This window comes from Nocardia transvalensis (assembly GCF_015477765.1).
GTDB classification, from domain to species: domain Bacteria; phylum Actinomycetota; class Actinomycetes; order Mycobacteriales; family Mycobacteriaceae; genus Nocardia; species Nocardia transvalensis_A.
This window is the reverse complement of the sequence record NZ_JADLQQ010000001.1, coordinates 749,236-864,578: the sequence shown is the minus strand read 5'-3', so window position 1 is coordinate 864,578 and position 115,343 is coordinate 749,236. Positions and strand designations below refer to the sequence as shown.

The 115,343-nt window shown below is 67.7% G+C and carries 97 protein-coding genes and 1 pseudogene (2 of these 98 only partly in view); 75 read left to right on the top strand and 23 right to left on the bottom strand.

All coding sequences use genetic code 11. The features are described from left to right. From IU452_RS03805 to IU452_RS03785, 4 genes are all read left to right on the top strand, one after another. On the top strand, positions 1 to 711 hold the final stretch of the coding sequence (locus IU452_RS03805; protein WP_416382267.1) for an amino acid adenylation domain-containing protein. 11,574 nt of this gene lie to the left of the window's left edge; only the last 711 of its 12,285 coding nucleotides appear in the window; the start codon falls outside the window, past its left edge; it ends in the stop codon at positions 709 to 711. Between the two features lie 186 nt (positions 712 to 897). Next, positions 898 to 18,453 carry an amino acid adenylation domain-containing protein gene (locus tag IU452_RS03800; RefSeq protein WP_416382266.1) on the top strand — a complete coding sequence of 5,852 codons (17,556 nt, stop codon included), beginning with the start codon at positions 898 to 900 and terminating at the stop codon, positions 18,451 to 18,453. A gap of 116 nt (positions 18,454 to 18,569) precedes the next feature. Beyond that, on the top strand, positions 18,570 to 19,598 hold the full coding sequence (locus tag IU452_RS03790; protein WP_195107414.1) for an alpha/beta hydrolase: 1,029 nt from the start codon (positions 18,570 to 18,572) through the stop codon (positions 19,596 to 19,598). 244 nt (positions 19,599 to 19,842) lie between these two features. After that, entirely contained in the window at positions 19,843 to 21,093 is a 1,251-nt protein-coding gene (locus IU452_RS03785; RefSeq protein ID WP_195107413.1) for an Nramp family divalent metal transporter, read from the top strand. A gap of 95 nt (positions 21,094 to 21,188) precedes the next feature. Here the strand turns inward: IU452_RS03785 and IU452_RS03780 are convergent, their stop codons facing one another. Further along, the gene (locus tag IU452_RS03780) at positions 21,189 to 22,055 is read right to left on the bottom strand and encodes a polysaccharide deacetylase family protein (RefSeq protein WP_195107412.1); all 867 of its coding nucleotides are present in this window, start codon (positions 22,053 to 22,055) and stop codon (positions 21,189 to 21,191) included. 39 nt (positions 22,056 to 22,094) lie between these two features. Beyond that, positions 22,095 to 23,693 carry an aldehyde dehydrogenase family protein gene (locus IU452_RS03775; RefSeq protein ID WP_195107411.1) on the bottom strand — a complete coding sequence of 533 codons (1,599 nt, stop codon included), beginning with the start codon at positions 23,691 to 23,693 and terminating at the stop codon, positions 22,095 to 22,097. Positions 23,694 to 24,176: 483 nt separating this feature from the next. Between IU452_RS03775 and IU452_RS03770 the strand changes: the two genes are divergently transcribed. The 3 genes from IU452_RS03770 to IU452_RS03760 are packed head-to-tail and all read left to right on the top strand — an operon-like array spanning position 24,177 to position 26,856. Beyond that, entirely contained in the window at positions 24,177 to 25,187 is a 1,011-nt protein-coding gene (locus tag IU452_RS03770; protein ID WP_195107515.1) for an ATP-binding cassette domain-containing protein, read from the top strand. Positions 25,188 to 25,228: 41 nt separating this feature from the next. Continuing rightward, positions 25,229 to 25,996, top strand: a complete 768-nt coding sequence (locus tag IU452_RS03765; RefSeq protein WP_195107514.1) for an ABC transporter permease — start codon at positions 25,229 to 25,231, stop codon at positions 25,994 to 25,996. Beyond that, positions 25,993 to 26,856 carry an ABC transporter permease gene (locus IU452_RS03760; protein WP_195107410.1) on the top strand — a complete coding sequence of 288 codons (864 nt, stop codon included), beginning with the start codon at positions 25,993 to 25,995 and terminating at the stop codon, positions 26,854 to 26,856. Before IU452_RS03765 ends, IU452_RS03760 begins: the two co-directional genes overlap by 4 nt. Positions 26,857 to 26,864: 8 nt before the next feature. On the opposite strand, the gene IU452_RS03755 is transcribed toward IU452_RS03760, so the two are convergent. Next, positions 26,865 to 28,091, bottom strand: coding sequence for a TetR/AcrR family transcriptional regulator (locus IU452_RS03755; protein ID WP_195107409.1), 1,227 nt, complete (start codon positions 28,089 to 28,091; stop codon positions 26,865 to 26,867). Between the two features lie 132 nt (positions 28,092 to 28,223). Between IU452_RS03755 and IU452_RS03750 the strand changes: the two genes are divergently transcribed. From IU452_RS03750 to IU452_RS03740, 3 genes are all read left to right on the top strand, one after another. After that, positions 28,224 to 29,024, top strand: a complete 801-nt coding sequence (locus IU452_RS03750) for an enoyl-CoA hydratase-related protein (RefSeq protein WP_195107408.1) — start codon at positions 28,224 to 28,226, stop codon at positions 29,022 to 29,024. A 63-nt stretch (positions 29,025 to 29,087) separates the two neighbouring features. After that, positions 29,088 to 29,846 carry an SDR family oxidoreductase gene (locus IU452_RS03745; RefSeq protein WP_195107407.1) on the top strand — a complete coding sequence of 253 codons (759 nt, stop codon included), beginning with the start codon at positions 29,088 to 29,090 and terminating at the stop codon, positions 29,844 to 29,846. 73 nt (positions 29,847 to 29,919) lie between these two features. Next, entirely contained in the window at positions 29,920 to 30,948 is a 1,029-nt protein-coding gene (locus IU452_RS03740; protein ID WP_195107406.1) for an SDR family oxidoreductase, read from the top strand. Here IU452_RS03740 and IU452_RS03735 read toward each other — a convergent pair. Then, on the bottom strand, positions 30,895 to 32,115 hold the full coding sequence (locus IU452_RS03735) for a lycopene cyclase family protein (protein WP_195107405.1): 1,221 nt from the start codon (positions 32,113 to 32,115) through the stop codon (positions 30,895 to 30,897). The genes IU452_RS03740 and IU452_RS03735 overlap by 54 nt on opposite strands. 327 nt (positions 32,116 to 32,442) lie before the next feature. Between IU452_RS03735 and IU452_RS03730 the strand changes: the two genes are divergently transcribed. Next, positions 32,443 to 33,474 (top strand): alpha/beta hydrolase, encoded by a 1,032-nt coding sequence (locus IU452_RS03730; RefSeq protein WP_195107404.1) that lies wholly within the window; start codon positions 32,443 to 32,445, stop codon positions 33,472 to 33,474. Beyond that, a complete protein-coding gene (locus IU452_RS03725; protein WP_195107403.1) occupies positions 33,471 to 34,394 on the top strand; it encodes an esterase/lipase family protein in 924 nt (307 codons plus the stop codon). The genes IU452_RS03730 and IU452_RS03725 overlap by 4 nt, the downstream gene beginning before the upstream one ends. A gap of 9 nt (positions 34,395 to 34,403) precedes the next feature. On the opposite strand, the gene IU452_RS03720 is transcribed toward IU452_RS03725, so the two are convergent. Next, positions 34,404 to 34,880: a hotdog fold domain-containing protein gene (locus IU452_RS03720; RefSeq protein WP_195107402.1), complete on the bottom strand. Its 477-nt coding sequence runs from the start codon at positions 34,878 to 34,880 to the stop codon at positions 34,404 to 34,406. Between the two features lie 156 nt (positions 34,881 to 35,036). Between IU452_RS03720 and IU452_RS03715 the strand changes: the two genes are divergently transcribed. The 15 genes from IU452_RS03715 (at position 35,037) to rpsQ (ending at position 44,464) form a co-directional block, all read left to right on the top strand. Then, positions 35,037 to 36,602, top strand: coding sequence for a hypothetical protein (locus tag IU452_RS03715; protein WP_324192420.1), 1,566 nt, complete (start codon positions 35,037 to 35,039; stop codon positions 36,600 to 36,602). Then, positions 36,599 to 37,048 (top strand): FixH family protein, encoded by a 450-nt coding sequence (locus IU452_RS03710; protein ID WP_195107401.1) that lies wholly within the window; start codon positions 36,599 to 36,601, stop codon positions 37,046 to 37,048. The genes IU452_RS03715 and IU452_RS03710 overlap by 4 nt, the downstream gene beginning before the upstream one ends. Positions 37,049 to 37,082: 34 nt before the next feature. Next, complete coding sequence (locus tag IU452_RS03705; RefSeq protein ID WP_195107400.1) at positions 37,083 to 38,240, top strand: hypothetical protein; 1,158 nt, start codon at positions 37,083 to 37,085, stop codon at positions 38,238 to 38,240. Next, on the top strand, positions 38,240 to 38,779 hold the full coding sequence (locus IU452_RS03700; protein ID WP_195107513.1) for a hypothetical protein: 540 nt from the start codon (positions 38,240 to 38,242) through the stop codon (positions 38,777 to 38,779). Before IU452_RS03705 ends, IU452_RS03700 begins: the two co-directional genes overlap by 1 nt. A 417-nt stretch (positions 38,780 to 39,196) precedes the next feature. Further along, positions 39,197 to 39,502 (top strand): 30S ribosomal protein S10, encoded by a 306-nt coding sequence (rpsJ, locus tag IU452_RS03695; protein WP_003938093.1) that lies wholly within the window; start codon positions 39,197 to 39,199, stop codon positions 39,500 to 39,502. Positions 39,503 to 39,516: 14 nt separating this feature from the next. Then, entirely contained in the window at positions 39,517 to 40,182 is a 666-nt protein-coding gene (rplC, locus tag IU452_RS03690) for a 50S ribosomal protein L3 (protein WP_195107399.1), read from the top strand. Further along, positions 40,179 to 40,850, top strand: coding sequence for a 50S ribosomal protein L4 (rplD, locus tag IU452_RS03685; RefSeq protein ID WP_195107398.1), 672 nt, complete (start codon positions 40,179 to 40,181; stop codon positions 40,848 to 40,850). Before rplC ends, rplD begins: the two co-directional genes overlap by 4 nt. Next, the gene (gene rplW, locus IU452_RS03680; protein ID WP_195107397.1) at positions 40,847 to 41,152 is read left to right on the top strand and encodes a 50S ribosomal protein L23; all 306 of its coding nucleotides are present in this window, start codon (positions 40,847 to 40,849) and stop codon (positions 41,150 to 41,152) included. Before rplD ends, rplW begins: the two co-directional genes overlap by 4 nt. A 33-nt stretch (positions 41,153 to 41,185) precedes the next feature. Next, a complete protein-coding gene (gene rplB / locus IU452_RS03675; protein WP_195107396.1) occupies positions 41,186 to 42,016 on the top strand; it encodes a 50S ribosomal protein L2 in 831 nt (276 codons plus the stop codon). A 15-nt stretch (positions 42,017 to 42,031) separates the two neighbouring features. After that, complete coding sequence (gene rpsS / locus IU452_RS03670) at positions 42,032 to 42,313, top strand: 30S ribosomal protein S19 (protein WP_024800475.1); 282 nt, start codon at positions 42,032 to 42,034, stop codon at positions 42,311 to 42,313. Then, positions 42,310 to 42,711: a 50S ribosomal protein L22 gene (rplV, locus tag IU452_RS03665; RefSeq protein WP_195107395.1), complete on the top strand. Its 402-nt coding sequence runs from the start codon at positions 42,310 to 42,312 to the stop codon at positions 42,709 to 42,711. Before rpsS ends, rplV begins: the two co-directional genes overlap by 4 nt. Then, complete coding sequence (gene rpsC / locus IU452_RS03660; protein WP_195107394.1) at positions 42,712 to 43,512, top strand: 30S ribosomal protein S3; 801 nt, start codon at positions 42,712 to 42,714, stop codon at positions 43,510 to 43,512. It abuts the gene before it with no gap. 3 nt (positions 43,513 to 43,515) lie between these two features. Next, positions 43,516 to 43,932, top strand: coding sequence for a 50S ribosomal protein L16 (gene rplP, locus IU452_RS03655; RefSeq protein ID WP_195107393.1), 417 nt, complete (start codon positions 43,516 to 43,518; stop codon positions 43,930 to 43,932). Then, positions 43,932 to 44,171, top strand: a complete 240-nt coding sequence (gene rpmC, locus IU452_RS03650) for a 50S ribosomal protein L29 (RefSeq protein ID WP_062507077.1) — start codon at positions 43,932 to 43,934, stop codon at positions 44,169 to 44,171. The genes rplP and rpmC overlap by 1 nt, the downstream gene beginning before the upstream one ends. Further along, positions 44,168 to 44,464: a 30S ribosomal protein S17 gene (rpsQ, locus tag IU452_RS03645; protein ID WP_195107392.1), complete on the top strand. Its 297-nt coding sequence runs from the start codon at positions 44,168 to 44,170 to the stop codon at positions 44,462 to 44,464. The genes rpmC and rpsQ overlap by 4 nt, the downstream gene beginning before the upstream one ends. A gap of 76 nt (positions 44,465 to 44,540) precedes the next feature. Here the strand turns inward: rpsQ and IU452_RS03640 are convergent, their stop codons facing one another. Next, on the bottom strand, positions 44,541 to 45,002 hold the full coding sequence (locus tag IU452_RS03640; RefSeq protein ID WP_195107391.1) for a hypothetical protein: 462 nt from the start codon (positions 45,000 to 45,002) through the stop codon (positions 44,541 to 44,543). A 130-nt stretch (positions 45,003 to 45,132) separates the two neighbouring features. Between IU452_RS03640 and IU452_RS39405 the strand changes: the two genes are divergently transcribed. The 3 genes from IU452_RS39405 to IU452_RS03630 are packed head-to-tail and all read left to right on the top strand — an operon-like array spanning position 45,133 to position 46,557. Next, positions 45,133 to 45,396, top strand: coding sequence for a helix-turn-helix domain-containing protein (locus IU452_RS39405; protein ID WP_416382265.1), 264 nt, complete (start codon positions 45,133 to 45,135; stop codon positions 45,394 to 45,396). Continuing rightward, positions 45,354 to 46,088 carry a hypothetical protein gene (locus IU452_RS03635; RefSeq protein ID WP_228816305.1) on the top strand — a complete coding sequence of 245 codons (735 nt, stop codon included), beginning with the start codon at positions 45,354 to 45,356 and terminating at the stop codon, positions 46,086 to 46,088. Before IU452_RS39405 ends, IU452_RS03635 begins: the two co-directional genes overlap by 43 nt. A 4-nt stretch (positions 46,089 to 46,092) precedes the next feature. Further along, entirely contained in the window at positions 46,093 to 46,557 is a 465-nt protein-coding gene (locus IU452_RS03630) for an NUDIX domain-containing protein (protein ID WP_195107390.1), read from the top strand. 76 nt (positions 46,558 to 46,633) lie between these two features. On the opposite strand, the gene IU452_RS03625 is transcribed toward IU452_RS03630, so the two are convergent. Further along, positions 46,634 to 47,065, bottom strand: a complete 432-nt coding sequence (locus tag IU452_RS03625) for a pyridoxamine 5'-phosphate oxidase family protein (protein ID WP_195107389.1) — start codon at positions 47,063 to 47,065, stop codon at positions 46,634 to 46,636. Between the two features lie 228 nt (positions 47,066 to 47,293). On the opposite strand from IU452_RS03625, the gene IU452_RS03620 reads away from it, so the two are divergent. Both IU452_RS03620 and IU452_RS03615 read left to right on the top strand, forming a co-directional pair. Then, a complete protein-coding gene (locus tag IU452_RS03620) occupies positions 47,294 to 47,437 on the top strand; it encodes a hypothetical protein (protein WP_195107388.1) in 144 nt (47 codons plus the stop codon). A 193-nt stretch (positions 47,438 to 47,630) separates the two neighbouring features. Then, the gene (locus tag IU452_RS03615; protein WP_324192418.1) at positions 47,631 to 48,209 is read left to right on the top strand and encodes a hypothetical protein; all 579 of its coding nucleotides are present in this window, start codon (positions 47,631 to 47,633) and stop codon (positions 48,207 to 48,209) included. Between the two features lie 130 nt (positions 48,210 to 48,339). On the opposite strand, the gene IU452_RS03610 is transcribed toward IU452_RS03615, so the two are convergent. Beyond that, positions 48,340 to 48,843: a metallophosphoesterase family protein gene (locus IU452_RS03610; protein WP_195107387.1), complete on the bottom strand. Its 504-nt coding sequence runs from the start codon at positions 48,841 to 48,843 to the stop codon at positions 48,340 to 48,342. 183 nt (positions 48,844 to 49,026) lie between these two features. Between IU452_RS03610 and IU452_RS03605 the strand changes: the two genes are divergently transcribed. The 3 genes from IU452_RS03605 (at position 49,027) to IU452_RS03595 (ending at position 52,506) form a co-directional block, all read left to right on the top strand. Next, positions 49,027 to 50,052: an SDR family oxidoreductase gene (locus IU452_RS03605; protein ID WP_195107386.1), complete on the top strand. Its 1,026-nt coding sequence runs from the start codon at positions 49,027 to 49,029 to the stop codon at positions 50,050 to 50,052. Between the two features lie 67 nt (positions 50,053 to 50,119). Next, positions 50,120 to 51,307 (top strand): MFS transporter, encoded by a 1,188-nt coding sequence (locus tag IU452_RS03600; RefSeq protein WP_195107385.1) that lies wholly within the window; start codon positions 50,120 to 50,122, stop codon positions 51,305 to 51,307. A gap of 233 nt (positions 51,308 to 51,540) precedes the next feature. After that, positions 51,541 to 52,506, top strand: coding sequence for a DUF6585 family protein (locus IU452_RS03595; RefSeq protein ID WP_195107384.1), 966 nt, complete (start codon positions 51,541 to 51,543; stop codon positions 52,504 to 52,506). A gap of 5 nt (positions 52,507 to 52,511) precedes the next feature. On the opposite strand, the gene IU452_RS03590 is transcribed toward IU452_RS03595, so the two are convergent. The 5 genes from IU452_RS03590 to IU452_RS03570 all read right to left on the bottom strand — a co-directional run bounded on the left by IU452_RS03590 (position 52,512) and on the right by IU452_RS03570 (position 56,764). Further along, complete coding sequence (locus tag IU452_RS03590; RefSeq protein WP_195107383.1) at positions 52,512 to 53,123, bottom strand: maleylpyruvate isomerase N-terminal domain-containing protein; 612 nt, start codon at positions 53,121 to 53,123, stop codon at positions 52,512 to 52,514. A gap of 99 nt (positions 53,124 to 53,222) precedes the next feature. Further along, complete coding sequence (locus tag IU452_RS03585) at positions 53,223 to 53,483, bottom strand: hypothetical protein (protein WP_228816303.1); 261 nt, start codon at positions 53,481 to 53,483, stop codon at positions 53,223 to 53,225. Further along, a complete protein-coding gene (locus IU452_RS03580; RefSeq protein ID WP_195107382.1) occupies positions 53,484 to 53,813 on the bottom strand; it encodes a DUF6247 family protein in 330 nt (109 codons plus the stop codon). It abuts the gene before it with no gap. A gap of 52 nt (positions 53,814 to 53,865) precedes the next feature. Next, on the bottom strand, positions 53,866 to 55,794 hold the full coding sequence (locus IU452_RS03575; protein WP_195107381.1) for a hypothetical protein: 1,929 nt from the start codon (positions 55,792 to 55,794) through the stop codon (positions 53,866 to 53,868). A 211-nt stretch (positions 55,795 to 56,005) separates the two neighbouring features. After that, complete coding sequence (locus IU452_RS03570) at positions 56,006 to 56,764, bottom strand: CPBP family intramembrane glutamic endopeptidase (RefSeq protein WP_195107380.1); 759 nt, start codon at positions 56,762 to 56,764, stop codon at positions 56,006 to 56,008. A gap of 236 nt (positions 56,765 to 57,000) precedes the next feature. Between IU452_RS03570 and IU452_RS03565 the strand changes: the two genes are divergently transcribed. Together IU452_RS03565 and IU452_RS03560 are read left to right on the top strand one after the other, a co-directional pair. Then, positions 57,001 to 57,447 (top strand): EXLDI protein, encoded by a 447-nt coding sequence (locus IU452_RS03565; RefSeq protein ID WP_195107379.1) that lies wholly within the window; start codon positions 57,001 to 57,003, stop codon positions 57,445 to 57,447. A gap of 26 nt (positions 57,448 to 57,473) precedes the next feature. Then, positions 57,474 to 59,609 (top strand): MMPL family transporter, encoded by a 2,136-nt coding sequence (locus IU452_RS03560; protein WP_195107378.1) that lies wholly within the window; start codon positions 57,474 to 57,476, stop codon positions 59,607 to 59,609. 41 nt (positions 59,610 to 59,650) lie between these two features. Here the strand turns inward: IU452_RS03560 and IU452_RS03555 are convergent, their stop codons facing one another. The 3 genes from IU452_RS03555 to IU452_RS03545 all read right to left on the bottom strand — a co-directional run bounded on the left by IU452_RS03555 (position 59,651) and on the right by IU452_RS03545 (position 61,720). Beyond that, positions 59,651 to 60,586: an RluA family pseudouridine synthase gene (locus IU452_RS03555; protein WP_195107377.1), complete on the bottom strand. Its 936-nt coding sequence runs from the start codon at positions 60,584 to 60,586 to the stop codon at positions 59,651 to 59,653. 45 nt (positions 60,587 to 60,631) lie between these two features. Next, positions 60,632 to 61,087, bottom strand: coding sequence for a TIGR03667 family PPOX class F420-dependent oxidoreductase (locus IU452_RS03550; protein WP_195107376.1), 456 nt, complete (start codon positions 61,085 to 61,087; stop codon positions 60,632 to 60,634). Positions 61,088 to 61,249: 162 nt separating this feature from the next. Then, positions 61,250 to 61,720 (bottom strand): hypothetical protein, encoded by a 471-nt coding sequence (locus IU452_RS03545; RefSeq protein WP_195107375.1) that lies wholly within the window; start codon positions 61,718 to 61,720, stop codon positions 61,250 to 61,252. Between the two features lie 135 nt (positions 61,721 to 61,855). Here IU452_RS03545 and IU452_RS03540 point away from each other — a divergent pair, with 135 nt between their 5' ends. The 10 genes from IU452_RS03540 to IU452_RS03495 are packed head-to-tail and all read left to right on the top strand — an operon-like array spanning position 61,856 to position 82,525. Continuing rightward, complete coding sequence (locus tag IU452_RS03540) at positions 61,856 to 63,259, top strand: SidA/IucD/PvdA family monooxygenase (protein ID WP_195107374.1); 1,404 nt, start codon at positions 61,856 to 61,858, stop codon at positions 63,257 to 63,259. 31 nt (positions 63,260 to 63,290) lie between these two features. Then, positions 63,291 to 64,232: a methionyl-tRNA formyltransferase gene (locus IU452_RS03535; protein WP_195107373.1), complete on the top strand. Its 942-nt coding sequence runs from the start codon at positions 63,291 to 63,293 to the stop codon at positions 64,230 to 64,232. Between the two features lie 30 nt (positions 64,233 to 64,262). Next, on the top strand, positions 64,263 to 65,018 hold the full coding sequence (locus IU452_RS03530; protein WP_195107372.1) for a thioesterase II family protein: 756 nt from the start codon (positions 64,263 to 64,265) through the stop codon (positions 65,016 to 65,018). After that, a complete protein-coding gene (locus tag IU452_RS03525; protein WP_195107371.1) occupies positions 65,015 to 66,337 on the top strand; it encodes a polyketide synthase in 1,323 nt (440 codons plus the stop codon). The genes IU452_RS03530 and IU452_RS03525 overlap by 4 nt, the downstream gene beginning before the upstream one ends. Further along, a complete protein-coding gene (gene nbtC, locus IU452_RS03520) occupies positions 66,330 to 69,452 on the top strand; it encodes a nocobactin polyketide synthase NbtC (RefSeq protein ID WP_195107370.1) in 3,123 nt (1,040 codons plus the stop codon). The genes IU452_RS03525 and nbtC overlap by 8 nt, the downstream gene beginning before the upstream one ends. 31 nt (positions 69,453 to 69,483) lie before the next feature. Beyond that, on the top strand, positions 69,484 to 75,411 hold the full coding sequence (locus IU452_RS03515; protein WP_228816301.1) for a non-ribosomal peptide synthetase: 5,928 nt from the start codon (positions 69,484 to 69,486) through the stop codon (positions 75,409 to 75,411). After that, on the top strand, positions 75,408 to 79,976 hold the full coding sequence (locus IU452_RS03510; protein WP_195107368.1) for a non-ribosomal peptide synthetase: 4,569 nt from the start codon (positions 75,408 to 75,410) through the stop codon (positions 79,974 to 79,976). Before IU452_RS03515 ends, IU452_RS03510 begins: the two co-directional genes overlap by 4 nt. A 19-nt stretch (positions 79,977 to 79,995) precedes the next feature. Beyond that, complete coding sequence (locus IU452_RS03505; protein WP_416382276.1) at positions 79,996 to 80,982, top strand: ATP-binding cassette domain-containing protein; 987 nt, start codon at positions 79,996 to 79,998, stop codon at positions 80,980 to 80,982. Then, positions 80,979 to 81,764: an ABC transporter permease gene (locus IU452_RS03500; RefSeq protein WP_195107366.1), complete on the top strand. Its 786-nt coding sequence runs from the start codon at positions 80,979 to 80,981 to the stop codon at positions 81,762 to 81,764. Before IU452_RS03505 ends, IU452_RS03500 begins: the two co-directional genes overlap by 4 nt. After that, a complete protein-coding gene (locus tag IU452_RS03495; RefSeq protein WP_195107365.1) occupies positions 81,761 to 82,525 on the top strand; it encodes an ABC transporter permease in 765 nt (254 codons plus the stop codon). The genes IU452_RS03500 and IU452_RS03495 overlap by 4 nt, the downstream gene beginning before the upstream one ends. A gap of 155 nt (positions 82,526 to 82,680) precedes the next feature. On the opposite strand, the gene IU452_RS03490 is transcribed toward IU452_RS03495, so the two are convergent. Next, positions 82,681 to 83,664 carry an ABC transporter substrate-binding protein gene (locus IU452_RS03490; protein ID WP_195107364.1) on the bottom strand — a complete coding sequence of 328 codons (984 nt, stop codon included), beginning with the start codon at positions 83,662 to 83,664 and terminating at the stop codon, positions 82,681 to 82,683. Positions 83,665 to 83,927: 263 nt separating this feature from the next. Here IU452_RS03490 and IU452_RS03485 point away from each other — a divergent pair, with 263 nt between their 5' ends. From IU452_RS03485 to IU452_RS03475, 3 genes are all read left to right on the top strand, one after another. After that, entirely contained in the window at positions 83,928 to 85,157 is a 1,230-nt protein-coding gene (locus IU452_RS03485; protein WP_195107510.1) for a glycosyltransferase family 4 protein, read from the top strand. After that, on the top strand, positions 85,154 to 87,277 hold the full coding sequence (locus IU452_RS03480; protein ID WP_195107363.1) for a glycogen debranching N-terminal domain-containing protein: 2,124 nt from the start codon (positions 85,154 to 85,156) through the stop codon (positions 87,275 to 87,277). Before IU452_RS03485 ends, IU452_RS03480 begins: the two co-directional genes overlap by 4 nt. Before the next feature lie 261 nt (positions 87,278 to 87,538). Further along, positions 87,539 to 89,074, top strand: coding sequence for an AMP-binding protein (locus tag IU452_RS03475; protein ID WP_195107362.1), 1,536 nt, complete (start codon positions 87,539 to 87,541; stop codon positions 89,072 to 89,074). 58 nt (positions 89,075 to 89,132) lie between these two features. Here the strand turns inward: IU452_RS03475 and IU452_RS03470 are convergent, their stop codons facing one another. Continuing rightward, positions 89,133 to 91,166, bottom strand: coding sequence for a M13 family metallopeptidase (locus IU452_RS03470; RefSeq protein WP_324192415.1), 2,034 nt, complete (start codon positions 91,164 to 91,166; stop codon positions 89,133 to 89,135). Between the two features lie 343 nt (positions 91,167 to 91,509). On the opposite strand from IU452_RS03470, the gene rplN reads away from it, so the two are divergent. The 7 genes and pseudogenes from rplN to IU452_RS03440 all read left to right on the top strand — a co-directional run bounded on the left by rplN (position 91,510) and on the right by IU452_RS03440 (position 94,340). Next, complete coding sequence (rplN, locus tag IU452_RS03465) at positions 91,510 to 91,878, top strand: 50S ribosomal protein L14 (RefSeq protein WP_030513395.1); 369 nt, start codon at positions 91,510 to 91,512, stop codon at positions 91,876 to 91,878. Position 91,879: 1 nt separating this feature from the next. After that, positions 91,880 to 92,194, top strand: a complete 315-nt coding sequence (gene rplX / locus IU452_RS03460) for a 50S ribosomal protein L24 (protein ID WP_195107361.1) — start codon at positions 91,880 to 91,882, stop codon at positions 92,192 to 92,194. Next, positions 92,194 to 92,757, top strand: coding sequence for a 50S ribosomal protein L5 (rplE, locus tag IU452_RS03455; RefSeq protein WP_195107360.1), 564 nt, complete (start codon positions 92,194 to 92,196; stop codon positions 92,755 to 92,757). The genes rplX and rplE overlap by 1 nt, the downstream gene beginning before the upstream one ends. A 2-nt stretch (positions 92,758 to 92,759) precedes the next feature. Further along, positions 92,760 to 92,945 (top strand): type Z 30S ribosomal protein S14, encoded by a 186-nt coding sequence (locus IU452_RS03450; RefSeq protein ID WP_195107359.1) that lies wholly within the window; start codon positions 92,760 to 92,762, stop codon positions 92,943 to 92,945. Positions 92,946 to 93,043: 98 nt separating this feature from the next. Further along, positions 93,044 to 93,289: pseudogene (locus IU452_RS39400) on the top strand (hypothetical protein); the annotation flags it as partial. Positions 93,290 to 93,447: 158 nt separating this feature from the next. Then, positions 93,448 to 93,723: a WXG100 family type VII secretion target gene (locus tag IU452_RS03445; protein WP_324192414.1), complete on the top strand. Its 276-nt coding sequence runs from the start codon at positions 93,448 to 93,450 to the stop codon at positions 93,721 to 93,723. Next, the gene (locus IU452_RS03440; RefSeq protein WP_195107357.1) at positions 93,720 to 94,340 is read left to right on the top strand and encodes a hypothetical protein; all 621 of its coding nucleotides are present in this window, start codon (positions 93,720 to 93,722) and stop codon (positions 94,338 to 94,340) included. The genes IU452_RS03445 and IU452_RS03440 overlap by 4 nt, the downstream gene beginning before the upstream one ends. Positions 94,341 to 94,474: 134 nt before the next feature. Here IU452_RS03440 and IU452_RS03435 read toward each other — a convergent pair whose 3' ends face one another. Beyond that, the gene (locus IU452_RS03435; RefSeq protein ID WP_195107356.1) at positions 94,475 to 94,975 is read right to left on the bottom strand and encodes a hypothetical protein; all 501 of its coding nucleotides are present in this window, start codon (positions 94,973 to 94,975) and stop codon (positions 94,475 to 94,477) included. Positions 94,976 to 95,507: 532 nt separating this feature from the next. Then, positions 95,508 to 96,314 (bottom strand): helix-turn-helix domain-containing protein, encoded by an 807-nt coding sequence (locus IU452_RS03430; RefSeq protein ID WP_195107355.1) that lies wholly within the window; start codon positions 96,312 to 96,314, stop codon positions 95,508 to 95,510. A 100-nt stretch (positions 96,315 to 96,414) separates the two neighbouring features. Here IU452_RS03430 and IU452_RS03425 point away from each other — a divergent pair, with 100 nt between their 5' ends. From IU452_RS03425 to IU452_RS03405, 5 genes are all read left to right on the top strand, one after another. After that, positions 96,415 to 97,650, top strand: a complete 1,236-nt coding sequence (locus IU452_RS03425; protein WP_195107354.1) for a cytochrome P450 family protein — start codon at positions 96,415 to 96,417, stop codon at positions 97,648 to 97,650. Between the two features lie 111 nt (positions 97,651 to 97,761). Then, a complete protein-coding gene (locus IU452_RS03420) occupies positions 97,762 to 98,094 on the top strand; it encodes a WXG100 family type VII secretion target (RefSeq protein WP_195107353.1) in 333 nt (110 codons plus the stop codon). Then, positions 98,094 to 98,399 (top strand): WXG100 family type VII secretion target, encoded by a 306-nt coding sequence (locus IU452_RS03415; RefSeq protein ID WP_195107352.1) that lies wholly within the window; start codon positions 98,094 to 98,096, stop codon positions 98,397 to 98,399. The genes IU452_RS03420 and IU452_RS03415 overlap by 1 nt, the downstream gene beginning before the upstream one ends. Continuing rightward, positions 98,396 to 99,769 carry a hypothetical protein gene (locus IU452_RS03410; RefSeq protein ID WP_195107351.1) on the top strand — a complete coding sequence of 458 codons (1,374 nt, stop codon included), beginning with the start codon at positions 98,396 to 98,398 and terminating at the stop codon, positions 99,767 to 99,769. The genes IU452_RS03415 and IU452_RS03410 overlap by 4 nt, the downstream gene beginning before the upstream one ends. A gap of 35 nt (positions 99,770 to 99,804) precedes the next feature. After that, positions 99,805 to 100,074, top strand: a complete 270-nt coding sequence (locus IU452_RS03405; protein WP_195107350.1) for a hypothetical protein — start codon at positions 99,805 to 99,807, stop codon at positions 100,072 to 100,074. Between the two features lie 29 nt (positions 100,075 to 100,103). On the opposite strand, the gene IU452_RS03400 is transcribed toward IU452_RS03405, so the two are convergent. Further along, the gene (locus IU452_RS03400) at positions 100,104 to 100,835 is read right to left on the bottom strand and encodes an NAD(P)-dependent oxidoreductase (RefSeq protein WP_195107349.1); all 732 of its coding nucleotides are present in this window, start codon (positions 100,833 to 100,835) and stop codon (positions 100,104 to 100,106) included. Positions 100,836 to 100,937: 102 nt separating this feature from the next. On the opposite strand from IU452_RS03400, the gene IU452_RS03395 reads away from it, so the two are divergent. From IU452_RS03395 to IU452_RS03335, 13 genes are all read left to right on the top strand, one after another. Further along, positions 100,938 to 101,603 (top strand): TetR/AcrR family transcriptional regulator C-terminal domain-containing protein, encoded by a 666-nt coding sequence (locus IU452_RS03395; RefSeq protein WP_195107348.1) that lies wholly within the window; start codon positions 100,938 to 100,940, stop codon positions 101,601 to 101,603. 232 nt (positions 101,604 to 101,835) lie between these two features. Next, on the top strand, positions 101,836 to 102,234 hold the full coding sequence (gene rpsH / locus IU452_RS03390; RefSeq protein ID WP_019931153.1) for a 30S ribosomal protein S8: 399 nt from the start codon (positions 101,836 to 101,838) through the stop codon (positions 102,232 to 102,234). Positions 102,235 to 102,249: 15 nt separating this feature from the next. Further along, positions 102,250 to 102,789, top strand: coding sequence for a 50S ribosomal protein L6 (gene rplF / locus IU452_RS03385; protein ID WP_195107347.1), 540 nt, complete (start codon positions 102,250 to 102,252; stop codon positions 102,787 to 102,789). Between the two features lie 3 nt (positions 102,790 to 102,792). Next, entirely contained in the window at positions 102,793 to 103,200 is a 408-nt protein-coding gene (gene rplR, locus IU452_RS03380) for a 50S ribosomal protein L18 (protein ID WP_195107346.1), read from the top strand. Positions 103,201 to 103,237: 37 nt separating this feature from the next. Then, entirely contained in the window at positions 103,238 to 103,870 is a 633-nt protein-coding gene (rpsE, locus tag IU452_RS03375; RefSeq protein ID WP_228816299.1) for a 30S ribosomal protein S5, read from the top strand. Position 103,871: 1 nt separating this feature from the next. Continuing rightward, positions 103,872 to 104,057: a 50S ribosomal protein L30 gene (gene rpmD / locus IU452_RS37890; RefSeq protein WP_228816297.1), complete on the top strand. Its 186-nt coding sequence runs from the start codon at positions 103,872 to 103,874 to the stop codon at positions 104,055 to 104,057. Continuing rightward, positions 104,054 to 104,497 (top strand): 50S ribosomal protein L15, encoded by a 444-nt coding sequence (gene rplO, locus IU452_RS03365; protein WP_195107344.1) that lies wholly within the window; start codon positions 104,054 to 104,056, stop codon positions 104,495 to 104,497. The genes rpmD and rplO overlap by 4 nt, the downstream gene beginning before the upstream one ends. Before the next feature lie 118 nt (positions 104,498 to 104,615). Continuing rightward, a complete protein-coding gene (gene secY, locus IU452_RS03360) occupies positions 104,616 to 105,935 on the top strand; it encodes a preprotein translocase subunit SecY (protein ID WP_195107343.1) in 1,320 nt (439 codons plus the stop codon). After that, on the top strand, positions 105,932 to 106,477 hold the full coding sequence (locus tag IU452_RS03355; protein ID WP_195107342.1) for an adenylate kinase: 546 nt from the start codon (positions 105,932 to 105,934) through the stop codon (positions 106,475 to 106,477). Before secY ends, IU452_RS03355 begins: the two co-directional genes overlap by 4 nt. Before the next feature lie 5 nt (positions 106,478 to 106,482). Continuing rightward, on the top strand, positions 106,483 to 107,283 hold the full coding sequence (gene map, locus IU452_RS03350; RefSeq protein ID WP_195107341.1) for a type I methionyl aminopeptidase: 801 nt from the start codon (positions 106,483 to 106,485) through the stop codon (positions 107,281 to 107,283). Positions 107,284 to 107,686: 403 nt separating this feature from the next. Beyond that, on the top strand, positions 107,687 to 108,490 hold the full coding sequence (locus tag IU452_RS03345) for a DUF6585 family protein (protein WP_195107340.1): 804 nt from the start codon (positions 107,687 to 107,689) through the stop codon (positions 108,488 to 108,490). 187 nt (positions 108,491 to 108,677) lie between these two features. Further along, positions 108,678 to 109,001: a WXG100 family type VII secretion target gene (locus IU452_RS03340; RefSeq protein ID WP_195107339.1), complete on the top strand. Its 324-nt coding sequence runs from the start codon at positions 108,678 to 108,680 to the stop codon at positions 108,999 to 109,001. Positions 109,002 to 112,172: 3,171 nt separating this feature from the next. Further along, positions 112,173 to 112,568 carry a YbaB/EbfC family DNA-binding protein gene (locus tag IU452_RS03335; RefSeq protein ID WP_195107338.1) on the top strand — a complete coding sequence of 132 codons (396 nt, stop codon included), beginning with the start codon at positions 112,173 to 112,175 and terminating at the stop codon, positions 112,566 to 112,568. 6 nt (positions 112,569 to 112,574) lie between these two features. Here IU452_RS03335 and IU452_RS03330 read toward each other — a convergent pair whose 3' ends face one another. After that, positions 112,575 to 114,863: a serine/threonine-protein kinase gene (locus IU452_RS03330; protein ID WP_195107337.1), complete on the bottom strand. Its 2,289-nt coding sequence runs from the start codon at positions 114,861 to 114,863 to the stop codon at positions 112,575 to 112,577. 108 nt (positions 114,864 to 114,971) lie between these two features. After that, positions 114,972 to 115,343: the 3' end of an amino acid permease gene (locus IU452_RS03325; protein WP_195107336.1), read on the bottom strand. 1,176 nt of this gene lie beyond the right edge of the window; only the last 372 of its 1,548 coding nucleotides appear in the window; its start codon lies off the right edge, out of view; its stop codon occupies positions 114,972 to 114,974.

Sequence of the window (115,343 nt, the reverse complement as noted above, 5' to 3'; positions counted from 1 at the left end):
CTGGCCTGGGCCTATTCGGGTCTGGCGCCGTATCTGCCGCAGCGCCCGGTGTGGGGATTGCAGTCCCCGGCGCTGAGCGAGGATTATGTGCCGGAGTCGGTGCGGGACATGGCCCTGCGCTACATCACCGAGATTCGGTCGGTGCAGCCACACGGGCCGTACCGGGTGGTGGGCTGGTCGCTGGGCGGGGTCCTGGCCCACGCGATTGCCACCGAGTTGCAGGCCGCGGGCGAACAGGTGGCGCTGCTGGCCATCCTGGACGGCTATCCGGATCTGGACGTCGCCGATTTCCACACCACCCTGCGCGACGCCCTCGCCGAACTCGGTATCTCCGCCGATGCCCTGCCGGACGGCGATCCGCACGAACTGAGCGATACCGCGCTGGCCGCGCTGCATGCGACCTTCCCCGCCGACATGATCACGCTGACCCTCGAGCAGGTGCGGCGGATCTATCGCGGCGCGGTTCGCTCGGCCGAACTGCTCGCCGACCACCGGCCCGCTGTGTTCCACGGCACGATCGAGTTCTTCCGTGCCGCCTGTGACACCGGCAACGCCGCCCGCAACCTCACCGCCTCCGACTGGGCACCGTATGTGGACGGCACCATCGTCGACCATCCGGTGCCGACCACACACGATCAACTGTTGAGCCCCACGGCTCTCGAGGAGATCGGCCCTGCGCTGCGCCGACTGCTGGGCGACGCCCAGGACTGACCGATTTCGGTGAGAGATCCGCACCCACGGTGTGACGGGTCGGCTTCCGTACCGGACAATGGTCTCGTTCCGGAGCGGCAGGCCCTCCGCACCGGAATGTTCGCACGGCCGTAACACGCTAGGCAGCCGTGCTCGATTGACCTAGGGTGGCGCTGCTACAGCGCGGGAAATGCGACAACAGGCAGGGTGAGGACACGTGGTGCGGGTGGTCGGGCGGTACGCGACTCCGGAAGTGAAGACGGTATGACCCGCCCGGCACGAGTACGACCGACCCGTACCCGCCGACCGCGCGTCACGACTCTGCCGCAGCTCATGGCCACCGCGGTGGAGGCCGATCCGAGCGGTATCGCCGTCGTCTTCGCCGACGCCACGGCCACGCTGGCCGAGCTGACCTATGCCGAATTGGATGAACGATCAACCCGGCTGGCGCGGTTGCTGATCGATCGCGGAATCGGTCCGGAGGACCTCGTCGCCATCGGTATCCCCAGGTCACTGGATTCGGTGGTCGCGGTGTGGGCGGTCGCGAAGACCGGTGCGGGATTCGTGCCCGTGGATCCGAACTACCCCGCCGAGCGGGTCGCGCACATGGTGGCCGATGCCCGCGCGGTGGTGGGCCTGACGGTGGCCGAGGTGCGCGCCGACCTGCCCGACGAGGTCGAGTGGCTGCCCCTCGACACCGCCGAATTCACCCGCAGGCTGGAGGAATTCCCGGCCGATCCGGTCACCTACGCGGATCGGTTGCGGCCGTTGCGTGCCGAGCATCCGGCGTATGTCATCTACACCTCGGGGTCGACCGGTAAGCCCAAGGGCGTCGTGGTCACGCAGGCCGGGTTGTCGAGCTTCTGCGATGAGCAGCGGGAGCGGTATCGGGTCGACGGTCAGTCGCGGACTTTGCATTTCGCGTCGCCGTCGTTCGACGCGTCGGTGCTGGAGTTGTTGTTGGCGATCGGCGGGGCGGCGACCATGGTGGTGGCCGCGCCGACAGTGTTCGGCGGCGACGAGTTGGCGGCTCTGCTGGCCCGCGAAGGTGTCACCCACGCGTTCATCACTCCTGCCGCCTTGGCGTCGGTGGATCCGACCGGCCTGGACGAGCTGCGTGTGGTGGTGGCCGGTGGTGAAGCCTGCCCGCCGGAGTTGGTGCGCCGCTGGGTGATTCCGGTCGCGACGGGTACCCGTGAGTTCTACAACGGTTACGGTCCGACCGAGACCACGATCATGACCAATATCAGCGCGCCGCTGGTGCCGGGGCAACCGGTCACCATCGGCCCGCCGATCCGCGCCATCACCGAATACGTCCTCGACGAGCGGCTCGCCCCGGTGCCCACCGGGGCCGTCGGTGAGCTGTACATCAGCGGCGCACAGGTGGCGCGGGGCTACCACGCGCGGCCATCGCTGACCGCGTCCCGTTTCGTCGCCAACCCCTTCGGGGATGCGTCGGCGGGTGGCTCTCGTCTGTACCGCACCGGCGACCTGGTGCGCCTGACGGCGGACGGCGACCTGGAATATCTGGGCCGCAACGATTTCCAGGTGAAGATCCGGGGTTTCCGGATCGAGCTGGGTGAGATCGACGCGGTGCTGGCCGCGCACGAGTCCGTCGATTTCGCGGTCACCGTCGGTCACGCCCTCGACACCGGCGCCACGATTCTCGTCTCCTACGTGCACGCCGCGCCCGGCGCGGTCGTCGACACCGCGGAACTCACCGCGGCGGCCGAACAGAGCCTGCCCGCGCACATGGTGCCGACCACCATCATGGTGCTCGACGAGATCCCGCTGACCCCCGTCGGGAAGCTGGACCGCGTCGCCCTGCCCGCCCCGATCCTGCAGGGCAGGCAATTCCGCGCCCCGTCCGGCCCGCTGGAAGAGCTGGTGGCGGGCGTCTTCACCGAACTGCTCGAGCCGCCGACACCGGTCGGCGCCGACGACGACTTCTTCGAACTGGGCGGCAACTCGCTGATCGCGACCCAGGTCGCGGCGCGGCTGGGCGCGCTGATCTCCGCCCGAGTGCCGGCGCGGCTGTTGTTCGAGGCACCCACCGTGGCCGCGCTGGCCGAACGGCTGGAACCGGTCAAGGGCGAGGGCGGCCGATTGCCGCTCGCGCCGATGCCGCGGCCCGAGCACATCCCGCTGTCGCTGGCCCAGCAGCGGATGTGGTTCCTCAACCAGTTCGATCCGGCCTCGGCGGCGAACAATATTCCGTTCGCCATCCGGCTCACCGGCTATCTCGACGTCGACGCGCTCGCCGCGGCGATCGTGGACGTGATCGAACGGCACGAGACCCTGCGCACCGTCTACCCGGCGGTGGACGGCACCGGTTACCAGGTGATTCTGCCTGTGGAGCAGGCGATCCCGGACCTGTCGCCGCAGCCGATGACCGAGGACGAGATCGAGGGCTGGCTGACCGAGTACGCCCTCGACGGATTCGATGTGGCCGCCGAGATCCCGCTGCGGATCGGTGTGGCCGAGCTGGCGCCCGACGACCACGTGATCGCCGTCGTGGTGCACCATATCGCCGCCGACGGCGCCTCGGTCGCGCCGTTCATGCGAGATCTGCTGGTGGCCTTCCTGGCTCGCCGCAACGGGGCCATGCCCGCGTGGGCGCCGCTGCCGGTGCAGTACGCCGACTACGCGCTGTGGCAGCGGGTGGTGCTCGGTGACGAGTCGGACCCGCAATCGGTGGCGGCGGCGCAAATCGCTTATTGGCGTGCGGCTTTGGAGGGCATCCCGGACCGGCTGGATCTTCCGGCCGATCGGCCGCGGCCCGCGGTGGCGTCCGGACACGGTGCCGAGTACGCCTTCTCGGTCGATGCCGAGTTGCACGGCAGGCTCGAGGATCTCGCGCAGCGCGCGGGTGGGTCGCTGTTCATGGTGGTGCATGCTGCTTTCGCGGCACTGCTGGCGAGGTTGTCGGGGACCGACGATATCGCCATCGGCACTCCCGTGGCCGGACGCGGCGAGCGTGAATTGGACGGGCTCATCGGCATGTTCGTCAACACGCTGGTGTTGCGGACACGAATCGACTCGGGCCAATCGTTCACCGATCTGCTCACCCAGGTGAAAGAGGCCGATCTGGCGGCGTTTTCGCATGCGGAGTTGCCGTTCGAGCGGTTGGTCGAGGTGTTGGATCCGGTGCGGTCGCAGGCGCATCATCCGTTGTTTCAGGTGGCGTTGTTCTTCCAGAACATGGATAGGCCGCGGCTGGAACTGCCCGGATTGACTGCTTCGGCTGTGGAGTTCGATGGTGCTGTTGCGAAGTTCGATCTGCAGTTGACGGTGGTGCCGCGGGAGGACGGCGGTGTGCCGGGGGGTTTCTCGGCGTTGTTCACGTATGCGGTCGATCTTTTCGATGAGGTCACGATCGCGGGCTTCGCCGACCGGCTGGTGCGCATGCTCGAGGCCGTCACCGCCGAGCCCGCCCTCCCGGTGGGCGATATCGACCTGCTGCGTCCCGACGAGCGCGTACAGATCCTCTACGACTGGAACGACACCGGCTATCCGGTCGAGCCGGAGCTGCTGCTCGACGGGTACCGGCGCGCGGTCGACCAGTACCCGGACGCGGTCGCGATCGCCTACGAGGGCGAAACCCTCACCTACGCCGAGTTCGACGCCCGAGTGAACCAGCTGGCCAGGCTGCTGATTTCGCGGGACGTCGGTCCGGAGACCCTGGTGGGCCTGGCGATTCGGCGGTCGCTGGATCTGGTGGTCGGCATGTACGCGATCGTTGCGGCGGGTGGGGCGTATGTGCCGTTGGATCCGGATCATCCGGTCGAGCGCATTGCCCACATCCTCGACACCGCCCGCCCGATCGTCGTGGTCAGCACGGTCGCCGATTCGGTTGCGCTGCCGTACGGCACGCCGGTGCTGCGGCTGGACACCATGGACCTCGGCGGCTTCGATCCCAGCCCCATCCGGCCCGCGGAACTGCGGAGCCCGCTGCGGCCCGAGCATCCCGCCTACGTCATCTTCACCTCCGGCTCGACCGGGCGCCCCAAGGGCGTGGCCGTTTCGCATGCGGCCATTCACAACCAGATCACCTGGATGTTGGCCGCCTACCCGCTGGGCACGGGTGATGTGTACCTGCAGAAGACCGCGACGACGTTCGATGTGTCGCTGTGGGGGTACTTCATGCCGTTGCGGACCGGTGCGAAGCTGGTCGTGGCCACGCACGACGGCCACCGGGATCCGATCTACGTCGCGGAAACCATTGCGGCGCAGGGTGTAACGGTCACCGATTTCGTGCCGTCCATGCTCACCATCTTCGCCGCACACACCGCACCGGGCGCCTGCCCGACCCTGCAGGACGTGCTGGTGATCGGCGAGGCGCTGCCGCCGGAGACCGTCGACGCCTTCCATCGCGTGTCGCCCGCCCGGGTCCACAACCTGTACGGGCCGACCGAGGCCGCGGTGTCGGTGACCTACTGGCCCGCATGGGGCGAGGACCGGCCGACCGTGCCGATCGGCCTGCCGCAGTGGAACACCCAGGTGTATGTGCTGGACGGCCGCCTGCGGCCGGTGCCCGCCGGTGTCCCGGGGGAGCTGTATCTGGCCGGTGATCAGCTGGCGCGCGGATATGTGCGGCGGCCGGATCTGACGGCGGATCGGTTCGTGGCCAACCCCTTCGGGGACGGCACCCGCATGTATCGCACGGGTGATCTGGTGGTCTGGCGTGCCGCCGCCGGTGATCTGCCCGCCCGCCTGGATTACCTCGGCCGCACCGATTTCCAGGTGAAGTTCCGCGGTCAGCGAATCGAGCTGGGGGAGATCGAGACCGCGCTGCTGGCGCAACCCGTGGTCAGCCAGGCCGTGGCGCTGGTGGCGTCCTCGTCGCTGGGTGACCAGCTGGTCGCCTACGTCGTTGCGGCGCCGGGCAAGCAGATCGATACCGACCGGCTGCGTGTCGCGGTGTCGAATACCCTTCCGGCCTATATGGTTCCGGCCACCATTGTGGTCCTGGACGCCTTTCCGCTCAATGCCAGCGGCAAGCTCGACCGCAAGGCACTGCCCGAGCCGACCTTCGCCAGCCGCGAATTCCGCGCTCCCGCAACACCGGTCGAGGAGATCGTGGCCGAGATCTTCGGCGAGGTGCTCGGCCTGGACCGCGTCGGCGCCGACGACGACTTCTTCGCCCTCGGCGGTAATTCACTGGTCGCCACGCAGGTGGTGGCGCGGCTGGGTGCGGCCCTCGGCGGTCGCGTGCCGGTGCGGGCGCTGTTCGAGACACCGACGGTGAGCGGGCTGGCCGCGGCCGTGGAATCCGAGGTGCACGCCGCGCCGTCGGTCGAGCTCGGCGCCCTCGTGCGGCCGGAGCGGCTGCCGCTGTCGCTGGCGCAGCAGCGGATGTGGTTCCTCAACCGCTTCGACCAGGCCGACGGCACGCACACGCCCGGATCGGCCGCCTACAACCTGCCGTTTGCGCTGCGCCTCACCGGCAGCCTGGACGTGGAATCGCTGTCCGACGCGCTCGACGACGTGGTCGCCCGGCACGAGGTCCTGCGCACGATCTATCCGGAAACCGCGGACGGGCCGGTGCAGGTGGTGCTACCGGCCGACACCCGGCTGGGAGTCGCGCCTGAACCGATCGCCTCGGATCGGGTGGCGTCGGCGGTCTACGAGCTGGCCGCGACACCGTTCGATGTGACGGCCGAGGTGCCGCTGCGGGTGCGGCTGTTCCAGATCTCGGATCTGGCACCGGGTTCCCGCCGCGAGTACGTGCTCGCCGTTGTGGTCCACCACATTGCCGCCGACGGGTCGTCGATGGGGCCGCTGGTGCGCGATGTGATGACCGCGTACGCGGCGCGGACATCCGGCAATGCCCCCGGGTGGGAACCGCTGCGCGTGCAGTATGCCGATTACGCGCTGTGGCAGCGGGCCGTCCTGGGCGACGAATCCGATCCGGATTCCATTGCGGCCCAGCAGATCGCGTATTGGCGGCAGGAGTTGGCCGATCTTCCCGACCTGCTCGAGTTGCCCACCGATCGGCCGCGGCCACCTGTCGCCTCACTCGCCGGTGCGCGCGTGGGCATCGACATCGATGCCGAGACTCACGCGGGGCTGGTGGAACTCGCGCATGCGCATGGTGCCACGGTGTTCATGGTGGTGCACACCGCGCTTGCGGTGTTGTTGGCGCGGTTGTCGGGGTCCGATGACATTGCGATCGGTACGCCTGTGGCGGGCCGGGGCGAGGCCGAGCTCGATGATTTGATCGGCATGTTCGTGAATACGGTGGTGTTCCGTACGCGGCTGGATCGTGGGGAGTCGTTCGCGGATCTGCTGGTGCGGCAGCGGGAGACGGATCTGCGGGCGTTTGCGCATGCGGATGTTCCGTTCGAGCGTTTGGTGGAGGTGTTGAATCCGCCGCGGTCGACGGCGCATCATCCGTTGTTCCAGGTGGGCTTGTCGTTCCAGAATCTGGCTCGTACCGCGCTGGAGTTGCCGGGGCTGAGCGTGGCCGGTGTGGATGCTGATCTGGATGTGTCGCAGTTCGATCTGCATCTGATCGTCGCCGATGCCTATGCCGAGGACGGCGGTGCTGCGGGCATCGGTGGATTCTTCACCTATGCCACCGACCTTTTCGACGCCGCCACGGTGGAAGGTTTCGCGGAACGGCTGTCGCACTTGCTCGCCGCGGTGGTCACCGACGCCACCACGGCGGTCGGCGATATCGACATCCTCGCCGCCGACGAGCGCCAGCGGGCGATCCTCGACCGCAACGACACCGCGCACCCGGTCGACGACACCGCGACCCTGGTGACCCTGCTGGACCGGACGGTCGCCTCGACACCCGACGCGGTGGCCCTGGTCGCCGACCTGCCCGACAGCGAGAGCGGGCGCCTCGAACTCACCTACGCCGAACTCGATGCCCGGGTCAATCGCCTTGCCCGCCACCTGATTTCGCTCGGTGTCGGCCCCGAGTCGCGGGTGGCGCTGGCCCTGCGGCGGTCGGCGGAGCTCGTCGTCGCCATGTACGCGGTGGCGAAGGCCGGTGGCGCGTATGTGCCGCTCGATCCCGATCAGCCCGCCGAACGAACCCGCTACATCCTCGACACTGCCGACCCGGTGTGCGTGCTGACAACCTCGGACATCGCCGACGCCCCGACCGCCTCGACGGCATCCGGAACCTCGGCTTCCTCCGACAGTGTCACCTCGGCTGTCTCCGTCACCTTGGTGAACGCCGAAACCGGGACGCTGGACTGGCGCGGACGTCGGGACTCGATTCCCACGCTGGCCGATTCGACCGGGAACTCCCTCGGCCCCCGGAAGCGGGCCGTCGCCGAGTCGATGTTCGGCCCGGCCGCCTCGGTGGTGCGGATCGATGCACTGGATCTTTCGGACTACCCGGCCGATCCGGTGCACGACACGGAACGTGCGGCGCCGCTGCGTGATTCGAATACCGCCTACGTGATCTTCACGTCGGGATCGACCGGCCGCCCCAAGGGCGTGGCCGTACCGCACACCGCGATCGTCAACCAGCTGCTCTGGAAGACGGCCGAATTCGGGCTGACCTCATCCGATTCCACCTTGTTGAAGACCGCGGCCACCTTCGACCTGTCGGTCTGGGAATTCTGGTCCGCCGCCGTCTGCGGCGGCCGCTTGGTCATCGCCACCGCCGACGGCCATCGAGATCCGGTGTATCTCAATACCCTCATGGCCCGCGAGGCCGTGACCACCCTGCATGTGGTGCCGTCGATGCTGGATGCGCTCCTGGCGGTCGACCCCTCGAAACCGGCCGAATCCGGTCTCGCCGCGCTCCGCCGAGTGCTGGCCATCGGCGAGGCGCTCCCCGGTGCGCTGGCCCACCGTTTCCGCACCACTCACCCGAAGGTGGCGCTGTTCAACCTGTACGGCCCCACCGAGGCCGCGGTATCCATCACCTCCCATGAGGTGACCGACGCCGACCAGGTCTCGGTGCCGATCGGCAGCCCGGAGTGGAACAGCCAGGCCTACGTCCTGGATTCCCGCCTCCACCCGGTCCCCGACGGCGTTCCGGGCGAACTGTATCTAGCAGGCACCCAATTGGCCCGCGGCTACTTCGCCCGCCCGGACCTGACCGCCGACCGTTTCGTGGCAAACCCCTTCGCCCCCGGCCAGCGCATGTACCGCACCGGCGACCTGGCCGCGTGGACCGCCGACGGCGAATTGGAATACCGCGGCCGCACCGACTTCCAGGTGAAGATCCGCGGTTTCCGCATCGAACTCGGTGAAATCGAGTCCGCCCTGCTCGCGCTGCCGGGGGTCGCTCAGGTAGCGGTCTTGGCCAAGCGGGACGCCCGCACGGGTGATCGTCTGGTCGCCTATCTCGTCCCCGCCACCGTCGATCTCGATGTTCCCCGCGTGAAGTCGGCTCTGGCGCAGGCGTTGCCGTCCTATATGGTCCCGTCGTCCTTTGTCGTCCTCGAGGCGCTGCCGTTGAATGTCAACGGCAAGCTGGACCGGAAGGCGTTGCCGGAGCCGGAATTCGAGTCGACGGCGTTCCGAGCCCCTTCGACACCCGTCGAGGAGATCGTCGCGAACACCTTTGCCGAGGTCCTGGGTGTGGACCGGGTGGGTGCGGACGACGATTTCTTCGCCCTCGGCGGTAACTCGTTGCTGGCGACGCAGGTCGCCGCCCGCATCGGTGCGGCCATGGACACCCGCGTCGGCGTGCGCACGCTGTTCGAGGCGCCGACCGTGGCGGCGCTCGCGGTGAAGGTCGAACGCGGTAGCGACGAACGCACCCGGACCCCGCTGACCGCGGGCCCGCGTCCGGAGCGCATCCCGCTGTCGTTCGCGCAGCAGCGGATGTGGTTCCTCAACCAATTCGATACGGCCGCAGCGGTCTACAACATCCCGGCCGCCATCCGGCTGTCGGGCACCCTCGACGTGTCCGCCCTGCACGAGGCCGTCGCCGATCTCGTTGCCCGGCACGAGATCCTGCGCACGATCTATCCCGAGACGGCCGAAGGCCCGGTGCAGCAGGTGTTGTCGCCCGCCGAGGTCCCGATCGACCTGGCGCCCACCGCGATCGGAGAGGAACGCGTCGCCCACGAGGTCGGCCGCCTGGTCGCCACCGGCTTCGACGTCACCACCGAGATCCCGTTCCGGATTCGCCTGTTCCAGCTCGGCGCCACCGAATTCGTGCTGGTCTTCGTCGCCCATCACATCGCCGCAGACGGCTGGTCGATGGGTCCGCTGACCCGCGATCTGATGCTCGCCTATGTCGCCCGCTCCGGCGGTGTGGCACCGGCCTGGGCGCCGCTACCGCTGCAGTATGCGGATTACGCGCTGTGGCAGCGGGAGGTCCTCGGCGACGAGAACGATCCGTCCTCGATCGCCGGGGCCCAGTTGTCCTACTGGACAACCGAACTCGCCGACCTACCCGACGAGATCACGCTGCCTGCCGACCGCCCGCGCCCGCTCGCGCAATCCTTCGCCGGCGGCAAGACCGACTTCGTGGTCGACGCCGAGGTGCACGGCGCCCTGGCCGAACTCGCCCGCCGTAACAACGCGACGCTGTTCATGGTCGTGCACACCGCCCTGGCGGTATTCCTGGCGCGCATGTCGGGCACCGACGACATCGCGATCGGCACCCCGATCGCGGGCCGCGGCGAGGCCGAACTCGACGATCTGATCGGCATGTTCGTCAACACCCTGGTGCTGCGCAGCCGCGTCGAGGCCGGGCTGTCGTTCACCGAGCTGCTGGCCGCCAATCGGGAAACCGATCTGCGCGCCTTCGCCCACGCCGACATCCCGTTCGAACGGCTGGTGGAGGCGCTGGATCCAGAACGTTCGGCCGCGCGGCATCCGCTGTTCCAGGTGGCGCTGTCGTTCGAGAATCTGGCCGCCACCAGCTTCGAACTGCCGGGTCTGAGCTTCACCGCCCTCGACCCGGCCGCCGACACCGCCAAATTCGATCTGCTGCTGACCATGCGCGAACAGCGCACCGCCGACGGTGCGGAAGCCGGGTTGGCGGCCGAATTCACCTACGCCCGAGATCTTTTCGACGCGTCCACCGTCGAGCGCCTGAGTCTCCAGTTCCGTCGCCTCCTGGCCGCTGTCGCCGCCGCCCCCACCACCGCGGTCGGTGACCTGGAGATTCTCGACGACTCCGAGCGCGCCGACCTGGTGCACCGGACCGGCGCCCCCGCGGCGCCGCCGCGCACCCTGCCGGAGCTGATGGCCGACGCGGTGGCCGCCAATCCGGACGGCCCGGCCGTGGTCATCAACGGCCGCAGCTACACCTACACCCAGCTCGACCTCGCCTCCTCGAAACTGGCCCGCCGGCTCATCGAACTCGGCGCCGGACCGGATGTGCTGGTGGCCGTGGCCATTCCGCGCTCGATCGAGGCGGTCGTCACGCTGTGGTCGGTCACCAAGGCCGGTGCCGCATTCGTACCGGTCGATCCGACCTATCCGGCCGACCGCATCGCCCACATGGTCGCCGATTCGCGGGCATCGCTGGGCGTGACGCTCCGCTCGGTGGTCGCGGACCTGCCCGAGGTGTCCGGCGGCTGGATCGTGCTCGACACACCGGAATTCGCCTACGACGTCGACGCGCTGTCGGGCGAACCGATTTCCGACGACGAACGCCTCGGCGTGCTGCGGCCCGCCAACGCCGCCTACGTCATCTACACCTCCGGCTCCACCGGACTGCCCAAGGGCGTCGTGGTCACCCACGCCGGTCTGGCCAACTTCAGCGCCGAACAGGTCGAACGCTATCGCCTCGACCACACGTCGCGGGCGCTGGCCTTCGCCTCCCCGTCGTTCGACGCCTCGATGCTGGAGCTGCTGCTCGCCATCGGCGCGGGCGGCACGCTGGTGCTGGTGCCGCCGCGCACCTTCGGCGGCGAGGAACTGTCGGATCTGATCCGGCGCGAGGGCGCCACCCACGCCTTCATCACCCCGTCGGTGCTGGCCTCGCTCGACCCGGATGCGCTCATCGACATGCAGGTGATCGTCGCCGGCGGCGAAGCCGTCCCCGCCGACCTGGTCGCGAAATGGGGTGGCGCGCAAGACGGTTCGGGGCGCCGCTTCCACAACGGGTACGGCCCGACCGAGACCACCATCATGACCAATATCAGCGATCCGCTGACGCCGGGCGACGCGGTCACCATCGGCGGCCCGATCCGCGGTATGCGGGCGCTGATCCTGGATGCGCGGCTGCGGCCGGTGCCCGAAGGCGTCGCGGGCGAACTGTATCTGGGCGGCATCCAGCTGGCCCGCGGCTACCACGACCGCCCCGGCCTCACCGCGGCCCGGTTCGTCGCCGATCCTTACGGCGAGCCGGGGGAGCGGTTGTACCGGACCGGCGACGTGGTGCGCTGGCGGCGCGGCGAGGCAGTCGTGGAGTATGTGGGCCGCAACGACTTCCAGGTCAAGGTGCGCGGGTTCCGGATCGAACTGGGCGAGATCGACAGCGCGCTCACCGCGCAGCCGGGGGTGGACTTCGCCGTCACCGTCGGCCGGGACACCGACACGGGCGCAACGATTCTGGTGTCGTATGTGCGTCCGGCCGCGGGCGCGACGCTCGATACCGCCGCGCTCACCGCGGAATTGGCCCGCACGCTGCCGGAATACATGGTGCCCACCGCGATCGTCGTGCTGGAGGAGATCCCGCTGACCCCGGTCGGCAAGCTCGATCGCAAGGCGCTGCCCGCACCGGTGCTGGAGACGAAGGACTACCGGGCGCCGCAGTCCGCGGCCGAACAGACCGTCGCCGAGGTCATCGGCGAGGTGCTCGGCATCGACCGGGTCGGCCTGGACGACGACTTCTTCGCGCTGGGTGGCGACAGCATCGTGTCCATCCAGGTGGTGTCGCGGGCCCGGGCACGCGGCGTGCACTTCACCCCGCGCGACGTCTTCGAATCCCGCACGGTCGAGGCGCTGGCCCGCGCCGCGACGGTGGAGACGGCACCGGCCGAACAGGTCCCCGCGGGACCGTTGCCGCTGCCCCCGATGGCCGCCCGTCTGCTGTGCATCGACCCATCCGCTCGCGACATCCGAGCCATCGCCCTCGACATCCCGAGCGACTGCGCACCGGATCGAGTGCGTGCGGCCGTCCAGTCGGTGCTCGACCGCCACCCGATGCTGTCGGCCCATCTGGAAACCGTCGAGGTGCCCGCGGATGCCGACAAGGCGACCGTAGCGAGCAGCGAGGGCTCGGGGGTCGATGCCGGCGCGGCAACCGCGACCGGGCCGGACAGCGAGGATTTCGCGGTTGCGCACGCTCCCACCCAGTTCCTCCCGGTGCACGGTGGTTCCACCACGGCGTCGGCGGGCACCGACGAGGACGATTTCGCGGTTGCCCATGCGCCGACGCAATTCTTGCCGGTGCCGAACGCCGTGAGCCGACTCCGCGATGCCGCCGAAGAGGACGAGGCCTCCGCCGCCTCTGCCGTAGCGGACGCTCGCACGCAATTCCTGCCGGTGGCGGGCGCGATCAACGGCGACGGCGTCATCATGCCCTCGGCGACCGCTGTGGATGACGATTCCGACTTCTCTCTCGACTGGTCGGAGGCCAAGACCCAGATCCTGCCCGTCGTCACGGACACCAGCACCCGGCTGCTGCCCGTCGCATCGGTGCCGCAGCGCGCCGTGCCCGCCGCGGCTGCGCCGACCGGTGGTACGAACCCCGAAGTGCGCCTGGTGATTCCGGACGAACCGGCACGGGCTCTGGTGCGGCAGTTCGTGCCCGCCCCGGACACCGCCGAGGTCGCGCTGCGCGCCCTGACCGCCGAACTCGACCCGTTCGCAGGCCGCAATATCGGCTTCGCCCTCATCGCGCCGACCGAGCCGGACGGTGCGGACGACATCCCGACCAGCCTCGTCGTGGTCGCCAACGGCGTGCTCGTCGACGACGCCTCCTGGCGCATCATCGTCGACGAACTGTCGGCGGCGTGGTCCGGCGGCCATGCCACGCGGGCCGCGGTCGACGCGGGCCCGGTCGGCGTGGCCCGGGCGTTGGCGGCCCGCGCGGCCGACGACGCCACCGTCGCCGAATTGGCCTGGTGGCAGCGACATCTGGCCGGCGTCCCCGCCGAAACACCGATCGACGGCGCGGACCTGACGCACCGCGGCCGGGTGTCGCTGGTCATCACCGCCGAGGGCGCCACGGCGGTGGGCGCGGTCGCCGACGCCTACCACGCCACCATCGAGGACATCCTCCTCACGGCCTTCGCGCTGGCGTCGGAGCCGTCGATGCGGGGTTCGGCCGCCGAACTGCTCGGCCCGGTGGTGCAGCTGGCCGCCGACGGCCGGAGCGTGGCGGGACCCGAATCCGATGCCACCGTGGGCGGTTTCACCGCCACCTTCCCGCTGGTGCTCGACCTCGACGGCGTCGACCTCGACGATGCCCTCGTCGGCGGTCCCGCGGCCGGTCGCGCCATCGCCCAGGTCAAGGAGCTGCGTCGGGCGGTGCCCGATCACGGCGTCGGGTACGGTCTGCTGCGCTATCTGAATTCGGCCACCGCCGACGCCCTGGCGGCGCTGGCACACGGCCGGGCCGCACTGCGCTACCGCGACCTGCGTCCGGCCCACGCCTATCCCGACACCCCGGCCGCCGACCTGGTGCTGGACATCACCGTCGACGCCACCGAGGACGGCCTGCTGGCCCGCTTCGACTACGCCGCCTCGGTTCTCGATGTCGAACAGGTGAAAGAGATTGCCGGGCACTGGGTTCGGGCGCTGGGCGGACTGGCCGAACACGGCACGCATCCGGATGCGGGCGGATTCACCCCGTCCGACTTCCCGCTGCTGCGGCTGTCGCAGGCCGATATCGATCGTCTCCACCGGACCTACCCGACCCTGGCCGACGCCTGGCCGGTGACGCCGCTGCAGTCGGGCATGCTGTTCCACGCCCTGCTCGCCGACGCCTCGGTCGACGTCTACACCACGCAGTTCACCCTCGATCTGAACGGTGCGGTGGACGAGCGGCGACTGCGCGATGCCGCCCAGGCGGTCCTCGATCGCCACGACAATCTGCGGGTCGCCTTCGCCGAGGACACCGAGGGGAATCCGGTTCAGGTGGTCCTCGATCCGGTCGAGGTGCCCTGGCGCAGTATCGATCTCACCCATCTGGAGCCGGACGTCGCGCGGGCCGAGGCGGCGCGATTCGAGGCCGCCGACTACGCCGACCGCTTCGATATGCGCACCGCGCCGCTGCTGCGGTTCGCGCTGATCCGCACCGCGCCCGAGGCCTGGCGATTGCTGGTGACCAGCCACCACATCCTCATCGACGGCTGGTCCATGCCGCTGCTGATGCAGGATCTGCTCACCCTGTACGCGCTGGGACCGCGGTCGCGGCACCTGCCGGAGGTCCGCTCCTACGGCGACTATCTGGCCTGGCTGGTGGCGCAGGATCCGGCGGCCGCGCGCGCCGCCTGGCGGGACGCGCTGGCCGGTATCGACGAGCCGACCCCGCTGGCTCCGGTCGATCCCGGCCGCGAAATCTCCGCGGGCGTGGGCGAAGTCGGCTTCGAGCTGTCGGTGGCCGACACCACCGCGCTGACCCGGCTGGCGTCGCGCCTGGGCGTCACGGTGAACACCGTGGTGCAGGCGGCGTGGGGCATGCTCATCGGCCGCAGCGTCGACCGCGACGACGTGGTGTTCGGCGCCACGGTCTCCGGTCGTCCGCCGCAGCTGCCGGGGGTGGAGACGATGGTGGGCCTGTTCCTCAATGCCATTCCCGTGCGGGTGCGCCTGAACGCCACCGACACCCTGGCCGGGCTGCTGCGTCAGCTGCAGGCCGAACAGGCGGATCTGCTCGATCACCACTACCTGGGCCTGAGCGATATCCAGGAAACCGTCGGCGTGGAGGGCCTTTTCGACTCCCTGGTCGTGTTCGAATCCTTCCCGGTCGACCGCGAGGGCCTGGACCGGGCCAGCGCGATCGACGGCATGCACGTCACCGGCGTGGGCTCGGTCAACGGCACCCACTATCCGGTGACCGTGATGGTGGTGCTGGACAACCAGCTGCGGGTATCGCTGAAGTACCTGCGCGACGTCTTCGACGAAAACACCGCACACGCACTGGCGCAGCGGCTTTCGGCACTCATCGGGCGCTTCACAGCCACCCCGCAGGCCCGTGTCGCCGAGGTGGATGCGCTGCTGGCCGGCGAACGCGCCGAACTGTCCGCCTACAACGCCACCGATCTTCCGGAGCTGCTCGACGACGCCACCCTGCTGACGCTGTTCGACGCCCAGGTCGCCCGCACCCCGCAGGCGCCCGCGGTGCACTTCGGCGACATCACGCTCAGCTATCGCGAACTCGACGCCCGCTCCCGGGCCCTGGCCGAGGCCTTGATCGCCCGCGGCGTGGCGCCGGAGGCCCTGGTGGCCGTGGCGATGCGGCGCTCGATCGACCTCGTCGTCGCCATCTACGCGGTCCTGCGCGCGGGCGGCGGCTACGTGCCGGTCGATCCGGACCATCCGACCGACCGCAACGAGTTCGTCCTCACCAACGCGAAGCCGGTGTGCGTGCTGACGACCAGCCGCGACGGTTTCGAAACCGCTACGGGCACAACGGTGATCGAGGTGGATGCGCTCGCTCCTCTCGCGAGGTCCGGAATGACGGCACCCGCCCGCGTACGCCCCGACACCATCGCCTACGTGATCCACACCTCCGGCTCCACCGGCCGCCCCAAGGGGGTGGCGATCACGCACCGGCAGATGGCCAACCAGTTCCGGTGGGCGCAGCGCATCCATCCGCACGACACCGGCGACGTGGTGCTGCACAAGACCCCGATCACCTTCGACATCTCCACCTGGGAGCTGTTCTGGCCCTTGCAGACCGGTGCCGCGATCGTGGTCGCCGAACCCGACGGCCACCGCGACCCGGCCTACCTGTCGCGACTGATCGAGCAGAAGTCGGTCAGCACGGTGCATTTCGTGCCCTCGATGCTGGATGCCTTCCTCGATCCGGCCGCCAATCCTGCTGTGAACCAGGGCCTCCCGTCGCTGCGGCGGGTGTTCGCGGCGGGTGAGGCGCTGTCGGGTGACACCGCGGCGGCGTTCGCCGCGCTGCTCGAACACGCCGAACTGGTGAACTGGTACGGCCCGGCCGAGGCGACGGTGGTCACCTACCATCCGGTGCGCGGCGCGGTCGCCGGTGCGGTGCCGATCGGTGTGCCGGTGGCCAACACCCGCGTGCATGTCCTGGATCGGCAGCTGCGGCCGGTGCCGCCGGGCGCGCCGGGCGAACTGTATGTCGCCGGTGTGCAATTGGCGCGCGGATATCTCGGTGCCCCGGCGCTCACGGCGGAACGTTTCGTGGCGCATCAGAACGGGGAACGCCTGTACCGCACCGGCGATATCGTCCGCTGGCGCGACGGCGTGCTGGAATACCTGGGCCGCAGCGACTTCCAGGTCAAGCTGCGCGGGCAGCGGATCGAGCTCGGCGAGATCGAAGCCGTGCTCGCCGACCACGATTCGGTCCGTCACGCGGTGGTCTCGCTGGTGCGCGGCAACTCCGGTGATCGCCTGGTCGCCCATGTCGTCCCGCACCCGGGAGCGACCATCGATGAGGCCGATCTGCTCGACCGTGCACGAGGGTCGCTGCCCGGCTACATGATTCCGGCCGCGGTCGTGGTGCTGGCCGAGCTGCCGCTCAATGCCAGCGGGAAACTCGACCGCAAGGCGCTGCCGGTGCCGCAGTTCTCCGGCCGCCCCTACCGCGCCCCGTCCACTCCGCTGGAGCAGACCGTCGCCGAGGTGTTCACCGAGGTGCTCGGCGTCGACCGCGTCGGCCTGAACGACGACTTCTTCGACCTCGGCGGCAACTCGCTGATCGCGACCCGCGCGGTCAGCCGGTTGCGCGCGGTCATCGGCGCCGAGGTGCGGGTGCAGTGGTTCTTCACCGGTGCCACGGTCGCGGCGCTGTCGCAGCGCATCCTCGCCGCCCTGGCCTCCGAGCACGATTTCGATCAGGATTCCGATGCCGCGCTCGGGGTGCTGCTGCCGATTCGCGCCGACGGCGACGGCGAGCCGCTGTTCTGCATCCATCCGATGTACGGCCTGTCCTGGTGCTATTCCGGTCTGGCCCGCTACGTCGAGGACCGGCCCATCGTGGGCCTGCAGTCGCCCGCGCTGTCGGAGGACGGCTACCTGCCGGGGTCGCTCGAGGAGATGGCCGCCCGCTACGTCGCCGAAATTCGTGCGGTGCAGCCGCACAGCCCCTACCGGCTGCTCGGCTGGTCTCTCGGTGGTGTGCTCGCCCATGCCGTCGCCACCGCGCTGCAGGCCGACGGGGAACAGGTCGCGCTGCTGGCCATGCTCGACAGCCATCCCGATATCGATGTCACCGACTTCCGGGCCGCGATCCGCGAAGCCCTGGCCGAGATCGGCATCGGGGCCGAGGCACTGGTCGGCGACGGCGACATCCACGAGCTCAGCGACGAGGCGGTGGCCGCGCTGCATGCCACGATCCCGGCGGATATGGCCGTGCTCACCCCCGACCGGGTGCGCCGCATCTATCGCAGCGCGGTGCGCTCGGCCGAACTGATCGCCGAGTATCGGCCCGCTGTGTTCCGGGGACGGCTCGACTACTTCAGCGCCCAGGGCCACGAGGCCGCGGCGCAGAACTGGCGCGACCACATCGACGGCGATATCGCCGACCATCCGGTCGGCGCGAGCCACGATCAGATGACCTCACCGGAGGCGTTCGCCGAACTCGGCCCGCAGCTGGCACGCCTGCTGGCCACCGAGTCGGCGCGCACAGCCGATGGCATGATGGGGCGAGCGTCACGTAACAGCGGGCATTGGTCAGACGACTAGACAGACCGTAGGGTCGGGCGAGCGCCGCCCGCGCTGAACTGGTATTCGAGCGGATAGCGAAGGTGTGAACATTGATTCGTCGACACTTCCGGCGTAGGGGTCTCAGGGCTGCGGCGGTGCTCGCGGCAACAGGCGTTCTCGCCGGCGTCGTCGCAGGAGTCGGCGCAACCACCGCCTCGGCGGACGACCCGATCATCGCGTCGAAGAGTCTGCTGGCCGACCCGAAGGCGCCCGACGGGTCCTACATCACCAAGGCGACCTACAAGGACGACCGCAACATCCGGCTGTACGTGTACTCGGCGGCGATGAACGAGACCTTCCCGGTCGACGTGCAGCGCCCGGCCGACGCCTCGGTGCCGCGCCCGGTCCTGTATCTGCTCAACGGCGCGGGTGGCGGCGAGGACGACGCCTCGTGGGTGAAGAAGACCGATATCGTCAACGGCTTCCTCGGCGACAAGAACGTCAACGTCGTGCAGGTGATCGGCGGCAAGTGGAGCTACTACACCGACTGGCTGAAGGACGATCCGGTCCTGGGCCGCAACAAGTGGAAGACCTTCTTCACCGAGGAACTGCCGCCGCTGGTCGACGGCGCCCTGGGCACCAACGGCGTGAACGCCATCGCGGGCCTGTCCACCTCGGGCACCACCGTGCTGAACCTGCCGATCGCCAAGCCCGGCCTCTACAAGGCGGCCGCCGCCTACTCCGGCTGCGCGCAGACCAGTGATCCGGTCGGCCGGGAATTCGTGAAGCTGACCGTCAACGTGTGGGGCGGCGGCGACGTCACCAACATGTACGGCGACGACGACAACCCGGCGTGGGCGGAGAACGATCCGTACGTCAACGCCGAGAAGCTGCGCGGCGTGGACCTCTACATCTCCTCCGGCAACGGCCTGCCCGGCCAGTACGACACCCTCGACGGCAAGTACGCCCTGCCCGGTTCCTACGGCCTGGGCAACCAGATCGTGATCGGCGGCGTCATCGAGGCCGGCACCAACTTCTGCACCCACAACCTGCAGAACAAGCTGAACTCCCTCGGCATCCCCGCCACCTACAACTTCCGCAACGCCGGCACCCACTCCTGGGGCTACTGGCGAGACGACTTCATGAACTCCTGGCCCGTCCTCGCCCGCGGCCTGGGCCTGTAAGCGAGACCCTGTCCAGGCGCTGACGCGCCTGGACAGGGAATGAGAAGTATTGCCCGGCGGGCAAGTGAAGATGCCGCCGTGCGGGCAACCACCATGGGGGACTTAAGGTCTCGATTCACTGCCCCGGTCGCGTCAGCGGCCGGGGCAGTGCTGTATCCGCACCTCGCACGGAACCGCGCGTTGAAGAGATCACACTTTCACGGTCCCTCTCAACAAAAAGTTCGGGTACCCGTAAAATATCGCCATGAGCACCACCGTGGCACTTCCCCGTTCGTCGTTTCGGAGAGCGCGGGGGGCCGCGATGCTGCTCGGGCCCGCCTTCGTGGCGGCCATTGCCTATGTCGATCCGGGGAACGTCGCCTCCAACATCAGTGCGGGTGCGCAGTACGGCTACCTGCTGGTGTGGGTGATCGTGATGGCCAATGCGATGGCCGCGCTGGTGCAGTTCCTGTCGGCGAAGCTGGGGTTGGTCACCGGGCGCACGCTGCCGCAGGTGGTGCGTGATCGCGCGAGCCGTCCGGTGCGCCTGGCCTACTGGGCGCAGGCCGAGTTGGTGGCCATGGCGACCGATCTGGCCGAGGTGGTCGGCGGTGCGATCGCGCTGAACCTGCTGTTCGATCTGCCGCTGCTGGTCGGCGGCGTCATCACGGGCATCGTCTCGATGGCGTTGCTGACCGTGCAGAACCGGCGCGGGCAGAAGCCGTTCGAACGGGTCATCATCGGATTCCTGGCGGTGATCGCGATCGGTTTCATGGCCAGCGTGGTGATCTCACCGCCGTCGGTGTCGGGCACGCTGGGCGGTCTGGCGCCGCGCTTCGACGGCACCGAGAGTGTGCTGCTGGCGGCGGCCATGATCGGCGCGACGGTGATGCCGCATGCGATCTATCTGCATTCGGGACTGGCACGAGACCGGCACGGGCATCCCGAACCCGGAACGGCACGCAGCACGCTGCTGCGCATCACCCGGATCGACGTCGGGCTCGCGATGGTGATCGCCGGTGCGGTGAATCTGTCGATGCTGCTGATGGCGGCGCACACCTTGGTCGGGCGCGATATCGACTCCATCGAGGGCGCACACGCCGGGGTCCGGGACGCGCTGGGCCCGGGCGCGGCGCTCCTGCTGGCGGTCGGCCTGCTCGCCTCCGGCCTGGCCTCCACCTCGGTCGGTGCGCACGCCGGTGCCATGATCATGGAAGGCCTGCTGAGCCGGAGCATTCCGCTGCTGCTGCGCCGCCTGGTCACCCTGATTCCGGCGCTGGTCATCCTGGCGGTGGGCATCGACCCGACGCGCGCGCTGATCGTGTCCCAGGTGGTGCTGTCGTTCGGCATCCCGCTGGCGCTGATTCCGTTGGTGCGCTTCACCAGTGACCGCACCCTGATGGGCGCCGATGTCAACCGCCGCACCACGACCGCGCTGGCCTGGCTGATCGCCGCCATCATCTCGGCCCTGAACCTGCTGCTGATCTACCTCACAGTCACCGGTGGCGGCAACTGAGCCGCGCCGTCACTGGCCGCCGAGGCGGTGAGCCCCCGCGTCGGGCCAGGGCTCACCGCCTCGCTCGTCCCGGCGGAAAGCACGCCGGATGACGGTCATGCCGTCATTCCGACATAGTGCTCGGCGATCTCATCGCTCGTCGTCAGCCACACCCCCGGGTGGTTGGCGACGTAGTTCATGGCCTCGTCCAGGTAGCGATGCCGGAAGGCCTGGCCGGTCACGAACGGATGCAGGGCCAGCGCCATCACCCGCCCGCTGTCGGCGGAATCCTCGTAGAGCTGATCGAGCTGATCCTTGACCATCTGCACGAAGTCCGGTCCGGTCAGGCCCTTGGACACGAAGATGCCGATGTCGTTGAGCTCCACCGAATACGGGACGCTCAGCATGCCGGGCACATTCAAGCGGTAGGGCTGGTCGTCGTTGGTCCAGTCGAGCACATAGCTCAGGCCCAGCTCGGCCAGCAGTTCCGGAGTGTGGAAGGTTTCGGTCAGCGCCGGGCCCATCCAGCCGCGCGGCCGCCGCCCGGTGGTCTTCTCGATCGTGGTCACGATGTCGCGCAAGACCGCACGCTCCTCGTCCACCGACAGACCGCTGTGCAGATGGCTGTTGCTGCTCCCGTGCGCCAGCCAGGCCCAGTCGCGTTCCTTCCCGGCCGCGATGATCTGCGGATACCGTTCGCCCACATCCGAATTCAGCAGGGCACTGGCGCGAATGCCGTACTTGTCGAGCACCTGGATCTGCCGCCAGATACCCACGCGCGGCCCGTAGTCGCGCCAGCCGTAATTGAGTGAATCCGGCACCAGTGAGGTGGTGCCCTCATAGGTGGCCGTGCCGGGCAGATCGACGTAGAAGTGCTCGATATTGAGCCCGACATAGAACGCGACCCGCTTGCCGTCAGGCCAGCGGATCGGCTCGCGTTCGGTGATCGGGCTGTAGTCGAAAAGCGTCAGGTCCTTGCTCATGCCCACCATGCTGCACCCTGACACCGATGTCAGGTTCAATCACACTCGCCCGTGGCGCATCCGGAAGATGGCCTTGGCCAAGCGCAAATGGCGGGGGTGGCGGTCGAAGGTGGACAGGTTCACCGGGGCTCGGTAACGCTTGTGGGCGATGGCCAGGGTGCGGCTGAATTCCCGCAGGCCCGCCTCGCCGTGGGTGTGGCCCTGCCCGTATTCGCCGACCCCGCCGAACGGCAGCGACGGGATACCGGCGTAGGCCATCGACGAATTGATGGTCACCACACCGGTTCTGATGCGTTCGGCCAGTTCGGGGACGGTCCGCACATCGCGGGTGAACACCGCCACCGCCAGGCCGTGCTCGGCCGCGTTGATGCGATCCACGGCCTCGTCCACGGTCGCCACCCGATTCACGATCAGCACCGGACCGACCGCCTCCCCGGTGACCGCCAGGCTCTCCTCCGGAACCTCGGCGAGCACGATCGGCTCGATGTACGGCTCGCGGATCGAATCCAGACCGCCGACCACCGCCCGGCCACCGCGGGCGATCGCGTCCTTGACCTGCCGGCGGACCACATCCACCTGGGATTCCAGGATCATCGGACCGTAGGAGGCCTTGCGGTCCCCGCCCGGCCGCAGCCGCCGGGCCTGGGCCACAACACGTTCCAGGAACGGCTCGTACACCGACTCGGCGACGTAGGCGCGCTGGATCCCGGCCGCGCTCTGGCCCGCATTGGACATGGCACCGAAGACCGCGGCCTCGGCGGCGTCGTCGAGCTTGGCGTCGACCTGCACCACCATCGCGCCCTTACCGGAGCGTTCCACCACCACCGGCGTCATGGTCTGTGCGCACAGCGAGATGACTTCGCGGGCGCCGGACTCCGATCCGGCGTAGGCGACCTTGTCGACCCGGGCGCGACACAGCGCCGCACCGGTGCTGGTGTCACCGGTAACCACCTGCAGCACCGGCTGATTCGGCGCCAGCCTGCTCCAGCTCTCGGCCAGCCACACCCCGACGCCCGGGGTGAGCTCGCTCGGTTTGAACACGACGGCGTTCCCGGCGGCCATGGCGTAGGCGATCGACCCCATCGGCGTGAACACCGGATTGTTCCAGGGCCCCAGCACACCCACGACGCCCAGCGGCAGATAGCCCACCGAGGCGCGCTGATTGCGGGTGAGCCAGGTGGAGCCCAGGCGCCGACGCCCCAGCGCCCCTTCGGCATTGCGGGCGGCCCAGTCCAGATTCTCCACCGCCAGCATCACCTCGATGGCGGCATCCACCTGCGGCTTACCGGTTTCGGAGCAGACGATCTCCACCAGCTCCGAGGCGTTGCGGGCGATGCTGCGCTTCCAGTCCAGCAGCCAGCGCCGACGGCTGGCGAATCCGATTGCCGCCCACCATTTCTCGGCCGCGCGCGCGGCGCGCACGGTGCGGGTCAGCTCGCCGGTGCCCATGATCGCGTAGTCCCCGACGGCCTCCCCGGTCCTCGGGTCGTACGACGTCAGCACCTTCGAGCGGCCCGATCCACCCGGATGCGCCACCGTGCGCGGCTGTGTCGATCGGCGGCGCTCCCGGGGCCCTTCGTGGTTGCGCGGGCTGCCGCCTTCGGGCCCGTCGGTCACACCGCGGGCGGACTCGGCCATTGGTCACCCTCTCGCTGGCGAATGCCTCGGCAACTGGTTTGGTCACGGCTGCCGCAGACAGGTGAGTGCGTGTCAGTTCCCCTGTCCGCCAGACTATGGGCGGTCCCACCGCGCGGACAAGGAACGCCTAACCTCACCGAACCGCCCGGTCTGCGTCGGGACCAGCAACGATCTCGACTCGGACCGCCCGGTCCGTCGAAATGTGAGTAACGACACAACTATTCGGCCCCTCGATTGGGTACGGCCCCGGCCAAAAGCGCGCCGGGGAACGATGGTGATGGCGCGCCGGGGAACGATGGTGATCGCATGCCGGTGCGGGGCCGACCACCAACAACCTCGAGGTGCCATAAACCCGCGGCGGCGAAGCCGACGCAATAAACACTCCCAGTAACATCGGGCGGGGTGGAAGGGATCACCAACCGGGACGTGCGCACAGGCGGCCCGGACAATCCGGTCGCCACCCCGGCCGATAGTGGAGAGTTGATGCCGAGCTTGGACAACGCAGAATCGCACACCGCGCCGGGCGCGAGCGGTTCGAGTACCGCCGAACCCGCCGTGCTGGTGTCGGAGGTCCGCAAATCCTTCGGCGACGTCCACGCGCTGCAGGGCATCAGTTTCACCGCCGAACGCGCCTCGGTCCTGGGCATTCTCGGTCCGAACGGCGCCGGTAAGACCACCACCGTGAAGATCCTGTCCACCCTGCTGCGCCCGGATGCGGGCACGGCCGTGGTCGCCGGGCACGACGTGGTGAAGGATCCGGCGGGCGTGCGGCGTTCGATCATGATGACCGGCCAGTACGCTGCCCTGGACGAGAATCTGTCCGGCCGGGAGAACCTGGAGCTGTTCGGCCGGTTGATGGGCCTGTCCAAACGGGCCGCCCGTCGCCGCGCGGACCTGCTGCTGGAGGAATTCGACCTGGTCAGCGCCGGTAAGCGCGCGGTGCGGCACTATTCCGGCGGTATGCGCCGCCGCGTCGACATCGCCTGCGGGCTGGTGGTGCGGCCGGAGGTGGTCTTCCTCGACGAGCCGACCACCGGCCTGGATCCGCGCAGCCGCCAGGGTGTGTGGGATCTGGTGTCCGCGCTCAAGGAGCAGGGCATCACGGTGCTGCTGACCACGCAGTATCTCGAGGAGGCCGACGTCCTCAGCGACAACATCATCGTGATCGATAAGGGCACGGTGATCGCCGAGGGCACCGCCGACGAACTCAAGGAGAAGACGGGCGGCAGCTACTGCGAGGTGGTGCCGCTGGATCCGACCCAGCTGCGCCGGGCGGTCGACGCGCTCGGCGATCTGGTGCCCGACACCGTGCGCAAGGATCTGGACGGGTCCGACCGGGTGTCGATCCCGGCTCCCGACGGCGCGGCCACCCTGGCCGAGGCGCTGCGGCGCTTGGACGCGGCCTCGGTCGACCTGGCCGATATCGCGCTGCGCCGCCCCTCGCTCGACGATGTGTTCCTGTCGATCACCGGCCATTCGGGCGGCCATCAGTGAGTGCTCCCACCCTCGACACCCGGGCCCGGCTGTTCGCCGAGATGCCGACCGCGCGCCTGTCGAGCTTCGCCCAGTGGCGGGCGCTGACCGGCCGCATCGTCCACACCATGGCCACCAAGGGCGAGCTGATCGTCGCGGTGATCACCCCGCTGGTGTTCACTCTCGGCTTCTACCTGCCGCTGCGATTCGTGATGAAGTTCAGCGGCATCGACTATGCGCAGTTCGTCATGCCGATCATCGTGCTGCAGACCATGTCGTTCACGATGATGTCGAATGCGCAGATCGCCGCCTTCGAATCCATGACCGGACTCAACACCCGGATGCAGACCATGCCGATCGGGAGCCTGGTGCCGCTGGTCTCGCGGATCTCCGCCGGTCTGGTGCGGTCGGTGACGTCGCTGACCGCCGCGATCCTGTTCGGCTATCTGATCGGTTTCCGGTTCGTCGCGGGATTCGGGCAGGCGGTGCTGTTCTGTGCGTTCTCGCTCGCGGTCGGCACGGTGCTGGCGATCGGGGCCGATGCGCTCGGCTGCCTGACCAAGAGTCCGGAGTCGCTGAGTCAGGCATTGACGCTGCCGACGCTGATATTCGGCATGCTGTCGTGCGGGTTCGTGCCCGAAGGCGGCTTCCCGCAGTGGATTCGGCCGTTCGTGCGCAACCAGCCGATCTCGCAGTTCTCCTTCGCCATGCGCGATATGGCGGCGAGCGGGGTGAGCTGGCATGTGCTGTGGGTGCCGCTGGTGTGGCTGGGCGGGCTGGCGGTGTGCTTTGTGCCGCTGGCGATCTGGGCGAGTGTGAGGCGGTCATGAGCAGCAGCGTGGAGGCGATCGAACGGGCCGATGCGGCCGCACGGTGGAGTGCGCCGCTGCCGGTCGTCGCGCCGCAGTCGGAGCGGGCGCTGTCGACATGGATGCGGCACAGCCTGATTCAGTGCAAGAGGCTGCTGCTGGTGTGGGCGCGCGATCCCGCGACCACCATTCAGACGTTGATCTATCCGGCACTGACGCTGCTGATGTTCCGTGTGGTGCTGGGCGATTCGATCGGCCGCTTCACCGGGGAGCCCGCGGTCTACGGCACGGTTCCGATGATCACCTTGGTGGCCGCGATGTCCGGCGCGGTGGTCAGCGCGCTCGGCTTCAAGACCGAGAAGTACACCGGCCTGCTGGGCCGGTTCTGGACCATGCCGATCCACCGCGCCGCGGGGTTGACCGGCCGCCTGATGGCCGAGGCGATCCGAGTGTTGGTCACCACGCTGTTCGTGATCGCGGTCGGAGTGTGCATCGGCTTCCGCTTCTGGAACGGCCCGCTGGCGTCGCTGGCGATGATCGGCATCCCGGTGCTGTTCGGGGTCGGTTTCGCGGTGCTGGTGACGGCCCTGGCCACGATCTCCGAAGGCGTGATGCTGGTGAACATCATTGGCATCATCAACACCCTGCTGATGTTCTTCAACTCCGGATTCGCCCCGGTGTTCGCCTATCCGTCCTGGCTGCAGAAGACCGTCCAGAACCAGCCGATGAGCACGGCCATCGACGCCATGCGCGGCCTGTGCTACGACGGCCCGGTCGCCACACCCCTGCTGAAAACCCTCGCCTGGATCATCGGCTTCATCGTGATCTTCGCCTACCCGGCCGTCCGCGGCTACCGTCGCGCCGCCGAAACCGGCGCCTGACCAACGGCCTATCCGTCGGTCCCGCTCCCCAACAGCGCCGCCCGCATCAACGCTTGCACGCGGGCCAGGCTCTCCGGGCGCGAGTCGAAGCGCATGCGGCGGCCCGCGTCGACGACCTGGGCGATGGCCGCGTGCACGCGGAAGCGGGCCTCGGCCGGGTCGTCGTCGAGCAGATGGGCCCACTCCAGCACGTTCTGCCGTTGGATGGAGCGCAGCTTCTGTTGTTCGGCGGCAGGCAGATTCGAGAATTCGGCGAAGTAGACCGGCAGGATCTCCGGCATCGCGAAGGTCAGCCGGGCGAAGCGGGCGGCAATGCGCAGCGCCGCATCGGCCCGGCTGGTCGCCTCCGACAACGCCTCGGCATTGGCGATTGCCACCCGTTCGCCGGTGCGGTGGAAGGCCGCGGCCAGCAGATCCGACTTACTGGTGAAGTAGCGGTAGACGCTGGAGGCATTGATGCCTACCGCGGCGCCGATCTCCTCGATACTGGCCTCGTGGTAGCCCTGCCGCCCGAAGATCCGGATCGCCTCGGTGAGCAGCTGTTCGCGTTTCGAACTCAGCGGCAGCCCGCGCACCGGTGACTCCGCCGGCGGCAGCGTGGGGGCGGGCGGAAGGTCGGTGTACAGGATCGACCAGCAGATCTCCTGCAGCAGATCCGTCAGCCGTCCGGTGGCCAGGGCGGTCCGGTGCGCGGTGATACTGCCGATCGCGCCGAGCATGCCGGTGGCCAGCAACTGCACGTCCTCGTCGGACAGCTCGGGGCGCAGCGCGGCGATGGCCTGCTCGACCGTCTCGTGCAGCCCCGCGTAGATCACCCGGATGCGGGCCCGGTCGTCGGGTTCCAGATAGCGGCGCTCCCACCGGTACAGCCCGCCCTCGCGGCGCACCTCGATGGTGTGTTCGGCCAGGGCGCGGATCAGCGCGGTGAGTCGCGATTCGGGATCGAGTTCCGGATCGTCGGCGGCGTGCGCCACATCGAGCAGCTGCTGGGCGCCGTGCTCGGCGGTCGCGACCAGCAGGGCGTACTTATTGGTGAAATGCCGATAGAGGGCTGGACCGGAGATTCCGACCTCGGCCGCGATCTCGTCGACGCCCACCGGGTGATAGCCACGCTCACTGAACGCACGGGCCGCCACCCGCACGATCTGCGCCTTCCGGTTCTTCGGCCGTCGCTGGGTCGGTTGGCGGCGTTCGCGCGCGGGAGCGAGACCGGCCTCGCTGCGGTCCGCGACCATACGCCTCTCCTTCTCCCCGGGCTGCCCTTGTTGACAGCGCCGGACCAGTCAACCTAAGTTAACCACAATTCGCAAAGTTAACCATCATTCTTGCGTTGCCGCCAGCGTCGGCGGCCCGCCCCGGGAGTAGCCATGAGCGAGCTCGACAACCAAGCCCCTCCGACCCGATTCACCGCCGTCCGGGACGGGCGGGTGTTGCGCGTCACGATCACCAACCCGAAGCGCAAGAACGCCGTGGACTACGACACGATGGCCGCTCTCGGAGACACCTTCCTGGCGGCCGGAGACGATACCTCGGTCCGCGCGATCGTGCTCAGCGGCGAAGGTTCCGACTTCTGCACCGGCGCAGACCTGTCCATGACGGCCGTCGAGGCGCAGCGCGGCATCACCCCCGAGATGACCATGGACTGCGCCAACCGTCTGGTGAAGGCCATCGTCGACGCGCCCGTTCCGGTCGTCGCGCGGATCCGGGGTGCGGCCGCGGGCGTCGGGGTGGCGATGGCTCTGGCCGCCGACCTCACCTACGCCGCCGACGATGCCTACTTGTTGCTGGCCTTCATCAACATCGGCCTGATGCCCGACGGCGGTGCGGCCGCCATGGTCGCGGCCTCCGCGGGCCGTGCCGTGGCCGCGGAGATGGCCCTGCTCGGTGAGCGCCTACCGGTTACCGAGGCGCGGAAGTACGGAATGCTGACCGGCGTCGTGCCCGCCGCCGAACTCGACGCACGCGTCGAGGCGGCTCTCGAGAGGCTGGCCAACGGTCCGCGCCGCGCCCTCGAACTCACCAAGCGCGCCCTCAACCAGGCCGCCCTCGGCTCCCTCGACGCCGCCCTCGCCGCTGAAAAGTCCGGACAGATCGAACTTTTGCAGTCCCCCGACTTCTTCGAGGGCGCCGCCGCCATGCTCCAGAAGCGCAAAGCCGTGTTCGCCTGATGTCACACTCGCTCGCGCTGTTTCGTCGACTTGCCGAAAGAACGAAACGAAGGAGTGCGAGCGATGCGGATCGCGGTTGTCGGAGCCGGCGGGCGGATCGGCCGGGAAGTGGTCGATGTGCTGAAGAACCAGGGGCACGAGGTGGTGCCGATCGCTCGGTCGGCCGGTGTGGACGTCTACACCGGCGCGGGTCTGGCGCAGGCGCTGGCCGGGGTGCAGGCGGTGGTCGACGCGAGCAATGCTCCGGTCACCGAAACCGCCGCGGTGACCGACTTCTTCGGCACGGTGGCACGCACCGTGCAGCGCGAGGCGGCCGCGGCGGGCGTGCGGCGGATCGTGCTGGTGTCGATCATCGGCATCGACGCCTTCTCCGCAGGGCACTACGCCGGGAAGCTGGTGCACGAGCGGACCTACCTCGAAGGCCCGGTGCCGGTGCGGATCCTGCGCGCGGCCCAGTTCCACGAGTTCGCCGAGATGATGCTGGACTGGACCACCCGCGGTGACACCGCCTACGTACCCAAGACCCGCACCCAGCTCGTCGCCGCCCGCACGGTCGCCGAGCAGCTGGCCGAACTGGTGGTCGCCGACACCGGTCCCGATCGGGTCGAGATCGCCGGTCCGCAGGAGCTGAATCTGGCGGCGGCCGCGGCGAAACTGGCTGCGCGACGCGGCAATCCGGCACGAGTCGACGAGGTCGTGGACACCGACGATCCGAACCGCGAACTGCAGGCCGCGGGTGCTCTGTTGCCCGGTCCGGATACCCTCCTCGCCGGACCGACCTTCGACGAATGGCTGGACCGCCACTACCCGGCCGACCGATAGCCGTCTCGTTTCTGAGCTCGACGCGCCACCCTCCCACCGATCTTGCTGTGGTTGGGCGAGATAGGCTGGCGCTATGGCATACCTGGTTACCGGCGCAACTGGGTGGATAGGGCGCTATCTCGTGCCCGAGTTGCTGAAGCGTAGCGGCGATATCCATGTGCTGGTGCGACCCGGTGCCGACTCCGCATATCGCTTCGATCGGTGTGCGCGCGAATGGGTCGGCGGCGATCGGGTGCGTCCGGTCCGTGGGGACCTGGACGCACCCCGCCTCGACATCGATGCGGATTGGATTGCGGGGCACCGCGGTTCGATCGACCATGTCTTCCACCTGGCCGCCGGCTACGACATCGGGGCGCCCGGAACCGGTACGCGCAACGTCCTCGACGTCGCCGAGCGGCTGGAAGCGGGTGCGCTGCACCATATTTCCACCGTCGAGGTGGCGGGGTCGGCCGAGGGGCTGTTCACCGAGGACATGTTCGACGTCGGTCAGGTCCTGCTCACGCCGTATCAGCGCGCCGCCTTCGAGGCCGAGCGGGTGGTCCGGGAGCAGGACCGGGTGCCCTGGCGGATCTACCGGCCCTCGATCGTGATCGGCCATTCCCGCACCGGCGAGATCGACCGCATCACCGGGCCGTATTACTTCTTCCGGCTCTTGCGCATGGCCGCCCAACTGCCGCGACTGCTGCCGCTGGTGGTGCCGAAACTCGGTGAAACCAATATGGTGCCCGTCGATTTCGTGGCCCGGGCCCTGGACCACATCGCGCACCTGCCCGCGCCCCCGGGCGCCACCTATCACCTGGTCGACCCGCGCCGGCAGAGCGCGGCGGATGTGCTCAACCTGTTCGCCGACGAGGCGGGCGCCCCGCATCTGGTGGAGGTGATGCCCAAGCAGACCCTCGACCTGCTGATGCGCGTGCCCGGGGTGAGCTGGGTGCTGCCGCGGCTCGGGGTGCCGCGAGATGTGCTCGAGCGCAGTGAATTCGGCTGCTGGTTCGACTCCCGCAATACCGCGGCCGCGCTGGCGGGCACCGATATCCGGGTGCCGCCGCTAGCGGCCTACGCTCCCATCGTCTGGAAGTACTGGATCGAGAACTGGGTGTGAGTCGTATTCCCAATCGACCCAACGGTTCCGGTTGCGCCAGCCGACCAGGTCGAAACGCCAGTGGAACGGCCAGGTGCGCGCCACGGTCATGAACAGCACCGCGCCGAGGGCCGCGTAGTCGTCGTGCGCGGACAGCAGCGCCCGCTGCTGGCGCGGCGGGGCGGTGAAGAACGCCTCGAACATGGCGATCGCCTGTGCGGTGGTCAGCCTGCCCAGCCCGTACAGGCCGCGCATGCGCATCCAATACACCAGCCGGGCCCGCCACGGCCACAGTGCCTGCACCGGGTCTCGGCCCGCGCGCAGGGCGTCGACGGCGGTGTCCACCAATGCCAGTGAATCGGCCACGCTGTAGCCGGTGCACGGATGCATCATGCCGCCGCGGGATCCGAACGGCACCGCCGCCGCTCCGGCGCGCGGCGGTGGCTGGTCCAACGGGTAGTGGGCGGCCTCGGTGGGTTCGTCGCCGCGCAGCCGGATACCGTGCGCGGCAAGCCGATTCAGGGTCCTGCGGCGCAGTTCGTGCTGCGGCATACCGCCGCGCAGGCCCAGGCTGGTCTCCTCGAAGATCACCGTGCCGTCGCCGAGCGGCACCGAGTACAGGAACGACGGGGGCTCATCGGGACCGGCCCCGTTCTCGTCGCGCCAATCCAGAAGCAGGCCTTCCCCCTCGGTGACCATGGGCGCGGCGCGGTCGGCGTCGACGAAGATGCCGTGCGCGCTGGCGGTGCGGCGGGAACCGGGGGAGGCCAGCCCGCGGGTGTCGACAACGGTCGCCGCGGTGACGGCCGTGCCGTCGTTCAGCTCCACGCGATGGGCACCGACCTCGGTGGCACGGGCGGCCGATACGGTGGCGTCATCGAGCGGCAGCGCATCCCATAGCCCTTGCTTGGACAGCACGCAGTAGGGCCGCTGGATGCGATGGGGCGATTTCGTCCACACCGTCGGCGCCGCAATCCGCGAGGCGATCACGCTGTCCGGCAGCCACCCCGGCAACTCGTCGATCCAGCAGGAGTACGTCGGCACCCACAGCCGTTGCGGCCGCGGGTCGATGGCCACTACCCGGAAACCGGCCCGCATCGCCCGATGCGCCAGCGCCCGTCCCGTCGGCCCGAGCCCCACCACGCACAGATCCGCCTCCCGGGCACGCTGAGCACTCATGGCTCTCATTCAATCAGGAGTCCCTCGCGGACCTGACTCGTAGCCGCGGGTGAGAAGGGCGGCTATGGGATTCCCCACAATATGCCCGCGATGCCGCGTCCGGTCCGGGTCGTGCGGTTCTCGTTCATGGCATTTGCGCTGGTCCGCCGGGATTCGGGCGGGGTGTGGGTAACAGAGCAATTTCATCGGTTTTGTATCGCGTGCTGTTACGCCCCGAAAAGTCTTGTCCCAGCAAATTCTGTCGTGAAACGCCTTGGGCGCGTTCATAACCTGTGTCGGCGGGTGCCGGAGGCCGGTGCCCGGGACGAGTGTGGGCACGCCCTGGAGAGAGTGAATATGAACGAGGCTCGTAACGGGCGTCGGCGGCTGCGGGCCGCGTGGGCGGGGATCGGGGCGGCGGTGATCGCGGTCGGCGCCATGGTGACGGGGCCGGGGATCGGGCATGCCGACCCGGGGGAGTCGGCGATCGTGGGGGTCGAGGTCGACGATCCGCGGCACGAGACGCTGACCGTGCGTTCGGCGGCGATGGGGGCCGAGATTCCGGTGGAGGTGCAGCGGGCCGCCGATCAGAGCGTGCCGCGGCCGGTACTGTATCTGCTGCTCGGTGCGGGCGGTGGTATCGACGGTGCCACCTGGGCCACCAAAACCGATGCGTGGCAATTTCTCTCCGATAAGAACGTGAACGTGGTGACGCCGATCGGCGGCATGTTCAGCTATTACGCCGACTGGGAGCGTGACGACCCGCGACTGGGCCGCAACAAATGGCGCACCTTCCTGACCCAGGAACTGCCGCCGCTGCTGAACAAGCACCTGAATGCCAACGGCCGCAACGGCCTTGCGGGCTATTCCATGTCGGGCACCACCACTCTGGGCCTGGCCGCCACCATGCCCGATATGTACCAGGCAGTGGCCGCCTACAGCGGCTGCGCGCAGACCAGCGACCCGATCGGTCACGAATTCATCCGGCTCACCGTCGAGGAGTGGGGCCTGGCCGATGTGGAGAACATGTGGGGTCCGCCCGGCGACCCCAACTGGGTGCGTAACGATCCGTACGTCCACGCGGAGGGCCTGCGCGGCAAGGCGATCTACATCTCCACCGGCAACGGCCTGCCCGGCCAATACGACGTGTACGGCGGTAAGCACTCGCTGCAGGGGCCGTGGTTGTTCGCCAACCAGATCGTGATCGGCGGGATCATCGAGGCGGGCACGAACTACTGCGCCCGCAACATGCAGAAGCGCCTCGACAGCCTCGGCATCCCCGCCGAGTACAACTTCCGCCCGACCGGCACCCACTCCTGGGGCTACTGGCAGGACGACCTGAAGGACTCGTGGCCGGTGCTCGCCGCGGGCTTGGGGGTGGAGCGATGAGACGTACTCGCGCCCGGATCGCCGTCTTCGCCGCACTGCTCGCGACGGCCCTCGCCGGGACTCCCTCCGCCACCGCGCAGCCGGTGGTGGTGCCGACCCTGGCCGGTGCCAACGACTTCGCCTGCCGTCCCACGCCGGATAAGCCGAATCCCGTTGTACTGGTGCACGGCTCGGCGACCGACGCGGTCCGCAGCTTCACGGTGCTCGCACCCACGCTGCGCGGCGAGGGCTATTGCGTCTTCGCGGCCAATCTGGGCCGGGCGCCGATCCTGGCGGCCGGGGTGAGCGGAACCGATAATCCGGGCTGGCCGGGACTGGGCCCGGTCGGTGCGGCGCTGTCGGGCCGAACCCTCTACGGCGTGGCCGATATCGCCACCTCGGCGGCCGAACTGACCGCCTTCGTCGCCAGTGTGCGAGCGGCGACGGGGGCGCCCCGCGTTGCCCTGGTGGGTCATTCGACCGGCGGCACGGTCATCCGGCAGTATCTGAAGACCCATCCGGGCGAGGCCACGACGGTCGTCACCCTCGGAACGCCGTATCGCGGTTCGGATTTCGCCGGACTGCCCACGAAGTATCCCGACCTGGCATCGCTGGGGATGGATGGCCCGGACATCGCGGCTCAGGTCTTCGGCAGAGCGGGTGTCCAGCAGGTCATCGGCTCCTCCGTCCTCGCCGCGCTGAACACGGGTGGCGAAACGCAGCCCGGAATCCGATACACCGCCATCGCCAGCAAGGACGACGAGGTGATCACCCCCACCGACACCGCCCTACTGGCCAACCCCACCGACACCAACCGCAATGCCTGGGTTCAAGACGGCTGCCCCGCCCGCAAGGTCGATCACAGCCGCCTCCTCGAGGACCCCCGCGCGATCACCCTCGTCACCGCCGCCCTCGCCGACACCCCACCCCCGCCCTGCTGATCCGGCGGCTTACTTCGGGGTGACCCAGATGGTGATGTCGGCGTGGACGACCTCGACGCCCTTCTTGTCGTAGATCGAAACCGGGATGACCAGGTCGCGGCCCTCGGTGATCTGGTCGAAGTCGGGCACCTCCGGGAGTTCGGCGATGGCGCGCAGGCCGGATTCGGCCTTGGTGAGGTACTGGGCGTTCATGGCCTTGGGGATCCAGCGGTGGGTGGTGGGGACCGTCGCCTCGCTGAGCATGCCCATCGCGATCTCGGCCAGATTGCAGGCGGCGATGGCGTGGAAGGTGCGCAGGTGGTTGTGGATGCCGAACCACTTCGGCGCGGTCACCTCGCACAATCCCGGCTCCAGCCGCACGACGGTCGGCAGCACGGTGCCGAAATAGGGCACCCGGGCGACCATGCCCAGCGAGAACAGGGCGTGCCCCAGCCGGTTGTCGGGCAGCTTGCGCCAGCCGCGGAGGGTGGTGGTCTCTTTCGTCATGCCCGCATCTTACTGTGGAGTAAGTTCGGGTGGGTACCGCCCGGAGACGACCGGGCGCCGTTCCGGACGACCCGCAGGAAATCACCCGAACGGGGGAGGGCAAATCAACTACAGGAGTGACGCTTTCATCTCCGGAAGGTTCCTACGATCTGCCCTGTGACTCCTGCAGGGCGTGTCCTTCGGTCGAGCATTTCGCTCGTCGCCGTCCTGATGTTCGCTGTGGCGGGGCTGCCGGTCGCCGCGGCCGATTCCCCGTCGTCCGGCTCCGATGTCTCCGTCGCCCAGACGATCGGTGATCGGGAGCTGACCGTCGTGCTCCGCAGGGTGACCTCGGTGCCCGGTCCGTTGCGCGTCGAGGTGGTCACCCATACCGGAACTCCGGCGGGCAGGCTCGCCCTCGCGGCGATACCGTCCGGGGCGACGGCGAGATCGTCGGACCTGCCCCCAGCGGGTGTGCCCACCTCTCGCGGGGATATCGACCTCGGCAGCACGCCGGGGATGTACGCCACCGATCTCACGGTGAACCGCCCCGGTCCCTGGGAATTGACCGTCGGAGACGGCGCCCGCGTCGCCCGCATCCCCTTCGTCGTTTTCGAGCAGGCCACCTCACCGCCGGAACGACTCGTCTACGGTGGCTTCCTGGCCGCCGGTGTCCTGCTTCCCGTCTCGGCCGTGGTCGCCCTGCGCGCCCGGCGCACCGCGTGGGCGCTGGTCCCGGCCGGGGGCGTGGTGGCCGGCGTCGCGGTGGCGGTCGCCGCCGCGCTGCTCTCGGTCTCGCTGCCGCTACCGCCCCAGCCGGGCGTCCAGCTCGATCCGGACGTGGACAACGCCACCGATCCCTATGAGCTCGGTCAGCCGCTGCTGTCGGACTTCTCGCGCCCGCCGGTCATGCTCGCCGTCGAGAACGGCGCCTCGGCCGTCGGGCAGGCCGGAGATCTCCGGCTCGTCGTCACCGATGCCGCGACCGGAGCTCTCGCCGACGATCTGATGGTTCACGACAGTGCCCTGATGCATCTGCTGGTGATCGGCCCGACCGGCGAACTGCGGCATCTGCACCCCATCCGAACCGCACCCGGCCGCTACGAGGCCCATCTGACGCCATCGACGCCCGGCCACTATGCGGTGTCCGCAGAATTGGCCCGTCGCGGCGGCGGTGTCCAGATGGTCCGTGCCGCAACCGGATTCACGGTTGACCCGGGACCTGCTGTCGCACAGGTGAACCCGCTCCGGCTGGGCGCGGACACCACCGCGTCGATCGTCGTCGAGTCCACACCGGTCACCGTCACGAACACCCCTGCCCGTGCAGGTACACCCGTCACGCTCACCGCGAGGTTCGGCGATGCCGCCGACCTACAACCCTGGCTCGGCATGGTCGGACATATGATCGTCGCCGGCCCGATCACCGCCGATACCGATATTGGTGCGGCAGTGCAGGATTCGACCGTGTGGGGTCATGCGCATTCGATGGGCGGCGGAGCCATGCTCATGCAGCCTGTCAACGGTGAGAGCGCGCCCGACGAAACCGTGGCCGCCTACGGCCCCGAGGTCCCGTTCACCTACACCTTCCCGAAGCCCGGGCGGTATCGGCTCTGGATTCAGGCCGAACGGAACTACACGGTGCTGACCGTTCCGATCGTTCTCGATGTCGCACCCGCGTCCACCCCGCCGATACCGCAGCCCGAATCCGGGGGCCACCACGGAATCCATGGAGCGCCGCGATGACCACCACGGCACCCGCCCCCGAATCCGTGGGCAGCAGAAGGCGTTTCCGGTCGCTCGCCCTCGCTGTGCTGATCACTGTCGCAATCGTCGCCCTCCTGGTCTGGCTGCTCTGGCCCAGTCCGCCCGGTCCGCTCGTGCTGCGTTCGGGCACACCCCGCCATCTCGTCACGCTCGCCATCGCCCATCCCCGTCTAGGCGACAGCGATGTGGATATCGAGGTCAGCGACCGATCCGGCAACCCGGTCGACGCCATGGTGCACCTCGAGGCGATCGAACCGCGCATGGGCCACGCCGCCCCGCTCGTCATGGCAACGCCCACCGGTCCCGGCCACTTCCGCGCCGCGGCAGTGCCGTTCATGACGACCGGCCCCTGGGAACTGCGGCTGTCGCTGCACACCACCGACGGCGAGGACCGAATCACCCTGCCCCTCTGGATATCCGGTTGATACCGATGAGCGCGAACACTGGAAGGACCCGCCCATGAGTACCTCCGTCCCGTTCGGCGCGACCGCGGGCCGTGCGAGCACCACCGCCGCCCCGATCACCGTGGCCGACACCACGGGCCCGGCCGCCCGCGTCGGCGCCTGGGTCGTGCTGCTCGGCACCGTCATCACCACGATCGGAGTGAGCTGGGACATCCAGTGGCACGTCGATGTCGGTCCCGACACCTTCTTCACGGTGCCGCATCTGTTCCTGTATTCCGGCAGTGCGGTATCCGGCTTCGCCAGCCTGGCCATGGTGATCATGGCGACCGCGGCACAGCGCGCCGGACGCCCCGTCCCGCGCGCCGGTGGCACACCCGTGCGAGTGTTCGGCGGCGCGCTGACCGTGCCGCTGGGCTATCTGGTCTCCGGCGCTGGTGCGGCATCCTTCCTGCTCTATGGCCTGATGGACCTGCAGTGGCATTCGATCTACGGCTTCGACGCGGTGCTGGACACGCCCGCGCACGTCGCGTTGGGCCTGGCGATGACCACCACGATGATCGGAGGCGTCATCGTTTTCGCCGCGCACCGCGACGAATTGTGGGGGCGGATCGGTTTCGTGGCCGCGCTCGCGGTGCTGGTCCCGCATCTGCCGAACCCATTCGTGGCCCTGTCCAGGCTGGAGCTGCCGGTCGATCCGGTGCTCGGCGGAACCGTGCTGTGTACCGCGATGCTGTTGCTCATCGGGGCGATCGTGCTGGGCCGCCCGGGCGCGGCGCTGATCGTCGCCGCGGCGACCGGAGCGCAGCAGGCCGCGCTGTGGTGGTTCTCGCCGTGGGCGGCGCAGGCCTACGCCTCGGCGATCGGCCTGCCCCTGCGCGACGGACTGGAGCCGTGGCCGCCGAGCTTCCCCAGCGGGATACCGATGTTCCTGGGAGTGGCGGCCCTGGTGGTGGAGGCAGCGTTCTGGCTGGTGCGCGCGCGGCAGGGCGACGCCAGGAAGATCCTGCCGCTGCTCGGCACGGTCATCGGTGTGATCGTGGCCGTGAGTATGCCCCTGCAGTTCATCCTCACCGCCCCACTGGCGCACTTCGCGACGTCCGAGGTCGTGCTGACGGCCGTGCTCGGCATCCCGCTCGGGCTGCTCGCCGGTTTCCTCGGCGGCCGCTTCGCCGCCATGCTGCTCACCCTCGCCCCGGCCGAGGAGATTCGGTGATGCTGCGTCGAGCCGTCCCGGCGATCCTGGCCCTGAGCATCCTGTCGTTGCTCACCGCGGGCCCGGCCGCCGCTTATGCCCCCGTGAACATCGTCCACACCGAACGCGTGCAGGCGGGTCCCTACACGGTGACCGTCGGCTTCTCGACCTGGCCGATCCGGGCCATGCGCTCGCTGGACTTCACCTTCGTGCCCGACGGCGGCATCGTCGGGAAATCCGGGAAGCTGACCGTGAAGGGCCCGGCCATCCGCCGTGGTGAGCACACCAGCCCGCTGGTCCGCCACCCGCGCCAGCGCGACTCGTGGGGACTGGATGTGAAGGCCTACGACGACCCGGGCACCTACAGCTTCGCCTTCGCCATCGACGGCCCCGAAGGCCACGGCGAAGGAGTCCTCGACAACGTCCGAGTCCTCGACCAACCCGGCCCACCCCTGGCCCTGAGTTGGACGATCGGCAGCCTGCCGCTGCTCGGCCTGCTGATCTTCGTCGCGGTAGTCTGGCGTCGGACGCACCCAGGCCGCCAGCCCCTGCGCGTTTAACCAGCACCGGGGGGCTTGGCGAGCGTCACAGACCCCCCGATTTGAAGTCGCGCGAACCCGTCGGGCATACTGTTCGGGTTGCCTGCACCGGGTGGCGTATGTCCGTAGGGCATTCGACCTGATCGGTGCGAGCAGTACCCACCGAGTATCCCGTCGAGTCCGGCGTGGGTACGTCCGGGACAGCGTTCTTCAGGCCCAAGGGAAGAAATTCCGGGGCAGAAGAATGAGCGGATGAGCGACACGCCCGACCGCGTGGACCGGAAGAACCATGACAGATGAACAGCGGCGATGGATCGGGTCGATAGAGCTCGGTCGTGTTGAGCGCTGATGCGTCTTCGTGAGTTCGGGCATGCAAATGAGGGTGGTTCGGAGGGCAACCTCCGGAACACGACGAAAGCGGAGAAAAGGACACTCAGCGTGGCGGGACAGAAGATCCGCATCAGGCTCAAGGCCTACGACCATGAGGCGATCGACGCGTCTGCGCGCAAGATCGTCGAGACGGTGACCCGCACCGGTGCCCGCGTCGTCGGGCCGGTGCCGTTGCCGACCGAGAAGAACGTGTACTGCGTCATCCGTTCGCCGCACAAGTACAAGGACTCGCGCGAACACTTCGAGATGCGCACGCACAAGCGGCTGATCGACATTCTCGACCCGACGCCGAAGACGGTCGACGCGCTCATGCGCATCGACCTGCCGGCCAGTGTCGACGTCAACATTCAGTGACGGGGACTCCAGATATGACTGACAACAAGAGCAGGCCGGCTGCCGGCATCCTGGGCACCAAGCTCGGCATGACCCAGGTGTTCGACGAGAAGAACCGCGTCGTTCCCGTGACCGTCGTCAAGGCCGGACCGAACGTCGTGACCCAGATCCGCACCGTCGAGAAGGACGGCTACTCCGCCGTCCAGGTCGCCTTCGGCGCCATCGACCCGCGCAAGGTGATCAAGCCCGTCGCCGGGCAGTTCGCCAAGGCGGGCGTCACCCCGCGTCGCCACGTCGCCGAGATCCGCGTCGCCGACGCCTCGCAGTTCGAGGTCGGCCAGGAGATCAGCGCCGACGTGTTCGAAGAGGGCGCCTTCGTCGACGTGACCGGCACCAGCAAGGGCAAGGGTTACGCCGGTGTCATGAAGCGCCACGGCTTCCGTGGCCAGGGCGCCGCGCACGGTGCGCAGGCCGTGCACCGCCGGCCGGGTTCGATCGGCGGTTGCTCCACCCCCGGCCGTGTCTTCAAGGGCATGCGCATGGCGGGTCGGATGGGTAACGACCGCGTCACCACGCAGAACCTCTCGGTCCACAAGGTGGACGCCGAGAACGGTCTGCTGCTGATCAAGGGCGCGATCCCGGGTCGCAAGGGCGGCGTCGTGATCGTCAAGAGCGCTGTGAAGGGTGGTGCCCGGGCATGAGCACCGAGACCAAGACCAACCTGACGCTGCCGGTGAAAGAGCCGGGCGGCAAGACCAACGGCACCGTCGAACTCCCCGCGGAGATCTTCGACGCGACCGCCAATATCGCGCTGATGCACCAGGTCGTTGTGGCCCAGCAGGCCGCGGCTCGCCAGGGCACGCACTCCACCAAGACCCGCGGTGAGGTCTCCGGCGGCGGCAAGAAGCCGTACCGCCAGAAGGGCACCGGCCGCGCCCGCCAGGGCTCGACCCGCGCGCCGCAGTTCGCCGGTGGTGGCACCGTGCACGGCCCGAAGCCGCGCGACTACTCGCAGCGGCTGCCGAAGAAGATGAAGGCCGCCGCCCTGCGTGGCGCCCTGTCGGACCGCGCGCGCAGCGAGCGCATCCACGTGATCACCGAACTGGTTGCGGGACAGACCCCCTCGACCAAGGCCGCGAAGAGCTTCCTGGCCGAGCTGACCGACCGCAAGAAGCTGCTGGTCGTGGTGGGCCGCGAGGACATCGCCGCCTGGAAGAGCGTGGCGAACCTGCAGAACGTGCACCCGATCGCGCCGGACCAGCTCAACACGTACGACGTGCTGAACAGCGACGACGTCGTGTTCAGCGTGGAGGCCCTGAACGCCTTCGTGCACGGGCCTGCTGAGGCTGCACAGGAGGAGAGCAAGTGACCACCATCGCCGACCCGCGCGACATTCTGCTGGCGCCGGTCATCTCCGAGAAGTCCTACGGGCTGATCGAAGAGGGCACCTACACCTTCCTGGTGCACCCGGACGCGAACAAGACGCAAATCAAGATCGCCGTGGAGAAGGTCTTCGGCGTGAAGGTGACCAGCGTCAACACCGCCAACCGTCAGGGCAAGCGCAAGCGGACCCGCTTCGGTTACGGCAAGCGCAAGAACACCAAGCGCGCGCTCGTGACCCTCTCGGCCGACAGCAAGCCCATCGAGATCTTCGGAGGCCCGGTCGCGTAAGCGGCGGGGATTCCAGAAAGCAGAGAAGAACTCATGGCAATCCGTAAGTACAAGCCGACTACGCCGGGCCGTCGTGGCGCCAGCGTCTCGGACTTCGCCGAGATCACCCGGTCGACTCCCGAGAAGTCGCTGCTGCGCCCGCTGAGCAAGTCCGGCGGTCGTAACGCGCACGGCCGGATCACGACTCGTCACCGCGGTGGCGGTCACAAGCGTGCCTACCGCATCATCGACTTCCGTCGCCTGGACAAGGACGGCATCCCGGCCAAGGTCGCGCACATCGAGTACGACCCGAACCGGACCGCGAACATCGCGCTGCTGCACTACGCCGACGGCGAGAAGCGCTACATCATCGCGCCCAAGGGCGTGACCCAGGGCACCCGGATCGAATCCGGCCCCGCGGCCGACATCAAGCCGGGCAACAACCTGCCGCTGCGCTCGATCCCGACCGGTACCACCATCCATGCGGTGGAGCTGCGTCCGGGCGGCGGCGCCAAGATGGCCCGTGCCGCCGGCATGAGCATTCAGCTGCTGGGTAAGGAAGGCGCCTACGCCGTCCTGCGTATGCCGTCGGGCGAAATCCGCCGCGTCGACGTGCGCTGCCGCGCCACCGTCGGCGAGGTCGGCAACGCCGAGCAGTCGAACATCAACTGGGGCAAGGCCGGTCGTATGCGCTGGAAGGGCCGCCGCCCCACCGTCCGTGGTGTGGTCATGAACCCCGTCGACCACCCGCACGGTGGTGGTGAGGGCAAGACCTCGGGTGGTCGCCACCCGGTCTCGCCGTGGGGCCAGCCCGAGGGCCGCACCCGCAAGCCCAACCGTCCGAGCGACAAGCTCATCGTCCGCCGTCGCGGCAAGAAGCGTTAAGGAGGAGGTTAAGACATGCCACGCAGCCTGAAGAAGGGCCCGTTCGTCGACGAACACCTCCTCAAGAAGGTGGACGTCCAGAACGAGAAGAACACCAAGCAGGTCATCAAGACCTGGTCGCGTCGTTCGACCATCATTCCCGATTTCATCGGTCACACCTTCGCGGTGCACGACGGCCGCAAGCACGTGCCGGTGTTCGTGTCGGAGAACATGGTCGGGCACAAGCTCGGTGAGTTCGCGCCGACCAGGACGTTCAAGAGCCACGTCAAGGAAGATCGGAAGAGCAAGCGGCGATGAGCACTGAAACGCAGAACCCGACTGCGCGCGCGACCGCCAAGTTCGTTCGCGTGACTCCGATGAAAGCTCGCCGGGTCGTGGACATGGTCCGCGGCAAGCGAGTCGAGGACGCGCTGAACATCCTGAAGTTCGCGCCGCAGGCCGCGAGCGAGCCGGTCGCCAAGGTCGTGGCCTCCGCCGCGGCGAACGCCGAGAACAACCTCGGCCTGAACCCGGACACCCTGGTGATCTCGACGGCCTACGTCGACGAGGGCGCCACCCTGAAGCGGTTCCAGCCGCGTGCCCAGGGCCGGGCGTTCCGAATCCGTAAGCGCACCAGCCACATCACGATCGAGGTCGAGAGCGTGCCCACTGCCGGCGCTGCCACTCGTAGCCGCCGGAAGGGAGGGGCTAAGTAAATGGGACAGAAGATCAACCCCCATGGCTTCCGCCTCGGTATCACCACCGACTGGAAGTCCCGTTGGTACGCGGACAAGCAGTACAAGGAATACGTCAAGGAAGACGTCGCGATCCGCAAGCTCCTGGCCACCGGCATGGAGCGGGCCGGCATCTCGAAGGTCGAGATCGAGCGCACCCGTGACCGCGTGCGGGTGGACATCCACACCGCGCGTCCGGGCATCGTGATCGGCCGTCGTGGTGCGGAGGCCGACCGCATCCGCGCCGAGCTGGAGAAGCTCACCGGCAAGCAGGTGCAGCTGAACATCCTCGAGGTCAAGAACCCCGAATCGGATGCGCAGCTCGTCGCCCAGGGTGTGGCCGAGCAGCTGTCGAACCGTGTCGCGTTCCGTCGGGCGATGCGCAAGGCCATTCAGTCGGCCATGCGTTCGCCGAACGTGAAGGGAATCCGAGTGCAGTGCTCGGGCCGCCTCGGCGGCGCCGAAATGTCGCGCTCGGAGTTCTACCGCGAGGGTCGGGTGCCGCTGCACACGCTGCGCGCCGACATTGATTACGGCCTGTACGAGGCTCGGACCACCTTCGGCCGCATCGGCGTGAAGGTCTGGATCTACAAGGGCGACATCGTCGGCGGCAAGCGTGAGGTCACCGCGACCTCCGCGCCGGCGGGTGAGCGTCGCGAGCGTCGTGAGCGGCCGAGCCGTCCGCGGCGGTCCGGTTCGTCCGGTACCACCGCGACCAGCACTGAGGCCGGGCGTGCCGCCACCGCAGTGGCGGAGGCTCCGGCAGAGACCCAGGAGGGCTGACCCATGCTGATGCCTCGCAAGGTCAAGCACCGCAAGCAGCATCACCCTCGCCGTACCGGCATGGCCAAGGGCGGCACCTCGGTGGCGTTCGGCGAGTTCGGCATCCAGGCGCTGGAGCCGGGTTACGTCACCAACCGTCAGATCGAGTCGGCGCGTATCGCGATGACCCGCCACATCAAGCGTGGCGGCAAGATCTGGATCAACATCTACCCGGACCGCCCGCTGACCAAGAAGCCTGCCGAGACCCGTATGGGTTCCGGTAAGGGTTCGCCGGAGTGGTGGGTCGCGAACGTGAAGCCCGGCCGGGTGATGTTCGAGATGAGTTACCCGAACGAGGAGACCGCTCGCGAGGCCCTGCGCCGCGCGATGCACAAGCTCCCGATGAAGTGCAGGATCGTGACGAGGGAGGAGCAGTTCTGATGGCTACCGGAACTCCGGCCGCAGACCTGCGCGAGCTCACCGAGGAAGAGCTCGTCGCCCGCCTGCGTGAATCGAAGGAAGAGCTGTTCAACCTGCGCTTCCAGATGGCGACGGGCCAGTTGCAGAACAACCGTCGTCTGCGCGTCGTTCGTCACGAGATTGCGCGTATCTACACGGTCATGCGTGAGCGCGAGCTCGGTCTGGCCTCGGCCCCGGCGGACAAGGGAGATGCGGCATGAGTGATGCCAAGGGTCCGGCCAAGACGCCGGCCAAGGAGACAGAGCGCGGCAGCCGTAAGGTGCGGATCGGCTACGTCGTCTCGGACAAGATGAACAAGACCATCGTGGTCGAGCTGGAGGACCGGGTGAAGCACCCGCTCTACGGCAAGATCATCCGCACCACCTCGAAGGTGAAGGCCCACGACGAGAACGAGATCGCCGGCGTCGGCGACCGCGTCCAGCTGATGGAAACCCGCCCGCTGTCGGCCACCAAGCGCTGGCGACTGGTGGAGGTCCTGGAGAAGGCCAAGTAAGCCCACTCCTCGGCTGACAATCGAACAACGAAGGCCCGCTTCCCAATTGGGAAGCGGGCCTTCCTCGTTTGTTCGGCTAGTAGGTGCCAGTGACCTGCCGCCCGGACGAGGCAGCCAATGCAGTCGTGATCACGGTCGACAGCAGCGGCAGTAGTTGGTCGCGGGCAGGCGGATTGACCCAGTAGGCGCCTTCGCGGGTGTAGCGTTCGAAACTGGTTGGGATCATGAGAGCGCTACCGACTACGGGAATGCAAACCTCGTTGCGGGACAACAGGTCTAGTACTTGATACCCCGGTGAGTAATCGACTGAGGCGATCAAGGACCAGCGAATCTGCCGGGCCAGCAACGGACTCATAATCCCTTGCTCACGAAGTGAGCCTAGGACTTTCTTGGCTAGATCCTTCGGCATGTGGATGACGCCGAGGTGTCTGGTCACGGACAGGATGACATACCCTCCCCGCTCCTCCACAGGCAAATGGAATTGGTGGCGGTAGTACTCCACCCAGTCGACGACCGTCTCGACCTCTTCGATGTTCACGGTTGATCCGCCCCATCCAGCACTGATGTCGTTGGTTCGGCAGTAGCCTGGGCCTGAATTGGGCAACCTGCCCGGAATTTCCTTCCGGGGTTGTCATCCAGGTGAGGGGGAAGATCTAGGTGTGCGCGGCATGACGCAGGACCTCACTATCGGTGAGCGGGTGGCTTGGTACCGACGTCGACGTGGCATGTCCCAGGAGGCCCTCGGCGGCTTGGTCGGTCGTACGGAGGACTGGGTGAGCCGAGTCGAGAACAACCGGATCTCATTGGACCGGTTATCGGTCATCCGCTTGCTCGCCGACGCACTCGATGTGTCACTGGGAGATCTGATCGGCGAGCCGATGCTGTTGGAGTGGACTACCGACAGCGCTACCAGGCGGCCGCGTCCGTGTTGACCAAACTCGGCGAGACCGACCTGGCTTGGACAGCGGCCGAGCGCGGTTTGGCTGCCGCCCAGCACACCGGCGATCCAGCTGTGATCGGCTCGCTGATGCGCGCCGTCGCCTTCACCGTCATGTCGACCGGTCGGCTGCAACCTGCCATCGACCTCGTGACCGCCGGTGCCGACTATCTGCGGCCCCATCTCGGAAATGACCGCAAAGACGTCCTGTCTGTTTACGGCACTCTATTGCTTGTCGGGTCGATGGCCGCTGCGAGACATAACCGTCGTGACGCGACACAGGAGTTTCTGAGGGAAGCGGCTCGAACCGCTGCGAATCTCGGGGGCGACGGCAACCACCTATGGACAGCGTTCGGGCCGACCAATGTCGGGATCCACCGAGTCAACACTGCGATGGAGTTGGGTGACGTCCAAGTCGCGCTGCAACTCGGCCCCACCTTGGATACATCAGCGCTCCCGATCGAGCGAAGGGTTCGCCACCAACTGGAGCTTGCCCGAGCTTTCAACTTGGCAGGACGTCGGCACGATTCGATATCCGCGGTCCTCGACGCCGAAGAGGTTGCCCCAGAACAAGTTCGGCACCACTACCTGAGCCGACAACTTGTACTCACATGGATCCGCAACGCCCATGGGAAGCCACCGTTCGCGTTGCAGGCTCTGGCCCAACGAATGCGAATCGTGAGGTGACCACATGACCGATGCGAACAACCAGTTCGCACGTGCCCGCCTGGCCGCAGGGGCCTTGTTCGTCCGCGGGAACGAGATCCTGCTGGTCCACAAGACGTACGGCAACGGCTGGGACATCCCAGGCGGATATGTCGAGCCGGGTGAGTCTCCTACGGCAGCCTGTCGGCGTGAGGTCAATGAGGAACTAGGGATCGACAGAGCTCCGCGCCGCTTACTGGTCCATGACTGGGCACCGAACCCCGGCGAGGGCGACAAGATCCTCTACGTCTTCGACTGCGGTGAGCTTGGTGAGGACGAGGCAGCCATCGTGCTTCAGCAAGACGAGCTCGACAGGTGGCAGTGGGTAAGCGTCGATGAGGTCGACGAGTACGTGGTGCCTCGACTTGCTCGCCGACTTCGGCAGGCATATTCCGCTCATATCGACGGCGGATGTCGGTACCTCGAGCAAGGCGAAGCACGCACGAAATAAGTGGGCTGTGGGTCACCCGGCACTGGCGTCCCAGGTGGGTGTCGAAGACAGGTGGCGTTGGTCGGTGAAATGGGGACTAGAGGTCGTCGGAGAAGTCTGTGGTGAGCCAGCGGTCCGGGCGGATGGTGAGCAGGACGTAGCCGGGGTAGTCGGTGCGGCGCAGGTAGTCGTGTGCGGCTTCTTCGCCGAGGTAGCGGATCGCGAGGGCTTTTCGTACCTCGGCTGGGACGGGGGTGGTGGAATCGACGACGGTGCCCTCGACGATCACGTAGCGGTAGGGCGGCTCCTCACGCTGGACGACCAGCGTCACCTCACCGGCCCGCTCGATGAGTCTGCCCTTGCGGCTCGATTTGGCGGTGGTGATCCTGATATTCCCGCCCGGGCTGTAGTCGTACCAGATCGGGACGCTGGCCGGCGGACGGCCGTCATCTGTAGTAACGGATAACACGGCGACATGTTTTCCGGCGAGGAATTCCTGCCGCTCGGCTTCGGTGAGACGTTTCGGCATAGAAGTTTCAGCATTCCGGGCGGCAAACCTATTCCCGGCCCCTTCGATGTCATGCCTCGAGACGTTCGCGCTGGCTTGCGCTTCTCGATTGGGAAGCAGGCTTTCGTGATTTTTCGGACGCACCGGGCGCGACGACCGGTGCGGTCGTAATGATGGTCGACTGCAACGGATGCCCTCGCCGGCAGCCTTTCGTTTTCCAGTGAGGAGGCCGATTATTTCGTCAAGGAAGTGGGGTGCCACAACCTGGACTTCGACCCCGCGCAGGACGTCACGGACAAGGATGTCAACTCCTGGGAGCGGGACGAAGACGAGTCGGAGCCGTATGCGGTTTCGGTGAAGTTCATCGAGGCCGACGAGGCCGACGAGGTCTGAGCCGGGTCCTGACACGAGACGCCTGCCTGCTCCGACCCTCCTGGGCGGAGCAGGTCCGCTCGGCGCGACGTCGAAGACCCGCTTGTCGCTCGATCGGTGTGCTTCGCCGTGTCCTGGAATACAACGATAGCGGCGTGGGTATTGGCGGGCGGGGGTAGCGGTTCGCTAACGTGGACGGGCTATGAGTGCGGGTGTGACGACTACTTCGGGAGCTTGGCGGACCGACGACGGTGCGGGGGTGTCCTTTCGGGATGCCACCGTGGCCTGGGCTATGGCGGCGCATGAGGTGCTTGCCGAAACTGCCAGGGGCTATGGGCATTTCGTGACCTTGAACGAGTTGGCCGAGCAGGTGCAGGAACGGTCCGGGGTGCGGACCGATGCGCCGACACGCACGTGGGTGGATGCCGTGCTGCGCAAGGTCGCCCGGCGCTGCCACTCCGCCGGGGAGCCGCCGCTGACCGCCCTGTGCGTGCGCCAGAACCACACCGTCACCGACAGCTACAAGTACGTCCTCGAGCTGGCGGCGCTGCCGGTCCCCGACGACATCGAACTGCATGCCGCCTACGCCCGCTGGCAGTGCTATGCCGCTTACGGCACCGATGTCCCGGCGGGCGTGCCGCCTCTCACCCCGAAGGTCGCCGCCCGCCGCGGCCAGACCCCTGCCCGCCGTCCCGAGCCCACGCCCGAGCCCGTCCGCACCCGCGTCTGCGATGAATGCTTCATCCAGCTGCCCGCCAGCGGCGTCTGCGGCTTCTGCAACCCCTCCCGCTAGCGCGGGGGGTCGCAAGAGTAAGGCGGAGGGTCGCAAGAGTAAGGCGGGGGGTCGCAAGAGTAAGGCCGGGGCTCACAACAGTAGGGCCGGGGCGTTCACAAGAGGTTGGCGCTGAGGGCCTTTCGCGGCGTCAGGTGCGGTTGGGTAACCGGTGCAACTCCACGGCGGTGAGCCGACCCGCCGACACCTCGGCCGTCATATACGTGCAGTGCGGCTGACGTCGCCGATCGGTGGGCGAGCCGGGGTTGAGCAACCGGAGCCGGTCGCTCGCCATGGTGTCCCACGGAATGTGGCTGTGCCCGAACACCAGCACGTCCAGCTCCGGGAACCGTTCGGCGCAGCGTCGCTCCCGGCCCCGGGCCGGACCCGTCTCGTGCACGACACCGAACCGCACCCCATCCAGCTCCACGTAGGCCACCTCGGGTAGACGCGCCCGCAACTCGGGCCCGTCGTTGTTGCCATACACCCCGACCAGCCGCCGCGAGCGTGCTTCGAGTAGGTCGAGGGTCGCGGCATCGACCCAGTCTCCCGCATGAAAGACGACGTCGGCCCGACCTACCTGCTCCATCAGCTCAGCCGGAAGCCGCTTGGCCCGTACGGGCAGATGCGTATCGGACATCAGCAGCAGTCGCACGCGCCGACCGTACACCTCGGCTCACGAGTGTTGTTCCGGCACGACTGCCCGCCCGCACCTCGAGGTTCCGCCTGTCGGTCCACGGCGTCCGAATGACCACCGAATAGACTGCCGCCGTTCGTAGCTCGTCGGTAGTGCACGTTTCCGAAAACCTCGACCCGCAACGGAACGGATGGCGACGGTATGACCAATGGGACAGTGCTGGTAACCGGTGGTACGGGATTTCTGGCGATCAGGTGTATGGCCCAGGCCCTGAACGAGGGGTATCGGGTTCGCACGACAATTCGCGATATGGGCAAGGCCGATCGTGTTCGCGCCGACGTCGCAGCCGCCGGGGCGGCGGCCGAGGACCTCGAGATGGTGGCCGCGGATCTGACTGCCGACGACGGCTGGGCGGAGGCCGCCGCCGGTTGCTCCTGGGTATTGCATGCCGCCTTCCCGGCGGGACAACCGGAGAACGAGGAGGAGGTGCTCGCCCCAGCGCGCGAAGGAACCCTGCGGGTGCTGCGCGCGGCTCGCGATGCCGGAGTGCGGCGCACGGTTGTCACCTCGTCCTTCGGCGCCGTCGGATACGGCCATCCCGACACGAAAAAGCCTTTTACCGAAGACGATTGGACCAGCCTGGACGGCCCCGCGCTGCCCCTGCCCGTCAAGTCGAAAACGCTGGCCGAAAGGGTCGCTTGGGATTTCGTGGAGCACGAGGGCGGCGACATGGAACTGTCCGTGGTGAACCCGGTCGGCATTTTCGGCCCGGTACTCGGCCCGGACTACTCGAATTCTATTCAGCTGATTCTGAAATTGATCGATGGCACCGCGCCCGCCCTGCTGCCGCTCAATTTCGCCGTCGTCGACGTCCGTGATGCCGCAGATCTGCACCTGCGCGCCATGATTCATCCGGCGGCGGCCGGTCAGCGGTTCATCGCGGCCGCGGGCGACGCGGTGGGACTGTCCGATATCGCCGACATTCTGCGGAAGAATCTGGGCCCGGACGGCGAGCGTATTCCCACCAAACAGCTGCCCATGTGGATGGTTCGCGCGGCCGCCAAACTCGTCCCGGGCATGGGCGAGATGAGCGCCAACCTCGGCAAGGTCCGGCATGTGAGCAACGCGAAGGCCCGCGAAATCCTCGGCTGGACACCGCGATCCACCGACGAGACTGTCACCGCCACCGCTCGCAGCCTTCTCGAACATCAATTGGTTCCGGTCTGAACCTGCGAGCGCGATTCATGGGATAAATCCGTGGCGGCGGGCGGGGACAGGTGACAGGCTGTCAGGCGTGCGGGCCTATCGAGAGGTGCTGAGTTCCGCGGCGGTGCGGAAGGTGCTGCTGTTGGGGGCGTTGGTGCGGATCCCGTTTTTTGCCGGGGCCGTGCTGTTGGCGCTGCATGTGGTGCAGACGCTGCACGGATCGTATGCGCAGGCCGGGTTGCTCACCACCATCGTCACCGGATGCATCGCCATCAGCGGGCCGTGGCGGGGCCGGCTGCTGGACCGGTTCGGGTTGCGGCGCACGATTGCCCCGTCCATCATCGTCGGCGCGCTCTGTTGGTCCGTCGCGCCGTTCGTCGAGTACGGGCCGCTGCTCGTACTGGCCTCGGTGGCAGGGCTTTTCGATATTCCGATCTTCACCGTCGTGCGGCAGGCCGTGATCGCGGCGACCACCGAGCGGAATCGGCAGCCGGCGCTGGCCCTGGAGTCGGTCTCGGTGGAGGTGGCATTCATGGCGGGGCCGGTGATCGGCGTGGCGGCCACGGCGCTCGGACCGACAGGACTCGTGCTGTTGGTCGTGCAGATGGCGCTCGTGCTCGCCGGGATGCTGGTGTGGGTGCTGAATCCACCGCTGCGGTCGGATATTGAGGAGCCGCAGGCACATTCGGTGCCGCGTCGGGAGTGGTTCCGGCTCGAATTCGTCGCCCTGTGCATCGGAGCCAGCGCGGCCATCGCGGTGCTGACGGGCTCCGAATTGACCTTCGTCTCGGCCACCCGGGAGTTCGGCGCGCAGCAGTGGCTCGGCGTGGTCATGGCCGTGTGGGGGTTCGGCTCGCTGGTGGGCGGGCTCGTCTACGGCGCCATGCACCGGGCGATCTCGACATACGTGCTCCTGGCCGGGCTCGGTGTGGCGACGCTCCCGATGGCGTTCGCGAGCGGCCCGTTCGTTCTCGGTGTCACCGGGTTCATCGCCGGATTGCTATGCGCCCCAACGCTTACCGCCTCCATCGATCAGCTGAGCCGGATTGTGCCCGCCGGTGGGCGTGGTGAGGCGATCGGCTGGCACGGTGCCGCGCTGACCCTCGGCAACGGTATCGGTGCGACACTTGCGGGCGTCGCCATCGATGCGGGCGGCTTCCCTGCCGGTTTCGGAGTGGCCGCTGCGCTGGGAGTCGGTGCCGGAGTGGGATTGGCCGTGCTGGTCTGGGTGTTCGTCCGGCGGCGAGCCGAGCGGGCATATGCCCCGTCCACCTGAAATAGGGGATTTCGACAGCGAGGCTAGTGACACGCCGATGAGAATCGGGAACTATTGCGCCCGAGGGCGGTAGGATGACCCGGCCCACATGTCACTGTGATCGGATCGAGATTTGCACGATCCAGGGCTGGCCGATTTGTCCATATTTTGGCGGGTCGACCGCGCGTAGTGGTAGCAGGAACCGACTCGGTCGAATACGCTTCGCGCGAAGAAAATCGCCTACTGGAGGGATATTGACCACCACCCCGAGCACGCTGGAGCGCGGAGACGGGGGAACCGATGGCCGGCGTACGGTGCCCCTGACGCAGCTGATCCATCTCATGGCCGAGTACGAGAAGCTGGGCACCCATCGGCAGACGTTCCAACCGGCGCCGATCAGCAACGACACGGTCGTGCGCGGCTGCGCGCTGGTGGCCGGTGGTCTGCTCGTCGTGGGCGTCATCTGCGCGGCGGCCGGATCGCTGGTCGGCAGTATCGCGATCGGTGGGCTCGCCCTGATTCCGCTGACCGGCGTCGCATTGCGGGGGCAACTGAACCGGCGCAGCCGCGGGGCGCGCCTGGACATGTTCGACCACGGGATGACCGTCTACCTCGCCGGTGAGGAGATCGTCGCATTCCGTTGGGACACCGCCCAGGTGCGGCAGCTGGTCATCCCGTTTCGCAGCGCCGACGCCGCGGCCACCGACTATTCGTTCGTCATCACCGGCCCGGGCCGCATGTATGCCGAAATCGACGAAAAGCTGTTCGCCGACGCCCGCGAATGGGGCCCGCACATCCAATCGGCGGTCACCGCAACCCAATTGCCGCGGGTGGTCGCCGCGATCGATGCCGAACAGACCGTGAATTTCGGCGATATCGACGTATCCCTGGACGAGCTCCGCCACGAGGGCACGTCGTATCGGTGGGAGCGGGTCCAGACCATCGATGCCCGCGACGGCATGGTCCGCATCAAGCTCGATGGGCACTGGGTCTCGCTGGCCCCGGTCGGCACGATTCCCAACTTCTACATCTTCAACGAGGTCGCCGAGCGCCTGCGTATCGCCGCGGCCATGGAGCAGGCGGGCGCGCCGACGCCCGCGGTCGCCGAATCACCCACGGCCGCTTCGACTGTGGAGGAGCAGTCGAGCCGGCAGGCCGAAGTGTCCTCCGAAAGCGTCGGTGCCCCAGCGGAACTGCGGCAGGTATCCGGCGAGGGGTGAACTCGCTACCGCATGACCGGAAGGACGGCCGCGCTCGATCGGCCCGTCGCCGACTCGATGAAGGCGACCGGATCCGGTACCGCGGAAAGGATTTCGGCGGTGCGGCGCAGGGCGTCCGCCGGGGGCCGATCACCACCGACCGCGGCGATGAGGTCGAGCAGGTGCACCGTGGCCTCGACGAGGAGGACCTCGGCGACAGCTCGGAAACTCACGGTGCCGAGTTCGGCATGCGGATAGGGGAGCCCGACGGCCGGATCCGCGCTACGGAATTCGGCCAGCAGGTCCGGGCCGTCGTCGAGGAAATGGCGAATCAGGGTGTCGGCGCCTATGGTCGCCGCCTCCCTCGCCAACTCCGCGGCAGTGTCGGCCATAGTGTGCGCGATTCCGCCCGGCTGGTTGTAGATCCGCAGCATCTGCGCCCCGCTCGTCACCGTGGGTTCCTCGACCCGAGGCCCGCGCAGAAACTCCATCACGCGCTTGTCCGGCGCCATATGCGCCACCAGATCCTGCACCGTCCACCCGGGCAACCGCGTAGGCGCCACCCACTCCTCGGGCGTCAGCGCCACCACCCGCGCACACCACACCCCGAAAACCTCGTCCAACGCCGAAATATCCATGCCAACCCCTAAATTCGGCCCGATCGAGCTCCTACCCCTCCATCCCACCACCGCCCCACCCCACCCGCAACGAAATACCATGTCGCCCACACCAGCAACTCAGTCGAATCCGACCCACTGCACCATCAGCACGTGCACCTCGCGCTGTTGCTCGAGGATTACATAGGTCACCAGGCCCTCATGGCGCTCTCCGAACGACATTGTCCGCACCGCCGCGTCCGGCTTGGCCGCATTGATTGATTCACCGCTCCATGGACTCACCTCCAGGACGACCCGCAGCTCCGCATAGGCGGCCAGCGCGGGTGTTGGAAGTGCGTCGATGTGATGCTGAGCGTCGGAATCGGTCTCGACGCGGTACACCTACATTCCGGCCTTGGTCCGCGTGGCATCCAACGGCTCGTCGGCCGGGGCTTGTTCGCCGGTCAGTAGCTCAGCTGCTCGACGAACGACCCGCCGATACTGCTCGCGGTCGCTCTGGAGGAGCGCGACCCGGCGCCAATGTTCGAGCGTTCGGAACAACTCGGTGAGATCGAGACTGTCACGGGCACAGCTCAATGCTCGGGTATATGCCAGGTCGAACTGGGCCCGGTCCTCGGGTAGTAATGCTGACCGGATGTCCTGCGGCGACGCGCCGGGCCGCAGCGGGTGGCCGCTGCTCGGCTGGTCGTCGTAGGCCCATGTGGCGGTCATGCTCACAACGATAACCCCCTGATCCTGAGACGGTGTTGTGGTGGGCTGCGGGTCAGCCGCTGATGGCGTAGGGGCGGCGGATGCGGCGGGCGGCTTCGAGGATGCCCAGGATGCGGGAGCCGGGGAGGCCGATGGAGGCGCCGATGGCGGCGGGGGTCCAGGATTCGTCGGCGAGGGTGAGGACCTCGGCGAGTTGTTCGACGGGGAGTTTGGACATGCCGCGTTCGGAGATTTCGCGCGCTACCGCCCAGACCTCGACGTCGTCGAGTTCGGCGGCGATATCGTCGTTGTCGTCGATCGGGGGTTCGGGCTCGTCCGTGACGTCGTCGAGGGCCAGCTGGGCGGCGCGGTCGATGGCGTCGAGGGTGCGTGTCTTTCGCTCCTCGTCGGAATCGGTGCGGGCGGCGGGGGCCGCCGGGCGGCGGGTGTAGGGATGTTCCGCGCCGGCTTTCCGGTCACTCGGACGGCGGATCTGCTTGGGCGCTGGTGCTTTTCCCGAACTGCCGGGATCGGATGTCGAGTCGGCGACGGAGCCGTGGTCTTCGGCGGAAGCCGCTTCCGAAGGGTCGTGCTCGTTCGGCGAGACCACCGGGTGGGCGTGGCCGTTCCGTTCGGATGAGGGGGCAGGATGCGCGTTGCCGTTCGCGACGACATCGGCTCCGGGGTGGCCGTGACCGTTGTGCTCGGGCGCCGAGTGGGCCTTCCCGTTCGCGGAGACTGCGGGGTAGGCGTGGCCGTTGTGCTCGGTGGTCGGGCGGGAGTAGCCGTCGCGTTCGGAAGACTGTGCCGGCTGCGGGTTTTCGTCGGGGGTGGGGTCGGCCGCCGGGTGAGGGTGACCGTTGTGTGCGGGTGCCGAGTCCGGGAGAAGATGCCCGTTCGAAGCTGCGGCCGGGTGGGAGTGCCCGTTGTGCTCGGGTGCCGGGAATGGTTGGGAAATCCCGTTCGAGGCTGCCGGGTGGAGGTGGCCGCTGTGCTCGGGCGCCGGGAGTGGTTGCGTGATTCCGCTCGATGTGGCTGCTGGATGGGGATGGCCGTTGGGTTCGGGTGCCGAGGCTGGGTAGAGGTGCTCGGTTGTGGAGGCGGCCGCGGGGTGAGGGTAGCCGTTGTGTGTGGACGACGGTGCCGAACGGGCGTCCGGGGCGAGTGCCCAGGAAGAGGTTTCGGAGTCACCGATCGCCATCGGCGCATCGATCCGTTCGCTGTGCGCGGAGGTGGGAAGGCCGTCCTCGACCGGTGCGCCCTCGATCAGCTGGGCGTACCGCGCGGAAACCCACGCGTGCAACCAGATCACCACACCGACCATCACCGGCGCGACGGCGGCCTCCGCGGCGCGGGCGGGGGCGTGGGCGGCCAGGTGCGGGCCGGAATTCAGCGCGATTGTCACTGCGAGTAGCGCGACCTCCAGGAAAACGACCTTGCCGCGGGCGATTTCGCGTCCCCAGCGGGCCGCCGTCGTCGCCACCACCATGATGGTGATGATCGGGATCGAGATCATCGCCTCGAAGCCGTAACTGAGCCAGTACAGCGGGTCGGACATATCGCCGCTGGGTACCAGGTTGCGCTGTACGTTCACCCCGGCCCACACCATGCCCAGGACCACGACGCCGATCAGCGCCCGCGACGACCACTCGGCGCGGCGGTACAGCTGGGCAAGGCGCGCATCGGGATTCGATACCCGCCGCCGGGCGGCGCGGGCCTTGCGATGCCAGCGGGCGTCGGCATCGTCGGATCGGCGCAGCGCCAGCGCGACTCGCCGATCGCGCTTCTCGGCGGCCAATTCGGCGGCGACGGCTCGGCGCCGCTGCCGCCGCCGCTGTGCCCGGATCCATTCCGCGAGCTCGCGTTCGGCGGCAATCTCCGCCTCGGACAATTCCTCGAACAGCGCGGGATCGGTTTGCAACGGCAGTTTGCCGCGCGCGGTCGCGACCCGATGCGCCAACGCAGCGATCTCGGAGTTGCCGGTCGACTGGTCGTCGAGCATGGCGTGCCTTCCCGGGAGCAGGTACAGTGCCGACTGTCGGGACCTGATTACTCGAACATATGTGTGATCGCAGTGAGAGTAATCCGTGACCTACTCGTGGTCAATGCTTTGCCCGAACATCTGTTCGGTGTCGCCCTCCGCTTCGCTGTCGGGCATGAGGTTTCTGCCCTTGTCGGGCATGAGGTTTTTGCCTGTTGGGCATGAGGTTTTGTTAGTGCATTGCGGTGTGCCAGGCGAGGGCTGCGGCCAAGGCGCCGGCTCCGTTCAGCGACCAGTGCAGTGCGATCGGGGCGAGCAGGCTGCCACTGCGCCGCCGCAGCCAGGTGAATACCGCCCCCGCCGCGGCGGTTGCCGCCACCGCGAGCGTGATTCCGGCGATCTGTCCGGCGATTCCGCCGCCGAGTAGGCTGCTCAATCCGCGATTGCTGCTGGTCAGTCCGAGCGATGACGCGATATGCCAGAGTCCGAAAAGCAGTGACCCCGCGGCAAATACCCCCCGTGCCCCGTACGCGCGGTCGAGTGCGCCGTGTAATACGCCGCGAAATGCCAGTTCCTCGGGAATGGCCGTTTGTAGCGGGATGACGATCATCGATGCGATCAGCGCGCCGGAGATGGTGGCATAGCGGTCGGCGAGAAAGAACGGCCGCGTGATCGGCAGCACCGCGCCGATCGCCACCGCGGCGAGCACGATGCCGACCGAGCCCAGGGCGTAGAGGGTGCCGCGGCGCCACTGCCGGGGCGACAGGCCCAGTTCGGCCCAGCCGAGCCCGCGCCGGCGCATGAGCGCGACCAGGATCAGCGCGGCCGCCGGAACCGTCGCGATATTCGCCCATGCCGAGGTGAAGTGGGCGATCAGATTTGTGCAGGCCAGTACGACGACAACGACGGCCACATCGACGTAGGTGTGCAACCGGCGGGCTGGGCCCGGCGGCGTCGGCGACAGCGCGACGTCGTTATCGGTTCGAGACATCGCGGCCAGTCTACGTTCATTCCTCGCTCCGCGTCGGCCGGGAGCCACCGCCCAAACTGGACCTTGCCCTATATGTATACATCTACGTATAGTGCAATCGGGATCAGGTGGATACCCAGCGTGGGGTGGCCCTCAACGTCGCGGGCAGACACCGCGTCCCGAAGCCACGGGGGATCGACGGGCGCCATCGATCAACGAATGCGCACCTGCGCAGTTATGCATGAACGGGAGACATCATGACCAACGACCCGCAGCAGCCGGACGTGCTCGCCGCCGTCGGCGCGGAAGAGGAATTCGACGAGATCATCGTGAAGGACGGCCCTGGTGGTCTGCGCGCCAAGCGATTCGTCGGACGCTTTCTGGCCGAGACGAAGGAGTACTCGAAGACCGGGATCGAGGTGACCAAGGTCTATCGCAGTCGCAAGGGCAAATTCGTCGTGCAGCGGCTGCAAAGCGACTGGTCCGAATTCCCCAACCGCACGAATTGGATGGCGGAGTTGAAGTCGGACTGGAAGAATTGGCGGAGCATGCTGGGCTTCGGTCTCGAGGAGCCGGAATGGGGGGATTACACCGTCGACATCGTCGACTCGACAGATGAACTGCGCGAACAGCTTTCGAGCAAGCTGTACCGCCGTGTCGTCGCCGCGGTGGAACCCGCGCGGACCGAAGATCTCGACATCTGAGCCTGGCCCTGGAGGAGGGACCGTTCATGTTCGCACGGCTGGGCCGTCTGGTCGTCCGTCATCCCTGGCAGACGATCGGCCTCTGGGCACTGGTCATCGTCGCCGTGATGGTGACGGCGCCGAAGTTGACCTCGACGACCGACCAATCCGATTTCCTGCCTTCGCATTACGAATCGATCCAGGCAATGCGGTTGCAGGAGAAGGCGTTTCCCGAACATTCCGCACCGGCGGCCATCCTCGTCTTCGCGCGCGACGACGGGGCGGCGCTGACCGATGCCGATGTGGCGAAGGTCGGATCGATCACCGAGCAGCTCGGTGCCGCCGGTATCGAGGACGTCACCGGTATTCAGGCGGCCCCACCGTCGGACAATCGTCTGGTCCAGATCGCCGCTGTGCAGATGACCAAGCCCACCGGCGCCACCGACACCCGCCAGAGCGATGCGGTCGCGGAGTTGCGTGAGGCGCTGAAACCGACGGTGGAGAACACCGATCTGAAGGCGGGTGTCACGGGTCAGGCCGCCCAGAACCTGGACGCACAGGAGTCGGCGACCAAGGGGCTGGCGATCATCGGCGTCGCCACGGTGGTCCTGATTCTGGTGCTGTTGCTGATCATCTTCCGCAGTCCCGTGACCGCACTGCTGCCGATTGTGGTCCTCGGCGGTGTCGGCGGCGTGGTCAACGGGCTGATCGCCTGGGTGAGTAAGGCTTTCGACCTGAAGGTGGACAGTTCGATCAGTTCGATCCTGGTCGTCGTCCTCTACGGCGTCGGCACCGACTACATCCTGTTCCTCATGTTCCGCTACCGCGAACGCCTGCGGGCCGGTGAGGATCCCAAGGCCGCGATGGTCAGCGCCGTCACCCGGGTCGGCGAGGCCATCACGTCCGCGGCGGGCGCGGTGATCATCGCATTCATGGCGCTCGTCCTGTCCACCCTCGGCATGTTCCGGTCGATGGGACCCGCGTTGGCGATCTCCGTCGCGGTGGCGTTGGCGGCCGGGCTCACCCTGGTGCCCGCCGTGGTATCGCTGTTGGGCACCAAGGTGTTCTGGCCGTCGAAGGCATGGCGGAGCGAACCGAAAGGGGCGCGTTTCGCCGCCACGGGGGAGGCGCTCGGGCGGCGGCCCGGCGCCTTCGCGGTGGTCTCCGGCGGTGTGTTGATCGCCTTGGGCGCCTTCGCCTTCGGCTTCAATCCGACCTTCGACCTCACCTCCGGATCCACCTCGAACGCCTCGGAATCGGTGGTGTACAGCAAGGAATTGCTCAAGGGCATGCCCGCCGGTGTCACCCAGCCGTCGGATGTGCTGCTGCAGTCGGCGGGTGCATTGACCGATGAGCAGCTGGCCGCATACCGCACGGCGCTGCAGGTGCCGGGCGTGGGCCAGGTCGCACCGCCCGTCCTGTCCCAGGACAAGACGGTGGCCGACTTCAAGGTGACGCTGGCCTCGGCGCCGGAGTCGGACGCCGCGATCGACACCGTGCGAGGGCCGCTGCGCGATGCCGCACATGGTGCCGCACCGCCCGGCACCACGGCGGCGGTGGGCGGTATGACGTCGGTATTCGTCGACTTCCAGGACGCGATGAATCACGACTACACGATCGTGTTCCCGGTGGCGGCCATCGCGATCATGATCGTGCTGGCCCTGTTGCTGCGCAGCCTGGTCGCGCCGTGGTACCTGATGGCCTCGGTCTTCCTCGGATTCGCGGCCACCCTGGGGTCGGCGGTCCTGGTGTTCCAGCACGTGCAGGGCGAATCCGGTTTGATCTTCACGTTGCCGATCATCATGTACCTGTTCGTGGTCGCGCTCGGCACCGACTACAACATCCTCATGATCGCTCGGCTGCGTGAGGAGGCCCGCACGGGTCTCGAGCCGAAACAAGCGGCGGCGCAAGCGGTTCGGCACACCGGGCCGGCCATCGCCGCAGCGGGTGTCATCCTGGCCGGCACCTTCGCCTCGATGATGCTGGCGGGCAACACCGTGCTGTCGGAGATGGGTTTCGCCATCTCGGTCGGCATCGCCATCGCGGCCTTCGTCATGGCGATGTTCTTCACCCCGGCGCTCACGGCACTGATCGGCCACCGCGCATGGTGGCCCGGACACGGTGACGCCGTACGCGAGCCGGAGCCGAGTGAAGCCACCCGATCGGCCACCGGCGTCCGATAGGGGGAAAGCGATGCGGGCCGTCCATGCGGCGGCCCGCATCGTCATACGTGGCTCACCCAGCCGTCGGGATCCGTCCATGCCTGCAGGGTGCGGGTGGTTCGGAAGCGGCGTGGTTCCCGGGTGATCGGGTCGGTGAATTCCAGTGTGGCGGCGAGTAATTGGAGGGGGCGGGTGAAATCGTCGACGGGACGGTCGGTGAGTTCGGGGTAGAAGTCGTCGCCGAGGATCGGGATACCGAGGCCGTTCATGTGCAGGCGGAGCTGGTGGGTGCGGCCGGTGTGCGGGATCAGGCGGTATCGGCCGAGACCGTCGCGGTGTTCCAGCAGCTCCACCCGGGTCTCGGCATTCGGTTCACCGTCCACCTCGAAGGCGCGAAGGATGTGGCGCTCCTTGATGATTCGGCTGCGGACCGTGCGGGGCAGCTCGAGTTGCGGATCGTAGCGGGCGATCGCCTCGTACTCCTTGTAGACCCGCCGCTTGTGGAACATCGTCTGATAGGCGCCGCGGCGGGCGGGGTTGGCGATGAACAGCACCAACCCCGCGGTGGCCCGGTCCAGACGATGTGCCGGTACCAGATCCGGCAGGTCCAGCTCGCGGCGCAGCCGTACCAGGGCGGTCTGCAGAATGTGCTGCCCGCGCGGAATGGTGGACAGGAAGTGCGGCTTGTCGACGACGAGCAGATCGTCGTCGCGATGCACGATCGTGAGATCGAAGGGCACCTCGGTCTCGGTCGGCAGATCCCGATGGAACCACACCGCCCCGCCCGGCACATAGGGTGCGTCCGGGGCGATCGGCCCATCGAGATCGACGATCCCGCCCTCGACCAGCAACTGGTCGATCCGTTCGACCGGCACGCGCGGCAACCGCTCCACGAGATGGTCGCGGATGGTTGCCCAGCCGCCGTCCTCCGGGAGCCGGAGCCGCGCCGGGTCCAGTCCGTGCCGCTTCCCCAGCGGCGGCTGCTGCCTACGTCTCATCGATCACGACAGTAGCTGCCCGATAGCGCGGTCGAAATCCCGAGGTCAGAATCCGCGCAGGCGGTCCGGGGTGATCCGGACCAAGACCGAGTAGTCCGCGTAGAACTGTTCGGCGGTGTAGCCGAGGGGCACCATCGGCTCTCGGTATTTCGTCGTGAAATCGGCGATCTCGTCCTCGGTCGCGCCGTCGGAGTCGATGCGGGCCGATCCGGTGAGGATCGCGATCTCGCCGCCGCTCTCGGAGCTATTGAGGTTCAACGAGACTCGAGGGTTGGCCTCGATATTGCGGAGCTTGGCCTGGTTGGGCTTGCTGAAGAGGAGGAATTCGCCGTCGCGCCAGAGGAACCACACCGGATTCGGCTGCGGAGTGCCGCCGCTGCGACCGACGGTGGTGAGCCAGGCGATGTGTTCGCGCTGCAGTCGTTCGGCGACGTGTGCGCCGAACTCGGTGGAGGTGTCGACGACGGGATCTCCGGCGGGGCGGGCCTGCGTGGTGGTCATGGCTGTCTCCTCGCGGTGCTGTGGATTCCCTGAGCGGTAACACGAATTCCGCTGAAACCATTCCGCTGCGGATGTGGATGCCCCGCACCCGGCCCTGGCGGGCCGGGTGCGGGGATTCGAGACGAGCCTTGTGAGATCTCCGCCGAATTTGGAAAGCGCCCTTTACAGGTTGCAGGGGAGGACGGCGATGCTGGCGACGGTGCACTCGGCCTCGCGGGTCAGCTTCCAGGTGCCGTCGATCTGCTTCCAGGACAGCTGGAAGTGCCAGGGCTCGTAGCCGTCGATGGAGGTCTGCAGGCCGGCGGTCAGCAGGTCGCCGTCCACGTTCACCGGGCCCTGCAGCTCCCAGCGGAAGCTCGGCGGGGCCGCGGCCATCACGGTGCCGACCTGATCGACCAGCGGCAGACCGGCCTCGCCCGCCTCGAGCTCGTTCGCGCGCTGGGCGCGGGGAGCGCTGGTGTCCAGGGCCAGCTGCAGTTTGGTCGTCAGCTCACCCAGGCCGGGCGCCGCGGCGTGCACGGGAGCCATGATCGGTGCGGCCAGGGCCGGTGCCGAGGCGGCGACCGTGCCGGTGAAAAGCGCTGCGGCCATGGAGAACACCGCTAACGCGGTACGGGACTTGTTCATCGTCATTGCTATATCCATTTCTTCGGGGGCGTGGTGAGGACCACCCGGGACGAGATATCCATCAGCTGGCCCCGTATAGCAATATAAGGTAAGCCTATGCAAACGTAGGCAACGCTAACTGAGCGGTGGCTGGAATCACAGATGGGAGTACCCGTGGACACACTTCTCGTTGTGGGTGCCGGGCCGAAGGCCATGGCTGTCGCGGCGAAGGCGCAAGTACTGCGGGAACTGGGATTTCCGGCACCGCGCGTGGTGATCGTGGAAAGCCATGCGGTCGGCGGCAACTGGCTGCCCACTGGCGGCTGGACCGACGGGCAGCACCGGCTCGGCACCAGCCCCGAGAAGGATGTGGGTTTCCCCTACCGCTCCACCTGGGCCCGCGGCCGCAACCGCGAGATCGATGCGGCGATGATGGCCTACAGCTGGCCCTCGTTCCTGGTCGAGAACGGCAGCTACGCCGAATGGGTCGACCGGGGCCGCCCGAGTCCGCAGCATCACGTCTGGGCCAAATATTTGCAGTGGGTGGCGGTCAAGTCCGGCGCGGAGGTGGTGCTCGGCACCGTGCGCCGGATCTCGCCGGCCGCCGACGGGTGGCTGGTCTCGGTGGCCGAGCCCAGCGGCACGACGATCGAGATCGATGCCGACCGGCTGATGATCACCGGGCCCGGCAACAGCCGCCGCGCCCTCGCCGACCACCCGAAAGTGCTGAGTATCGCCGACTTCTGGGATCTCGCGGGCAGGCGGGGACTGCCGCCGTCGTCGCGCGCGGCCGTGATCGGCGGCGGCGAGACCGCGGGCTCGGCAATGGATGAACTGGTCCGCCACGACGTACTCACGGTCTCGGTGATCTCGCCCAACGCCACCATCTACACCCGCGGCGAAAGCTATTTCGAGAACGCGCTGTTCAGCGACCCCACCACCTGGGCCGGACTCAGCATGGACGAGCGCCGCGAGGTCATCCGCCGCGCCGACCGCGGGGTGTTCTCGGTGCGCGTGCAGGAAAGCCTGATGAGTGACAACCGGGTTCACCATCTGCGCGGCCGCGTGATCAGGGTGGCCGAACACGGCGACGCGGTGGCGCTCACGCTGCGCAATGTCCCCGCAGCCAAGAGCGCTGCGGGGAGTCGAGGAGCCGGCGCGGGGATCTGGGGCGCGGCGGGGAACCGGGGAGGCGGCGCGGCGGGGAACTGGGGGAACGGCGGCTCGGCGGGCGACCAGGTGCACACCTTCGATCTGGTCGTCGATGCCACCGGCGGCCAGCCGCTGTGGTTCATGGAGCTGTTCGATTCCGACGCCGCAGATTTGCTGGAGCTGGCCGTCGGCGGCCCTCTGACCCAGGCTCGCCTGGAATCGGCCATCGCCTACGACCTGTCCGTGACCGGCCTGGGCGCCAAGCTCTACCTGCCCAATATGGCCGCGCTCGCCCAGGGGCCGGGCTTTCCGAACCTCAGCTGCCTGGGCGAATTGTCCGATCGGGTATTACAGCCCGCGCATCGGGGCGCGCTCCGCCCGGAGGGGATGGTTGCCCTCCAGCGGAGAAGGTAGGTTAGGCTCAGCTTAGTTAACTGGAGGTTGTATGCGTATCGTGTCGTTCGGCTATCAGACCTGGGGCCGCAAAACCCTGCAGGCCCTCATCGATTCCGAGCACGAAGTGGTCCTCGCCGTCACCCATCCGACGAGTGCCCAGTCCTACAAGGCGATCTGGAACGATTCGGTCGAAGAGCTGGCGCGCGAGCACGGGATCCCGGTCCACCTGACCGAGCGGGCCGACGCCGAGACCATCGATCTGGTCAAGCGCGCCGAACCCGATCTGATCGTGGTCAACAGCTGGTACACCTGGATGCCCGCGGAGCTGTACAACCTGCCGCAGCACGGCACCTTGAACCTGCACGATTCGCTGCTGCCGAAGTTCACCGGATTCTCGCCGGTGCTGTGGGCGCTGATCAGCGGCGAATCCGAGATCGGGCTGACCATCCACCGCATGGACGACGGCCTGGACACCGGTGACATCCTGGTGCAGCACTCGCTGCCGGTGGGGCCGAAGGCGACCGGCACCGAGCTGGTCGAGGCCGGGATGGAGCTGATTCCGGGCGCGCTGGCCGAGGCGCTGGCCGCGATCGAGAGCGGCACCGCGCAGTGGCGGCCGCAGAACAAGGCCGAGCGCACCTACTTCCACAAGCGTTCCGACCGCGACAGCCGCATCGACTGGTCCTGGCCCGCCGAGGATCTGGAGCGTTTCGTGCGCGCGCTGTCCGAGCCGTACCCGCGCGCGTTCACCTACTACCGCGGCGAGCGCATCGAGGTACTCGAGGCGGCGGTGTCGGAGGCCCGCTACGGCGGCACCGTCGGCCGCGTCATCGTGCAGGAGGGCGGCGGCGCCGTCGTGTGCGGGCCCGAGGCGTTCCGGGGCCGCAATCACGGCCTGGTGATCCTGCGCGTGCGCACCGCCGACGGCCGCGAACATCAGGCCGCCGAATTCTTCACTCGCGGTGGCTATCTCACCGACGTGCCCGACTGATCCACTCTCTTCTCGCAGGAGTTACCCGTCATGCCAGCACCACTCGGCTGGGTCCGCCAGTTCCACAAGCCGGCCTCCGCCGATCTTCCGCCCCTGTTGATCTGCCCACACGCCGGTACCGGCGCCTCCGCCTACCGAGCCTTCTCGAAGGCGTTCAGCGAACACTTCGACACCGTCGTCTTCCAATATCCGGGCCGCCAGGACCGGGCGCGTGAGGCGGCGCTGACCACGCTGCCCGACATCGCGCAGGGTGCGCTCGCCGCTTTCCTGGATTCCCCGCACCATCGGGGCCGTCCGCTGACCGTCTTCGGGCACAGCATGGGCGCGATGGTCGGCTTCGAACTGGTCCGTGCGGCCGAGAAGGCCGGGGTCGAGGTGCGGCTGCTGGCCGCCTCGGCCGCCGTGTCGCCGGGGCGGGCGGTGGACCTGCCGCCGCATCCGAGCGAGGACGAGCAGATCCTCGATCACCTGGGCCGGCTGGAGGGCACCGGCTCGGAGGTGCTGGCCAGCCGCGAGGTGATGCGGATGGCGCTGCCGGTCGTGAAGGCCGACTACCGCGCCTTCGACTCCTACACCTGCCCGCCGGAGGTCAAGGTGCAGGCCCGGATTCATGTGCTGGGCGGCGCGGAGGACCCCTACATCACGCCGCGCGATCTGTATGCGTGGGCCGCTCACAGCGAGCAGGACATCGAGGTGACCGTCTTCGACGGCGGGCACTTCTATCTCAATGACAATGTCGCCGGGATCGTGGAATTGCTGGCCCCCGAGCTGAATACGGTCCGATGACCGCGATGACACACGAGATCGACCCGATCGTGGTGTCGGGCATGGCGATCGAGGCGCCCGGTGGCGTCGAGACGCCGCAGCAGTTCTGGTCGGCGCTGTCACAGGGCCGCGAGCTGGTCGGCCCGTTCCCGCGCGATCGGGAATGGCCGCTCGAACAGCTGCTGTCGCTGGATCGGCTCGACGGCTGGAGCACCGTCTGCGACGCGGGCGGATTCCTGGACGGCGCAACAGAATTCGATCCGATGTTCTTCGGCGTCACCCCGCGTGAGGCGGTGGCGATGGATCCGCAGCAGCGGGTCGCGATGCGGGTGGCCTGGCGGGCGCTCGAGCATGCCGGGCTCAATCCGGGCGCGCTCGACGGCGCGGAGGTCGGCTGCTACATGGGTGTTTCGATCACCGAGTACGGACCGCGAGCCGCGGCCGTCACCGAGCACAGCGGTTACCGCGCGACGGGCAGCGCGCTCGGTGCGGTGGCCGGGCGGATCTCGCACGGGCTCGGGCTGATCGGGCCGTCGCTGAGCGTCGACACCGCCTGCGCCTCGGCGCTGTCGGCGGTGCATCTGGCGGCCCAGGCGATCCGCGCCGGGGAATGCGACTGGGCACTTGCGGGCGGGGTGTGCGTAATGGGGTCCCCCGCCGCGTTCTTCGAGTTCTCCAAGAACAACGCGCTGGCCACCGACGGCCACTGCCGCGCCTACGCCGCCGATGCCAGCGGCACCCTGTGGGGCGAGGGCGCCGGAGTCGTGGTGCTCGAACGCGAATCGCGGGCCCGCGAACTCGGGCATCGGATCTACGGTCGGCTGCTGGCCACCGGAATCAACCACAACGGCAAGGGCGCGCCGCTGGCCGTCCCGAGCGCCGCGGCCCAGCAGCGTTTGATCGAGAAAACCCTTGCCGCCGCGGGCATCCGGCCCGACCAGGTCGGTCTGATCGAAGGCCACGGCACCGGCACCCCTGTCGGTGATCCGCTGGAGCTGACCGCCCTGGCGCAGGTGTACGGGGCTCCGGACCGCGACCGCGGCCCACTGCTGGGGTCGGTGAAGTCGAATGCCGGTCATGCGCAAGCGGCCTCGGGCCTGCTCGGCCTGATCAAGGTCCTGCTGTGCGGGGCGCACGGCCAGATCGCGCCGAGCCTGTTCGCCGACAACCCCACCGCCGCCGTGGATTGGGACTCGACCAGCCTGCGGCTGGCCACCGACCTCACCCCGTGGGAACCCCTCGACGGTGTGCGTTACGGCGCGGTCTCCTCGTTCGGCGTCGCCGGAACCAATGCGCACGCCCTCGTCGCCATGCCCGTTCTGGAGGAACAGTATGTGTGAGTACCGGCTCCCGGACGGCACCGTTCCGGTGCTGCTGTCGTCGGACACCGCCGCGGGATTGCGCGCCGAGGCCACCCAGCTGTCGGCCTATCTGCAGACCCACCCGCAGGTGACGGCGAACCAGGTGGCGGACATGCTGTTCCGCACCCGGGTCGCGCGTCGGCGTCGGGCCCTGGTCATGGTCGACACCCGCGAGGAGCTGCTCGACGGTCTGCGTGCGGTGGCCGCCGAGGCCGAGCATCCCGCCGTTGTCACCGGTACGGCAGCCACCCGTCGCATCGGATTCGTCTTCCCCGGCCAGGGCAGTCAGCGCCCCGGTATGGGCAAGCTGTATTACGAACTGTCCCAGGCATATCGGGCCGAGGTGGACGCCTGCGCCGCCGTGCACGAGGAGCGTTTCGGGCACACCCAGCCGCTGCACTATCTGCTCGGCAACGAGGGCCGTTACGAGGACACTGTCTGGGAAGTGCAGCCCGCCTTGATGTTCCACATGGCCGGGCTGGCCGCGATGTGGCAGGCGGCCGGGGTACGACCGGCCGCGACCGTCGGCCACAGCCAAGGTGAGCTGGCGGCCGGGCACATATCCGGCGTGATGACTCGCGGCGATGCCGTGTTCGTGGTGACCCATCGATCGAAGCTGGTCGATCAGCTCTCCCCACGCGGCTTTTCGATGGCGGTGCTGGGTATGGACCGGGAGGACTGTGAGGCGTTGTTGGCCCGCCACTCGGGCTGGGCCGAACTGGCCGTGGTCAATTCCCCGCACATCCTGGCCGTCTCCGGTGACCGCGACACCATCGTCGACATCGTCGCCGCGGCCACCGCCAAGGGCAAGTTCGCCAAGGAGATCCGTGTCGCCTATCCGGCGCACACCTCGCTGGTCGCCGAGGTGCGGCGCTCCTTCCAGGAGCGGGTCTTCGAGGAGATGAGCGCTCGCACCTTCGCGGACAGCGAAATCCCGTGCTACGGCGCCACACTCGGCGAACGCATCACGTCCGAACTGGACCACGAGCAGTACTGGTATTGGAATCTGCGCAACCGGGTTCGGTTCGATCGTGCGATCGTGGCCGCTGCCTCCGACGGGATCGACACCTTCGTGGAGGTGGCCGAGCATCCCACGCTGCAGCTGGCGCTGCAGGAGAATCTGACCCTGGTGCCGCAGGACCCGGCGTTGCCGCCGCGCGATTTCCGGGTACTGGGCACGTCGCTGCGCACCGCCGAGAGCCTGCGGGAGTTCACGCGGAATCTGGCGACGGTCGCGGTCGGTGACCTCGGCTACCGCTGGGAGGCGCTGCGGACCGAGTCGTCGGTGGGTCTGCCGCTGCCGGATTTCCCCCATACCGTGATGAATCCGCAGCGGTTGTGGGCTGCGGCGGGGGAGAGCCCGGCCGAAGGCATGCCGGGATCGACGGGGACCGATGAACCGGGATCGACGGGGGCCCAGGGGGCGTCCGGAGCACGAGTGCGGCCCTTGCGGCTGGCCGAGACGTGGATGCGGCTGGAGCGGCGTTCGCTGGTGCCGCCGCGTGATCTGCTCGTGGTCGATCACACCGGCCGCTGCGCGGAACTGGCCGCCGCCCTCTGCACCGCCGCCTACAACCACGGCGGGTCGGGTCGCCTGCATACCGACACGGGTGCAGGAGGTTTCGATACCGCGGTGATTCTGCTGCCCGAACTGCCCGAGACCGACGGGCCGGGCGCGATCGAGCAGGTGGCCGAATTCTTCTCCACCCCAACGTGGTTGCCCGAGCTCGCTACGGTGCGCGACTGCTGGCTGGTCACCGTGGGCGGGGAGGCGGTCCTCGACGACGACCCCGCCCCGCATCCGTTCCACGGTGCCGTCTCGGCCGGATTCCGCTGCCTGGCAGCCGAACACCTCGGTACCGCATTCCGGCATCTGGATCTGGCCGCCGGACAGTCCGGCGCGAGCGAGGCCGCGGCCGTGGTGCGTGCCCTGCACACCAAGGAGGAGCCGCAGCTCGCGTTGCGCGGCAACGGCGTCTACGCCAAGCGGTTCGACGTCGACACCGAACCGCACACGCCCACCGGTGAGCAGAACCTCGATCACGTCGTGATCATCGGCGGCACGGGCACATTGGGCGTCGAGTTCGGTGAGCACTACGCCGGGCTCGGTGCCCGCCGGATCACGCTGCTGAGCCGGTCGGGCGAGACACCGGCGGTAGCGGGGCGACTGCGCGCGATTCGTGCCGTCGCACCATCGGCCGATATCGACGTGGCCGCCTGTGATGTCACCGATCCGGCCGCGGTCGCGACACTGGCCGAGACCCTGCGGGATCGGCCCGCGAGCCTCATCGTGCATGCCGCGGTGAACTACGTGCGCGCCGAACTCGCCGATGTCACCGGTGACAAGATGCGCGAGATGGCGGGGTCCAAGATCTACGGCACCGACAATGTGCTGCGGATGCTGCCCCGCACCCCCGACTGCCGAGTGGTGCTGTGCTCCTCGTTCGCCGCGACCCTCGGCGGCCGTGGGCAACTGCTGTACGCGACGGTCAACCGCATGCTGGACGTGCTGGCACGGCGGCTGCGGGCCCAGGGCGTCGACGCGCTGTCGGTGCAGTGGGGACTGTGGGATCTGACCGGACCGCTGCATGCGGTCGGTGTCGGGCCGGTGGAGGCCGCCGGTGCGGTCGCGATGGCGCCCGAGGACGCACTGACGGTCGGGTTCGGCGAACATGCGGACCTGCCGGGGGCGGGTAATCGGGTGGTCGCCGCCGCCGATTGGCACGACCTCCACGCCATGCTGTCCGCGGCCGGTTTCGGACCGTTGCTCGAGCGCGTCCTCGCGCATGCACAGGAGCCCGAAACCGTGGTCGCCGAACCGATTGCGGCCGAACCGTCCGAGCCCGAGAAGCCCGGCGGCGCAACGCTGTCCGAGCAGGTGCGCGTGCAGCTGGGCAAGGTGATGGGCACCGACGGCCTGGACGCGCTCGACAGTTCGGTGCCGCTGGTGGCGCTCGGCCTCGACTCGTTGCAGGCCCTGGACTTCCGCAAACGCGTGCAGTCCGAACTGAACCGGGATCTGCCGGTGGCGGCGATCCTGGGCGGCGCGTCGCTCGACGACGTCGTCCGGTTGATGGCGGCCGACCAGGCGTGAGCCGATGAATACCTCAGGGAGCGAAACCACGATGTCCACCAAGTCCCTTCAGGACCGCCGCAGGGAACTGCTGCGCCGCAAGATGGCCGAAACCGGCGTCGCCACCGCGTCCACCGCCGACGCGGCGCCGCGCAGCCGGGCGGGACAGCGCTCACCGCTGTCGGCGGGACAGCGGCGGCTGTGGTTCCTGCAGACCCGGGACCCGGAGGACAGCACGCTCAATATCTGCGTGGCCTACCGGCTGACCGGAGCGTTGGATTCCGAGCGCCTGCGCCGGGCCGTGCAGACCGTGGTCGATCGGCACGAGATTCTGCGCACCACCTACGGTTTGGGTGAGGACGGCGAACCGTATCAGCTCGTCCACGCCGAGCTGGCGCCGCAGTGGCAGACCCACGATCTGCGGGAGCTGCCGGAGACCAGCCGGGGTCTGCGCCTGGAGGTGCTGGCGCGACGGGAGTTCGGGCGCCCGTTCGATCTGGCTGCCGACTCGCCCCTGCGAATTCTGCTGGCGCACATCGGTGCCGACGAGTACGCGCTGGTGCTCGTGGTGCATCACATCTGCTGGGACGACGACTCGTGGGCGGTGTTCTTCCGCGAATTGAACGCCGCCTACCGGGAGACCGAACTGCCCGGATTGCGGGGTCAATTCGCCGACGTCGAGGACATCGTCGGCTCCGACGACGATCTCGATTACTGGCGTTCGGCGCTGCGACCGCTGCCCGAACCGCTCGAGCTGCCCGGCCGCGGGGCGGCGACGACGGCCAAGCAGGCCGATCACCGCCTCCGGGCCGTGCCGCAGGACCTGGTCGAACGGGTGGAGAGCTTCGCCCGTCAGCACGCCGCCACGCCGTTCATGGTGTGGCTCGCAGCCTGGGATGCGGTGATCCACCGCTACACCGCCGCCACCGACTTCCTCGTCTCGGTACCGATCACCGTGCGCCGCAACGCCGTTGCCGAATCCCTCATCGGCTACTTCGGCAATACTCTGCTGCTGCGCGGCACGCCCACGCCCGCCGACTCCTTCGCCGAACTGGTGGGCCGGGTCCGCGAGACCTGCCTCGGCGCCTTCGCCCACCAGGGCATCGGTATCGATCGGGTGGTGCGCGAGGCGAATCCGGACCGCCACGGCGGCCGCGACGGGCTCGAGCAGCTGGTGCGGCTCGGCTTCAGTGTGCGCAAGACCGCCGACGGATTCGATCTGCCCGGCGTCGCGTCCGTCCCGCTCGAGCTGCGCAGCCCCGTCGCGCAGGTACCGCTCGGACTGACCGTGGCGCTGGAGGACGACGGCGCCCGGCTCGAGCTCGAATACCGGGTCGGGGAGCTGGAATCCGAGCTGGTCGCTCAGCTGGCCGACCACTATGTGCGGCTGCTGGACAGTGCGCTGGCCGCACCGGATCACCGGCTGGGCGAGATCGATATGCTCGGCGCCGACGAGCGGTCCCGCATTCTCGAGCTGTCCCACGGTGAGCTGATCCCCGCCCCGGCCACCACCATGGTGGCGCTGTTCGAGGACCGGGTGGCCGCTCAGCCGGACGCGGTCGCGCTGGTCGCCCCCGACACCGAGGTCGAACTCGACTACGCCGCGCTGGACGGCCGCGCGAACCGCTTGGCGCACTGGCTGATTCGAGAGGGCGTCGGCACCGAGGACATCGTGGGCCTGCGCTTGTCGAACTCGGTGGAGTTCGTCGTCGCGGTGCTGGCGGTACTCAAGGCCGGTGGCGCCTACCTGCCGATCGATCCCGCCTATCCCGACGACCGCATCGACTATCTGGTCGAGGACGCCCGGCCGCGAATGGTGCTGGGCCGGGTGGAATTCGACGCCGCCGAAGAGTCCGCCGCCGACCTGCCCGACCGCGCGCCCACCGATGCCGATCGGATCCGCCCGCTGCGGCCCGGCAATCTGGCCTACGTCATCTACACCTCCGGTTCGACAGGAAAGCCGAAGGGTGTCCCGGTGCCGCACCACGCGATCGCCGAACACCTCGAGGGCTTCGCCGCGCAGTGGGGGATGACCGACCAGGATCGGCTGCTGCAGTCGTCGTCGGTCAGCTTCGACGCCTCGCTGCTGGACATCTTCGTCACCTTCACCGTCGGCGCGCGGCTGGTCGTGCCGAAACCCGATGCGTTCCGGGATATTCCGTACGTCGCCGACATCATCACTCGCTGCGGTGTGACCGTGCTGCACATGGTGCCGTCGATGCTGAGCACCTTCCTGCTGCTGCCCGAGGTGAATCAATGGCGGGCGCTGCGGCACGTGCCGGTCGGCGGTGAGGCGCTGCCGGGCGAGATCGCCGACAAGTTCGCCGGCATCTTCGACGCCGAACTGCGCAATCACTACGGCCCCACCGAGGCCGTGGTGTGTGCGACCCATATGACGGTGGAGGGCCCGCAGGGCACCCGCATCGTGCCGATCGGCGTGCCCAACCGCAATGTGTACGCCTACCTGCTGGACGAGGCGCTGCAGGTGGTGCCCACCGGCGTGGTCGGCGAAATCTACCTGGGCGGTGAGCAACTCGCGCGCGGCTACCTGAATCGTGCGGGCCTGACCGCGGAACGGTTCGTCGCCGACCCCTTCGCGGGAAAGGCGGGGACCTCGGGGCGTGGGGGGCGGCTGTATCGGACCGGTGACCTGGCGCGGCGCAATGCCGCGGGCGAGATCGAATTCGTCGGCCGCGCCGACGAACAGGTGAAGGTGCGTGGTTTCCGCATCGAGCTGGGTGAGGTCGAGGCCGCGATCACCGCGCACCCGAGCGTGGGGCACTGCGTGGTCGTCGCCGTCCAGGACGATGCCGTGGGCGCGATGCTCGCCGCCTACGTGGTTCCCGAGGCCGGACAGGCCGTCGACCTCGAGCAGCTGAGGGCGCATGCGGCCGCGACCCTGCCGGAATACATGGTGCCGTCGGCGTTCGCCGTGATCGATGAGATCCCGCTGACCGTGCACGGCAAACTGGACCGGCGGGCGCTGCCGCAACCGGAACGGGCCGTCGCACACCGCTATCGCGAACCGGCCACCGCCACCGAGATGCGGCTCGCGAAGCTGTTCGGGCAGATCTTCGGCCGCGACCGGATCGGCGCCGACGATTCGTTCTTCGAGCTGGGCGGGCATTCGCTGCTGGCCACGCGGCTGATCGTGGTGATCCGTTCCGAATTCGGGGTTCAGCTCGATGTGCGGGCGCCGTTCGACACCCCGACCGTCGCGGGGCTGGCCGCACTCATCGAGGCGACTCCTGCCGCGACCGCGCCCGCGGTGCAGCCGTTGACCAAACGTGAACGCCCGCAGCGTATTCCGCTGTCGCATTCGCAGCTGGCGCTGTGGTTCCAGCGCAAGCTGGAGGGGCCTACTCCGATCGGCAACATCCCCTTCGCGGTGCGGATGGACGGACCGCTGGACGTGGCCGCGCTGACCGCCGCGCTCGGCGATGTGGTGTCCCGGCACGAGGCCCTGCGCACGGTGTTCCCGGAGGACAACGGCGTGCCGTATCAGTCGGTGCTGCCCGCCGGGCCGATCGAGGTGCCGGTGACCGTGCTCGACGATCCCCGCCGCTTGCACGACGCACTCGCCGACGCGGGCCGCCACTGCTTCGTGGTGGAATCCGAGCTGCTGATCCGGCCGCGGATCCTGCGGCTGGACAACGCGACTCACGTGTTGTCGCTGCTGGTGCACCATCTGGTCGCCGACCACTGGTCGTTCCGGACGATCCTGAGCGACCTGGCCGAGGCCTACGCCGCCCGCGTCGCCGGTGCCGCACCGCAGTGGGCGCCGATGCCGGTCGACTACGCCGATTACGCGCTGTGGCAGCGGGAGACGGCCGATGCCGCCACCGCCGGGCTCGACTACTGGCGTACCCAGCTGGCCGGGCTGCCGGACGAGATCACCGTCGCCCCCGACCGTCCGCGTCCGGCCGTCATCGGCAAGAACGGGCACGTGGCGACGTTCACGGTTCCGGCGGACCTGCGGCGGCGGCTGAAGGACTTCGCCGAGCGGACCGGCGCCTCCGAATTCATGCTCTACCAGGCCGCCGTCGCGACCCTGCTGCACAAACTCGGTGCGGGCGAGGATATTCCGCTGGGCACACCGGTCGCCAACCGCGTCGACCCGGCGGCCGCGGACCTGGTCGGCTTGCTCGCCAATATGGTGGTGCTGCGCAACGACCTGTCGCGCAACCCGACACCGCGCGATGTCCTCGAACGGGCCCGCACGGTCGCCCTCGGCGCCTACAACCACCAGAGCGTGCCGATCGAACGTGTGGTGGAGGCGCTCAATCCGCCGCGCTCGCGGTCGCGCAATCCGTTGTTCCAGGCGATGATGCACTTCCGCGAGGAGGATTGGGCGGCGACCGGGCTGCGGCTGGGTGAGGCATCGGTGACGGTGCTGCCGCTGGAGTTCGACGTCTCCCTGCTGGACCTGTCGGTCAACTTCTTCGCCGGCGACGACGGCGGCTTCGACGCGAGCATCATCGTCAACGGCGACCTCTACGAGCCCTCGACCGCGCACTCGTTCGCACAGCGGATGATGCGGGTGCTCAACGGCTTCGCCGACCAGCCGGATCGGCCGCTGGCCGAACTGGATGTGCTGGCCGGTGGGGAGCGCGAGCGGCTGATCGGCGAATGGGCCACGGGCGTAGACCTTTCCGGCGTGCTCGGCGTGGCCGGACTGCTGCGCCGCGGGCGTGAGGTTCCGCCCGTGCGCACCGCGCTCCGCTGCGGCGACACCACGCTCAGCTATCAGGAACTGTTCGGACGCCTCGGCTCGGTCGATGGAACCGGCGTCGGCGAGGCGTCGGCCGACGGTCTGGTTCACCTCCTGGCCGCGCTCGAACGTTCCGGCGCCGACGACGCCGCGCTGGCGGCGGCGGTGGCCGACCGTCGTGCCCTGGCCGCCGAAAGGCGTACGGCGAACACCGATCCGGCCCTGGGCTCGGCCGATGTCCGGTTGATCGCCGCGCCGTGGGGAAGCCTCGACATCACCATCGAGTTGCTCGCGGCCGTCGCCGACGGTGCCACCCTGATCGTGGCGACCGAGGCACAGCGGGAGGACCCGGTGGCGCTGGTGGATCTGATCCGGGAGCACGCGGTGACCCACGTGGTCGCCGAGCCGGGCGTGCTGGCGCGATTCGTGCAGACCGGTGTGTCGGTGCTGCCGTCGGTGCTGCGCTGGGATGTGCTCGGAATCTCGTGGCCCGCAGCGCTTCCCGATCTGCTGCCCGCGCTGGCGGCCGACTCGCTGGCCACCTTCTCCTATCACCCCGCCGGGTATGCGGGTGCCGCGGCGCGCGGACCGCTCGACGGGAGCGGGCGGGCCTGCCCGATTCCCGGTGCGCGGGTGTTGATCCTGGACGAGCACCGGCGACCGGTGCCGCCGGGGGTGATCGGTGACGTGTATGTCGGCGGTGCCACGCTGACCGGCGAGGAAGCCGACCACGTCGTCGCCGACCCGTACCGAACCGGAGAGCGCCTGCTCCACACCGGCGATCGCGCCCGCTGGTCCGCGGACGGACGGCTGCTGTTCGTGACCGCCGTGGCGGTCGAGCACCGGGAGACGACCGCCGTCGCGGGTGCGGAGACCGACACCGAACGCCGGTTGATCACCATTCTCGAGGAACTGCTCGAGATCGACGACGTGCAGCCCGACGACAACTTCTTCGGCCTGGGCGGCGACAGCGTGATCTCCATCCAATGGTCGGTGCGCGCCAACGAGATCGGCCTGCCGATGTCACCGCAAATGGTGTTCGAACATATGTCGATCACCGAACTCGCCGCCGCCGTCGACCGAGCCGTGGCCGACGGCGTGCAACCGGCCACGGCGCAGGATCTGGCTGCCCTGGCGAATCCGGCCGCATCCCCTGTGTCCGAACCGGCAGCGACCGAACCCGCTCCAGCGCCGGCTCCGGCGAACCTGTCCGGCCTGAACGACGACGCCCTCGCGGCACTCGGCGCCGCATGGAAGGCCACCCGATGAGCGTGGATCGGTCCGTGCCCGCCGACATCGAGGACGTGCTGGCGCTGAGCCCGCTGCAGGAGGGGCTGTTCTCGCTGGCGCAGTTGGCCTCCGACGGCGTCGACCTGTATTCGATGCAGTTCGTCATCGATATCGGCGGGCCGCTGGACGTGGATCGGCTGCGGCGCAGTGCCGAGGCGATTCTGGACCGGCATCCGAATCTGCGGGCGGCATTCTGGGATCGCGATCTGCCCAAGCCGGTGCAGATCGTGCCGACTTGGGTCGAGCTGCCCTGGACCGAGATCACCGCGCGGCCCGAGGAATTCGATGCGATCGCGGAGGCCGATCGGCAGCGCAATTTCGATCTGAGCCACGGCCCCGCCCTGCGCGTCACCCTGGTGACCCTGCCCGATCAGCGCCGCCGCATGATCGTCACCGCCCACCACATCCTCATGGACGGTTGGGCGGTCGCGGTGTTCTTCCGCGAGCTCATCGCCGTGTACGAGGCGGGCGGAACCGCGGATTCGCTGCCCGCGCCGCGGCCGTACCGCGAGTACATCGCGTGGCTGGCGGCGCAGGACGCGACGGCCGCCGAGCGTGCTTGGTGCGACTACCTGAGCCCGCTGTCGGGACCGCTCATGCTGGCTGAGGCCGGTGCCGAAGTGGGCGAGGCCATTCCGAAGCGAACCCGGCTGAGCCTGGACGCCGCCGACACCGACCGCCTGGTGCGGTGGGCGCGCACCAACGGGCTCACCATGAGCACGGTTGTCCAATTCGCCTGGGCGGTGGTGCTTTCCCGGCTGACCGATCGACGCGACGTCGTCTTCGGCACGACCATCTCCGGCCGCCCGGATTCGCTACCCGGCGTGGAAACCATGATCGGCCTGTTCATCAACACCGTGCCCGCGCGAATCGTGCTGGAGGGCAATCGAACCGTGGTCGAACAGTGCCGCCTGGCGCAGCGGGAACAGGCGGCGATGCGCGACGCCGGATACCTGAGCCTGTCGGCCATCCAGCGGGCGGCGGGCCAGGGCGCGCTGTTCGATGTGCTGTTCGTCTTCGAGAACGCCCCGATCGGTGCGGCCACCGACCCGGTGGTCGCCGGTGACGGCACCCGCTTCCTGCCGGTGGCCATGGAAAGCCTGGTGCACTATCCGCTGTCGGTGGTGTCGCATCTCAACGACGGCGTCCTGGTGGTCATGCTGGAGGCGGTCGCCGAGGCGCTGCCCCACTTCCCGCCCGCCCAGATCGGCGCCCGCATCCTCTCGGTCCTGCGGCAGCTCCCCGATCACGGCGACCGCGGCGTCGACGCGGTGGATGTGCTGCTTCCCGGAGAGCGTGCGGCGCTGCACATTCCGCCTGCCCCGGAGGCGTCGGCAGAGGTCACGAATGTCGTGGAGCTGTTCGCGCGACAGGTCGCCGCGGCACCGGATGCTCCGGCACTGTCCACGGCGAGCGAGCGGTTCACCTATCGGGAACTCGACGAGGCGTCCGGGCGGCTGGCCGCCGAGCTGACGGCCGCGGGGGTCGGGCCGGAATCGGCGGTGGCGCTGGCGTTGCCGCGATCGTCGCGGTTCGTCGTGGCGATTCTGGCGGTCCTGCGCGCCGGTGCGTCCTATGTGCCCGTGGATGTTTCGGCACCACCGGCGCGGATCGCATCGATCCTGCGGCAGTCGGATCCCGCGCTCGTGCTCACCGCCCGCGACTGCGTATCTTTGGTGGCCGAGGCCGGGTATACCGGGCAGCCTGTCGTACTGGATGATTCGGAGATCGAGCGCCGAATCGCCGGTCACGTCGTCCCGGCGATCCGCGCGGTGCATCCGCAGTCGCGCGCCTACATCATCTTCACCTCCGGGTCCACGGGAGAACCCAAGGGCGTCATCGGGACCCATGCCGCGCTGGCGAGCTACTTCGCCGACCACCGCGACCGCGTGTACCGCCCGGCGCAGGCCCGGCTGGGCCGCACGCTGCGGATCGCCCACGCCTGGTCGCTGAGCTTCGACGCCTCCTGGCAGCCGTTGATCGGCCTGTTCGACGGCCATGCGGTGCACCTGTTCGACGAGGCCGAGATGCGCGACGCGAACGGAATCGTCACGGGCATCGTCCGGCATCGGGTCGACATGATCGATACGTCGCCGTCCATGTTCGCCCAGCTCTCGGCGGCCGGGCTCGTCGACGGTGATCACCTGTCGGTGCTCGCGCTGGGCGGTGAGGCGATCGGCCCCGCCCTGTGGGAGCAGTTGCGCGGCCTGCCCGCCACCGCCGTCTACAACTGCTACGGCCCGACCGAGACGACCGTGGAAGCGGTCGTCGCAACGGTGAATTCCGGTGCCGGGCAGGCGGGTTCGTCGCCGTCGCCGGTTATCGGGCGCCCGGTGGATCGCATGTTCGGCTATGTCCTCGATTCCGCGCTGCGCCCGGTGCCTCGCGGCGCGGTCGGCGAACTGTACCTGTCCGGCGCCCAGGTGACCCGTGGCTATCTCGGCAAACCGGCGCTCACCGCCGACCGGTTCGTCGCCGACCCGTTCCATCCGGGGCAGCGCATGTACCGCACCGGTGACCTGGTGCGGCAGTCGCCCGCCGGGGACCTGTCCTATCTCGGTCGCGCCGACGACCAGGTGAAGATCCGCGGTTACCGCATCGAACTCGGCGACATCGAATCCGCGCTCCTGCGGCTCCCGCCCGTGCGCGAGGCGGCCGTGGTCGTCGTGCAACGTCCCAGTGGTTCGAGCCTGGTCGGATTCGTCGTCACCGACCCTCATCTCCCGGACATCGATGGGTGGGTGCTGCGCGGGGAATTGGCCGAACACCTGCCCGGCTATATGGTTCCCGCCCGCATCATCGCCTTGCCCGCACTCCCGCTCACCCCGAACGGCAAGCTGGATGTGCGGGTGCTGGCCGACATCGGGTTGCGCGAGCTGAACATCCAGGGCACCGGCACCGCCGCACGCACGGATACCGAACGTGCGTTGTGCACGGCGTTCTCGGAGGCGCTCGGTGGCCGCACGCTCGGCATCGACGACGACTTCCTCGATCTCGGCATCGACAGCATCGTCGCCATCTCCTTGGTGAACAAGGCCCGGCAAGCCGGGCTGTCGGTCAGTCCGGCCATGGTCCTGGCGACGCCGACCGTCCGGGATCTCGCCGCGGCCATCGACGCCCGTGCCGCGCAGGAGCTTTCGGCCGGGCCGGTCGAGTACGGCGAAGTGCCGACCACGCCGATCATGTCGTGGCTCTACGAGTTCGGCGGCTTCCGCCGCCTCGCGCTGTCCACGCTTGTCGCACTGCCGGACGAGATCGACCGTGCCGCACTGGAATCGGTGCTGCAGTCCCTGATCGACGGCCACGACATGCTGCGGGCGCGACTGATCGAGACCGAGGGTGAACCCCGGCTGATCACTCGGGAACCGGGTGTCGTCCGCGCGGCCGACGTGGTGACCGACGTGCCTGTGGACGGTGACCTCGGTCCCGCACTGGCGGCCGAGTCGCGGGCGGCGATCGACGCCATCGATCCATACGCGGGCACCATGATTCGCGCGGTGCGCTTCGTCCGCCCGTCGGGCGACATTCTGCTGCTGTCGGTCCATCACCTGGCCGTCGACCCGGTGTCGTGGCATATCCTGCTCGCCGACCTCGCCGACGCCTGGTCCCGGATGACCGGCGAGGGCGGGGGTCCGATCGCCCTGCCGCGCGAGCACACTCCGTATCGGGAGTGGGCCGAGCTGCTGACCGCACGCGCGCACAGCCCGGAAGTGCTGGCGCAGTACGACTTCTGGGCCGCGCAGGTGGCCGAGCCCGACCCGCCGGTCGGCTGCCGCGCCCCCGACCCGCGCCGCGACACCTGGGCGTCCTACCGGATCACCCCGGCGATCATCCCGGCCGAACCGACCGGGCGCCTGCTGGACGGCACCGGCCGAGACGGCCAACCGGGCCTGCCCGACCTGCTGCTCGCGGCGCTGTGCGCCACCCTGTCCACCTGGCAGTCCGGGCACGGCCGCGACACCTCCGCGGGCACCCTGATCGCCCTCGAGGGGCACGGCCGCGAGGACGCCCTGGTCGGCGCCGACACGGCCCGCACGGTCGGCTGGTTCACGACCGTCTACCCGCTGCGCCTGGCCGCCGGTCTGGACCTCGACGTGGCCGCCCTCGAGAACGACCCGGACGCTGCCCGGCAACTGATGAAAACCGTTGCGGCACAGTGTGAACAGGCGCCGAATAAGGGTTTGGACTACGGTCTGCTGCGTTACGGCGGTCCACTGGCCGAGCCGGTTGCCGAGCCGCAGGTGATGTTCGACTATCTCGGCCGCATGGATCTCGCCGCGAATCGGGTGGGTGCGTGGTCGCCGATCTCGGATCTCACGGTGCACCAGCACCTTCCGATCGCGCCGGAGCCGGATATGCCGCTGCGCTACGCCCTGGACGTGATCGCCGGGGTGCATCCGGGTGTGGACGGGCCGCAGGTGGTCGCGCTGTGGCGGTGGAGCGACGTGCTGTTCGATCCCGCCGACATCGAACGGCTGACCGAGATCTGGTTGCGCGCCGTCGCCGCGCTGACGTCGTCGGTCGTGAGCGTGACTCAACAGTGAAAGCAGGGGAATGGTGAGCATCAGGACGGAGAATCCGGTGTCGGAGAAGGATACGGGCGCGGCCATCGTGGTCGAGTCCGTCGAGAAGTCGTTCGGCGAGGTGAAAGCCCTGCGGGGCATCAGCTTCAGCGTTCCGGAGGGCAGCGTGCTGGGGGTCCTCGGGCCCAACGGCGCGGGCAAGACCACTGCGGTGTCGGTGCTGTCCACGCTGATCCGGCCCGATGCCGGGCGCGCCCTGGTCGCCGGATACGACGTGGTCACCCAGGCCGCCCAGGTGCGGGCCTCGATCATGCTCACCGGCCAGTACGCGGCGCTGGACGAGGTGCTGACCGGCCGCGAGAACCTCGTGCTGTTCGGCCGCCTCATGGGCCTGCGCCCGAAGCAGGCGAAAGCGCGTGCCGTCGAACTGCTCGAGCAGTTCGAGCTGACCGATGCCGCCGATCGCCGGGTCGGGCAGTACTCCGGCGGTATGCGCCGCCGCATCGATATCGCCTGCGGGCTGGTGCGCCTGCCGAAGGTGGTGTTCCTCGACGAGCCCACCACCGGTCTGGATCCGGTGAGCCGCCAGCGGCTGTGGTCGCTGATCCGCGAGCTCAAACAGCAGGGTGTGACGATCCTGCTCACCACTCAGTACCTCGAGGAGGCCGATGCGCTCAGCGACAACATCATCGTCGTCGACCGCGGCACCGTGATCGCCGAGGGCACCGCCGATCAGCTCAAGGCCCGCTCCGGCGCCAGCTACTGCGAGGTCGTCCCGGTCGAGGCGGGCGATGTGGCGGCCGTGCTGAAGGTGCTGCAGGGCATGGGTGAGCTGACCGTCGCCGAATCCGCGGACCGGGTGTCGCTGCCCGCGCCCGACGGCGCCGCCACCCTGGCCGAGGTGCTGCGCCGCGTCAACGAGGCCGATATCGAGCTGATCGATATCGCACTGCGGCGGCCGTCGCTGGACGAGGTGTTCATCAAGCTGACCCGCCCGCAGGACGAGCCGGTGGGGGCGGACGCATGACGGCCCCGGCGAAGGCGGCCGGCAGCGAATTCCGGGTACCGTCGGCCCTGCAGTGGAAGGCGTTGAGCGGGCGCACCATTCGCGCGGCGGTCCGTGAGGGGGATCTGCCGTTCGGTTTCGTCGCGCCGATGATCTTCTTCGTGTGTTTCTATGTGCCGCTGCGGCATTCGATGGAAATGGGCGGCGGGAAGTATGCGCAGTACCTGCTGCCGGTGATCGTCGTGCAGGGCATGTTCTTCACCGCCATGTCCGCCGGGGACCGGGCCGCGCGGGACACGTTCAGCGGCATGGGAACCCGGTTGCGGTCGATGCCGGTGCGGCCGTGGCTGCCGCTGGCGGCGCGGATGTCGGCGAATCTGGTGCGCGCCCTGGCGGCCGTCGCCGGTGCGCTGGTGATCGGGACGGTCTTCGGGTTCCGCTTCCACAATGTGGGCGGGGCCGTGGTTTTCGTCGCGCTGGCGCTGGCGTTCGGGGTGGCGCTGGTGATCGGGGCGGATGCGCTCGGGGTGGCGACCGGTAAGCCGGAGGTAGGGGCCTCGGCGCTGCTGGCGCCGCAGTTGCTGCTGATCATGATGTCGACGGGTTTCGTTCCGGGACAGGCGTTCCCGGGCTGGATCCAGCCGTTCGTGCGCAATCAGCCGGTGTCGCAGGCGTCGGCCGCGCTGCGGGATCTGGCGAACGGGGAATTCACCGCGGCGCTGGGGATTTCGCTGGCCTGGGTCGCCGGGATGATCGTGTTGTTCACCGCGGTGTCGGTGCTGGTGGAAAGGCGGCGCAAGTGAGGACCCTCGTGGACCAGAGCCTGGTGGAGGCGGGCCGGTTGATGCGGCGCTGGCCGCGCGAGCAGGAGGTGATCACCTCCACCCTGGTGCTGCCGATCCTGCTGCTGCTGATGTATCAGCTGGTGTTGAACAAGGTGCTGACCATGTCGTCGGGCACCGACGCCATCTACGGTTTCGTCCCCATGATCGCGGTCACCGGGGCCATGTACGGCGCCATGGGCACCGGACTGTCGCTGCACGCCGAGGCGGAAAGCGGGCTGCTGCGCCGGTTCTGGGTGCTCCCGGTGCATCGCGGCGCGGGCCTGATCGGCCGCCTGCTCGCCGAATGCGGCCGCACCCTGGTCGCCACGGCGATCGTGGTCGCCCTCGGCCTCGCCCTCGGGCTGCGCATGCACGCCGGATGGTGGGGTGTGCTCGGCATGCTGGTGGTCCCGGTCGTGCTGATCCCCGGCTTTGCGACCATGGTCATCACCGTCGGCGTGAGCAAGGCGGGCGCCAAGGTCGTGCAGCTGTTCGCCGCGGTCACCCTGCTGGGCATGTTCTTCAACTCCGGCTTCGTCCCCCTGGAGAACTACCCGGACTGGCTCCAACCGATCGTCCGCGCCCAGCCCATGAGCTGCGCCATCGAGGCCATGCGCAACTTCACCCTCGGCGGCCCGCTCCTGACCCCCTTCCTCCAAACCCTGGCCTGGTCCCTAGGCCTGGCAGTCGTCTTCGGCGCGCTAGCCGTCCGCGGTTACCGCAAGGCCGCCCAAGGCTGACCGAGGACCCTGTCTTGTCATTCCCGCGAAAGCATGCCGGAATGACAAGACAGGGCATGAGAATGGCCGCACCTTGGAGTAACGACCTCGTCACCGAGGAGGCCCCACTCCCCGTCATTCCGGCCCCCTAGGGCCGGAATGACGGGGCACCACAGTTACTTCGCAGCGTTCGGCAATGCCGGGGCGATCTTGTCCAGCATGTAAGGCAAGGACAGGGCGGTTGGTTGGTTGATGGCGCTGATTTCCTGGACGGTCAGGAAGACCACCGCGCCTTTTTTCACCGCGGGGAGGTCGGTGTAACCCGGGAGCTGGCGGTACTTTTCGTCCATGCCGGGGGAATAGCCCGCCAGCAGGAGGTCGGCGTCGAGTTCGTTCAGGCGCTCGGTGGACAGTTGGGCGCGGCCCTGATTGGCGGGCAGCTTGGTCAGATGGTCCGGAATCTGCAAGCCGAGGCGGCCGAATACCTGAGCCGATCCATCGTTGCGGTCGGTGAGCACCATCAGCTGCGCCGGGCTCGCCAGCCAGGTGCTGACGAACGTCTTACCTTTCAGGCCGGGATTCTGCTTCGCCAGGGCATCGATTTTCCCGTTCACGTCCGCGATCACCTTGTCCGCGGCATCCTTGCGGTGCAAGACCTTTCCCAACGTGGCCACTTGGTCCTGCCACGGCGTGATGGTGGCATTGCTCAACGCGGGAATGGTCGGCGCGATCTTCGACAGGGTGTCGTAGCTCTTCTGATCCCCGAACGCGCCATCGACCAGAATCAGATCCGGATCCAGCGCCGCGACCTGTTCGTCGATCTTGCCGGTGGTCTCCAATTTCTTTGCGGCACTAATGGAATTGGGGAGCCACGGCGATGGAGTGCGCGCCATCGCCGCGACATTGTCGATATACCCGACAGGTGTCACGCCAAGCGCTAAAGTGGTGTCCAGCCACTGGCTGCCCAACGCGACGATGCGTTTCGGGGTGCCGTGAACCGTGGTGACACCACGGGCATGGTCGACCACCACGGCATCGCCGCCGGAGCCGGATTCCGAGGAATCCGACCCACAACCGACCAAGGCCACGGCGAGTGCGCCGGCCAGGGCAACGACCGCCGCGTGCGCCCACCGGTATCGAGACGTTCGGGCAGGCTTCATCGGTGAACTCTCCTTCGTCGAGGGCGTCCTTCGGTGCCGCGCGGGCCACCACGAAATAGGTCAGCCTTGCCTAACCTACAACACGGGGAAATAGATCTTCCGAACGGGCGCGACGGTCAGCATAATTAGCACTCGGTGCACCTGAGTGCTAACGGTTGTGTCCCAGGAGGAGGGTCATGAGCGCAGTGTTCTCGGCGCCGGCCTCGGCGCGAGTCGCATCTATCGAGTCGGCGGAACGCAGCGGTGACAAGTTCCGCATCGCAATGGTCGTTCCGCCCTATTTCGACGTTCCCCCCAAGGCTTACGGGGGAGTCGAGGCCGTCGTCGCGGATCTGGTCGACGCCCTGGTGGACCGCGGTCACCAGGTCACACTGCTGGGCGCGGGCGAGCCCGGCACCAAGGCGACGAAATTCGTCCCGGTCTGGGAGGACATCCAGGCCGACCGGTTGGGTGATCCGTTCCCGGAAGTCGTGCACGCGTTGAAGGTTCGTCGCGCACTCGAGCAGATCGTCGTCCGTGACGGCATCGATCTGGTGCACGACCACACCTTCGCGGGACCGCTCAACGCGCCCTTCTACCGTGACCTGGGCCTGCCCACGGTGGTCACCGTGCACGGTCCGGTCGACGGGGACCCGTACATGTACTACAGCGAACTCGGCGAGGACGTGGCGCTGGTCGCGATCAGCGACCGCCAGCGCGAGTTGGCTCCGGATCTCAACTGGGCCGGGCGGGTGCACAACTGCCTGCGCGTCGAAGATTGGCCTTTCCATCCGGTGAAGAAGGACTACGCTCTGTTCCTGGGCCGGTTCAACGAATGCAAGGCGCCGCACCTGGCGTTGGAGGCCGCGCATGCGGCCGGTATCCCGCTGGTGCTCGCCGGCAAGTGCAGCGAACCTCCCGAGAAGGCGTATTTCGACAGAGCGGTACGGCCGCTGCTGACCGAACACGACCAGCTGTTCGGCATGGCCGATGCGATCGCCAAACGAAAATTGTTGTCCGAAGCCAAGTGTCTGCTGTTCCCGGTGCAGTGGGAGGAACCGTTCGGAATGGTGATGATCGAGGCGATGGTGTGCGGCACGCCCGTGGTGGCGTTGCGCGGCGGCGCCGTCTCCGAGGTGATCGTCGACGGCGTGACCGGTCGCATCTGTGACGACCCGTCCGAGCTGGCCGTGGCCATCAAGGAAGTGCAGGAGTACGACCCGCAGGCGTGCCGCGATCATGTGGTGCGCAACTTCGGCGCCGAAACTCTCGGCCGCGGCTACGAGACCGTCTATCGGCGGGTGCTGCGCAAGACCCGTCCGGCGCGTGGGACGACGACGATCCGCACCTGGAACATTCCGAGCGGCCGCACCACGGCGAGCGCCGTTGCGGCGGGGCCCGTTCCGGCGATAGTTCCGGAAACGGCCGCCGCCCGACCGCTGGTCGCCACCCGGCGCGTGGCCGGGGTGGCGACGGCAGACAACTCGGGTGTCATGGAAGGAGATACTGCGTGAATGGAGCCCCCACCGCATTGAATGCCGGAGAGCCGTCCGCCGTCGGCGGCCCCGGCGGGGCGGTGACCTTGGTCGAGGGGAGCACCTTCTGCCTGTCGGACCGTGTCGGGGATGTGGAACCCGGCACGGCCCACGGGCTGTTCTATCGCGACGCGCGGGTGGTCTCGCGCTGGGAGTTGCGGGTCGACGGGCAGCGGCCGGATCCGCTGTCGGTGTTGAGTCCGGAGGCATTCACCGCGCGGTTCATATTGCGCCGGCCCCCACGGGCCGGCGCCGCCGACAGCACCCTACTGGTGGTGCGTGAGCGTCTGGTCGCCGACGGGCTGCGCGAGACGGTCACGCTGGAGAATCTCGGTCGCGAACCCACCGCCGTCGCGCTGGAGTTGCACGCGGACGCCGATTTCGTCGATCTGTTCGCGGTCAAGGAGGGCCGCGCCGGGCACGGCCGTGCCGAGGTGCTGGTCACCGACAACGAGTTGCTTCTCAACGACCGCTCCGATCGCGCTCGCGGACTGGCGGTCTCGGCGTCGGAGCCGCCGATCGTGCTGCCCGGCTCGCTGTCGTGGCGGGTCGTCGTCCCGGCCGGTGGGCGCTGGCAGACCGAGATCCTGGCGCAGCCGACCATGGCGAATCAGCGCGTGCACCTGCCGCTGCGCCCGGGGGAGCACTACGAGAAGAGCGAACCGGGTCGCAAGATCGAGGCGTGGCGCGATACCGCCACCAAACTCACCTCCGGTGACCCGCTGCTGACCGCGGTGCTGCAGCGCACCGAGAGCGATCTGGGCGCGCTGCAGATCCACGACAACGATCGGGAGGGACGGACCTTCGTCGCGGCCGGGGCGCCCTGGTTCATGACCCTGTTCGGCCGCGACAGCCTGCTCACCGCGTGGATGGCGTTGCCGCTGGATGTGGGCCTGGCGCTGGGCACCATGCAGCAGCTGGCGGAGATGCAGGGGCAGCGGGTCGATCCGCTGACCGAGGAGGAGCCCGGCCGGATCATGCACGAGATCCGGCGCGGCCCGGCCGGAAGTCTGGTGCTCGGCGGCGAGATCTACTACGGAACCGTCGATGCCACACCGCTTTTCGTGATGCTGCTGGCCGAGGCGCGGCGGTGGGGTGCGGCGGCCGATACGATCCACGCGCTGCTGCCGGCCGCCGATGCGGCGCTGGACTGGATGACCCACTTCGGCGATCGCGACGGTGACGGATTCATCGAATATCAGCGCGCCACCGACCGCGGCCTGCTCAATCAGGGCTGGAAGGACAGTTTCGACGGAATCAACGACTCCGCGGGGCATTTGGCGGAGGCGCCGATCGCGCTGTGTGAGGTGCAGGGCTACCAGTACGCCGCCCTGCTGGCCCGGGCGGAGCTGGCCGAGGAGTTCGGCGAGGCGGCCGTGGCCGCCAAGCTGCGCGACCGCGCCTCGGCGCTGCGCACCAAATTCGCCGAGTCGTTCTGGCTGCCCGAAAAGGGTTGGTACGCCGTCGCCTTGGATCGCGGTAAGCGGCGCGTCGACGCGCTGACCTCGAATGTGGGGCACTGCCTGTGGTCGGGCATCGTTCCCGACGAGCATGCCGCGCAGCTGGTCCAGCGGCTGTCCACCTCGGAGATGGATTCGGGGTTCGGGTTGCGCACCCTCGCCTCGAGCATGGGCGCCTTCAATCCGATGAGCTACCACAACGGTTCGGTGTGGCCGCACGATACGGCGATCACCGTGGCGGGGCTGCTGCGCTACCGGCACATCCCGGGCGCGATCGAACTCGCCACCCGGTTGGCCGACGGCCTCCTGGACGCGGCCGCGGCCTTCGGCGGACGCCTGCCCGAATTGTTCTGCGGTTTCCCGAGATCCAGATTTCCCGCCCCCGTCCCGTATCCGACCTCGTGCTCGCCCCAGGCCTGGGCCAGTGCCGCACCTCTGCTGCTGGTCCGTTCGTTCCTCGGCCTGGACCCGGACGTCCCCCACCGCACCCTCACGGTGCTCCCGCACCTCCCTGCCCGCTGGGGTCGCGTCGAACTCACCGACCTCCGCCTCGGCGGCAGCGTCCTCGACCTGGCGGTCGACGGCGACCATGTCGCGGCGTCGAATATGCCGGACGACTGGCGGCTGGTCACGCACTGATCGCTCGCACGTGTCCAGTGCGACGAAGGTGTGTCACATGTGCGCCGGCTCTCAGTGATCATGTAGACACAGGCCGGACCACGGCGGCTCTGGCAGACTTCGGAGCGTGAGTGAGCTTGCGAGCGAACCATGGGCACAGCGCGCGGCGCGGACGGTGACGCCGAGCGTCGGGCCAGGTGGCGTCGTGAGTGAGCTTGCGAGCGGACCATCGGCACAGTGCGGGCCGCGGACGGTGGCGGCGAACGTCAGTGAGGTGGCGCCGTGAGTGGGACTGCGGTTATTCGGTGCGGCGGCCGGGTTCGGACGCAGGAGCAGGCGCAGTGGCGGGCCGGGCGGCTGGCCGCGGCGCTGGTGGCGGCCGGGGTGGGCGGGGGCGTGCGGGTCGCGGTGATGCTGCGAAACGACATCGAGTTCCTCGAGGTGTCATTGGCGGTGGCGGCGGCCGGAGCTAATCCGGTGCCGGTGAATACGGGCTGGCAGGCGCCGGAGGTGGCGCATCTGCTGGCCGACAGCGACGCTCGGCTGGTGCTCGTGCACACGGAGTTCGTCGAGGTCGTCGAGCAGGCGATCGCGGTGGCGAACATCACAGCGGAGCTGGTCGAGGTCGCCATGCCGCCCGGGCTGCTGGCCGAGCTCGGGCGCGATCCCGCCCTGGCAACGCCGACCGGACGCTATCCCACACTGGAGCAGTGGATCGCCGGGCAGCCGGAGCCGCTGGGCCACGTCGAAGGCGCGATGGCCGACTCGATGGGGCTCATCTACACCTCCGGCACCACCGGTCGGCCGAAAGGTGTTGTGCGTGAGCGGCTCACGCCGCAGCAGATCCGGACGACCGCCGGAGCCACCGCTCAGCGGATGGGCCTGGCACCGGGCGGGGAGATGCTGGTGGCCGGGCCGATGTACCACGCCAGCCCGAATGCGGTCGCGGTGCTGGGGCTGCGGGTGGGCACGAATATCACGATCATGCCGCGCTTCGACCCGGAGCGGTTTCTGAAGAACGTGCACGAGCACCGGGTGACGCAGGCGAAGGTGGTGCCGACCATGCTGTCGCGCCTGCTGTCGCTGCCACCGGAGGTCCGCGCCCGCTACGACGTCGGCAGCCTCACGCACCTGATCCACTCCTCGGCCCCGTGCCCGCCGGCGGTGAAGCGGGCGGCCATCGACTGGTTCGGTGATGCGGTGCTCGAATACTTCGGTTGCACCGAGGCGGGCACGATCACGTGGATCACCGCCCAGGAGTGGCTCGCACATCCCGGGAGTGTCGGCCGCCCGGCGGACGGGTCGGCCGTAGTAGTCGCCGACGAGGCCGGAAATCTGCTGCCACCCAACGAGATCGGCCAGGTCTATGTACACGGCGCCGACTACTGGCCCACCTCGAAGTATTTGAACGTCACCGAAAAGTCCAGCCCGGTACCGGGTTTCATCGCCCTCGGCGACACCGGCTACCTGGACGCCGACGGCTACCTCTATCTCACCGGCCGTTCCGCCGAAATCATCATCCGCGGCGGCGTGAACATCTACCCGGCCGAAGTGGAGAATACGATCATGGCCCTCCCCGGTGTCGAGGATGTTGCCGTCTTCGGCATCCCCGAGCCGGACCTCGGCGAAACCGTTGCGGCCCATATCGTCCCGCGCCCGAACGCCACCCTGACCGAGGCCGACATCCGCACCGCCCTGACCGGCCAACTCGCCCGCTTCAAACACCCCACCACCGTCCGCATCGTCACCGACCTCCCACGCGACGACGCAGGCAAAATCCGCAAACGCCTCCTACGCGCCGCCTACCTGGACGGCTGATCATCGAGCAATCCCGCAGGTCGGCTCTCGGCCGTTGGTCTCCTCATTGCTCGTTGAGCTAGAGGGAGACGCGCTGGTCCTGGGGGAGGAAGAGTTTGTCGCCTTCCTTGACGGTGAAGGTGGAGTAGAACTCGGGGAGGTTGCGGACTACCTGGTTGCAGCGGAATTCGCCGGGGGAGTGGACGTCGTTGGTGACCAGCCATTCGGTGTATTGCTTGGTCTGTTTGGTGCGCCAGTTGCGGGCCCAGGACCAGAACATGTCGGTGTAGTCGGGGTTGTCCTTGCCGTCGCGCTTTTCGGCGAGGCGGTAGGCCGACAGCGCGATCATGAGGCCGCGCAGGTCGGCAAGGTTCTCGCCGACGGTGAGCTCGCCGTTGACGTGCTGGTCGATGCTTTCAGGGGTCAACTCGTTGTACTGGGCGATGAGCTGCTTGGTCTTGGCGTCGAAGGCGGCCTGATCCTCCGGGGTCCACCAGTCGCGGCGGTTGCCTTCGCCGTCGTATTTCGCGCCCTGGTCGTCGAAGCCGTGGCCGATCTCGTGGCCGATGGTCGCGCCGATGGCGCCGTAGTTGACCGCGGGTTGGGCGTCCTTGTCGAAGAACGGTGGTTGCAGGATCGCCGCCGGGAAGTTGATCGAATTGGAGGTGGGTTCGTAGTAGGCGTTGACCTCCTGCGGAGGCATGCCCCATTCGGTCTTGTCGACCGGGGTGCCCAGCTTGTTCCACGCCCGTTTGGCCTCGAATTCGTTGATGGCGCGCAGGGATTCGATCAGCTTCCCGCGGGTGATCTTCAGCTTGGAGTAGTCGTACCACTTGTCGGGATAGCCGATCTTGACCGTGATCTTGTCCAGTTTGGCGATCGACGCATCCCGGGTCGGCGGCGACATCCAGCTGGAATTGCGGAAGTTGTCGCGGTAGGCGGCCAGGATGTCGTCGACCATCTCCTTGGCGCGGTTCTTGGCCTCGGGCGGGAAGTGCTTGGCCACGTACAGCTTTCCGAGCTGTTCGCCGAGAGATTGGTTCAGTGTGGCGATCGCCGACTTCCAGCGCTCGGGGCGCTCCTGGGTGCCGTTCATCACCTTGCCGAAGAAGTCGAAATTGGCATCGGCGATGGACTTCGGCAGGAAGCGGGCGTACTCGCGCACCAGGTAGAGCTTCAAATACTCACGCCAGGTGGACATGTCGACATCGGCCCACAGCTGACCCGCGGCCGTCACGTACGACGGCTGGGCGACCACGATCTTGTCGAACAGATTCTTCGGCCGGTCGGTATTGCCCGCCAGCCACGCATCCCATTCGAAATTCGGTGCGAGAGCGGTCAATTCGCTCCACGACTTCAGGTTGTAGGTGGCATCGCTGTCGCGGTTGCGCACGTTGTCCCAGAAGCCCGCGGCGATCCGCTTCTCCAGATCGAACACCCGCTGCGCCATGCCGGTCGGATCCGGGAAACCGGCGCCGGTGGCAATGCGCTCCAGGAAGGTGTGATACGCGGAGAGTTTGTCCGCATATTCGGGTTTGCGGTAGTACTGCTCGCCCAGACCGATGCCGGATTGACTCACGTACGGGATGTGGGCGTTGGAGTCCTTCTGGTCGACCGAAACGCCGATCCCGATCAGCCCGGCGATCGGCAGCGAGCCCATCACCTTGGCCAGGTCGGCCTTGGTGGGTGCGGCGTCGATCTTGTCGAACAGGTCGGTCAGCGGCGACATGCCCAGCTTCTCGATCGTGTCGACATCCAGCCGCGCGTCGTACAGGTCGCGGATCCGCTGCTCGGGCGTGCCGTCCTCGGGGTCGCGGATGCCCTCGACGATCTCGCGCAGCTGGCCCTCCACCCGGTCGCCGACCTCGTCGAAGGTGCCGAAGCTGTTCTTGTCCGGCGGCAGCTGGTACTCCCGCAGCCACTTGCCGTTGACGTGGCGGTACAGGTCGTCCTGAGGGCGAATCGCGGGATCGACGCCGCCCAGGTCCGGGCCGTGCAGTTGCTTCGACGTCGACTCCTCCGAGCACGCCACCAGTGCGGTGGCCACCGGCACCGCACCCAGAGCGATCAGGAACGAACGACGATCCAGGCGGGCCCGACCACGCGACGTCACAGACAACCTCTTCCGGAAATTGATGATCTTGTTCGGCCTTGGTGTGACGTCCGAGGCTAGCCCAACCGACTGGGGAACGGCTGAATATCCACGCCTCCTGCCCCTTCCTCATGTTCCCGGCACGCTTTTTGCCGGGCCGATTTGGGGACGACCTGGGCCTTCGCTACACTGATCGGGTTGCCTGCGGGACAGTTGTGCCCGCACTCAGGCCGTGAACCCCCAGTGGTCGATCCCTCGGATCACGCAAAACCGCTGGCAGGCGCGCGTTCGGAGGGTAACTGACCATGCCCGTCGGGTCGGCAATCCGGCGTGCATATCGTCCAGGTCCAGGAGGAGAGCTGAAGTGATTCAGCAAGAGTCGCGGCTGCGCGTCGCCGACAACACGGGTGCGAAGGAAATCCTGTGCATCCGAGTGCTCGGTGGCTCGTCGCGCCGCTATGCCGGTATCGGCGACGTGATCGTCGCCACCGTGAAGGACGCCATTCCCGGCGGCAACGTCAAGAAGGGCGATGTCGTCAAGGCCGTCGTCGTGCGCACCGTCAAGGAGCGCCGCCGTCCGGACGGCTCCTACATCAAGTTCGATGAGAACGCCGCGGTGCTGATCAAGGCGGACAACGATCCGCGTGGCACCCGCATCTTCGGCCCCGTGGGCCGCGAGCTGCGTGACAAGCGTTTCATGAAGATCGTTTCGCTGGCCCCGGAGGTGCTCTGACATGAAGGTGCACAAGGGCGACACCGTGATCGTCGTCTCGGGCAAGGACAAGGGTGCCAAGGGCAAGGTCATCCAGGCCTACCCGAAGACCGAGAAGGTCCTGGTCGAGGGCGTGAACCGGATCAAGAAGCACGTCGCGAACTCCGCGAACCAGCGCGGCGCCAGCTCGGGCGGCATCGTGACCCAGGAGGCGCCCATCCACGTCTCGAACGTGATGGTTGTCGACTCCGACGGCAAGCCGACCCGCGTGGGTTACCGCACCGACGAGAACGGCAAGCGGGTGCGTATCTCCCGTCGTAACGGGAAGGACATCTGATGACCACCACCGAGAAGATCCAGCCCCGGCTGAAGCTGCGCTACCGCGAGGAAATCAAGGACGCGCTGAACAAGGAATTCAACTACGCCAACGTGATGCAGATCCCGGGCGTGGTGAAGGTCGTCGTGAACATGGGTGTCGGCGACGCCGCCCGCGATGCCAAGCTGATCAACGGCGCGGTCAACGACCTGGCCCTGATCACCGGTCAGAAGCCGGAGATCCGCAAGGCCCGCAAGTCCATCGCGCAGTTCAAGCTGCGTGAGGGCATGCCGATCGGCGCCCGCGTCACCCTGCGCGGCGACCGCATGTGGGAGTTCCTGGACCGCCTGGTGTCCATCGCCCTCCCGCGTATCCGCGACTTCCGCGGCCTGTCGCCGAAGCAGTTCGACGGCAACGGCAACTACACGTTCGGCCTGTCCGAGCAGTCGATGTTCCACGAGATCGATGTGGACAAGATCGACCGCCCGCGCGGTATGGACATCACCGTGGTGACCACGGCGACCAACGACGAGGAGGGCCGTGCCCTGCTGCGTCACCTCGGCTTCCCGTTCAAGGAGAACTGAGCATGGCTAAGAAAGCTCTGATCAACAAGGCCAACCGGAAGCCGAAGTTCGCGGTTCGCGCCTACACCCGCTGCCAGCGCTGCGGCCGCCCCCACGCGGTCTACCGCAAGTTCGGCCTGTGCCGCGTGTGCCTGCGCGAGATGGCCCACCGCGGCGAACTCCCGGGCGTCCACAAGGCCAGCTGGTAAGCACCGCTTCATAGCTGCACGCTGTGCGGTGGTCCGTCATCCGACGGACCACCGCATTTGCGTATCCGCTCTTGCTTTCGGACGGGCCTGGCGGTTCTATGGGCAGGTACCTCGGCGTGATCGCCGGGTGCCGTTCACTTATGGAGGGGGCCGAATTGGCGGGAGAAGTACCAGCGCTGTCGATTGAGCCCGAGCAGGTCAAGGCCTTGGGCCGCTTGGCGTTCGACGTGGCGCGTCAGTGCCGTGACGGGTTGGCGGCACTCGACGCCGACGTCCGGGATGTGCGCGACGATTGGACCGGAAACAACGCCGACGCTTTCGGTGCCGGTTGGGAGAGTTTCACGAGGGGTCTGTCCAGGTGTGGGAAGCGCTGTTCGAACTGGCGGCCAGACTCGGGGTCACCGCCGACACCCTGCGCGACTTCGATCAATCGGCTGCGTCCGGCATCGGCTCCCTGAACATCTGAGAGGTCCCGATGACCGCAGACGCGCGAGCATTCTCCGTGGACCTCGAGAAGCTCGAGAATCTGGCCGCGCGCATCCGAGGTTTCGCCGGCTTCATCGCTGACCAGTTGGCCGTGGTCGACCAGAAGGTCAAGGAAGTCGACGGCGTGTGGACGGGTGCCGCCGCAGTGGCCTACGCGGAGGCCCACACGGAGTGGATGGCCGGGGCGACGGACATTCGAGAGGGATTCACGGCTCTCGAAGCCGCCGTCGAGCACGCTCACGAAGGCTATACCACTGCCGTAGCGGAGAATTTGCGGATTCTGGGCGTATGACGCGCCTGGACGTCGATCCCACGACCTATTACCGGGCCGCGACGAATTGCTTCGACGCCGCAGCGGCCCTGCGGGACAGCTTCCTGTACGTGTTCGGAGAACTGTCCGCGTCCGGGTCGATGGCCGGGGTGGACCAAGAAGGCCAACAATGGGCACGGTCCTACGACACCGCTGCCTACCAGATAGTGGGCTTGTTCCAGGACGTGCATTCCACGCTGAACGCGTACGGCAGCGTCCTCAAAGACATCGGTTTCAACCACGCCGGCGCCGACGCATCGATGAAAGGCACCCCACAGCCCGAGCGGCCGGTGGACCCGGGAAGCCCGGTTTTCGGACCGTACTCGATTCCCGCCTCGGCTGGCGGTCCAGGTCAAGGCATCATCGACAACGGCATCGATATCGCCAGCGAAATCGGTATACCCGTCCCCGACGGCGACACCGGGAAACTCGCCAAGGCCGCCGACGCCTGGGACCGACTCGGCACCATCTATCAGAACACCAACGCGCGAGACAAGATCACCATCTCCGCAACCCTGTTCGATGGTGTCACATCCCCCGACGCAACCCACATCCGCGAAGACCTCAAACCCTGTCGAACTCCATCGATCAGCTACTGACCGCCTGCAAACAGCTGAGCGAGTCCTGTCTCGCCTACCGCGACGCCATCAAGGAACTCCGAGACGAGATCAAAGGATTCCTGGAGGATCTCGCCAAAGACCTCGCCATCCATGCCGCAATCGCCGTCGGCGCCTCACTCATCAGCTTCGGGGCCGGCGCGGTCACGGCTGCCAAGGCGGTCGACACAGTCCGCCGCTGAGCCAAACGGATCAAAGACGCCATCCTCGCCTGGCGAGTCCGCAAGGCCGCCCAGATCGCGGGTCTCAGGCAGGAGGCGAAGGATGCCCTGACCAGAGCCGGAAAAGCAGTCAACGACCTGTTCGAGCGGCTGCGCAAGAAGATCGGCGATGTCCGACGGCGCCCGCCGCGAACGTTGGATGAGTTGTTCCGCGGCAGGACCCCCAAAGCTAGTGAGCTCGAAGAATATGCGCAGCGTGAAGGGTGGACTCGATCGAAAACCGAGAACGGCTCTATCAAGTACACCGATGAGAACGGTATTGTTCGGATTACAATCAAGAAAGGAAGCGACAGGGCGCCTGGCAGCGGCGGTCCGCATGTAGAAATCAGGGATTCCTCCGGGCAACGTACCGACCCGTTCGGCAATCCGGTGACGCGCAAGAGCCCAGATAACCACACTCCGATAGAATGGGGCCTGCCATGACGCGAGACTACACTGAATATGAAAGTCTTGCTGGGATCTATCTCGAAGATAGCTATGTTTTGGACATAATCGAGGCGTCAGCTGAGGTCCGATTCGTGCTCGATGCGGTCATAACACCTGAGCACCCTCTATATCACGAACCCCACCCAGGGGAGCAGTATTGCTATCTCTCTGGGGACCTCGTCTTCACGGAAGTTCGCCGGACCGAGTGGATTCGGAAATCCTTCCGAAAATATCGGGACGCTACCGGTGAGGAAGATCTGGGCAATATCGACTCTTTGACGAATTCCGATGGTGTGTACCACGCAGAGGGGGATTGGGGCAGCGTACGTCTCTGGAGTGGGCAAGACCCTCGGTTCATAACCGCCGACCATGTCTGATGCTCCTGCCATCGAAGCCGTTCGACGGCAACGACACCGTGGTGACCACGGCGGCCAACGACGAGGGCGATGCCCTGCTGCGTTACCTCGGCTCCCGGCGCGTATCGAGCCCATCGTGCGCGGCTTTAGGGGAGTGGTTGGAGCCTGCCGCGGGACCGCAGGATAGGTAGGTGGTGTTCCATCTGCCAGTTCTCCATGACCATGGCGTATCGGCCGCCGCGCGTTCGTAGTTGCGACTGTAGGTTGAGCGGGACCGAATAGCCGACCTGGCCGGATTCCCACATGTGTCGGAAGTCCGGGAATTGCCACAGTCGCTGGTGGGCCTGCTGGGCCCATTTCGTCCGGCCGTAGCGGCCCATGATTCCGCGATGCCAGGCGACACCCACCTCCACCTGGTCGTTCCAGTTGATCATCATGTCTTTGGCTTCTTCTGTGAACGACCACTCGAGCATGTAGGTGCCCGGCCGGTGCGTCGGAAACGTTTCGTAGTAGGCGCGATTCGCCACGATCAACCGCCGCGGTGGGCAATAGAAGGACACGAGGTCGCTGGTGGCCTCCTCCATTTCGGTGAGCATCATCGGCGTCACCGCGTCCTGGAACACCTCCAGCGGGGGCATATCTGCCGTCAGGTCGGCCAGGGCGGAGTAGGGCGAGGCGTAGCCCGCCAGGTCACAGACGTAGCGCCATTCGTCGTCGCTCGCGTGATAGGTGTTCGTCAGCAGGCGCAGGATCCCGACGTCGACCTGCCCCACCTCGTCCCGCTCGACCTTGGTCAGGTAGCTGGCGGTGATATGCGCTTCTCCGGCAGCCCTTTCGCGGCTCAACTTCCGGTTTCCGGGAAGGAGCCCGGCATCGTGCCTGCGGCGTTCTTCACGCTGCCGCAGGAAGGCAAGGTATTGCCCCAACGTCGGCTTTTCGGACTCGCGCAGCATACTCGGAAATCCTCCGGTCGTGTATGCAACGAGAGTGTATACAGCCTTGCGGACAGCTCCGTTCGGGCCAAGTTTGTTCTCGCCCTGATAGGTTCCGTGCATGGGCCATGAGACTGCTTCCGAGACAGCCGAATTGGCCACCGAGCCCGTCGAGCTGACCGACGACTTCTACCTCGAGCCGCACTTGGTGTACGAACGGCTGCGCAGTCGCGGACCCGTGCATTACGTCCGATTTCCGGATAGCAGCACCGGGTGGCTGGTCACCGACTACGAGGTGGCCAAGGCCGCGTTCGCCGATCCCACGATCAGTAAGGCGCTCCGATCCGCGGGAGCGCGGGCGGCCACGGTGGCCAACAACGGCGGCCAGCTTGTCGGAAACAGCATGTTCGAAGACATGATGGTCTTCTACGATCCGCCCGAACATACGCGCCTGCGATCCCTGGTCAATCGCGCATTCGGCAGCCGGGCCGTCCGCGATTCGGCACCGCGGGTCGCCGAACTCGCCGATTCGCTGCTGGCCGACATGACGGGTGATGCCCAGGATCTCTTGGAGGCCTACGCTATTCCGCTTCCGATGAAGGTCATCTGCGAGCTGCTCGGGGTGCCCCACGAAGATCGCGACAGCTTCCGGACCTGGTCGACGATCCTCATGTCGGGCGAGCAGACCAAGGCCACCAGAACGGCGGCCGTGCAGGAATTCGTCGCCTATCTGGACCAACTGATCCACACCAAGCGCGCCGCACCGGAAAACGACCTGCTCTCCGAACTCATCGCCGCCCGCGAAAACGGCGACCGCCTCACCCACCGAGAACTGCTCAGCATGATATTCGTCCTGTTGGTCGCCGGATACGAGACCTCGGTCAACCTCATCGGCAACGCGGTCGCAATACTGCTGACAGACAACAATTCTCGCCGACTGCTACGAACCGACCCCGGCCGGATCCCCGCCTTCATCGAGGAAGTCCTGCGCTACCAGCCCCCGGCAAGAGAAGCCACATTCCGCTACACAACGACCCCAACCACCTTGGGTGACACCGAAATCCCAGCAGGCCAGCTGCTCGTGGTGTCGATGGCAGCCGCCAACCGCGACCCCCACCGTTTCCCCGACCCGAACCTTTTCGACCTCACCCGCCCCGACAACCACCACATCGCTTTCGGCCACGGCATACACCATTGCGTCGGAGCACATTTGGCCCGAATGGAGGGCACAGTCGCCCTCAGCCGACTCCTGTCCACCTACCCCAACCTCGAACTAGCCGAGGCCACCACCCTCCAATGGCGCAAAAGCCTGATCATCCGAGGCCTAACCGCCCTACCCGTGCGGTTACGCCCGTGAGGTAACGAAGCCGGCCGAGAGGGTCGGAACCGAGTCCGCTATAGGAGGGGAGGACTCGGTTCCGACCGGGCGTGTGGACACCCGAGTCGGAGCGCCGTTATGGTCGGGTGCATGAGTGCAGGAGGGGGCCTTTCCGAGTCGGGACAGAGTGTTTTCGTCGTTCCTGAGGACGTGCAAGCGGTAGGGCAGTACGTCTACGACATCGCCGGCACCCTGAAGCAAGCGCTCGACTCCGCAGCCCGCGACGTCGAAACCCTGCTGACCTCGGACTGGACGGGCGACGCGGCCGACGAGTTCAAAACCGGCTGGGACGAAACCCGCGACGGAGGCAACCAGCTGCTGCAGGCGTTGACCGGCCTCGCGGAGAAGCTCGGCGTCTCCGCCGCCGGCTACCGCAACACCGACTCGGCCCACGCCACCGGCATCTCGAGCCTGAATCTGTAATGGGCAGCAAGTTCACGGTCGACCTCGACCAACTCGACCAAATCGTGTCCCGATTGAACGGCCTGGCCGGGTTTCTCCGCGACCACCTGGATGAACTCGACCGCAGGGCCAAAGCTCTGGGGAATGGCAGTTGGGAATCGGCCGCTGCTACCGCTTACGCCGAAGCCCACACCCAGTGGCTGGCCGCCGCTCGCGAATTCGCCGAGGGCGTGGCCGCAATGAGCGACGCCGCGCAGAAAGCGCACGGCCGCTACACCCGCGCGATCGAGGTCAACCGCCGCATGCTGCAATCGGGACAGCCGTGAACGTCGACTGGCAGATCTACTACGAGGCCGCCAAGCGATGCCAAGATCTCGCCGCCGAACTGCGCCGCGCCGACAAACCCGTGCACGACGCGGTCAAAGGCGATTGTGCAGGCATGGCCGGCGACGCACCGGGCTGCAAGCAGTGGGGGGAGACCTACGACAAGGCCGCCCAGCAGACCATGCAGGCAAGCTCGAGCTTGGCCAATGCGCTGACCAACTACGGTGCGGTGCTCTACGCCAACGGCTACAACTACGCCGTCAGCAACAATTGCAATCCACTTCCGCAGCGACCCAACGTGAGTCAGGTCGGTGAGTACAAGGTCACGATCCCGTCGTCGGTGGCCGACAACGGGATCGGTTTCGAGGATCGCGGCGAGCTCCTGGAGTTCATCGACCAACTCGTCGCCAAAGTCCTTTCCACCTTCGGCAAACTCCCCAACGGCGATACCTCCAAGCTGGAGAAGGCCCACACCGTCTGGCGCACCTTCGCCAACCAGGAGACCATCACCGGCGCCCCGGGGCGCATCGCCGCCATCTCTGCCCTGTTCGACGGCATGGACGACCCCGAGAATCGGCAGCTGATCCAAGACCACTTCACTACCCTGAAAACCAGCGCCGACACCATCTCCACCGCCGCCCAGCACGTAGCCGCTCCCGTCAAGGACTACCACGACGCGACAGTCGCCCTCGGCGGCGAAACCACGAAAGCCATCAACACCCTTGAACTGACCATCGCCGTCAGCGCACTCGTCGGTGGCGCGCTCGCCCTGTTCAGCCTCGGCACCTCCGCTGGCGCCGCCGCAGCCACCATCAGCGCCGACGTCGCCGCCACCATCAACGCCATCCAGGCTTCCTACCGCGCCAGCCAGATGGTCAGAGTCATCGGCTTGGCCTCCCTCGCCGCAGGCGCAGTCGGCGCCATCGACGCCTTCAACGCCGTACCCACCATCGACCTCGACAAGGCCATCAACAACTTGGCGGCCATCATCGCGATGAAGGTGCTGATCGGTGAGGATGGCGCGATAACAGTGGCGACGAGGTACGAGGACCTGAGCCCGGCGCCGGGCATACCGCTGGAGGACTTCACAGACGAATCCGAGGAATACATCAAAGGGAAGCACGTTGAAGGTGGAGAGAATGTTCGTTCTGACAAGAGCACATTCGGTAAGGGCGAGGATCTCGAAGCGCTGGCCCGTGAAGGCCGGACCGTAGAAGCGCGGGGGCCGAACGATTATGGGAATTACGAGCGTGAGGTCGACGCAGGTCGGGTGATCGGCAACCGGTCACAAGATAGCGGCGGTCAGCCGACAACAAGGTATAAAGTAATCACCGATCGGTGGGGGACCATCATCAACATGTTCCCGATATAGGAGGATCCTTGGGCATCGCAGTCATAGTGCAGAATATGAATCACAAAGAGGTAGATTCCATTTCAGGGTCTGTTGCGCAGGCGCTTTCTGATTCTGTGTTGGATGCCCCCGTGGGGTCAATGATGAGAGGTATACACAAGTACGCCGATACGATGTTCAATTCGTATCAACTCACATTCTTCCTGGAGGAACTGGCGGGCATGTCGCCAAAGGACGACCAGGAGGAGGAAATGATCGCCGAACTACGCGCAGCAGCCGAGCAGGCAATCCGGTTGAACGGCTACCTCTGGTTTAGTGGTGACTGAAATCCCGAATGCGCCCGTGCGCATCGGGGTCATCTGAAGGTTTCACTCCCACTGGCGTCGGCCAAGGCCGAGGGCGTCTGGCAGCCGACGATGGCGGGGGCCTTGTGCACCAGTGTGTCGTTGCGTAGGGCTTCGACCATGAACAAGGCAAAATCCACGCGCCGAGTTCGGTTGGAAGCCAGAATCGCGTCCCCGACATGTTCGCTCCACACCGGAAGGCCTTGGCTTTCACCTTCTTCCAAGTCGCTTCCTCGCACCACCGTCCACCGCGTATCGCTGGCGAAGATGCGGCGGCAGGCTTCGACCTGGTCGTCGATTTCGACGAGGCGGGTTAGTTTGGCGGCCCAGGTCACCAGCTTGACTGTTGTCAGGAAGCGGCGGGAGTAGGTGTCCTTGCCGTCGTAAGTGATGTGCCAGCCGCAGGAGAAGATCAGGCGGGCGTGTGCGGGGGCGTGGTCGAGGACTGCCTGGGCGGTGCCGGAGGAGTAGTGGCGCATGCCCCAGGGGGCCAGGACGGTGAGGACTTCGTCGCAGTCGGTGACGGCGCGTTGGATGACGGCTCGGTCGTCGGTGTAGCCGGGGATGATCGTGATGCGGTCGGCGACGTCGGCGAGTTTGTGGACGCTGCGGTCTCGGCAGACGCCGATCACGTCGTAGCCGCGGTCGAGGGCGTGGCGGACCATGTAGCGGCCGAGCTTGCCGGAGGCGCCGACGATGCACACTCTCGGTCGTTTCCGCTCGGGATCTGAGGTCGGAGCCATCGATTTCTCTTTCATTCACAGCGGTTCCGTGGGAATCACGGTGCCTTACGTTGTAAGGCTACCTTACTTAGTAAGCTTGTCAATGACGGAACGGAGGAATGGATGGCACAGCGACGGACGGCGGTCAAGGCGCCGCTGACCAGGGATCGGGTGCTTGCGGTGGCCGTCGAGCTTGCCGACGAAAAGGGCGTTTCCGCGCTCACGATGCGCGCACTGGCCGAGCGCCTCGGCGTCGAGGCCATGTCGCTCTACCACCACGTCCGCAACAAGGACGACATCCTCGACGGCATGGTCGACGCCGTCTTCGCCGAAATAGACACGCCCGCAGAGTCTTTCGATTGGCGTACCGCCATGCGGCAGCGCGCCGTCTCCCTGCGCGCGGTGCTGATCCGGCACCCCTGGGCAATCGCCCTCATGGATTCGCGCGCCGATCCGGGCCCGGCCACGCTGCGCCATCACGAATGGATGCTGGCCACCCTCCGCACGGCGGGGTTCTCGCTGCGCATGGCCGCACACGCCTTCTCGGTGCTCGACAGCTACATCTACGGTTTCGTCCAGCAGGAAGCCAACCTGCCCTTCGCCGACGCGGCCGGGCTCGAGGAGGTGGCCGCCGGCATCGTCCCGAATCTGCCCGCCGGCGAATTCCCCTATATGACCGAAATGATCACCGAGCTCGTCCTGCGGCCGGGCTACTCGTACGGCGCCGAATTCGACTACGGCCTGGATCTGATCCTCGATGGCCTGGAGAGGGTCTATCGGGCGGAGTGACCACCTGTGGCCACCCCCATCCCACCCCCGATTTTGCCCAGCTGACCTCCCCCTCTACACTAGAGCGGTTGCCTGGGGAGGTCTGTGCCTGCACGACTCTCCGGTCACACGCACTCAACCGGGCGGCCAAAGCCGTCTGGACCAGCCGAATTGCTGTAGGCCCACCATCAGCATGTCGAAAGACGTGTGGGTGCTGTATGGGAACCGCGGCGAGAAAGGTGAGCGGTCAAGCATGACCATGACTGATCCGATCGCAGACTTTCTGACCCGTCTGCGCAACGCCAACTCGGCGTACCACGATCAGGTGAAGGCGCCGCACTCCAAGCTCAAGGCGAACATCGCCGAGATCTTGAAGCGTGAGGGCTACATCGCCGACTACCGCGTCGAGGACGCGCAGGTCGGCAAGACCCTGATCGTCGACCTGAAGTACGGCCCCAGCCGCGAGCGGTCGCTCGCCGGTGTGCGCCGGGTGTCCAAGCCCGGTCTGCGGGTGTACGCGAAATCCACCAACCTGCCCAAGGTGCTGGGCGGCCTCGGCGTGGCGATCATCTCCACGTCTCAGGGCCTGCTCACCGACCGTCAGGCCAAGCAGCACGGTGTAGGCGGGGAAGTCCTCGCCTACGTCTGGTAAAGGGAGGTAGGGACAATGTCGCGTATCGGCAAGAAGCCGATCCCGGTTCCCACCGGTGTCGAGGTGACCATCGACGGTCAGCACGTCACGGTGAAGGGTTCCAAGGGCACCCTGTCGCACGTCGTGGCCGAGCCGATCACCGTCGCCAAGGGCGAGGACGGCGCCATCGAGGTCATCCGGCCCGATGACGAACGCCGCAACCGCTCGCTGCACGGGCTGACCCGGACCCTGATCGCCAACATGATCACCGGCGTGACCTCGGGCTACGAGAAGAAGATGGAAATCTTCGGCGTCGGTTACCGCGTGCAGCAGAAGGGCTCGAACCTCGAGTTCGCGCTCGGCTACAGCCACCCGGTGCCGGTCGAGGCCCCCGAGGGCATCACCTTCAAGGTCGAGACCCCCACCAAGTTCTCGGTGTCGGGCATCGACAAGCAGAAGGTCGGCCAGATCGCCGCGGTCATCCACGGCCTGCGCAAGCCCGATCCGTACAAGGGCAAGGGCATCCGGTACGAAGGCGAAGTCGTTCGCCGCAAGGTCGGAAAGACGGGTAAGTAAGCCATGGCACAAACCGAAACTCAGAAGGCCGCGCGCAAGCCGCTCGGCAAGGACGTGTCGACTCGGCGTCGTGTTGCCAAGACCCGTCGTCACTTCCGTCTGCGCAAGAAGGTCGTCGGCACCGCCGAGCGTCCGCGTCTGGTCGTGTTCCGCTCCGCGCGGCACCTGCACGTCCAGCTGGTCGACGACTCGGTCGGCAAGACCATTGCCGCCGCCTCCTCGGTCGAGCCCGATGTCCGGGCCGTCGAGGGCGACAAGACCGCCAAGGGCAAGAAGGTGGGCGAGCTGATCGCCGCCCGCGCCAAGGCCGTCGGCGTGGAGGCCGTGGTGTTCGACCGCGGTGGCCACGACTACCACGGCCGCATCGCCGCCCTGGCGGACGCCGCTCGGGAAGGCGGGTTGAAGTTCTGATGACCATCACCATGCGTATGAACGGAAGGAACGTCTGATGCCGGGACGTCAGCGGCGTGACGGCGGAAACGGACCCGCCGGGCAGAACGGAAGCGGCGACGGCCGCCAGGAGCGTCGCGGCCGCCGCGACGATCGTCGTGAGCAGTCGCAGGCCGAGAAGAACCAGCTCGAGCGCGTTGTCGCGATCAACCGCGTGTCCAAGGTCGTCAAGGGTGGTCGGCGCTTCAGCTTCACCGCCCTGGTGATCGTGGGCGACGGCAACGGCCTGGTCGGCGTCGGCTACGGCAAGGCCAAGGAAGTTCCCGCGGCCATCCAGAAGGGCGTCGAGGAGGCTCGCAAGAACTTCTTCCGCGTCCCGATGATCGGCTCCACCGTCACCCACCCGGTGCAGGGTGAGGCGGCGGCCGGTGTGGTCATGCTGCGCCCGGCCTCGCCGGGTACCGGTGTGATCGCCGGTGGTGCCGCGCGCGCCGTGCTGGAGTGCGCCGGTATCCACGACATCCTGGCCAAGTCGCTCGGTAGCGACAACGCCATCAATGTTGTGCACGCGACCGTGGCCGCCCTCAAGCAGCTGCAGCGTCCGGAGGAGGTGGCCGCTCGCCGCGGTCTGCCGATCGAGGACGTCGCTCCTGCGGGCATGCTGCGTGCGCGCGCGGGACAGGGAGTCTGACATGGCACAGCTGAAGGTGACCCAGATCAAGTCCACGATCGGCGCCAAGAAGAATCAGCGGGAGTCGCTTCGCACCCTCGGCCTGCGGGGCATCCGCAAGTCCGTGGTCCGCGAGGACAACGCCCAGAACCGCGGGCTGATCAACGTCGTGCGCCACCTCGTTACCGTTGAGGAGGTCAACGCATGACCATCAAGTTGCATCACCTGCGTCCGGCCCCGGGCTCGAAGACCGAGAAGACCCGCGTGGGTCGCGGTGAGGGCTCCAAGGGCAAGACCGCGGGCCGCGGTACCAAGGGTACGAAGGCCCGCAAGAACGTGCCCGCCCGCTTCGAGGGTGGCCAGATGCCGATCCACATGCGGCTGCCGAAGCTGAAGGGTTTCACCAACCCCTTCCGCGTCGAGTACCAGGTCGTGAATGTGGGCGATATCGCTCGGCTGTTCCCGCAGGGCGGCACCGTCGGCAAGGACGAGCTGGTGGCGGCCGGTGCGGTACGCAAGAACCAGCTCGTGAAGGTGCTGGCCGACGGGGAAATCGGTGTGGCCGTTCAGGTTAGCGCCGACAAGTTCTCCGCTGCCGCCAAGGAGAAGATCACCGCAGCCGGTGGTTCGGCCACCGAGCTGGGCTGACGGGATTGTTCGACACAGTGATCGCCGGACGGGTGAGAGCCCGTCCGGCGTCGCTGTTAGAGTTCAATTGTTGTCTGCCCGCGTCTACTCGACCCCATGTCGTTAGCCAGGAGGATCTGTGCTTTCCGCCTTCGTGTCGGCTTTCCGGACCCCGGACTTACGGCGGAAGATTCTCTTCACGCTGGGCCTCATCCTGCTGTACCGCGTCGGTGCCTCGCTGCCGTCGCCCGGTGTCGACTACAAGGCGATCCGGGAGTGCATCGACATCGTCTCCGGCGGTGATTCGGGCAGTATCTACCAGCTGATCAACCTGTTCTCCGGCGGCGCATTGCTGCAGCTGTCGGTATTCGCGATCGGCATCATGCCCTACATCACCGCGAGCATCATCATTCAGTTGCTCACGGTCGTCATTCCGCGCTTCGAGGAACTGCGCAAGGAAGGGCAGTCCGGCCAGAGCAAAATGACGCAGTACACCCGGTACCTGTCGATCGCGCTGGCGATCCTGCAGGCCACCGGTCTCGTGGCGCTCGCCGCCCGCAAACAGCTGCTGCAGGGCTGCCCGCAGGACATCCTGGCCGACACCAGCATTTTCGGCATGATCATCATCGTGCTGGTGATGACCGCCGGCGCCGCCCTGGTGATGTGGTTCGGTGAGCAGATCACCGAGCGCGGCATCGGTAACGGCATGTCGCTGCTGATCTTCGCCGGTATCGCATCCCACATCCCGTCGCAGGGCAAGCAGATCCTGGACAGCAAGGGCGGCTTGATCTTCGGCCTGGTGTGCGTCGCGGCATTCGCGGTCATCGTCGTCGTCACGTTCGTCGAACAGGGCCAGCGCCGGATTCCGGTGCAGTACGCCAAACGCGTTGTGGGCCGCAAGATGTACGGCGGCTCGTCCACCTATCTGCCGTTGAAGGTGAACCAGGCCGGTGTGATCCCGGTGATCTTCGCGTCCTCGCTGCTGTATCTGCCGAATCTGGTCGTCCAATTGACCGGGTCGCAGGCGGGCGGCGGCAGCTGGTGGCAGACGTTCATCGAGAAATACCTGGTGAACCCGGCCAATCCCACGTACATGGTGGTCTACTTCCTGCTGATCATCTTCTTCACCTACTTCTACGTCGCGATCACCTTCAACCCGGAGGAACGCGCGGACGAGATGAAGAAGTTCGGCGGCTTCATTCCCGGGTATCGTCCCGGTAAGCCGACCGCCGATTATCTGAACTATGTACTGAGCCGAATCACCCTCCCCGGTTCGCTCTACCTCGGTGCCGTGGCCGTGCTGCCGAACCTGCTGCTGCACTTCGGCGCCACCGGTAATGCGCAGAACTTGGCGTTCGCCGGTACTTCGGTGCTGATTATCGTGAGCGTCGGCCTCGATACGGTCAAACAGATCGAGAGCCAATTGATGAACAGAAATTACGAAGGGTTCCTCAAGTGAGACTCGTACTGCTCGGACCGCCGGGTGCCGGCAAAGGCACGCAGGCCGAACTGCTGGCGGACAAGCTCGGTGTCCCGCACATCAGCACGGGGAATCTCTTCCGTGCCAACATCTCCCAGCAGACGCCGCTGGGTCGGGAGGCACAGAAGTACCTGGACGCCGGCAATCTGGTGCCCAGCGACGTGACCAACCGCATGGTGGAGTCGCGCATCGCCGAGCCGGATGCGGTGAAGGGCTTCGTACTCGACGGCTACCCGCGCACCGTCGATCAGGCCGAGGCGCTCGAGAAGATGCTGAAGGAGTCCGACCGCGAGCTGAACGCGGTCGTGAGCCTCGTGGTGCCCGAGGACGTCGTGGTGGAGCGGATGCTCGCGCGCGGTCGCGAGGACGACAACGAGAGTGTGATTCGCAACCGGTTGCGCGTCTACCGCGACGAGACCGAGCCGCTGCTCGAGTACTACGACGGCACCGTCGTATCGGTGGACGGCGTCGGTTCGGTCGAGGAGGTCAACGACCGCATCCGCCGGGCGCTGGGCCACTGACGCGGATGGTCTTCGGCCGCAAGAACAAGAAGGTGGTGCCGTTCCGCACCGCCGGTGAGCTCGATGCCATGGCCGCGGCCGGGGCGATCGTGGGCCGGGCCTTGGTGGCCGTGCGTGCGGCGGCCAAACCGGGTGTGTCGACGCTGGAGTTGGACGAGGTTGCCGAGCAGACCATCCGGGATGCGGGTGCGGTGCCGTCGTTCAAGGGCTACCACGGTTTCCCGGGCTCGATCTGTTCCTCGGTGAACGATCGTGTGGTGCACGGGATTCCGTCGAAGGACGAGATCCTTGCCGAGGGCGATCTGGTGTCGATCGACTGCGGCGCAATCCTCGACGGCTGGCACGGCGATTCCGCATGGACGTTCGGTGTCGGCACCCTCATCGAGGCCGACCGGCTGCTCAGCGAGGCCACGCGGCTGTCGATGGAGGCCGGGATCGAGGCGATGGTGGCCGGTAACCGGCTCACGGATGTCTCGCATGCGATCGAGTTGGGCACCCGGGCCGCCGAGAAACAACACGGCCGGGCCTACGGCATCGTCGACGGCTACGGCGGGCACGGCATCGGCCGCCAGATGCACATGGATCCGTTCCTGGCCAATGAGGGCGCGCCCGGGCGCGGGCCGAAACTCGTGGTGGGCTCGGTGCTGGCGATCGAGCCGATGCTCACGCTGGGGACCACCCAGACTCGCGTCCTCGAGGACGATTGGACCGTGGTGACCGAGGACGGCAGCCGTGCCGCTCATTGGGAGCACACCGTGGCCGTCACCGAGGACGGGCCGCGCATTCTCACCCCGCGGCCCGAGTAATACGTCCCTGCGTCTCGGGCTCACGCAGCGATCCAGGCCTTCGACGCTCGCACCGGTCCTTCGAATCGCGCACCCCGTCCTCGAGATCGCACCATCGTTCAGCTCGCATGGTCACTAGGACCGCGTAGGCGGCCATGATCGCGCACCCGTCGTTGGGATCGCACCCCATCGTTCAGCTCGCATGGTCACTAGGACCGCGTAGGCGGCCTTGATCGCGCACCCGTCGTTGGGATCGCGCACGTGTCCTTCAGCTCGCGCACGGTCACCGGGACCGCGCAGGCGGCCTTGATCGCGCACCCCGTCGTGAGATCGGACGGGGGCGTTTGCATGGCGCGGGCGGTCCGGCGCATGGGTTGTGTTAACAGGGGGATTGATCCGTGCCGCGGGTGGGCATCATTCGTTCATGACGACGGCCGCGTATCGCGACTCCGTGCTGCCCGCCGGTATCGGAGCCGCCGCCGATCGGGAACGGCTGGGACGGCATCGGGCCACCTATCGACCGGTGACGCCGAATCCGCGGCGGTTGATCATCGAGGCGGCCGTGACCGCGGTCGGGGTGGTGGCGGCCGTGGCGGGATTCGTCGGCGGAGCGGTGATCGTGGGCATCCTCGGGGCGACCGTCGCTGTGATGTGTGGGCTGCGGGTGCTGGCCGATCTCGGCTGGCTCGGTTTCGTGGGCGTGCGCAACAAGGGGAGTCGGCTGGATCTGTACGACAACGGGCTGGTGGCCTCCTATCGCGGGCAGGTGCGGGTCGTCCGGTACGACTCGACCACGGTGCGGCGGAAGATCGTTCGGCTGGTGGACAACCCGGCTCCGGAGCAGATCTCCTACACCTATACGATCGTCGACACCACGGGGACGCCCATAGTGTTGCGGGGTGGGATCGAACGCCCGCACGAGTGGGGCCCGGCGATCGAGCGGGGGATCGTCGACACGCAATTGCCCAGGGCGCGAACGGTTATCGAGGCCGACGGGCGGGTGGACTTCGAATCGTTCTGGCTCACCGCGACCGAAATCGGTGCCGGGCGGGAGTCGGTGCCGTGGTCGGAGGTCGCGGAGATCGCGGTGGTCGGTGGGTGGCTGAGCGTGCGCGTCGCGGGCCGGTCGCAGCCGCTGGAGTCGTTGCCGGTCAGCCTGGTTCCGAACTATGCGGTGTTTCGAGCGCTCACCGAATGGTTGCGGGTTGCGTCAGAAATCCGTCAATAATCGCTCGGCATGGCTATTGGAGGTCGGCATTCCGGTTGGGTTCGGGACCGGTCGCGATGGTTCTCGGCTCTGAGATCGCCTGCCCCGCAGTACTTGTCAGGACGGCGTTAATTCGCCGGTGCCGGGCTTCCGGCCGGATGTCTTGCTGTGTGATCGTCGAAACCGCTTCAGGTGGAAGGGGTTTGCGATGGCTGCGACGAGGGTCGAGGTGACACCGGCGCAATTGCGGCGTGCTGCCGGGGACATGGGAGAGCTGCGGGATCGGGTGCGCGGGATCCTCGACACGCTGGAGAAGTCGCTGGCCACCAAGGGGGCGGCATGGGGAGACGACAGTTACGGCAGCACCTTCGCCGATGGTGAGCAGGGGTATGTGGCCGCCCATCGCAGCCTGCGCGACGGCATGGGCAAGACAGCCGAGACGATCGGCTCCTACTCGACCGGCCAGTACCATGCCGCGGATGTCCTGGAACTGCAGGACATCGCCTCGGCCGGGCATCTGCATTCCCGATAGTGTCGATCGACATTCCCGCCGAGCTGCAGTGGCTCGGGTGGGTCGCCGGTTCGGCCTGGCCGCAGGGCGACGAGGACAAGATGTGGGCCATCGCCGCGGATTGGCGGACGGCGGCCGAGAGCCTTCGTGACCTGCTGCCGGATCTGGCCGCGGCCAAGAATCAGACCATCGCGGCTTACCCGTGGGGCGACGGTGTCGAGGCCATGACCAAGGCCTTGGACAAGCTCGATACAGGTCCGCAGTCGATCGAGCACCTGGCCTCGGTCCTCGACAAGGTGGCCGAATCCGCCGATGGGCTGGCCACCGAGATCGAGTACACCAAGATTATGATCGTCAGCTCCCTGGGGATGTTGGCGATCGAGATCGCGGCGGCGTGGGGGTTCCCGCCGACGGCATGGGCCACCGAGGCGATCGCGACCGCGGCGACTCGGCTGGCGGTCCGGCTGCTGGGTCAGCGGGCGCTGGCCGCCATCCGATCCCTGGTGGAGCGCAAGCTCATCGGCGCCATGCTGCGGTTCACCGCGGAGCATGTCGTGGTCGGGACGTTCCTGGGTGCCGGTCAGGATATGGCCATTCAAGTGGGGCAGCTCGCGGCCGGGCATCGCAAAGGGATCGACTGGGAGCGGGTGGGGATCACGGCGTGGTCGGCCGGTGCGGCCGGTGCGATCGGCGGGCCCGTGGGTGCGCGGCTCGGCCGTGCGGCAGCGCATGTGCCGGTGCCGGGTGGCCGGTGGGGAGCCGCGGCCAAGGGCGCGGTGGTCGGGGCCGGGGCGGGAATTGTCGGCGGCGTCGCCTCGTGGGGTGCGGGCGGGTTGTTGGGCAATGGCTGGACCTGGGATCCGCGGGTGCTCACCAGCGGGGCGGCCTTCGGTGTTCCGGTCGGCGCCGGGAAGGGATTCCACGGGGCGGGACGCGGTCGAGGGCCGGGCGTCGAATTCAACGCGCCCGATCCCGCGCGCATGGATCAGCCCGACGGCAGCGCACCGCCGCCACCCCGATCGAGTGCCGCCGGGTCGGTGCCGGGCGGCTCGGAGGGCAATGTCGCTGCCGGGCCCAAACCTTCAGAGGCGGCGTCCCATGGGCCTGCTGCCCCGCGCGGCACGGGCACCCATGCGGCGAATGCGGAAGTGCCTGCATCGCATTCCACCTCCGGTGAGAATCACTTCGAACCGGCAACCGGACGCTCGTCGGAGACCCACGGCACCAGCGCAAGTCGGCCTGACGATGTCTCGGGCCGATCCACCGAGCCGTCGGCCGACCGCGGCACGACGACACCATCCGAAGCAACCGGTGGCGGAGCCGCAGCCCGTCAGGATGCACCACACGAGGCCGGAACGAGCGCAGCACCGGAACCGACGCGGGGCCAGCCAGACCCCGCCCACAGCGGGAACACCGGCGCCGAGCCCCACTCGGGCGAGCCTGACCCTGCGCCCCACCGTGATCCGTCCACTGGCGACTCTGTCGGCGAGCGTGCCGGGGATGCAGGCCCATCGACACAGGGGCGGAGCGCCGACGGAGTGGATGCAAACCCACATGGCAGCGAATCGGATGCAGCGAATGCCGCTACGCCCCACCGTGATCCATTGGTTGGCGATTCGGTCGATCGCCACGATGTGGATGCGCCTGGACGTGACAGGGCACCCGAACTGGTGCAGGAAGACGGCACTGGCTCCCGTCCGGAGACGCGAGGTAACGAGCTTGGCGACGTGAGAGTTGCTCCATTCGAGCGTGATCCGTCGGCCACCGGCGCTGTGGACGGCCATGGCGCGGATGCTGGCGCGTCGGTACGTGAGCAGGGGCTCGACGATGGGGCGCCCGGGCATGCCGCACAGTCGGGGGCGTCGTCGCACTCCGGTGGTGCCGATGGGCGGATCGGGGGCGGGAATGAGATGAGGTCCGGTGCGGAGCAGGGGGTTTCGACTCGGTCGACTGCCTCCGACTCGAGTCGTTCCACCTCGGGTATGCAGGGGCAAGGGGCCTCGGAGAACCGTGGTGGTGCTGGAGCCAGGGCAAATGCGGCGGGACGTTCGGCGAATGATGGTGCTGCAACACCTCTGCAGGCCGGTCGAGCCGAGGGTGCTGTGCCCCGCCTCCAAGAGCAGTCGTCCTCTCCCACACGGGAACTCGACGAAGATCGTGAACGCGCCGAGCAGTCAGTGCCGGAGAACGTGTCGCAACCACAGTCCGGTAACACGCAAACCCATCGCCCCGAGGAAGAGGAACAGCACCGGGCCCCCACCGACACCACGTCGAAGATCCCCTACACACCAAGGTATTTCAGCCTCCCTCCCACCCCCGAATACCAGGCCCCCGAGCCTCCCGACGATGACGTGTGGTCCGGCCGCGGCCCCCAGCCCCAACCCGAACCTCAGCCGGAACCAAAGCCTAGGCCCCAGCCTGAGCCACACCCCGCGCCCGAACCAGGCCCGAAACCAGAATCTCGGCCCGAGCCGCCCCCTGCGCCGGAGCCAGGACCGAGCCCGGAGCCAGAGCCGCAGCCGAAACCGGTACCCGAGCCTGAGCCGGAACCGCAGCCGCGTCCCGAACCCGAGCCGCAGCCGCAGCCGCAGCCTGAACCGCTGCCCGGGCCGTGGCCGGAGCCGCAGCCTCGACCGGAGCCGGGACCGCAGCCGCAGCCTGAACCGCTGCCCGGGCCGTGGCCGGAGCCGCAGCCTCGACCGGATCCGTGGCCGGGACCGCAGCCGTGGCCTGAACCCGAGCCGTGGCCGGAGCCCGGGCCGTGGCCTGCGCCGGAATCGGGACCGCAGCCGTGGCCGGAGCCTGAACCGCAGCCGTGGCCGGAGCCGCAGCCTCGGCCGGAGCCGTGGCCGGGACGGCAGCCGTGGCCTGAACCCGAACCGCAGGCCCGACCGCAGCCGTGGCCGGAGCCCGCGAGGTCCTGGCCGTGCCCTGAGTCAGGGCGGGAACCGCTGCCCCTGCCGGAGCCTGGGCTTCGTCCTCGAGCGGAACCGTGGTCTTCGCCTGGGCCGGTCCCAGAGGCTGAACCCCGGACGCGACCGGAGCTCGCGAGGCGGTCTGAGTCGGGGCGGGAGACGTTGCCCATGCCGGAGTCCGATCCCGATGATCGGCGACGTTCTCGCCTGTTCGGTGGTGGTCGGTGACGAGTCCAATGCTGTCGGGACCGGTGTCCGTCGGCGGGAAGGAGGTGCTGTGACCAACGAGCGGGTCAAGGCCGATATGGCCGAGATCATGGACGAATTGCGGTGGCACCTACGGGAAATGGCGAGGATTCGGGTCGAGCGGGACGGGATCGTCGGGCGGGCGTCGGTGCGCCGCAATCGGGTTACGGTGCTGGCGAATGCCGAAGGCAGGGTGCTGGAGACGAAGTTCGGTCCCGATGTGTGGGAGCTGAGCCCTCAGGAGGTCGCGCGCGCATTCACCGAGGCCGCGCAGCTCGCGGCCGCCGACGCCCTCCGGCAGGTGCGGGAACTGTTGGCGCCCATCGAGGCCCGTCGAGCCAGCCGCCCGAAACTGTCGGACCTGATCGAGGGAATGCCCGAGCTGGGTGAGATGCCGCCGATCGCGCCCATGGTCGACGACCGGTAGCGGCGGCTACCACAGGGATCTGGGCCGCAGCGAATTGGCCAGGTCGACAAGGTGATAGCGATGCAGGCGCCCCGGGGCCGTCCGTGCGAGGGCGCGCAGCACGGATTCCAGCCCCTCCCGCAGACCCGCCGCCGTCCAGGCGGACCCCAGGATGGTCTCGGCAGATTCCGGCCGATGCTCGGCGCCCCGCAGCCAGGCCAGGGCCGCGCCCAAGACGAGGGCCTGCAACTGCAGCTGACGCGGCTCGTCGGGCAGCGCCTGCAGCCGGGCCGCGGCCTCGTCGAGATCGGCTCGGGTCGTCTCGGTCGGTGGCCGCGAGATCAACAGCAGACATCCGGTCAGCTGGGCCGCGTTGTGATGCCGCGACGTCGCGGGCACCTGCTCCAGGGTCGAGACGGCCGCGGCGATATCGCCGTCGGCCGCCAACCGCCGCACCAAACCGAATGCCGCGCTGGCAATGGTCCGGTTGGTGCGCCAGACGGTCCGGTAGTAGTCGGCCGCGATCCGCGACCAGTGCTCGACATCTCCCCAGCCCGAAGCGGATTGGAGGATGAGCTCGGCGGTCCCGGCCAGTGCCAGCTGCGGTGCGAGCTCCCCGGGCACCCGGGTGTGCACCCGGTCGAAATGCTCGAAAGCCTGCTCGTAGTGTCCGTCGGACAGTTCGACGATGCCCAGGAACCAGCCGACGCGCCAATCCGCGCAATACTCGGGCGGCAGGCTGTCCAGCTCGGCCCGTGCCCGTTGCACCTCGCGCAGATCGAGATGGGCCCGCACGGCGATGAGCGTGCCCTCCAGTTCGAAGGATTCGGGCGTGCCGATCGTCCCCGCCCGCATCTGCTGCAGCGCGTCGAGGGCCCGGTGCGGATCCCCGTGCAGCAGCGGGGTCAGCAGCTCCGCGCTCGGATCCTCACTGTCGATCAACGGGATGGGGAGGGCCGAGATGATGCGGGTCGCGTCCAGGCCCGGCCTGCGGTGCATCCCGTCCACGATCCCGTCGGTCTGCCGGATCAGTGCATCGACGCCGAATTCCCCTCGCGGAGTGCCGAATACGGCAGAGACCTGCGGATACTCCTTACCGGTGTGTTCGGCGAGGACGATCCGCAACACCCCCGCCAACTGCCGGTACATCGCATGGGCGGACGGAAACCGCTGGGCCGGATCGGGATCGGTGGCCCGCTCCAGCAACCGCGCGTACGACGGATAGCGGCGCAGCACCGAATCCCGGTCCGGCGAGGGCAGTCCGGGCAGCTTGTGACCATCCGGGCCGGTCGGCAGGTCCAGGGTCAGCGCCGCCAGCGTCCGCCCCACGGTGTAGATGTCGGAGGCCACCGTGGGCCCGGTCTTGGTGAACTCCGGCGCTTGATATCCCGGTGTGCCGTAGAGGCTTCCGCCCGAGTTGCGGGCCGCGACCGCGCCGAGATCGATGAGTTTGACCTCATCCTCGCTCACCATGATGTTGTCGGGTTTGAGGTCGTTGTAGGCCAGGCCGCAGGAATGCAGATAGTCCAGCGCCGGAAGGACCTCCATCACATAGGTGATCGCCTCGGCCACCGGAATGCGTTCGGGCGCCCGCAGATCGAGCATCGTCTTCAGCGAACGACCGCCGACGTACTCCATCACGATGTAACCGGCCTGCACCCCGTCCGCGGCCCGGTGTTTGACGAAGTTGAAGATCTTCACGATGCCGGGATGGGTCATCTCGGACAGGAATTGGCGCTCCGCCAGCGCGACGACGTGCGCCTCGAAATCGAGCGGGTTCTGCAGCCCTTTCAGCACCACCCAGCGGTCGCTGACATTGCGGTCGCGCGCCAGATAGATCCAGCCCATGCCGCCGTATGCCAGACATCCCTGCACCTCGTACTGGCCCCCGACCAGTTCGCCGCGATGCAGGAGCGGCCGGAAATTGAACGGCGCACCGCAGTGCGGGCACGTCCCGGACGTGGGCGCGGCCTCGCTCCCGGAGGCGCGCCCGACCGGCTTCTGACACTTCCAGCAGAACCGCTTGTTCTCGGGGACCTCCGGATCGGTGAGGATCACCGCGGCCGGGTCGACCTCCGGGATCCGGGGGAGCGAGACCAGCCCGGCACCGAGGCGGCGGACGGCCGGACGCGACCGGGTGCCGGGGCGGGTGTCCGGGTCGTCGTCGAGCCCGTCCGTTTCCGGCGCCCAGGGCCGCGTTCCGGCGGAGGTCTGCCGGGTGGCCCAGGCGGGAGAGTCGGAGCGGTCCTGCGGTGTCCGACGGGTGGCCGATGGGGTCGGGTCGGGTGGGACGGATGCGCAGGATTGCTCCGGCATTCGATCCTCTCCGGCCAACGACGACGACAGTTCCTCGTCCCCCCGCTCCGCGTCGGGACGGGAAATCGGCGTCGGACAGGGGCGGACGAGCCTCTGTGCGATTGTGCCCTATCGGTCTCGGAGCTCGCCGTAGGTCGTCCGGGTCGGCTCGTGATCGTCGCGGTGTTCCAGCGGACGCTCGGCAACCACCGGGAACTGGCCGGTGTAACCGTCGCGCAGGGCCGCCATCCGCAGCACCCGCCGACGCGCCAGGAACCAGCCGCCGATCAGCGCGGGCAGCATGATCACCAGCATCGCGATGACGGCACCGCGCTGGACATCGTTGTTGCTGAACAGCATGAGCAGCACCACCGCGACCAGGAAGACCAGCGTGGCGATCCCGGTGTAGGGCGCGCCGATCAGCCGGAACGCCGGGCGCTCCATCCGGCCCTCGCGGGCCCACTGCCACAGCTTCAGCTGGCACAGGATGATCGCCGCCCA

What these genes read in the sequence shown, in the direction of transcription:
- IU452_RS03785 (WP_195107413.1), top strand. Translation starts at nt 19,843, where the DNA reads ATGAGCACCACCGTGGCACTTCCCCGTTCGTCGTTTCGGAGAGCGCGG.
- IU452_RS03780 (WP_195107412.1), bottom strand. Translation starts at nt 22,055, where the DNA reads ATGAGCAAGGACCTGACGCTTTTCGACTACAGCCCGATCACCGAACGC.
- IU452_RS03775 (WP_195107411.1), bottom strand. Translation starts at nt 23,693, where the DNA reads ATGGCCGAGTCCGCCCGCGGTGTGACCGACGGGCCCGAAGGCGGCAGC.
- IU452_RS03770 (WP_195107515.1), top strand. Translation starts at nt 24,177, where the DNA reads ATGCCGAGCTTGGACAACGCAGAATCGCACACCGCGCCGGGCGCGAGC.
- IU452_RS03765 (WP_195107514.1), top strand. Translation starts at nt 25,229, where the DNA reads ATGCCGACCGCGCGCCTGTCGAGCTTCGCCCAGTGGCGGGCGCTGACC.
- IU452_RS03760 (WP_195107410.1), top strand. Translation starts at nt 25,993, where the DNA reads ATGAGCAGCAGCGTGGAGGCGATCGAACGGGCCGATGCGGCCGCACGG.
- IU452_RS03755 (WP_195107409.1), bottom strand. Translation starts at nt 28,091, where the DNA reads ATGGTCGCGGACCGCAGCGAGGCCGGTCTCGCTCCCGCGCGCGAACGC.
- IU452_RS03750 (WP_195107408.1), top strand. Translation starts at nt 28,224, where the DNA reads ATGAGCGAGCTCGACAACCAAGCCCCTCCGACCCGATTCACCGCCGTC.
- IU452_RS03745 (WP_195107407.1), top strand. Translation starts at nt 29,088, where the DNA reads ATGCGGATCGCGGTTGTCGGAGCCGGCGGGCGGATCGGCCGGGAAGTG.
- IU452_RS03740 (WP_195107406.1), top strand. Translation starts at nt 29,920, where the DNA reads ATGGCATACCTGGTTACCGGCGCAACTGGGTGGATAGGGCGCTATCTC.
- IU452_RS03735 (WP_195107405.1), bottom strand. Translation starts at nt 32,115, where the DNA reads ATGAGAGCCATGAGTGCTCAGCGTGCCCGGGAGGCGGATCTGTGCGTG.
- IU452_RS03730 (WP_195107404.1), top strand. Translation starts at nt 32,443, where the DNA reads ATGAACGAGGCTCGTAACGGGCGTCGGCGGCTGCGGGCCGCGTGGGCG.
- IU452_RS03725 (WP_195107403.1), top strand. Translation starts at nt 33,471, where the DNA reads ATGAGACGTACTCGCGCCCGGATCGCCGTCTTCGCCGCACTGCTCGCG.
- IU452_RS03720 (WP_195107402.1), bottom strand. Translation starts at nt 34,880, where the DNA reads ATGACGAAAGAGACCACCACCCTCCGCGGCTGGCGCAAGCTGCCCGAC.
- IU452_RS03710 (WP_195107401.1), top strand. Translation starts at nt 36,599, where the DNA reads ATGACCACCACGGCACCCGCCCCCGAATCCGTGGGCAGCAGAAGGCGT.
- IU452_RS03705 (WP_195107400.1), top strand. Translation starts at nt 37,083, where the DNA reads ATGAGTACCTCCGTCCCGTTCGGCGCGACCGCGGGCCGTGCGAGCACC.
- IU452_RS03700 (WP_195107513.1), top strand. Translation starts at nt 38,240, where the DNA reads ATGCTGCGTCGAGCCGTCCCGGCGATCCTGGCCCTGAGCATCCTGTCG.
- rplC (WP_195107399.1), top strand. Translation starts at nt 39,517, where the DNA reads ATGACTGACAACAAGAGCAGGCCGGCTGCCGGCATCCTGGGCACCAAG.
- rplD (WP_195107398.1), top strand. Translation starts at nt 40,179, where the DNA reads ATGAGCACCGAGACCAAGACCAACCTGACGCTGCCGGTGAAAGAGCCG.
- rplB (WP_195107396.1), top strand. Translation starts at nt 41,186, where the DNA reads ATGGCAATCCGTAAGTACAAGCCGACTACGCCGGGCCGTCGTGGCGCC.
- rpsS (WP_024800475.1), top strand. Translation starts at nt 42,032, where the DNA reads ATGCCACGCAGCCTGAAGAAGGGCCCGTTCGTCGACGAACACCTCCTC.
- rplV (WP_195107395.1), top strand. Translation starts at nt 42,310, where the DNA reads ATGAGCACTGAAACGCAGAACCCGACTGCGCGCGCGACCGCCAAGTTC.
- rpsC (WP_195107394.1), top strand. Translation starts at nt 42,712, where the DNA reads ATGGGACAGAAGATCAACCCCCATGGCTTCCGCCTCGGTATCACCACC.
- rplP (WP_195107393.1), top strand. Translation starts at nt 43,516, where the DNA reads ATGCTGATGCCTCGCAAGGTCAAGCACCGCAAGCAGCATCACCCTCGC.
- rpmC (WP_062507077.1), top strand. Translation starts at nt 43,932, where the DNA reads ATGGCTACCGGAACTCCGGCCGCAGACCTGCGCGAGCTCACCGAGGAA.
- rpsQ (WP_195107392.1), top strand. Translation starts at nt 44,168, where the DNA reads ATGAGTGATGCCAAGGGTCCGGCCAAGACGCCGGCCAAGGAGACAGAG.
- IU452_RS39405 (WP_416382265.1), top strand. Translation starts at nt 45,133, where the DNA reads ATGACGCAGGACCTCACTATCGGTGAGCGGGTGGCTTGGTACCGACGT.
- IU452_RS03630 (WP_195107390.1), top strand. Translation starts at nt 46,093, where the DNA reads ATGACCGATGCGAACAACCAGTTCGCACGTGCCCGCCTGGCCGCAGGG.
- IU452_RS03625 (WP_195107389.1), bottom strand. Translation starts at nt 47,065, where the DNA reads ATGCCGAAACGTCTCACCGAAGCCGAGCGGCAGGAATTCCTCGCCGGA.
- IU452_RS03605 (WP_195107386.1), top strand. Translation starts at nt 49,027, where the DNA reads ATGACCAATGGGACAGTGCTGGTAACCGGTGGTACGGGATTTCTGGCG.
- IU452_RS03590 (WP_195107383.1), bottom strand. Translation starts at nt 53,123, where the DNA reads ATGGATATTTCGGCGTTGGACGAGGTTTTCGGGGTGTGGTGTGCGCGG.
- IU452_RS03580 (WP_195107382.1), bottom strand. Translation starts at nt 53,813, where the DNA reads ATGACCGCCACATGGGCCTACGACGACCAGCCGAGCAGCGGCCACCCG.
- IU452_RS03575 (WP_195107381.1), bottom strand. Translation starts at nt 55,794, where the DNA reads ATGCTCGACGACCAGTCGACCGGCAACTCCGAGATCGCTGCGTTGGCG.
- IU452_RS03570 (WP_195107380.1), bottom strand. Translation starts at nt 56,764, where the DNA reads ATGTCTCGAACCGATAACGACGTCGCGCTGTCGCCGACGCCGCCGGGC.
- IU452_RS03565 (WP_195107379.1), top strand. Translation starts at nt 57,001, where the DNA reads ATGACCAACGACCCGCAGCAGCCGGACGTGCTCGCCGCCGTCGGCGCG.
- IU452_RS03560 (WP_195107378.1), top strand. Translation starts at nt 57,474, where the DNA reads ATGTTCGCACGGCTGGGCCGTCTGGTCGTCCGTCATCCCTGGCAGACG.
- IU452_RS03555 (WP_195107377.1), bottom strand. Translation starts at nt 60,586, where the DNA reads ATGAGACGTAGGCAGCAGCCGCCGCTGGGGAAGCGGCACGGACTGGAC.
- IU452_RS03550 (WP_195107376.1), bottom strand. Translation starts at nt 61,087, where the DNA reads ATGACCACCACGCAGGCCCGCCCCGCCGGAGATCCCGTCGTCGACACC.
- IU452_RS03545 (WP_195107375.1), bottom strand. Translation starts at nt 61,720, where the DNA reads ATGACGATGAACAAGTCCCGTACCGCGTTAGCGGTGTTCTCCATGGCC.
- IU452_RS03540 (WP_195107374.1), top strand. Translation starts at nt 61,856, where the DNA reads ATGGGAGTACCCGTGGACACACTTCTCGTTGTGGGTGCCGGGCCGAAG.
- IU452_RS03535 (WP_195107373.1), top strand. Translation starts at nt 63,291, where the DNA reads ATGCGTATCGTGTCGTTCGGCTATCAGACCTGGGGCCGCAAAACCCTG.
- IU452_RS03530 (WP_195107372.1), top strand. Translation starts at nt 64,263, where the DNA reads ATGCCAGCACCACTCGGCTGGGTCCGCCAGTTCCACAAGCCGGCCTCC.
- IU452_RS03525 (WP_195107371.1), top strand. Translation starts at nt 65,015, where the DNA reads ATGACCGCGATGACACACGAGATCGACCCGATCGTGGTGTCGGGCATG.
- nbtC (WP_195107370.1), top strand. Translation starts at nt 66,330, where the DNA reads ATGTGTGAGTACCGGCTCCCGGACGGCACCGTTCCGGTGCTGCTGTCG.
- IU452_RS03515 (WP_228816301.1), top strand. Translation starts at nt 69,484, where the DNA reads ATGTCCACCAAGTCCCTTCAGGACCGCCGCAGGGAACTGCTGCGCCGC.
- IU452_RS03510 (WP_195107368.1), top strand. Translation starts at nt 75,408, where the DNA reads ATGAGCGTGGATCGGTCCGTGCCCGCCGACATCGAGGACGTGCTGGCG.
- IU452_RS03500 (WP_195107366.1), top strand. Translation starts at nt 80,979, where the DNA reads ATGACGGCCCCGGCGAAGGCGGCCGGCAGCGAATTCCGGGTACCGTCG.
- IU452_RS03490 (WP_195107364.1), bottom strand. Translation starts at nt 83,664, where the DNA reads ATGAAGCCTGCCCGAACGTCTCGATACCGGTGGGCGCACGCGGCGGTC.
- IU452_RS03485 (WP_195107510.1), top strand. Translation starts at nt 83,928, where the DNA reads ATGGTCGTTCCGCCCTATTTCGACGTTCCCCCCAAGGCTTACGGGGGA.
- rplX (WP_195107361.1), top strand. Translation starts at nt 91,880, where the DNA reads ATGAAGGTGCACAAGGGCGACACCGTGATCGTCGTCTCGGGCAAGGAC.
- rplE (WP_195107360.1), top strand. Translation starts at nt 92,194, where the DNA reads ATGACCACCACCGAGAAGATCCAGCCCCGGCTGAAGCTGCGCTACCGC.
- IU452_RS03450 (WP_195107359.1), top strand. Translation starts at nt 92,760, where the DNA reads ATGGCTAAGAAAGCTCTGATCAACAAGGCCAACCGGAAGCCGAAGTTC.
- IU452_RS03440 (WP_195107357.1), top strand. Translation starts at nt 93,720, where the DNA reads ATGACGCGCCTGGACGTCGATCCCACGACCTATTACCGGGCCGCGACG.
- IU452_RS03430 (WP_195107355.1), bottom strand. Translation starts at nt 96,314, where the DNA reads ATGCTGCGCGAGTCCGAAAAGCCGACGTTGGGGCAATACCTTGCCTTC.
- IU452_RS03425 (WP_195107354.1), top strand. Translation starts at nt 96,415, where the DNA reads ATGGGCCATGAGACTGCTTCCGAGACAGCCGAATTGGCCACCGAGCCC.
- IU452_RS03420 (WP_195107353.1), top strand. Translation starts at nt 97,762, where the DNA reads ATGAGTGCAGGAGGGGGCCTTTCCGAGTCGGGACAGAGTGTTTTCGTC.
- IU452_RS03415 (WP_195107352.1), top strand. Translation starts at nt 98,094, where the DNA reads ATGGGCAGCAAGTTCACGGTCGACCTCGACCAACTCGACCAAATCGTG.
- IU452_RS03405 (WP_195107350.1), top strand. Translation starts at nt 99,805, where the DNA reads ATGAATCACAAAGAGGTAGATTCCATTTCAGGGTCTGTTGCGCAGGCG.
- IU452_RS03400 (WP_195107349.1), bottom strand. Translation starts at nt 100,835, where the DNA reads ATGGCTCCGACCTCAGATCCCGAGCGGAAACGACCGAGAGTGTGCATC.
- IU452_RS03395 (WP_195107348.1), top strand. Translation starts at nt 100,938, where the DNA reads ATGGCACAGCGACGGACGGCGGTCAAGGCGCCGCTGACCAGGGATCGG.
- rpsH (WP_019931153.1), top strand. Translation starts at nt 101,836, where the DNA reads ATGACCATGACTGATCCGATCGCAGACTTTCTGACCCGTCTGCGCAAC.
- rplF (WP_195107347.1), top strand. Translation starts at nt 102,250, where the DNA reads ATGTCGCGTATCGGCAAGAAGCCGATCCCGGTTCCCACCGGTGTCGAG.
- rplR (WP_195107346.1), top strand. Translation starts at nt 102,793, where the DNA reads ATGGCACAAACCGAAACTCAGAAGGCCGCGCGCAAGCCGCTCGGCAAG.
- rpsE (WP_228816299.1), top strand. Translation starts at nt 103,238, where the DNA reads ATGCCGGGACGTCAGCGGCGTGACGGCGGAAACGGACCCGCCGGGCAG.
- rpmD (WP_228816297.1), top strand. Translation starts at nt 103,872, where the DNA reads ATGGCACAGCTGAAGGTGACCCAGATCAAGTCCACGATCGGCGCCAAG.
- rplO (WP_195107344.1), top strand. Translation starts at nt 104,054, where the DNA reads ATGACCATCAAGTTGCATCACCTGCGTCCGGCCCCGGGCTCGAAGACC.
- map (WP_195107341.1), top strand. Translation starts at nt 106,483, where the DNA reads ATGGTCTTCGGCCGCAAGAACAAGAAGGTGGTGCCGTTCCGCACCGCC.
- IU452_RS03345 (WP_195107340.1), top strand. Translation starts at nt 107,687, where the DNA reads ATGACGACGGCCGCGTATCGCGACTCCGTGCTGCCCGCCGGTATCGGA.
- IU452_RS03340 (WP_195107339.1), top strand. Translation starts at nt 108,678, where the DNA reads ATGGCTGCGACGAGGGTCGAGGTGACACCGGCGCAATTGCGGCGTGCT.
- IU452_RS03330 (WP_195107337.1), bottom strand. Translation starts at nt 114,863, where the DNA reads ATGCCGGAGCAATCCTGCGCATCCGTCCCACCCGACCCGACCCCATCG.